This is a genomic window from Rheinheimera sp. B2H12 (assembly GCF_059620065.1).
The window spans coordinates 1,843,841-1,959,183 of record NZ_CM184363.1; the positions used below are offsets into that span (position 1 = coordinate 1,843,841).

At 44.8% G+C, this 115,343-nt stretch carries 104 protein-coding genes (2 of these 104 running past the window's edge); 82 read left to right on the forward strand and 22 right to left on the reverse strand.

Features of this window, described 5'->3' with window-relative positions; genetic code table 11:
- The 4 genes in view from fliD to AC53GJ_RS08005 are tightly spaced (at most 18 nt apart) and all read left to right on the forward strand, a layout consistent with a single transcriptional unit that may run on beyond the window.
- Positions 1–1,165: the 3' portion of a flagellar filament capping protein FliD gene (fliD, locus tag AC53GJ_RS07990; RefSeq protein ID WP_496732110.1), read on the forward strand. Its footprint begins 227 nt before the window's first position; 1,165 of the gene's 1,392 nt are visible here — the last part of the coding sequence; its start codon lies beyond the left edge, outside the window; its stop codon occupies positions 1,163–1,165.
- Positions 1,166–1,183: 18 nt separating this feature from the next.
- Complete coding sequence (gene fliS / locus AC53GJ_RS07995) at positions 1,184–1,615, forward strand: flagellar export chaperone FliS (protein WP_496732112.1); 432 nt, start codon at positions 1,184–1,186, stop codon at positions 1,613–1,615.
- The gene (locus AC53GJ_RS08000; protein WP_496732114.1) at positions 1,605–1,901 is read left to right on the forward strand and encodes a hypothetical protein; all 297 of its coding nucleotides are present in this window, start codon (positions 1,605–1,607) and stop codon (positions 1,899–1,901) included. The genes fliS and AC53GJ_RS08000 overlap by 11 nt, the downstream gene beginning before the upstream one ends.
- An 8-nt stretch (positions 1,902–1,909) precedes the next feature.
- Positions 1,910–4,009, forward strand: a complete 2,100-nt coding sequence (locus tag AC53GJ_RS08005; RefSeq protein WP_496732116.1) for a motility associated factor glycosyltransferase family protein — start codon at positions 1,910–1,912, stop codon at positions 4,007–4,009.
- 59 nt (positions 4,010–4,068) lie between these two features.
- Here the strand turns inward: AC53GJ_RS08005 and AC53GJ_RS08010 are convergent, their stop codons facing one another.
- The 20 genes from AC53GJ_RS08010 to AC53GJ_RS08105 form a co-directional block, all read right to left on the reverse strand.
- A complete protein-coding gene (locus AC53GJ_RS08010) occupies positions 4,069–4,797 on the reverse strand; it encodes a phosphocholine cytidylyltransferase family protein (RefSeq protein ID WP_496732118.1) in 729 nt (242 codons plus the stop codon).
- Positions 4,785–5,423: a gamma-glutamyl-gamma-aminobutyrate hydrolase family protein gene (locus AC53GJ_RS08015; protein WP_496732120.1), complete on the reverse strand. Its 639-nt coding sequence runs from the start codon at positions 5,421–5,423 to the stop codon at positions 4,785–4,787. The genes AC53GJ_RS08010 and AC53GJ_RS08015 overlap by 13 nt, the downstream gene beginning before the upstream one ends.
- Positions 5,390–7,735 (reverse strand): PEP/pyruvate-binding domain-containing protein, encoded by a 2,346-nt coding sequence (locus tag AC53GJ_RS08020; RefSeq protein WP_496732122.1) that lies wholly within the window; start codon positions 7,733–7,735, stop codon positions 5,390–5,392. Before AC53GJ_RS08020 ends, AC53GJ_RS08015 begins: the two co-directional genes overlap by 34 nt.
- Positions 7,735–8,256, reverse strand: coding sequence for an adenylyl-sulfate kinase (locus tag AC53GJ_RS08025; RefSeq protein WP_496732124.1), 522 nt, complete (start codon positions 8,254–8,256; stop codon positions 7,735–7,737). The genes AC53GJ_RS08020 and AC53GJ_RS08025 overlap by 1 nt, the downstream gene beginning before the upstream one ends.
- Positions 8,253–9,830: a hypothetical protein gene (locus AC53GJ_RS08030; protein WP_496732126.1), complete on the reverse strand. Its 1,578-nt coding sequence runs from the start codon at positions 9,828–9,830 to the stop codon at positions 8,253–8,255. Before AC53GJ_RS08030 ends, AC53GJ_RS08025 begins: the two co-directional genes overlap by 4 nt.
- 11 nt (positions 9,831–9,841) lie before the next feature.
- On the reverse strand, positions 9,842–10,591 hold the full coding sequence (locus tag AC53GJ_RS08035) for a class I SAM-dependent methyltransferase (RefSeq protein ID WP_496732127.1): 750 nt from the start codon (positions 10,589–10,591) through the stop codon (positions 9,842–9,844).
- A gap of 247 nt (positions 10,592–10,838) precedes the next feature.
- Entirely contained in the window at positions 10,839–12,020 is a 1,182-nt protein-coding gene (locus tag AC53GJ_RS08040) for a class I SAM-dependent methyltransferase (protein WP_496732129.1), read from the reverse strand.
- A gap of 1 nt (position 12,021) precedes the next feature.
- A complete protein-coding gene (locus tag AC53GJ_RS08045; protein ID WP_496732130.1) occupies positions 12,022–13,227 on the reverse strand; it encodes a class I SAM-dependent methyltransferase in 1,206 nt (401 codons plus the stop codon).
- Between the two features lie 16 nt (positions 13,228–13,243).
- The gene (locus tag AC53GJ_RS08050; protein WP_496732132.1) at positions 13,244–13,972 is read right to left on the reverse strand and encodes an SDR family NAD(P)-dependent oxidoreductase; all 729 of its coding nucleotides are present in this window, start codon (positions 13,970–13,972) and stop codon (positions 13,244–13,246) included.
- Positions 13,969–15,126 carry an AMP-binding protein gene (locus AC53GJ_RS08055; RefSeq protein ID WP_496732134.1) on the reverse strand — a complete coding sequence of 386 codons (1,158 nt, stop codon included), beginning with the start codon at positions 15,124–15,126 and terminating at the stop codon, positions 13,969–13,971. The genes AC53GJ_RS08050 and AC53GJ_RS08055 overlap by 4 nt, the downstream gene beginning before the upstream one ends.
- A complete protein-coding gene (locus AC53GJ_RS08060) occupies positions 15,126–15,368 on the reverse strand; it encodes a hypothetical protein (protein WP_496732135.1) in 243 nt (80 codons plus the stop codon). The genes AC53GJ_RS08055 and AC53GJ_RS08060 overlap by 1 nt, the downstream gene beginning before the upstream one ends.
- Positions 15,365–15,931 (reverse strand): UDP-4-amino-4,6-dideoxy-N-acetyl-beta-L-altrosamine N-acetyltransferase, encoded by a 567-nt coding sequence (gene pseH, locus AC53GJ_RS08065; protein WP_496732136.1) that lies wholly within the window; start codon positions 15,929–15,931, stop codon positions 15,365–15,367. Before pseH ends, AC53GJ_RS08060 begins: the two co-directional genes overlap by 4 nt.
- A gap of 12 nt (positions 15,932–15,943) precedes the next feature.
- Positions 15,944–16,708: an SDR family NAD(P)-dependent oxidoreductase gene (locus tag AC53GJ_RS08070; protein ID WP_496732137.1), complete on the reverse strand. Its 765-nt coding sequence runs from the start codon at positions 16,706–16,708 to the stop codon at positions 15,944–15,946.
- 10 nt (positions 16,709–16,718) lie between these two features.
- Positions 16,719–16,955, reverse strand: a complete 237-nt coding sequence (locus AC53GJ_RS08075; protein ID WP_496732139.1) for an acyl carrier protein — start codon at positions 16,953–16,955, stop codon at positions 16,719–16,721.
- 86 nt (positions 16,956–17,041) lie between these two features.
- Entirely contained in the window at positions 17,042–17,779 is a 738-nt protein-coding gene (locus tag AC53GJ_RS08080; protein ID WP_496732141.1) for a cytidylyltransferase domain-containing protein, read from the reverse strand.
- A complete protein-coding gene (gene pseI, locus AC53GJ_RS08085; RefSeq protein ID WP_496732142.1) occupies positions 17,780–18,871 on the reverse strand; it encodes a pseudaminic acid synthase in 1,092 nt (363 codons plus the stop codon). It lies immediately after the preceding gene.
- Positions 18,864–19,964 (reverse strand): aromatic ring-hydroxylating oxygenase subunit alpha, encoded by a 1,101-nt coding sequence (locus tag AC53GJ_RS08090; protein WP_496732144.1) that lies wholly within the window; start codon positions 19,962–19,964, stop codon positions 18,864–18,866. Before AC53GJ_RS08090 ends, pseI begins: the two co-directional genes overlap by 8 nt.
- Positions 19,965–19,987: 23 nt before the next feature.
- On the reverse strand, positions 19,988–21,046 hold the full coding sequence (gene pseG, locus AC53GJ_RS08095; protein WP_496732146.1) for a UDP-2,4-diacetamido-2,4,6-trideoxy-beta-L-altropyranose hydrolase: 1,059 nt from the start codon (positions 21,044–21,046) through the stop codon (positions 19,988–19,990).
- On the reverse strand, positions 21,036–21,806 hold the full coding sequence (locus tag AC53GJ_RS08100) for an SDR family NAD(P)-dependent oxidoreductase (RefSeq protein WP_496732147.1): 771 nt from the start codon (positions 21,804–21,806) through the stop codon (positions 21,036–21,038). The genes pseG and AC53GJ_RS08100 overlap by 11 nt, the downstream gene beginning before the upstream one ends.
- Positions 21,803–22,891 (reverse strand): 3-oxoacyl-ACP synthase III family protein, encoded by a 1,089-nt coding sequence (locus AC53GJ_RS08105; protein ID WP_496732149.1) that lies wholly within the window; start codon positions 22,889–22,891, stop codon positions 21,803–21,805. The genes AC53GJ_RS08100 and AC53GJ_RS08105 overlap by 4 nt, the downstream gene beginning before the upstream one ends.
- A 126-nt stretch (positions 22,892–23,017) precedes the next feature.
- Here AC53GJ_RS08105 and AC53GJ_RS08110 point away from each other — a divergent pair, with 126 nt between their 5' ends.
- The gene (locus tag AC53GJ_RS08110; protein ID WP_496732150.1) at positions 23,018–24,034 is read left to right on the forward strand and encodes a ketoacyl-ACP synthase III; all 1,017 of its coding nucleotides are present in this window, start codon (positions 23,018–23,020) and stop codon (positions 24,032–24,034) included.
- Between the two features lie 9 nt (positions 24,035–24,043).
- Here AC53GJ_RS08110 and pseC read toward each other — a convergent pair whose 3' ends face one another.
- Together pseC and pseB are read right to left on the reverse strand one after the other, a co-directional pair.
- Positions 24,044–25,195, reverse strand: coding sequence for a UDP-4-amino-4,6-dideoxy-N-acetyl-beta-L-altrosamine transaminase (gene pseC, locus AC53GJ_RS08115; RefSeq protein ID WP_496732151.1), 1,152 nt, complete (start codon positions 25,193–25,195; stop codon positions 24,044–24,046).
- Positions 25,192–26,193, reverse strand: a complete 1,002-nt coding sequence (pseB, locus tag AC53GJ_RS08120) for a UDP-N-acetylglucosamine 4,6-dehydratase (inverting) (protein WP_496732152.1) — start codon at positions 26,191–26,193, stop codon at positions 25,192–25,194. Before pseB ends, pseC begins: the two co-directional genes overlap by 4 nt.
- Before the next feature lie 204 nt (positions 26,194–26,397).
- Between pseB and AC53GJ_RS08125 the strand changes: the two genes are divergently transcribed.
- The 77 genes from AC53GJ_RS08125 to AC53GJ_RS08505 all read left to right on the forward strand — a co-directional run.
- A complete protein-coding gene (locus AC53GJ_RS08125) occupies positions 26,398–27,195 on the forward strand; it encodes a flagellin (protein WP_496732153.1) in 798 nt (265 codons plus the stop codon).
- A 135-nt stretch (positions 27,196–27,330) separates the two neighbouring features.
- The gene (locus AC53GJ_RS08130) at positions 27,331–28,785 is read left to right on the forward strand and encodes a sigma-54 dependent transcriptional regulator (RefSeq protein WP_496732155.1); all 1,455 of its coding nucleotides are present in this window, start codon (positions 27,331–27,333) and stop codon (positions 28,783–28,785) included.
- 167 nt (positions 28,786–28,952) lie between these two features.
- The gene (locus AC53GJ_RS08135) at positions 28,953–30,293 is read left to right on the forward strand and encodes a sensor histidine kinase (protein WP_496732156.1); all 1,341 of its coding nucleotides are present in this window, start codon (positions 28,953–28,955) and stop codon (positions 30,291–30,293) included.
- On the forward strand, positions 30,280–31,632 hold the full coding sequence (locus tag AC53GJ_RS08140) for a sigma-54-dependent transcriptional regulator (RefSeq protein ID WP_496732158.1): 1,353 nt from the start codon (positions 30,280–30,282) through the stop codon (positions 31,630–31,632). Before AC53GJ_RS08135 ends, AC53GJ_RS08140 begins: the two co-directional genes overlap by 14 nt.
- Positions 31,633–32,043: 411 nt before the next feature.
- Positions 32,044–32,379, forward strand: a complete 336-nt coding sequence (gene fliE, locus AC53GJ_RS08145; protein WP_496732159.1) for a flagellar hook-basal body complex protein FliE — start codon at positions 32,044–32,046, stop codon at positions 32,377–32,379.
- A gap of 14 nt (positions 32,380–32,393) precedes the next feature.
- Positions 32,394–34,109: a flagellar basal-body MS-ring/collar protein FliF gene (fliF, locus tag AC53GJ_RS08150; protein WP_496732161.1), complete on the forward strand. Its 1,716-nt coding sequence runs from the start codon at positions 32,394–32,396 to the stop codon at positions 34,107–34,109.
- Complete coding sequence (gene fliG / locus AC53GJ_RS08155) at positions 34,102–35,133, forward strand: flagellar motor switch protein FliG (RefSeq protein ID WP_496732162.1); 1,032 nt, start codon at positions 34,102–34,104, stop codon at positions 35,131–35,133. The genes fliF and fliG overlap by 8 nt, the downstream gene beginning before the upstream one ends.
- A gap of 66 nt (positions 35,134–35,199) precedes the next feature.
- Entirely contained in the window at positions 35,200–36,093 is an 894-nt protein-coding gene (fliH, locus tag AC53GJ_RS08160) for a flagellar assembly protein FliH (RefSeq protein ID WP_496732164.1), read from the forward strand.
- 42 nt (positions 36,094–36,135) lie between these two features.
- Positions 36,136–37,473, forward strand: coding sequence for a flagellar protein export ATPase FliI (fliI, locus tag AC53GJ_RS08165; RefSeq protein ID WP_496732166.1), 1,338 nt, complete (start codon positions 36,136–36,138; stop codon positions 37,471–37,473).
- 2 nt (positions 37,474–37,475) lie between these two features.
- Positions 37,476–37,928 (forward strand): flagellar export protein FliJ, encoded by a 453-nt coding sequence (fliJ, locus tag AC53GJ_RS08170; RefSeq protein ID WP_496732167.1) that lies wholly within the window; start codon positions 37,476–37,478, stop codon positions 37,926–37,928.
- A 90-nt stretch (positions 37,929–38,018) separates the two neighbouring features.
- Positions 38,019–39,977: a flagellar hook-length control protein FliK gene (locus AC53GJ_RS08175; protein WP_496732168.1), complete on the forward strand. Its 1,959-nt coding sequence runs from the start codon at positions 38,019–38,021 to the stop codon at positions 39,975–39,977.
- A 104-nt stretch (positions 39,978–40,081) separates the two neighbouring features.
- Positions 40,082–40,636: a flagellar basal body-associated protein FliL gene (gene fliL, locus AC53GJ_RS08180; protein WP_496732169.1), complete on the forward strand. Its 555-nt coding sequence runs from the start codon at positions 40,082–40,084 to the stop codon at positions 40,634–40,636.
- A 30-nt stretch (positions 40,637–40,666) separates the two neighbouring features.
- Entirely contained in the window at positions 40,667–41,761 is a 1,095-nt protein-coding gene (gene fliM / locus AC53GJ_RS08185) for a flagellar motor switch protein FliM (RefSeq protein WP_496732170.1), read from the forward strand.
- Positions 41,761–42,150, forward strand: a complete 390-nt coding sequence (gene fliN / locus AC53GJ_RS08190; protein WP_496732171.1) for a flagellar motor switch protein FliN — start codon at positions 41,761–41,763, stop codon at positions 42,148–42,150. Before fliM ends, fliN begins: the two co-directional genes overlap by 1 nt.
- Positions 42,150–42,692 (forward strand): flagellar biosynthetic protein FliO, encoded by a 543-nt coding sequence (fliO, locus tag AC53GJ_RS08195; protein ID WP_496732173.1) that lies wholly within the window; start codon positions 42,150–42,152, stop codon positions 42,690–42,692. Before fliN ends, fliO begins: the two co-directional genes overlap by 1 nt.
- A 9-nt stretch (positions 42,693–42,701) precedes the next feature.
- Entirely contained in the window at positions 42,702–43,445 is a 744-nt protein-coding gene (fliP, locus tag AC53GJ_RS08200; RefSeq protein ID WP_496732175.1) for a flagellar type III secretion system pore protein FliP, read from the forward strand.
- A gap of 1 nt (position 43,446) precedes the next feature.
- The gene (gene fliQ / locus AC53GJ_RS08205; RefSeq protein ID WP_496732176.1) at positions 43,447–43,716 is read left to right on the forward strand and encodes a flagellar biosynthesis protein FliQ; all 270 of its coding nucleotides are present in this window, start codon (positions 43,447–43,449) and stop codon (positions 43,714–43,716) included.
- A 1-nt stretch (position 43,717) separates the two neighbouring features.
- A complete protein-coding gene (gene fliR, locus AC53GJ_RS08210; protein WP_496732177.1) occupies positions 43,718–44,491 on the forward strand; it encodes a flagellar biosynthetic protein FliR in 774 nt (257 codons plus the stop codon).
- A gap of 12 nt (positions 44,492–44,503) precedes the next feature.
- The gene (gene flhB / locus AC53GJ_RS08215; RefSeq protein ID WP_496732179.1) at positions 44,504–45,634 is read left to right on the forward strand and encodes a flagellar biosynthesis protein FlhB; all 1,131 of its coding nucleotides are present in this window, start codon (positions 44,504–44,506) and stop codon (positions 45,632–45,634) included.
- Positions 45,635–45,758: 124 nt separating this feature from the next.
- A complete protein-coding gene (gene flhA, locus AC53GJ_RS08220; protein ID WP_496732180.1) occupies positions 45,759–47,867 on the forward strand; it encodes a flagellar biosynthesis protein FlhA in 2,109 nt (702 codons plus the stop codon).
- A 10-nt stretch (positions 47,868–47,877) separates the two neighbouring features.
- Entirely contained in the window at positions 47,878–49,293 is a 1,416-nt protein-coding gene (gene flhF, locus AC53GJ_RS08225) for a flagellar biosynthesis GTPase FlhF (protein WP_496732181.1), read from the forward strand.
- Positions 49,286–50,167, forward strand: a complete 882-nt coding sequence (locus AC53GJ_RS08230; RefSeq protein ID WP_496732183.1) for a MinD/ParA family protein — start codon at positions 49,286–49,288, stop codon at positions 50,165–50,167. The genes flhF and AC53GJ_RS08230 overlap by 8 nt, the downstream gene beginning before the upstream one ends.
- A complete protein-coding gene (locus tag AC53GJ_RS08235; RefSeq protein WP_496732184.1) occupies positions 50,164–50,883 on the forward strand; it encodes an RNA polymerase sigma factor FliA in 720 nt (239 codons plus the stop codon). Before AC53GJ_RS08230 ends, AC53GJ_RS08235 begins: the two co-directional genes overlap by 4 nt.
- 53 nt (positions 50,884–50,936) lie before the next feature.
- On the forward strand, positions 50,937–51,308 hold the full coding sequence (gene cheY / locus AC53GJ_RS08240; protein ID WP_442967929.1) for a chemotaxis response regulator CheY: 372 nt from the start codon (positions 50,937–50,939) through the stop codon (positions 51,306–51,308).
- 25 nt (positions 51,309–51,333) lie between these two features.
- Positions 51,334–52,086, forward strand: coding sequence for a protein phosphatase CheZ (locus AC53GJ_RS08245; protein WP_496732185.1), 753 nt, complete (start codon positions 51,334–51,336; stop codon positions 52,084–52,086).
- A gap of 15 nt (positions 52,087–52,101) precedes the next feature.
- The gene (locus tag AC53GJ_RS08250; RefSeq protein WP_496732186.1) at positions 52,102–54,375 is read left to right on the forward strand and encodes a chemotaxis protein CheA; all 2,274 of its coding nucleotides are present in this window, start codon (positions 52,102–52,104) and stop codon (positions 54,373–54,375) included.
- Positions 54,376–54,386: 11 nt separating this feature from the next.
- Positions 54,387–55,550, forward strand: coding sequence for a protein-glutamate methylesterase/protein-glutamine glutaminase (locus AC53GJ_RS08255; protein WP_496732187.1), 1,164 nt, complete (start codon positions 54,387–54,389; stop codon positions 55,548–55,550).
- Positions 55,543–56,286: a flagellar motor protein gene (locus tag AC53GJ_RS08260; RefSeq protein ID WP_496732188.1), complete on the forward strand. Its 744-nt coding sequence runs from the start codon at positions 55,543–55,545 to the stop codon at positions 56,284–56,286. Before AC53GJ_RS08255 ends, AC53GJ_RS08260 begins: the two co-directional genes overlap by 8 nt.
- A gap of 4 nt (positions 56,287–56,290) precedes the next feature.
- On the forward strand, positions 56,291–57,277 hold the full coding sequence (locus AC53GJ_RS08265) for an OmpA family protein (RefSeq protein WP_496732189.1): 987 nt from the start codon (positions 56,291–56,293) through the stop codon (positions 57,275–57,277).
- Between the two features lie 3 nt (positions 57,278–57,280).
- Positions 57,281–58,069 carry a ParA family protein gene (locus AC53GJ_RS08270; protein WP_496732190.1) on the forward strand — a complete coding sequence of 263 codons (789 nt, stop codon included), beginning with the start codon at positions 57,281–57,283 and terminating at the stop codon, positions 58,067–58,069.
- Positions 58,062–58,859 (forward strand): chemotaxis protein CheW, encoded by a 798-nt coding sequence (locus AC53GJ_RS08275; RefSeq protein WP_496732192.1) that lies wholly within the window; start codon positions 58,062–58,064, stop codon positions 58,857–58,859. Before AC53GJ_RS08270 ends, AC53GJ_RS08275 begins: the two co-directional genes overlap by 8 nt.
- Positions 58,860–58,892: 33 nt before the next feature.
- Positions 58,893–59,387 carry a chemotaxis protein CheW gene (locus AC53GJ_RS08280; protein ID WP_496732193.1) on the forward strand — a complete coding sequence of 165 codons (495 nt, stop codon included), beginning with the start codon at positions 58,893–58,895 and terminating at the stop codon, positions 59,385–59,387.
- A gap of 12 nt (positions 59,388–59,399) precedes the next feature.
- Positions 59,400–59,852 carry a DUF2802 domain-containing protein gene (locus tag AC53GJ_RS08285; protein ID WP_496732194.1) on the forward strand — a complete coding sequence of 151 codons (453 nt, stop codon included), beginning with the start codon at positions 59,400–59,402 and terminating at the stop codon, positions 59,850–59,852.
- 175 nt (positions 59,853–60,027) lie between these two features.
- Entirely contained in the window at positions 60,028–61,455 is a 1,428-nt protein-coding gene (locus AC53GJ_RS08290) for an MBL fold metallo-hydrolase RNA specificity domain-containing protein (RefSeq protein ID WP_496732195.1), read from the forward strand.
- Positions 61,456–61,567: 112 nt separating this feature from the next.
- Positions 61,568–62,698 carry a non-hydrolyzing UDP-N-acetylglucosamine 2-epimerase gene (gene wecB / locus AC53GJ_RS08295; protein WP_496732196.1) on the forward strand — a complete coding sequence of 377 codons (1,131 nt, stop codon included), beginning with the start codon at positions 61,568–61,570 and terminating at the stop codon, positions 62,696–62,698.
- Between the two features lie 113 nt (positions 62,699–62,811).
- Complete coding sequence (gene tviB / locus AC53GJ_RS08300) at positions 62,812–64,089, forward strand: Vi polysaccharide biosynthesis UDP-N-acetylglucosamine C-6 dehydrogenase TviB (protein ID WP_496732197.1); 1,278 nt, start codon at positions 62,812–62,814, stop codon at positions 64,087–64,089.
- Between the two features lie 12 nt (positions 64,090–64,101).
- Positions 64,102–65,124 carry an NAD-dependent epimerase/dehydratase family protein gene (locus AC53GJ_RS08305; RefSeq protein WP_496732198.1) on the forward strand — a complete coding sequence of 341 codons (1,023 nt, stop codon included), beginning with the start codon at positions 64,102–64,104 and terminating at the stop codon, positions 65,122–65,124.
- A 254-nt stretch (positions 65,125–65,378) separates the two neighbouring features.
- Positions 65,379–65,915: a transcription/translation regulatory transformer protein RfaH gene (gene rfaH / locus AC53GJ_RS08310; RefSeq protein WP_496732199.1), complete on the forward strand. Its 537-nt coding sequence runs from the start codon at positions 65,379–65,381 to the stop codon at positions 65,913–65,915.
- Between the two features lie 200 nt (positions 65,916–66,115).
- Positions 66,116–68,902, forward strand: a complete 2,787-nt coding sequence (locus AC53GJ_RS08315) for an SLBB domain-containing protein (protein WP_496732200.1) — start codon at positions 66,116–66,118, stop codon at positions 68,900–68,902.
- Between the two features lie 22 nt (positions 68,903–68,924).
- On the forward strand, positions 68,925–69,851 hold the full coding sequence (locus AC53GJ_RS08320; protein ID WP_496732201.1) for a Wzz/FepE/Etk N-terminal domain-containing protein: 927 nt from the start codon (positions 68,925–68,927) through the stop codon (positions 69,849–69,851).
- Complete coding sequence (rfbB, locus tag AC53GJ_RS08325) at positions 69,852–70,916, forward strand: dTDP-glucose 4,6-dehydratase (RefSeq protein ID WP_496732203.1); 1,065 nt, start codon at positions 69,852–69,854, stop codon at positions 70,914–70,916. It abuts the gene before it with no gap.
- Position 70,917: 1 nt separating this feature from the next.
- A complete protein-coding gene (gene rfbA, locus AC53GJ_RS08330; RefSeq protein ID WP_496732204.1) occupies positions 70,918–71,796 on the forward strand; it encodes a glucose-1-phosphate thymidylyltransferase RfbA in 879 nt (292 codons plus the stop codon).
- On the forward strand, positions 71,796–72,677 hold the full coding sequence (rfbD, locus tag AC53GJ_RS08335) for a dTDP-4-dehydrorhamnose reductase (RefSeq protein WP_496732205.1): 882 nt from the start codon (positions 71,796–71,798) through the stop codon (positions 72,675–72,677). The genes rfbA and rfbD overlap by 1 nt, the downstream gene beginning before the upstream one ends.
- 6 nt (positions 72,678–72,683) lie before the next feature.
- On the forward strand, positions 72,684–73,640 hold the full coding sequence (gene rfbC, locus AC53GJ_RS08340; protein WP_496732206.1) for a dTDP-4-dehydrorhamnose 3,5-epimerase: 957 nt from the start codon (positions 72,684–72,686) through the stop codon (positions 73,638–73,640).
- Complete coding sequence (locus AC53GJ_RS08345) at positions 73,637–74,095, forward strand: acyltransferase (protein WP_496732208.1); 459 nt, start codon at positions 73,637–73,639, stop codon at positions 74,093–74,095. The genes rfbC and AC53GJ_RS08345 overlap by 4 nt, the downstream gene beginning before the upstream one ends.
- On the forward strand, positions 74,095–75,198 hold the full coding sequence (locus tag AC53GJ_RS08350; RefSeq protein WP_496732209.1) for a DegT/DnrJ/EryC1/StrS family aminotransferase: 1,104 nt from the start codon (positions 74,095–74,097) through the stop codon (positions 75,196–75,198). The genes AC53GJ_RS08345 and AC53GJ_RS08350 overlap by 1 nt, the downstream gene beginning before the upstream one ends.
- Positions 75,195–76,448: an O-antigen translocase gene (locus tag AC53GJ_RS08355; RefSeq protein ID WP_496732210.1), complete on the forward strand. Its 1,254-nt coding sequence runs from the start codon at positions 75,195–75,197 to the stop codon at positions 76,446–76,448. Before AC53GJ_RS08350 ends, AC53GJ_RS08355 begins: the two co-directional genes overlap by 4 nt.
- Before the next feature lie 4 nt (positions 76,449–76,452).
- The gene (locus AC53GJ_RS08360) at positions 76,453–77,397 is read left to right on the forward strand and encodes a glycosyltransferase (protein ID WP_496732212.1); all 945 of its coding nucleotides are present in this window, start codon (positions 76,453–76,455) and stop codon (positions 77,395–77,397) included.
- On the forward strand, positions 77,394–78,560 hold the full coding sequence (locus AC53GJ_RS08365) for a glycosyltransferase (RefSeq protein WP_496732213.1): 1,167 nt from the start codon (positions 77,394–77,396) through the stop codon (positions 78,558–78,560). Before AC53GJ_RS08360 ends, AC53GJ_RS08365 begins: the two co-directional genes overlap by 4 nt.
- A 1-nt stretch (position 78,561) precedes the next feature.
- On the forward strand, positions 78,562–79,455 hold the full coding sequence (locus AC53GJ_RS08370) for a glycosyltransferase family 2 protein (protein ID WP_496732214.1): 894 nt from the start codon (positions 78,562–78,564) through the stop codon (positions 79,453–79,455).
- A complete protein-coding gene (locus AC53GJ_RS08375; protein ID WP_496732215.1) occupies positions 79,455–80,666 on the forward strand; it encodes a hypothetical protein in 1,212 nt (403 codons plus the stop codon). Before AC53GJ_RS08370 ends, AC53GJ_RS08375 begins: the two co-directional genes overlap by 1 nt.
- A complete protein-coding gene (locus AC53GJ_RS08380; protein ID WP_496732216.1) occupies positions 80,656–82,557 on the forward strand; it encodes an acyltransferase family protein in 1,902 nt (633 codons plus the stop codon). Before AC53GJ_RS08375 ends, AC53GJ_RS08380 begins: the two co-directional genes overlap by 11 nt.
- Before the next feature lie 111 nt (positions 82,558–82,668).
- Complete coding sequence (locus AC53GJ_RS08385; protein WP_496732217.1) at positions 82,669–83,595, forward strand: glycosyltransferase; 927 nt, start codon at positions 82,669–82,671, stop codon at positions 83,593–83,595.
- The gene (locus tag AC53GJ_RS08390) at positions 83,595–84,524 is read left to right on the forward strand and encodes an NAD-dependent epimerase/dehydratase family protein (protein WP_496732218.1); all 930 of its coding nucleotides are present in this window, start codon (positions 83,595–83,597) and stop codon (positions 84,522–84,524) included. Before AC53GJ_RS08385 ends, AC53GJ_RS08390 begins: the two co-directional genes overlap by 1 nt.
- Positions 84,525–85,313: 789 nt before the next feature.
- Positions 85,314–86,189 (forward strand): NAD-dependent epimerase/dehydratase family protein, encoded by an 876-nt coding sequence (locus AC53GJ_RS08395; RefSeq protein WP_496732776.1) that lies wholly within the window; start codon positions 85,314–85,316, stop codon positions 86,187–86,189.
- 220 nt (positions 86,190–86,409) lie between these two features.
- The gene (locus AC53GJ_RS08400; protein WP_496732219.1) at positions 86,410–89,346 is read left to right on the forward strand and encodes a polysaccharide biosynthesis/export family protein; all 2,937 of its coding nucleotides are present in this window, start codon (positions 86,410–86,412) and stop codon (positions 89,344–89,346) included.
- A gap of 108 nt (positions 89,347–89,454) precedes the next feature.
- Positions 89,455–90,645, forward strand: a complete 1,191-nt coding sequence (locus AC53GJ_RS08405) for a UDP-N-acetylglucosamine 4,6-dehydratase (protein ID WP_496732220.1) — start codon at positions 89,455–89,457, stop codon at positions 90,643–90,645.
- 8 nt (positions 90,646–90,653) lie between these two features.
- Positions 90,654–91,790 (forward strand): LegC family aminotransferase, encoded by a 1,137-nt coding sequence (locus AC53GJ_RS08410; protein ID WP_496732222.1) that lies wholly within the window; start codon positions 90,654–90,656, stop codon positions 91,788–91,790.
- On the forward strand, positions 91,787–92,425 hold the full coding sequence (locus tag AC53GJ_RS08415) for an acetyltransferase (RefSeq protein ID WP_496732223.1): 639 nt from the start codon (positions 91,787–91,789) through the stop codon (positions 92,423–92,425). Before AC53GJ_RS08410 ends, AC53GJ_RS08415 begins: the two co-directional genes overlap by 4 nt.
- 47 nt (positions 92,426–92,472) lie before the next feature.
- Positions 92,473–93,570: a nucleotidyltransferase family protein gene (locus AC53GJ_RS08420; RefSeq protein WP_496732224.1), complete on the forward strand. Its 1,098-nt coding sequence runs from the start codon at positions 92,473–92,475 to the stop codon at positions 93,568–93,570.
- A 43-nt stretch (positions 93,571–93,613) separates the two neighbouring features.
- Entirely contained in the window at positions 93,614–94,543 is a 930-nt protein-coding gene (locus tag AC53GJ_RS08425) for a Wzz/FepE/Etk N-terminal domain-containing protein (RefSeq protein ID WP_496732225.1), read from the forward strand.
- A 2-nt stretch (positions 94,544–94,545) separates the two neighbouring features.
- Complete coding sequence (locus AC53GJ_RS08430; protein ID WP_496732226.1) at positions 94,546–95,673, forward strand: hypothetical protein; 1,128 nt, start codon at positions 94,546–94,548, stop codon at positions 95,671–95,673.
- A 22-nt stretch (positions 95,674–95,695) separates the two neighbouring features.
- Positions 95,696–96,940 (forward strand): oligosaccharide flippase family protein, encoded by a 1,245-nt coding sequence (locus AC53GJ_RS08435; protein ID WP_496732227.1) that lies wholly within the window; start codon positions 95,696–95,698, stop codon positions 96,938–96,940.
- Between the two features lie 10 nt (positions 96,941–96,950).
- Complete coding sequence (locus AC53GJ_RS08440) at positions 96,951–98,663, forward strand: asparagine synthase-related protein (RefSeq protein ID WP_496732228.1); 1,713 nt, start codon at positions 96,951–96,953, stop codon at positions 98,661–98,663.
- 13 nt (positions 98,664–98,676) lie between these two features.
- Positions 98,677–100,050 (forward strand): hypothetical protein, encoded by a 1,374-nt coding sequence (locus AC53GJ_RS08445; protein WP_496732229.1) that lies wholly within the window; start codon positions 98,677–98,679, stop codon positions 100,048–100,050.
- On the forward strand, positions 100,047–101,087 hold the full coding sequence (locus AC53GJ_RS08450) for a glycosyltransferase (RefSeq protein WP_496732231.1): 1,041 nt from the start codon (positions 100,047–100,049) through the stop codon (positions 101,085–101,087). The genes AC53GJ_RS08445 and AC53GJ_RS08450 overlap by 4 nt, the downstream gene beginning before the upstream one ends.
- A gap of 14 nt (positions 101,088–101,101) precedes the next feature.
- On the forward strand, positions 101,102–102,202 hold the full coding sequence (locus tag AC53GJ_RS08455; RefSeq protein WP_496732232.1) for a glycosyltransferase family protein: 1,101 nt from the start codon (positions 101,102–101,104) through the stop codon (positions 102,200–102,202).
- Between the two features lie 36 nt (positions 102,203–102,238).
- Positions 102,239–103,339, forward strand: a complete 1,101-nt coding sequence (locus tag AC53GJ_RS08460) for an N-acetyl sugar amidotransferase (protein WP_496732233.1) — start codon at positions 102,239–102,241, stop codon at positions 103,337–103,339.
- The gene (hisH, locus tag AC53GJ_RS08465) at positions 103,336–103,950 is read left to right on the forward strand and encodes an imidazole glycerol phosphate synthase subunit HisH (RefSeq protein ID WP_496732234.1); all 615 of its coding nucleotides are present in this window, start codon (positions 103,336–103,338) and stop codon (positions 103,948–103,950) included. The genes AC53GJ_RS08460 and hisH overlap by 4 nt, the downstream gene beginning before the upstream one ends.
- A gap of 62 nt (positions 103,951–104,012) precedes the next feature.
- Complete coding sequence (locus AC53GJ_RS08470) at positions 104,013–104,720, forward strand: AglZ/HisF2 family acetamidino modification protein (protein ID WP_496732235.1); 708 nt, start codon at positions 104,013–104,015, stop codon at positions 104,718–104,720.
- 29 nt (positions 104,721–104,749) lie between these two features.
- Entirely contained in the window at positions 104,750–106,882 is a 2,133-nt protein-coding gene (locus AC53GJ_RS08475; protein WP_496732236.1) for a bi-domain-containing oxidoreductase, read from the forward strand.
- A gap of 3 nt (positions 106,883–106,885) precedes the next feature.
- Entirely contained in the window at positions 106,886–108,538 is a 1,653-nt protein-coding gene (locus AC53GJ_RS08480; protein WP_496732237.1) for a heparinase II/III family protein, read from the forward strand.
- Positions 108,539–108,545: 7 nt separating this feature from the next.
- Entirely contained in the window at positions 108,546–109,730 is a 1,185-nt protein-coding gene (locus AC53GJ_RS08485) for a glycosyltransferase family 4 protein (protein WP_496732238.1), read from the forward strand.
- A 125-nt stretch (positions 109,731–109,855) separates the two neighbouring features.
- Positions 109,856–110,407, forward strand: coding sequence for a sugar transferase (locus tag AC53GJ_RS08490; protein WP_496732239.1), 552 nt, complete (start codon positions 109,856–109,858; stop codon positions 110,405–110,407).
- Positions 110,408–110,454: 47 nt separating this feature from the next.
- Complete coding sequence (locus tag AC53GJ_RS08495; RefSeq protein WP_496732240.1) at positions 110,455–112,401, forward strand: polysaccharide biosynthesis protein; 1,947 nt, start codon at positions 110,455–110,457, stop codon at positions 112,399–112,401.
- Positions 112,402–112,528: 127 nt separating this feature from the next.
- Complete coding sequence (locus AC53GJ_RS08500; RefSeq protein WP_496732241.1) at positions 112,529–112,897, forward strand: hypothetical protein; 369 nt, start codon at positions 112,529–112,531, stop codon at positions 112,895–112,897.
- A gap of 1,880 nt (positions 112,898–114,777) precedes the next feature.
- Positions 114,778–115,343, forward strand: partial view of a YjbF family lipoprotein gene (locus AC53GJ_RS08505; protein WP_496732242.1) — the 5' portion only. 157 nt of this gene lie beyond the right edge of the window; 566 of the gene's 723 nt are visible here — the first part of the coding sequence; it begins with the start codon at positions 114,778–114,780; the stop codon falls past the right edge of the window.

A 115,343-nucleotide genomic window follows, 5' to 3' on the forward strand; every position in this document is an offset into this window, starting at 1 on the left:
TACGGTGAAGCAGCCAACGACCGGTGATCTGATTTCGGTGACCTCCAGTGCTAAATCAACGCCAGGTAGTTTTAATATCGAAGTGACTCAGCTTGCCAAAGGCAGCCGGGCTATGTCCAGCGGCATTTTTACCGCACCAACAGATGTGGTGAATGCGAATGCCGGTAAACTGACCATTAAGGCAGGCGCAGATAAATCTTTTAACATTGATATTGCTGCAGGCTCCACTCTGGAAGATATCCGGCAGGCCATTAATAACTCGCAAAGCAATTTTGGCATCTCAGTCAACATTATCAATACCGGCTCAGAGGCTAAATTGGTGGTGACATCAGGCATTACTGGTGAATCCAATGATATCAGTATCACCAATGATAATGCCGAGCTGGATAAAGTCTCCACCGTTGCTTCTGGTGGTGGTTCAGCTGGATTGACTATCGCAGTCGATGATATGGCAAAAGATGCGATGATTAAAGTTGATGGGGTCGAAATTAAGAGTAAATCAAATCAATTTACCAATGCAATTCAGGATATTACGATTAATGCTGTAAAAGTTGGTGCTGCAGGTGAAAAGGCCAAACTAGATATAGCTTTTGACACTGGCGGCGTCGAAAAATTGCTGGATGAATTTATCAAGGCATACAACAACGTGAATGCTGTGATTAAAGATACCACCAAAGTTGGCGCTGGTTTGTATGGTGATTCGACCATGCGTAATGTAAAAGATCAATTAACCAACAGTCTGGGTCGGGAAATCAGCGGCACTGACAAATTTAAGACCATTTTTGATTTGGGTTTAAGTCTGAAAAAAGATGGCACACTAGAAAAATCGACTTTAGTCAGGAGTGTCGGCCAGGCTTTAACAGATTCATTCGCGGATTTTGGCAAAATTTTTGCTTCAGAAGATGGTTTTGCCAAGGGCATGCAAAAAGTACTGGATAATAATCTTGAAGCAAATGGCGCGATCAAATTCCGTCAGGATAAAATTAATAGTTCTTTAAAAGATTTGACGGAAGAACGGGAAAAACATGATTACCGGATGAAGCAGCTAGAAACAAGATTACGTGCCCAATATGCCGGACTTGATTCTTTAATTGCCAAAATGCAGAGTTCTGGTTCTTCACTGCAATCGCAATTAAGTAACTTACCAGGTTTTAAAAGATCTTAATATCAGCAGGAGTTGGGTATGAGTAGTGCAAAATTAAAGTTTTATCAAAAAGAAGCTACCAAAACGCAATTAGCTGATGCTTCACCATATCAAGTTGTTCAGATGCTGATGGGCGGTGTGCTGGATAACCTGGCCTTAGCCAAAGGTGCTTTGCAGCGGCAGGATTATGAAGTGAAAAGCCGTGCTTTATCCAAAGCTTCGGCCATTCTGAATGCCTTGCGTTCGACACTGGATGACAGTTTAGCGCCAGAATTGACCCAGAACCTGTATGCACTTTATACCTATATGCTGGAACGTCTGATTGATGCGGCAGTGGAAAAACACAATACTGACGCCATGGATGAAGTGGTGAGACTGTTTCGGGAAATTAAGTCAGCCTGGGATGAAATTCCGTTGCAAGCCCAGTTAGAAGCCGAAGCCAGCCGTACATTAACCGCCAATGCCGGATAAATTAGATAAATTGTTTATTTCCCTCGCCGAGGTCGCCAAGCTGGCGGCCGCCGGTGATATTGAGCAAGCTGAAGTTATATTTTCGCAGTTGGATAATGAATTAAAATTGCTGTTTTCCAGTGGCAACTATCAGCATTATACCAAAACCGAAATTGAATATTTTGCTTCTGCTATGCAACAAGTTCTGTCTGGACTAATTCAAAAACAAAAAGAAATCAAAAATGAAGTTGCCGCTTTCAGTCAGCTCGGGTCTAATAAAGTTAGTCGGCGTTATTTAGCTAAGTAGCATAACTTATGAATGAATTAGAACAGCTGTTACTGGATGCTGAACAGGCAATATCCAAGCTAGCGGCACAAAAACAGCGTGAAATTGAGTTTGCGGAAAAATCGAAATTAACTTTTGAATCTAATCTGCTCGCCTTTGACAAATTTTACCCAGAGATAGCTGCTGCAATTCGCGCCCACAAACCTGCCGAAAATTTCAAGATTTTGGTTTCGGAATCTGGCTATGGTAATTACATTCCCAAAGATGCCGCTATTCCATTATATGGCGATGATCCCATTGAAACCGTCAAAGCACAAGTTGAAAAGAATGTAAAACACGGTTATTACAGTCTAACCAATTATGGCTTCGGTCAGCATAGTTCAGATCCAAGGATCCATGTCCAGTTTATGAATAAATTGGATGCAGTAATTAAACAATGTAATGATGAGTCCGCTGAACTGTTGAAGGAGTTACCTGCACATTTTCCGAGTGCGATGATATTTGGTATTGGCCTGGGTTATCCAATCACTATGCTGTTGGAAAAGCATAGTTTCGATTATATGTTTATCTGCGAGCCAGATTTTGAATTATTTTATGCCAGTTTATTTTGTACGGACTGGTCGGCTATTTTTTCAAAAATTGATAACGTCGGGCATTCATTATTTATCCAGGTTGGTGTGAGTTACCATGAATTCTTTAAATTTTTAACGACCATTGCTAACACTGTTGGTGTGTTTTCATTTGTTCGCTCATTCTGTTATCAGCATTATCCTTCTGTTGAAGTGAATATTTTAATTAAAGCTTTTTTTGACCGTTATTTTGAATTCCAGCTAGGGTTTGGTTTTTATAATGATGCAATTACTGGTTTGGCGCATGCGATCACCCATATCAAAAACAACAGACCGCTTTATGTTAAAAATCCGGCTTTACAAAAAAAATACCGTAATATTCCAGTGTATGTGGTCGGGAATGGACCTTCACTGGATGCCGCAGAAGAGTTATTGAAAAAAAATCGCGATTCCGTCATTATTATTGCCGCCGGTACCGCGCTGGGGTCCTTACTTAAAATGGGCATTACGCCAGATTTTCATGCTGTGGTGGAAAGGGTTAAATCGACTTATGATGTGATGGTCGATATGTTGCCGTTGGCAGAATATAAGAAGCTAAACTTGTTGTCGGTTGATGTGATGTATCCCGACGTGATGGACCTTTATAACTGGTGTGGCATTGGTTTAAAAGGCCCGGAGGCAGCTTCAACTTTTGTACAGCTTTATTGTTATATCCAGCATAAATTTATGATGGCCTCTTTGCCTTATTCCGGACCTATGGTATCGAACTTGGCTCTCGCTTATGCAGTTGAGTTTGGTTTTTCGGAGATATACTTAATAGGTATTAATAATGGTTCTGTGGAAAATGTTACGCATTCTAAGCACAGTATTTATAATGATAGTAAAAACAAGTATAAAACTGTTTTAACAACGACGGCAAAAATAAAAATCAAAGGTAACCTTGGCGTTGATGTCATGACATCTGAGCTTCTATTGATTTCAAAGAATCAGATTGAAAACTTAGTTATGGCTTATAAAGACCGATATTTTTATAATGTTGGTCATGGTGCGAAAATAGAAGGCGCATATCCCTTAGCTGAAGATATGTTGCTGGATCCTAAGCCATTACCGAATAAGGTCGAAATTGTAGAAAGTTTAAAAAATGATTTTTTCAAAAAAGATTTATTAGCTTTTAACGAATCTATGCTGCAGATTAAAGCTTATGAAGATATGTGTCAGCATATGATTGATATTTCGTCAGAGCCATTTGAAAGCCGGGAACAGGCATCTGCTTTATTAAAACGACAGGCATCTTACTTATATTCCCATCTAAATACGATGCATGTGCATCTATTTAATGTGCTTAAGGGGAGTTTATTATATTATCACTGTCCGATGCTAACTTTACTGTACCGATTCGTTGATGATGAATTTACTCTGAATTACTTTAGACAATGTATGCAGCTTTGGATTGAGTACTTGCAGGCTATGAAAGAAGACTATAGTCAAAGTTGGCATAAAAAGTGTGAGTCAGGTATCCCGGAAGGTTCGAAGATAGAAAGTAACACAAACACAATATAGACTGTAAGCTAGAGAGAAATAAAGCAATAATAGATTAATTATTGCTTTATTTAGTACGGTTATTTTTGGGTGGTTAAGTTTTGCTCACACAATGCCAAATCTTTCTGATTGTCGATTTCAAACCAGAAACCTTGCACCGGACAGAGCTGGATCTTTACGCCTTGTGCTAACAATCGACTGAATAAAGATGTCATATCTAGTTTATTTAATACAGTCTGATCAAGACTACACAGATAATCCCTAAGCCATGACCAGCCAGTCCTGGTCAGTTTGAACAGCCCCATATACTGCCCTTTTATTTCAGCCAACTGCTGAGTTTTTTGCCCTATTTGCAGGAGTTGATTATCGGTAAAATCGAACGTTTCTGCATCTTCCAGCGGGTTGTCGAATCTTTGCTGCCATTGATTTAACCAATTGGGGTCGTAACACAATACGATATCACCGTGCGACTGCTGGAGTGCCGACACTGTCGCAGATGAATAAACGATATCTGAGTAGCTAACAAGGGTTGTTTGTTGCTGCAGATAGTGGTCGCAACAAAATAATGTCCTGACCATATTGGAATCTTGCCAAGCAGGATTATGGATTTTATGAACTGGAAAAGGTGCAAATTGTTCGGCGAGATAACCGGTTGCGACAGAAGTTTCATTGATTCCTGCGGCTGTAATGGCATCCAGTTGCCATTGCAATAATGGTTTATGCAGTAAAGGGGTTAGTCCTTTGGGTCGTTGTGCTGTAACATCACCCAGTCTTGAACCACGACCAGCGGCTAAAATTAAGGCTTGCATCTGTTTTTCCCAGTAATAAATTGATAAAACATTGTCTGATCTTCGGTTTGAAAAGGCTGCAGCCGTTCAGGATGCCACATGATGCCAAGCCAGCGCCGGTCGGTAGCCTGAACAGCTTTGATCACCTTATCTGCAGCCATCGCGGTGATCTGAAAGTTTGCCGGTGCCTGATAACAGCCAAAGTTGTGATAACTGTTCACTTGACGTTGTTGTTGCCCAACATCAATGAGCTGGCTTGGCATGACATGCCCAGACACGGCTTGCAGTGAACCGCCACACAACTGCAGCATGGCCTGCATACCTCGGCATACGCCTATCACTGGCGTATTGGTCTTTAGTGACCATTGCAGTAACACAATCTCCGTTGCACTTCGGGCGTCAGTCCCTTGCTGGCAGAATTCACCGCCGCCTGTCAGCAGTGCCGCCTGCGCCAGTTGTTGTTGTAACACTTGTGTGGCAAGTGCCGGATCGTTGGGGATTAAAATTGGCATCAAACCGCAGCTGAGCAAAAACTGCCACCAAGCTCTGTCCAGACAGTCCTGTGCTTGCTGATAAGGCCCGGTGTGTTGTTGCTGCACCACATAAAGCGGGATCACTGCAACATCCTGACAGTTTTGGTTTGGCAATCAATTTCCAGTAAATTGGCCTGTTTCCATTGATTAAATTTCTGCTCACCAGCCCCTATGACCGCCGGAATACCCAGTTCGGCAGCCCGAATCGCCATGTGCGAATTACATCCGCCAAATGCGGTGACAAAACCTGCAATCTGGTGCGAGAAAATCCAGTCAAAGCCGGGGTCAGCACTGGCGATAAAAACAATTTTATGCTGCAGAGGTTGATTCCCATCTGGCATGGCTAAGGCTGCGATGACTTGTTTGCAGGTGACAAAATTGGGTTCGGTATCATCCAGGGTAAATGCGAATACCTGCTCCGGTTCGGAAATTAACGGTGGCAGTTTAATGGAACTACTTAACTGGAAATGTTGTTTACCCAGTTTAATACTCTCAGCCAGTTTTTCAGCCGGGTCGTCGGCACTGCTGATCAACTGATAAATAATACTGATATCGGCAAAAGCAGCATCTTCACGGCTAAAACCATAATCCTGAGCCATCCGGGCAAATACTTCCATCGCATCGCTGAGGCTGCGGGTGAAAATATATTTGGCATATTCGCGGCCTTCGATAGCCGATTTAATAAAGTGCAACAAAGAGGCCGGACTATGGTTAAGGCCATGTTGTTTTAGCATCAGGTTCAGACATTGATACTGTTCCGCGCTGAGTTCAAAATGTTGTGGCGTTTGATAAGGCAATTCCTGTTGCCTGGCAAAATTAAAGTAGCGTTCTGGTGTCATATCATAGCGTGGCGAGCACAGATCATAAGTACCTGGACGCAGATGACCGTATTCGCGCAAAAATACTTCTTTGGAATAAAGCGCCAGGTCTGCTGTCATTTGGCCACTAACTGTGGTTAGTGAAGCCAGAAATTGATGGTACTCCGGTTCGGTGAGAATATTCATTCTGACCAGCGACTGCAACAACTGGATCGCAATAAAAGCCGCTCTGGCCAGGCCGGCAAAGGGTAAGGTACCGTATCTTTTACAGTCTTCGAGCAACCAGTAAATCCGTTGTACCGGATCGCTTATCTGGGCAAGGCCCTGCTGATGTCTGGTTTTAAGTTGCTCAATACGGTGGAGATCCTGGATCCATAAGCCTGAACGCGCATCAATAATTTTGTTGGTCAGCGTCAGAAGTTGTGCTGACAGTTCAGCACATTCGTCGGCACTGAATCCGGCAGCCAGCAGTCTTTGTAACCGATATTCGATATCCGGTGTATAACAGGATAAAACAATATCAAATTCGACACTGTCATGTTGATTTGGATTATCCGTCAGCGTTTTTAAATAATAATTGACGAGTTTATGGCCAAGCGCTGGCCGGACATCTTTCGGTAAAAAAGAATTAAAGCTGACTCTGACATCGATATAAGGTAAACCCAGGAAATCTGTCATTAGCGGAAAACTACGTAAATTACGATAGCCGTAGTTGTGCCGTTGATATGCCCAGGTACTGTTGGTAATTAATTCTTTGTATAAACTCAAAGCCAGTGGTTTTGGATACAAACCAATAATTTCAGCTGGGTTCCAGTCAGGCATTACGCCAAAAACTGTCGTATCACCGAACAAAAATGGCTGGGGTTGTAATAGGCGCTGTAATTTTTGGGCGATCAGTGTTAAGTGGTGCTGAGTTGCGCCAGCCTGAGAAGCAGTTTGGGATATGGTTAGAGACGAAAAAATGGTCAATGGTCTGACCTGAAAGAGCCAGAGCTGTCCATGCTCGTCGATAGCATACTCAATATCTAAAGCATCTTGATGAAGTTTTTGCTGTAACTCTTTGATTAATGGCACTAGTTTTCGAACCAGTGCCACCGGGCTGGTGCTTTGATGCCAACAATAATAAGTTTGTATCTGTGAAGATTGGCCGGCGGTGACTTTATCTGTGAAGCCGCTGCAATCATCAGCGATGACATAATAAGGAGAACCTGTAGTTGGATCCCGGCTGAAAATCACACCGCAATGGCTTACCCTGTGCAGTTGCGGCTGAATAAGCACCTCTTCATCATCCGTCAGTTCTGGGTAACTTTGAAATACGCTATTGATGGCCTGCTGTAACTGATTGGCATCCGTCACGTTGGGGACTGTACAAAATTGACCAGCCATTGAACCTTGCGGACTATCTTCCTGACTGTAACTGCTGCGAACAATCAGAGTTTGAGCCCTGAACTGCTGCCAAAAAAGGGCAAAAGCGGCGGCATCTAACTGACAAAATTCGCCATAGCGCAGTATTTTCAGTGGCAATATGGCAGCTGTTGTCAGTTGATCTTGTAACAAGCTTAGTGTTTGGCCTTTGGTCGGTACAAAACCTGCATTGAATCTGCTCATCAGCTGTCCTTTTGGCTCAAATAATATTGCCACAGCAGTTCGGCGCTGGGTTCTAACTCGTTGTATTGGCTAAGCTCGAAGATAAAATCAGGCTGTTGGGGAAATTCAGCGGCAATACCGCGACTTACGGTGTGGGCAATGGTGGTTTCATCCTGCATACTGTAAAGATTCTTTTGATCTCTTTGTTGTAACACTACAAGCGATGTTGCTAAAAAAACCTCAGTATAGCCAATGATATTTGCTCTGTTCCATTGCTGCACCTGGTGAAATAACGACACGGTTGACACAATAACCGGCAATTGTTGCTGCTGAAGTAGCAAACTTAGTCTGGCATATTGCATTGCCAAAGCCAGCCTGCCATCCCTGCTATAATCCTGGCTTTGAAACACTTGTCTGAGCTGGTCACCATCCAGATGCACTACAGGTATATTTGCTTGTTGAAATTTCTGTACTAAGGCTGTTGCCAGGGTGGTTTTCCCTGCACCAGGCAGCCCCGTCAGCCAAAATACTGGTTGGGTCATGACGTCACCTTCAGCTTGTCCTGTAGATATATCCAATCCGGATGGCGGATGTCATGCAAAATAAATGGCAGGTTTTCCATTAAATAGTCTTCGCTATGGCCCAGGTTAAAAATGATTTGACTACAAAACGCACTGTTATGCTGACCTTGGCAAGCGGGTTGTAGCGCCAATGCCACTTGCCAGCATAATTCCTCAGTCGTGGTCACGCACACGCCAAACTGGTGCCGGTCTTTAATAAATTGGCAATCGTCAAAAGCTGTTTCCAGCGATTGATGATTTTCAGCGTAAAAAATTGCGGTTCTATTGGTCAGCAGCACAAAAGAAAAAGCCACTGATGAAGTATCGGAAATCACCACTTTAGACTTTGCAAAGGAGGTTAAATAGCAGCTTCGGTTGTCATCCACGGTGCAGCGCGGGTGCGATTGACAAAATGCCAGTACTTTCCTGAAAGCTACGGCTCTTGGATAAGGTAAATCCAGATGGGCTAAGGCTAAATCTTCCGGATGTGGTCTGAAAATAATGTGTGCTGTTGCAAAGGTCTCAAGCAATTGTGGAAGAAAATGCTCTGCCTGCAGAATCGAATAACAATCACTGGTTTCGCTGGCTGCTGGGAGTGAACAAAGGGTTGGGGCGTATAAAATGCAATCTGACAATGCCACAGTACTGGCAACCTGTTGGTATTTTTGCAGATTTGCGTCATGTTTAGGGTAGCCACCGGGGATCAGCACCAGATTGTTGCTCAAGCCTTGCTGCTGGTAGATTTTTTCATGTAATGCCAAACTAGGTGCCGATGGTACAAAGACATAATGGGTGTCAGCTTGGGCCAAATGTTCATAAGTCTGTGCCGAAAACAATAAAAAGTCATACACCATATGGACCAGGCTGAGTTTTTTAACTGCAGGCGGGCTACAGGGAAACACATGAGCAGTGATCAGTAAATCAAGCTGGTCAAACTCTAACATGGCGGATTGACTTAAAAATAATTTCGGCATCTGTGCAATAGACTGCTGTTGAATATCTGTCAGATGTAAACAGTCAAATTGCTGGTTTAATTGCAATGGCAGACCGGCTAAATGCTCCAGATAACCGCCGCCGCGACCGAGAGTTGAAATGCCTAATCTGACAGTATTGTCACAACGTTGTTGTCGTTGTTGCCATTGGCTGGCAAAAAAACGCTGTTCAAAATCAACAAAGTTGGTCATCGGTTGTTGTAGCATGGTCAGGGTGGCGCTGACCGATCGCCGTAACATTTCAGCTAACACTATGGCGGTAGAATCATTGGGTAAATGTAAGCATTGCTCACGCCTTATCCGTTGTTTCTCTAAGCGACAAATAGCATTTTCAGCGTAGGTTACAAAGGATATCGCAATTAAAAATATTCCGTCTGCAGTGGTTAACTGACCCGCTTTTATGACAGCTTTGCCAAGCAGCGGGCTGGCAGCTGTTTCATCAATAAAACAATACGACAGCTCAGCGCTGTTCAAAATATTCGCCAGTTTTTGTGCCAGTGAACCGGCACCGACAATAAATATCGGCGCATAGTCCAAACGCTGAGCCTCTTGCTGCGTAAGCATCTTTGTCGTCATTATTTCAGTTGTGCCATCCAGATATGTGTGGTGTAGGGGATCTGAATCTTTGTTACATCCAGCGATGCAAGATAAGTTTCAATAGCGGCAATAATAGCTGCAAACTGGCCGGCGGCTTGACGCTCAAGCGTCGCATGTGAGCGCCAGGCTTCCACACAAGCTTCGATACTCTGTTCATGCAACACCTTGGCATCCAGGTGAACCACAGGGTGAAACAACTGGCTCTGGGTGATGATGTCAGATTGATCTTCACGACGCGAACCATAACCATAATCCGGGATAAATGTTTTGATAATAGCTTCAATACGTGCCTGGATCGGATCTGTTAAATCGCGGTGATTCCACATACAGGCAAACCAGCCGCCAGGCTTGAGAATACGCTTGGTCTCAGTCAGGGCTTTTAAGCGGTCACAAACATTAAATGAGCTGCCAAAAGTCACGATATCAAAACTTTCATTGCTCTGGCCTGTCTCTTCACCTGTACCTTCATGCCACTGCACCTGAGTAAAAGCGGCAGTTCTTTTGATACCGTTCGCCCGCATGGCATCATTGGGTTCTACCGCGGTTACCTTTAATCCCGCCTGCGCTAACATTAAAGTTAAGTGAGCAACGCCGGCACCAACATCGCAGGCGTTATTACCTCGGGTAATACCCGCAATATTTAACATGGCAGTAATTGCAGTTGGTGCATAATCTGGTCTTTTTAAATAAGCGTCTGCCAGAGCAGTGTAGTCCCATTCGGTTTTCATATTTTTTCCTCGTCTTAAATGCCTTGATCAATCGAAGAACACCTTTTTGTGTCAGCGGCTGATCTGAAATTAATAGTGAAGATTTGCGCTAAGGCAACTTTTTGTTATGTCGAGCTATATTTTATTGGCTCACCTACCCTGGGCATTAATGGTGGCTCTAGCATGCTGGTACCAACAACGGTTTTCGATGTGTTCTGAAAAGCAATTAACGCACCAACTTTAACATGCAATTCTGGCATGAGCCTGATTAGCCTGTCGTTTGTAGGACACAAGGATAATTTTTTGCCAGTTGCAGCATTTTTTGTCTGGTTGGTGCATAAAATGGCACTATCAGGACTGGTGAGCTGTAACCAGCTAATTCGCTGCTGCAACTAATAGGTTGCTGCTGATAAGTGTGGCCAGCCAGTTCATAATCGAACAATCGCAGTTGTTGGTCAGCAAGAGCTTGTCGCAGCTGTGGGTAAGTACGGAGCAAAATATAAAAATCGCCACCGATGCCCCACAGACCGATAGAGGGATGCACCGCTAACAGCTGTTCAATTTGGCAATAAGTTGCTTGCAGGTCGTTGTGGTAACGGTCGAATCTGTGTTGTATCGCTGCCGCTGCAGTGCGATGTATTTGCACTGTACTTGCTGCGCGATGTGCCTTTTTTAGCAGCATCTGTAATCTTGGAATTTCACCTGTTCTGATCTGTGCTTGCTTGAGCAGCGAAAAACCAGCCAAAGCTGCAATTTGTTGCAGTGAATCATCGGTAAAATAGTGGATATGTTGGCCATGCACCAGATTTGTGGTTTCAAGCGCACAGGTAAGTGCCTGTTCACCGCAATCAGGCACTTCAATAAATAGTAAACCTTCGCTCGTGAGAAAACGGCCCAGTTGCTGCAAATATTGCACGGGTTGCAATACATGTTCCAGCACATGACTTGAGAGTACCAGACTGAAACCCAGACCGAAAGCTGCAGAATCAACCTTGTCTAACTCATTGATGTCACATTGAATGCCTGTGATGTTGTCGCCACATGCGGACACATTAAAATCAAAGCCATAATAGTGCAGGTTCGGATATTGCTGTTGCATCAACTTGAGGGTCAGTGCGGCACCACAGCCAAAATCGGCCACTGCAGTTTGAGATTGCAGCAATGTATCACCAATAAAATCCAGCATATCATGATAAGGGGTCTGCTGATTATCCGAGCTACACCACATGTCAGGTTCACGGCTATTGGAAAAATAGAGACTGGCAAAAATGTCGGCGGTGTAAGGCACTGTGACCTGGACATGGCCACAGCCGGAACATAGTCCAAGCGGAAATAACAGCTCTTCTCTTGCTAATTCCTGTTGGCTTTTATGCCACACACCTGAGCATAATTCGCCCAGTGGTTGCCAGTGTAATTGCTGACAAATCTGACATTGTTGTTGTGCAATCATGTTATACCGCCTCGACATTCCTAAGCATGAACGGATCCCGGATAGTCGCGTGCCAACTGGCGGCAGCCTGGTGCATTTTGACTCTGGTTTCAGCCAGCAAGGGGGTCAGATAGATCGGATACTCCAGCTGCGGAATTTCTGTACTGCTGTGGATCTGCTGACCAAAACAGCTTTTTGTCGCCAACTGATAGTCAAATAATTGACATTTGCCTTGCTGGCAAAGTTGCAAAAGCGCCGGGTTATCCCGCATTAATAGATAAAAATCGGCCCCGATGCCCCATAAGCCAACCTTATGGCCACTGTCAGATTGCTGCTGCAGTTCTTTGGCGAACTGCTGGCGTTTTAACGCACCGCTTTGAACATTTTGTCGGACGGCTTCGGCTGCATTGTTGATGATTGGGCGGGGCTCAAGATCAGAGGTGGACTTCTGCAACACTACTTGCAGCCGTGGGATGTAGCCGGTTAATAACTGTTGTATTGCCAGTAACTGATAACCGCAGGCTGTCGCCAGCGCTGTTAAACTGTCTGCAGTAAAATAATGAATATGTTGCAGATTGACTAAGTTGCTCAAGCCGCTAATGTCGTAGGCCAAGGGCTGAGAAAAATCAGGAACTTCAAGGAATAGCAAACCATTTTCAGCAAGATGTTTGCCGACTTCGTGTAAAAAAAATACCGGGTCAATCAAATGTTCCAATACATGGGATGCAGTCGCTAAATGTATGCCTTGCGGCCACAAATCCGTCGGTAGCTTAGTTAAATCATTCAGATCTGCGCTTAGGTAGGTCATCTGCTGCATGTTGCATCTGTTGTTAAAATCAATGCCGATTAATGCGCTGGTGCTGACCGCCGATTGTTGAATGGCATTCAATAATGCGCCTGTACCACAGCCAAAATCGGCAATAACGGCTTGCTCAGGAAGATAAGGCTGAAAAAAACCAATCATTTGCTGGTAGGGTAGCAGACTGTCGAGTAAATCCTCATGCCACATCACAGCTTCTTGCTGAGCATGAAAATACAGTTTACTAAACAAGGACTGATCATATTGGTGCATCATTTGGACATGGTGACAATGCAAACACTCGCCGATGGCATAACTTTGGCTATCACGCTCCAATCCGCCAGCGTGCTCAGCCCAAAGTCCAAACTCGACCTGAGTTACGACTGACCATTGGTGCTGTCGGCATAATTGGCAATGAATGGTCTGCATGCATCTGCTCCTTGCTTTAGTTGGTGATGCCACCGTCGATGGTCAGGGTTTGACCCGTGATAAAGGCTGCACCATCAGATAATAAAAATAAGACGGCCGGCGCAATGTCATCGATGCGTCCCAGACGTCCCAGTGGTGTTCGCCTGATGATCTGCTCCCGTTTTTTCGTTTCCAGGCCAGCAGACATCTCGGTATCCATATATCCCGGCGCTATTGAATTCACGGTAATGCCACGCCGGCCATTTTCCCGCGCCAACGCTCGGGTCAGGCCGTCTAGTCCGGCTTTAGACGCCGAATAAGCCGCCAAGCCGGTATAGCCGCGTTGACCGATAATAGAACTTATATTAATGATCCGGCCTGGACTGCGTTGTAACAGCATCACCCGTAACACTTCCCGTGCCAGATAAATGGCACCATGCAGGTTGACCTGCAAAATCTGATCCGTTGTAATATTTGGAAAAGAAGCGAGAATGCCGTCCTGGGCGATGGCTGCGTTGTTAATTAACCCCCAGAGTGGCGTTTCGCCAGCCCAAGCACAGGCGGCAGTGACAAATTGCTGACATTGCGTGGCGTCGTTTACTTCAGCCTGAAACCATTTGAAGTTGGACTCTTGTTGTTCCAACTGCTGTACTTGCTCAGTGTGATGACGGCTACAGACCGATACTTTATAGCCTTCTGCCAGTAAGGCTATCGCCAGACCTAAACCAAGGCCTTTACTTGCACCGCTGATAATCACATGCTTCATGGCATGACCCTTTGTTTTTTGCCGGTTGGCGATAAAGTGATGACGTCGACAAATTGGACCAAACGCGGACGCTCAGCAGGAGATAAGTGGTGGTTAAACGCTTGCAGCGCCTCGCGGCTGCAATCCTGATCCTGACTGAGGATTTCGGCCGCAATGATATAACCAGTGATAGGGCTTTTTTTGGCATAGACCCGGACATCCAGCACCGCAGGCAGTTGTAACAACTGTCGTTCCAATTGCTCCATATCGACTTTGTGGCCACCCACATTGACAATGTTGTCCAGCCGGCCGCTAAAAAAGCAACGGTCTTGTTCCTGACAGATATTGTCACCGGTGAAAATGAATTGTGTGTTGCGTGACAGGCATAATTGTTGATCCTGCAATTGCAGTGTCCAGCCATTCCAGCTTTGCTCCAGCCAACTGGCAGGAAAACCCGCTTTGCCATCTTTGACACTAAATACGACACCTGCTTCCGTCAGTGCATAAATATGACGAATTTCAGCAGCAGGAAATAACTGGTGGCATAAATCCAGCGTCGATTGTTCGCAGATTTCGCCGCCGAAAGTAATACGTTTTAATTCAGGTATTTGCTGTTGCCAGCACATCGCCATCGCACGGAACAAGGAGGGGGTTAAACTTAAACAAGTGACTCGTTGCTCCGTGGCAAGCCGAGCTTTTGCTTTGATGTCTTGGGTTGTGGCGGCGATCAGCGTATCGCCGGACAACAAGGCTTGCAGGATCACCTGTACACCAGCAAAGCTCATCGGGTGATAGCATAATAACCAGCGGCTGCGTTTGCCGCTTTGCACTTGTGTCGGTTTGAGTGACGCCCAGCAATGAAAAATTAGTTTAGCGGCACCTGTGGTGCCTGAGGTCTGCAGACCAACAGCAAAACCTGCGGGCAGGTCTGCCGGCAGGATTTTAGCCGCACTACGATTAAAGATAACCGGGATTTGTTGTTGATAAGCAGCGCAAAGTGCGATTAGCATTTGAGTCACAATGCCAGATCCAGCCGTATTTTCCGCCATCAACACTTCAATATAAGACTGTTCAGTCAACATTTGTTGGCTGGCCGCTGCTGTAGCAATATCTTGAAGAAACCATTGTTGGTCAGCTTCAATTAAGCAAAAGTTATCAGAAGCCAGCCCGAACATTATGCCAGTTCCTGATAGAGTTCTGCCAGTTCACCAACGCGGTGAAAAGTTTTAAAACCTAAGCGAAATGGATCAAGCCCGGTTTGCAGCTCCAGATTGACAATCAATGTGGCTAAATCCAGTGAGTCCAGCGGTAAATCCCGGAAGAATTCAGATTCGGCGCTAATTGCAGGACAAATCAGTCCTTTTGCTGCAATTAATGCTTGAGTTTCACTGATGATGAGTTGAGTAAATTTATTCATGATTCATTCCAGCCTTCAAATGCGGCTTTAATTTGGGCAAGAGGGTAGTGTTGTTTCTGTTGTGCCCAGTCTTGTTTTAGCTGTTCAAAGATATGGACATCATGCCAGGTGCCATTTTTTAAAATGTGCTGCTTCAAACAACCGACCAGTCTGGTTTTATGCAATAGCTGAATTTTTAATACCTTGTCATTGGCATTCATTACATAGTTAACTATTTTATTGAGCCCCAGACAGTGAAAAACATAGTTACAGATGTAAGTATGCAGGGTGGCACCATATTTCAGTCGGGCATCACGCGGATAAATATATGAACCCGTACTACAACGACGATGAACAAAATCAATATCATTGAAACACAAGAAACCAACAGGATTTGTCTCATCGCAAATCATAAATGCCTGATAATCCTGACGAGTACTCAAACTTTCAATCCAGGCCTGTTGTTTGGCGATAGTTGGCTCATGCACGTCAGTGAACATGTTTTTACTGATGTCAGCATCGGTGCGCCACTGTAGCAACAGTTCAGCATCGGCAGTGGTAATTTTCCTGAATGTTAAAGCCATAGCTGGTAATTCTCAATTTGCTAAATAACCGCCTTCAACCGGCAGGGTAACGGCATTGATCCATTGCGCTGCATCGCTTAATAAAAAAGCAATCGCATTTGCTACATCAGTTGGTTGACCAATCCCCATTGGATGCTGGTCTAAAATATGTTGGAATTGCGCTTCAGTCATGCTTGCCTTGGTTTTTTCCGCCATGTCCGTGGCTATTAAGGCTGGCGCCACACAATTGACCCTGATGTTATCCCGCAGTAACTCCATCGCCAGACCTCGGGTGGCCGACATCAGACCAGCTTTACTGGCACCATAAACAATATTGCCAGCCTGACCAATTAACCCGGCAATGGATGCGACCAGTACGATCGAACCTTGTTTAGTTCTATCTCTTTTTTGCCTGAATCCTTTGACGATCGCCAGTGCACTGGCCAGATTTACATGCATAGTTTCATCAAAAAAACTTTGTTCGAAAGTCCGGACTGAGCGTGTGATCTGGACGCCTGCACAATGAACAAACCCATCCAGATAACCGTATTGCTTACTCAGGCTTGTCACCCAAGCAGATAATTCGTCAGTCTGCGCCATATCAAAAGGCGCCAACTGATGACCATCGCCTGCCAGCAGCAGGCGGGTTTCTTCCAGCGCAGTCTCGTTACGACCGTTGAGGATGATTCGGGCGCCAAGACCAGCCAACAACTGTGCTGTGGCACGGCCAATCCCGGTGGATGCTCCGGTCAGCAGCACAGTTTTATCTGCCATACTCAGTGGATTCAGCAATTGCATTGTTGCTTGCTCAGGCACTAAAGTGTTCTTCAACTAAAGAGACTAAATCATTCACGGTATTGATTTTCTCTAACTTATCACCTTGGATGACAATATCAAAATGTTCATCCGCCATTGCAATGACACTTAAAAATGCCAGTGAATCCCACTGCTCAATATCCAGCAGCACTTCCTGACCCGATAAGGTGTTTTGTTCTAATTCCAGAATATCTTCCAGGGCATTTAAAAATTGTTGTTTGTTCATCATTTTTTCCTTCATTTGACATGAACGGGTTTCAAACCGGTTCACAGGGGTATCTTTTTTATCGGCCGGCTGACAGCAACATTTAGCTGTTAATGGCTGGTTTTTTGTTGCACGAGTTGGTTGATTGCTGCGATTTCTGGCCGCTCGAGCAGCCATTGGCAAATAGTCGGGCCATCGGCTGTGATAATTTGAGAACCAAAAGCTGTTACTATCTGTTGAATCAAGTGGAAATCTTCAGTTTGATCGACGCAAAGCCGGAGTAGATTCCATGCAGGAATGCCGCCACCTACAGGATAAAGTTTAAATAAATTATGTTTGTATAGATACATAGTGACATGTTCACGCTCTGCTGCAGTATTAGCCAGCATCCTGGCCTGCGTCAGCAGGCGCATACTGAAGACTTCAGTGTCAAAACCACGTGGAAACTCCGCCAGATCCAGATGACTATATCCTTTGTTGTTACAACGTAAGTGGGTATCAATGACTTTATCCAACAGCTTTGGGCAAATGAGCGGACAATCACCGGTCAGTCTGATGATCAGATCATCAGGCTCTGCTTCTGCTTTGACAGCCGCCTGATAAAATCTTTCCAGTACGTCCTGTTCACTGCCTCGAAAAAATATTTGATGTTGCTGGGTTAAATAATCAGCCAATGCATCATCGGCACTTTCCTGACTGATGGCTATCAGGTGCTTGTCAATCCGCTGACTTTGTGCAACCCGCGCCATGTGGTAACCCAGTAAAGGTACACCGGCAATTTCTTTTAGCACTTTACCAGGCAATCTGGTTGAACTCATCCTGGCTTGTGTGATGCATAGAACTTTCATTTAGGCTTCCGGTTGTGGTAAGGCAAAAACCAAGTGACGTTCGGCCAGCGCTGTGCCTTTGGCAATATCAACTTTTGCCGTGCTGCCCAGGATCTGTGGCAGATAGCGGGTGTGTAAGCCAAGCCCGGGACGAATGGAACGGACATTGGCGGTCGTGAAAGTCTGCCCGGCAGCAATATCAGCAGTGACATACAAAGAACGTCGGAAAGCTCGGCCACCGGATTCGCTTGGTTTAAGGTCATAATTGACTTTGCCGACAGCCTCGTGAGCGCGTCTGATTTGTTGCACCATCGCGGCAAATTCCGCCGGTTCCAGCGAAAACGCTGCATCGACCGAACCATCTTGCCGATCGAGGGTAAAGTGTTTCTCGATAATAGTGGCGCCCAGAGCGACTGCAGTGACGCTGGCGGTATGATCAATAGTGTGATCGCTTAAACCTATCGGTATTTGGAAGCGATGCGCCAAATCTGTCAGTGTCGCTAAATTGCAGTCTTCAATCGGCGTCGGGTAACCGCTGATGCAGTGCAATAACGCCAGTTGACGGCCTCCTGCTTGCCGGACTGCGATGACCGCTTCCTCTATTTCCGCCAGCGTTGCCAGACCCGTCGAAATGATCAAGGGCTTGCCGGTGCGGGCTGCTTGCTGAATAAGGCCAATGTCATTAATTTCGAAAGAGGCTATCTTATATGCCGGACTGTTCAGGCTTTGCAGTAACTCTATCGCGGTGCTATCAAATGGCGATGAAAATAACAAAATGCCGCGGCTTTGGGCTTTGGCAAACAACGCTGGATGCCAGTCCCAGGGAGTATGAGCTTCCTGATACAGATCATACAAGGTCCGGCCCGCCCAAAGGCCCCCTTCAATTCTGAATTCGGGCCCATCATGTTGTATCGTGATGGTATCGGCGGTATAGGTTTGAATTTTGATAGCATCAGCACCTGCATCAGCCGCAGCATCAATTAAGGCAAGGGCCTGCTCTAATGAGCCTTGATGATTACCTGATAGCTCTGCAATAATAAACGGGCTATGGCCCGGACCAATTTGCCGATCGCCAATTTGGATACTTGGCTGCAGGAAAGCGTGTTCAGACATTCGTTTGCTCCATATCTTGTTGCCAGGCCTGGTGAAATAAGCGAATACGGTCCTCGCAACGCCCAAGAATGCCAGCTTGTTCAGTGTAAGGCATATTCTGCTGACAACTTTCTGCCACAATCCGGTCCTCTTCCAGCGTCTGGTGATTAAAATCAATAAAATTCTGCAGTACGGCCCGTTTAAAACTGCCATCGGCAGCGGGCCCGTCGGCAGTGCTGATCATCCGTAACCGAAAATTCAGCACGGTTTTTGTTGACGAAACAGGTTCATAGGTTTGCACAGACATCAGGGAACCATTGGTCAGGCCTATGGCGAGGTTCGGATAAATGAAAAAGTGATTATATTCTGTTAAATTAGGATGTTGAATTAGTCTTAGTTGTTTTCTGACCCGCTGCCACCATTTTTTCGGCGTTTCCTGCAGTGGGGTGTTGCCGATGTTGTGCGGTGGATTTGATAACACTTCACATTCCGCTCTGGCCAGTTTCGAAAAGCTTTCCGGATGAACGCCTGCCACATGATAAACTTCCAACACAGTTTCCACCGCCAACTTCCAGTTGGTCTGCCAATCGTAGCGGCCTTGGTGTACCGGATCGGAAAAATAACTCGATAATTGCTGCAAAATCGCGGCATAGGGGCCAAGAAATTCAGTCAGGGTCGGGCCTTCTGCAGCAATACGAACAAACAAAAAACTGCCACAGCTTGCCAGTTGGAATTTTTTAAGTGCCAGTTTAGTTTTGTCTGCTTCGGAAAAATCAAATTCAGTGCGTTGTTGTGGTACGCCAGCCAACTGACCATCTTTTCTGAATGACCAGCAGTGATAAGGGCAACGCAGTGGTCTGTTGCCGCTGGTTGCCGTTTGTAATCTTGCTTTGCGATGACTGCAAATATTTAACAAGGCAGATAACTCGCCATCAAAATTTTGTACCACGACAGGTAAACCACAGATTTCAGTGGTAATAAAATCATGTGGTTGACTAAGTTGGTCGGTAAAACCAACAAAAAACCAGTGGCGCTTAAAGATGTTTATCTGCTCTTGCAGATATGTTTGCTCAGAAAAATAATGCTGTGGCGACAATGAGTCTGTTGCGATCATAAATACTCCGTGTTCATCTCACTTTAGTCTCTGCGTACCAACAGTTGTTGGGCCTGTTGCACAATTCTTTCACAACCTTTGGTATCCACAATCTGACTTGCAAGTTGGCTCATGAATGTCCGTTGCGTCAGATCTTGCCACAGAGTAAAAGCTTTATCGGCTAAAGTGTTGATTTCTGGAGGTACTGTCGACTTCTTTTGCGGTGTTAGTTGACGCAGATCAATCGCCTGATACCAACCGCCAGCCAAAGGCGAGGTGAGTGCAGGTAATTGGTTATCTACACAAATAAGTGCCAGGGTGGGCACAGTCATGGCCGCCAACTCGCCCAAAGTGCCACCCGCTGCGGCGATGGCAAGGCCTGAATTGGCCATCAACGTTGCCATTTGATTACTGTTGATTTCCACTCTGAACTGCGGATAGGTTGCCGCAAGTTGCTGTAACTCTGGTAAAGCACTGAGGTTCATACTACCGAGTACCAGACAAATTTCAGGGCAGGGCGTGATAAATCGTTGTAGCAGCGCTTGTGACAATGGCAGTGCCAGTTGTTTCACATCGGCACCGCCCAGAGTTACCAGCAAACGTTGGCGCAGTTCCAGACTTACCGGTATGGTTTGGCTGAATTCAGGCCTGAGAATGGTAAAGGCGGGGCCAAGACAAAACAACTGCGCCTGAGTTCGCAACTGATAGTCAGTCATAGTGGCTTGAGGGGCCGGATTAATCACCAAATCGGCATAAAATGGGTTAGCGCTGACTTGATCGTCTATAACCATAACAGGCACTTTAGCTGCGGCAATCTGCTGCCATTCCTCAGCTGTCAGATGATAGTCATCGATGAGCAGCAGTTGGGGGTTGAGTGATTGCAGTGCGGCTGTTGTCAGTACCGCCGAGGCTTGCTTCAGGCTAAAACCAGCGGCATGAATTCGTTCAGCCAACGACTGTGGACATTCTTTGCAATAAAAGCAAATACGTTGCAAGCCGGTACTACTAAAACTCGCCGCCAGTGCCAGTAACCTGCTGAGATGGCCCGCGCCTAACGTTGTTGAAGCGTTGCCATAAAACACGATGCAACCATCAACCGGCAAGAAAACCTCCATCGACGGCTAGGGTTGTGCCGGTGATACTCCGGCTGGCAGGACTGAGTAAAAATAATGTCGCCTGCGCTACATCTTGCGGGCTGCTGAGCCCCAGCGGGTGCGCTGCTACCAATGCTGCACTTTGTTGTTCACCCAGCATACTAAACTGCTTCTGCGCTTTTTGCCCACTGACCAACGCTGGCGCGACACAATTGATCCGGATCTGTTTGTCAGCCAGTTCCAAAGCACAACTTTTAGTCATAGAGCTCAGCGCTGCTTTAGAGGCGGCATACAACACACGGCCTTTGAGGCCACGCTGACCTGCTGCGGAGCCAATCAGCACAATGGCGGCGCCGGATTTGGTGAAATACTTTTTCGATAATGTTGCGATTAATAACAAGGCCGCAGAGAAGTTAATATCAAAATAGCGATTGATCTGAGCTGCTTTTAAGGTACGCAGCGGGGTATATCCCTGAAAACTGGCTGAATGAATCAGCCCATCAACCCGTTGTTCCGCAGGCAGTAACTGGGTCAGCCATTCGTCAATTTCATCAAGCCGGGTTAAGTCAAAAGCCGCAATCCGGTGGCCACTCCCTGTGAGTTGCTGCCGCGTTTGCTCTAATTGTTCAGCCCGCCTGCCGACCAGAATCAGTTCTGCTCCGGCACTAGCTAATTCGGTACAAATAGCCAGACCAATGTCAGAATCAGCAGAAGCACCGGTGACAATAAACCGCTTTCCCGTCAATAACGCCTGCATAGACTGAGTCATTGTGCCAACGCCAGAGGTGGGAAATCATCAGGTATTTCGATCACTGCTGGTGCAACGATAGGGCCAATATCTGTAATGATGGCGCCCCATGACCAGCCAACGCCAAAGCCGCCAAGTAACATTTTACGTTGTCCTGTACTGACAAACTCAGCCAATTGGTGACAAATCGCCAGCGGCACAGAAGCACTTGAAGTGTTACCAAATTCCTCTAAATCAATGATGTATTTGGATTCAGCAATTTTAGCTTTCTTACGAAGGTGTTCCAAAATAAATTTATTTGCCTGATGCATCACCACCATATCAAGTTGCGAGACGTCAAGATTTGCCACCCGCAGCACATCAGCCACCAGTTTTGGCACTACTTTTAAGGTAAATGAAAAAACAGCAGCACCATTGAGATAAAGTCTGGAATCGGTATACAGCTGCTGTAAAGTTTCGGCATCCGGCGGCGTCAATTCCGGCATGGTCGGATGACGTCTGCCGCCGGCTTTGACGGCAATATGCTGGCCACCCGTGCCATCGGTACCAAACACAGCATAAGAATCCGGCCAGTCAGGATCATATTCGAATGCAGTGGCGACCCCGGCATCGCCAAACAATGGCAAAGTACCTCTGTCGTCAGGGAGCAGATGCCTGCTGGACGTATCGCCACATAATACTAAGGCTCTGCGACCATTCGAACTATTCAGCAGTTGACTGGCAATCCAGCTTGCATAGACAAAACCAGAACAGCCAAGGCTGATATCAAGGCATGCTGCGGTCTGCGGTAAACCCAATCTGGTTTGCATCAGGCAGGCAGAGGCCGGTAATGCATAATCTGAATCCTGGGAAACATAAATAAGTACGTCAACAGATGCAGGATCCCATTGCAGGTTTTTTAATAAAGCTTCAGCAGCTGCAATACACATATCCGAAGCGCATAAGTGCTTCGGCAGGATACGTCTGCTATGAATTCCGGTACTGGCATAAACCTTGTCAGCTTCTTCCTGAGTAAAAATCCCAGGTGTCTCGACATAAGAATGACGATGGGGTGGTACGGCTGCTTGCATACCGACGATTTTTACCGCTCTGATGGTTGCTTCCATGACGTACCTCTTTGGAATTCAACAATTTATTTGGTTTTAAATATAACATACCTATAATATATCGGATAAGTTTAATAAAGATAAAGCCCAATGTTGCGCCTTACCGTCTTTATTAAGGGGAGCTAGATGGCAATCACCGATATTACAGGTGTGGCGATCCGTGGCATTTGCTCGGTATTGCCTGCCGTACAATTGGATAACCACCAATTGGATTTTGGCTGTGCAGTGGAAGAACAGGAAAAAATCATTGCTTCGACCGGTATTCATCGCCGTAGAGTGGTTGTAGGTACACAAACCGCGCTTGATCTTGCGAAGATCGCAGCGTCAGAGTTGTTGACTGATTTAGAGTGGCAGCAAGAATTACCGGAGCTGTTAATTTTTGTCACTCAGACCCCTGATTATATGCTGCCGGGCAATGCTGTCCAGTTACAGCATCATTTAGGTATGGCTAAAACCACCATTGCATTTGATGTGAACCTTGGCTGTTCTGGCTTTATTTATGGTTTATGGCAGATTTCTCAATTACTGAACGGTCTTGCTTGCCGACGGGCTTTGTTAGTGGTCGGGGACACGACATCAACCTTGTGCGCAGAGCAACATCGTGCAGTTGCGTTGTTGTTTGGTGATGCGGTTTCAGTAGTGGCGCTTGAAAAAACCGATAATACCAACCGGATGTGTTTTGCTTTGGGCAGTGATGGTGCCGGCGCGCCTTATCTGATCCAACCTTATGCAGCTGCCAGAACCCCAGCCCAGCCAGCAGCGCTCAGTATGGATGGCACTCAGGTATTTGTCTTCACTTTACGTGAGGTGCCAAAGTCAATTCAGCAAGCGTTACAAGCCCAAGGCTGGACAGTGACAGATCTGGATTATGCCGTGCTGCATCAAGCCAATGCCATGATGCTTAAACATCTGGGAGATAAGCTTGGTCTGAATTCAACACAATTGGTCATGGCGATGGGGGAAACCGGTAACACCAGCTCGGCATCCATTCCACTGGCGATGACAATTGCCTTGCAACAACAGCTCACTCAGTCTGAACTGAAATTATTGTTATCAGGCTTTGGCGTCGGTTGGTCATGGGGCAGTGTTACGCTGACACAAGCACCTTTACAAATTTGCCGTTTGATCACTATGCAAGTATGAAGGTGTCGCTTATGTAGTGAGAATGGTACGCAAGGTGTCAGCCACATACTGTTGCTCTGTAGTGGTTAAATCTGCATACATAGGCAAGCTGATAATTCTGCTGTAAAAAAGTTCGGCGTTCGGGAAATCTCCCCAGGCAAATCCCAGCGCCTGATAATAAGGCTGGGTATGGATCGGGATATAATGCACATTCACGCCAATGCCAGCGGCTCTTAATGCCTCGAATATCGCCAGTCGTTGCCCGGCATCATCCAATCTGATCATAAACAGATGCCAGGACGAACGACCAGTCGCGCTTTCTGCCGGTAATTGCAGGGGTAACCCAGCTAATAGTGACCGGTATAACTCAACCCGTTGTTGTCGCGCGCTGATAAATTCATCCAAACGTTGTAACTGGCTGAGACCTAATGCCGCTTGCAAATCCGTCATCCGGTAATTAAAACCTAATTCGATTTGCTGGTAATACCATGGGCCATGGCTAGCTTCGGTCATTTGTTGCATCTGACGGGTAATACCGTGGCTGCGTAACAATTGTAATCGCGAGGCCAGCGTCAGATCGCGGGTGGTCGCGAGTCCCCCTTCGGCAGTGGTGATAATCTTCACCGGGTGAAAACTGAATACTGTGATATCGCTGTACTGACAACTGCCAACTTTTTGTTGCTGATAACTGGCGCCAATCGCATGAGAGGCATCTTCAATCAGCCCGACGCCATAACGCTGGCATAACACAGCAATCTGTTGCATGTCACAGCTGTGACCAGCCAGATGCACCACTATCAATACCTTGGGTAACCTTTGTTGCTGGTTTGCTGTAACCAGTTTGTTCGCGAGTGCCTGCGGACACAACAAGCCGTTGTTGACATCGATATCGACAAAATCAATGTCGGCATTACAATACAAAGCGCAATTGGCTGAGGCAACAAAACTGATAGGACTGGTCCAGACTAAATCGCCGGCGCCAACCCCAAGTGCCAGACAAGCCAGATGTAAGGCAGAAGTTGCGCTGTTCATCGCGACGGCATAAGGTGCCCCACAGTAGGCAGCAACAGCTTGTTCAAAAGCAGGTACCGCAGGCCCCTGCGTCAGGAAATCTGATGTCAGCACTTGCGTCACGGCTTCTATATCAGCCTGATTAATCGACTGGCGGCCATACGGGATCATGAATGGCTTTCCTCGTTAAAACGGACCAATTCTTCAATCGTGAGAAAATGCGGGTTTTTATCCGAAACATACTCAAATCCTGGCGCCACCAGACAACCCTTTTCTTGCAAGGCATTCAGGGTAAAATCATTACTGCGGTTAGAAAACTGAATGGATGGAGCAATGACGTAGTGATCGTCATATTCGTATGTGTTGTAAGACATATCGCCCGGACACATCATTTCATGCAGTTTCTCGCCCGGCCGGATCCCAATGTATTTTAACGGCAGTTCAGGTGCTATCGCCTTGGCCAAATCAAGCACGCGCATGGATGGAATTTTCGGCACGAAAATTTCGCCACCCAGCATACGCTCGAAGTTTTTCAAAACGAAATCAACGCCTTGTTGTAAGCTAATCCAAAATCTGGTCATTTCCGGGTGGGTAATGGGAATATGATCCGCGCCGTCACGTTTGAGCTTTTCAAAAAAAGGTACTACCGAGCCACGTGAACCGACCACATTACCGTAACGTACCACGGAAAAACGAGGTTTGCTGCCGCCAGAAATATTATTGGCCGCGACAAAAAGCTTGTCTGATGCCAATTTAGTAGCGCCATATAAGTTCACCGGATTGGCCGCTTTGTCGGTCGACAGCGCGATCACTTTTTCCACATTATTTTCGATGGCGGCATTAATGACATGCTCAGCACCATTGATATTGGTTTTGATGCATTCCATCGGGTTGTATTCAGCGGCGGGGACCTGCTTCAGGGCGGCGGCATGAATGACATAATCGACCCCTCGCATAGCACGGATCAATCGCTCCTGATCCCGTACATCGCCAATCATATAACGCATACAGGACTGATTAAACTGCTGTTGCATTTCATATTGCTTCAGCTCATCACGGGAGTAAATAATGATTTTATTCGGTTTATATCGTTGCAGCAGGGTCAGGGTATACTTGTGGCCAAAGGAGCCGGTGCCCCCGGTGATAAAGATATTTTTGCCATCAAACATAGCAGGCTCCGTACTGTCAATTTATCGACATTTTTGAATCATGGTTAAAACATAGCATATTTCGTTCCAGTATTAAAAATTTCCTTGCGATATAAAGGCTTGTAGTTTTGAATAGTAAACACTGTGTTTAAAGCCGCAAACGGATTTGTTTTTAGCGCTACGCCAGCATAAACTGTATGTTATTTGTGCAAAGGAAGTTCCGTGATGAAAATTAGCAATACGTTAGCCACTGAAAATCAGTTAAGGGTCAACAGCAATCAAACGGATTCCATGCTGAAAAAACTGGCCACTGCCAAGCGGATTAATTCGGCAGCTGATGATGCTGCCGGTTTGCAAATTGCCAATCGACTGACGCAACAGGCCAATGGTGCGACACAGGGTATCCGCAATGTGTATGACGGCATTTCGTTGGCCAATGTGGCAGATCAGGCGTTGGCCGGTGTGACAGATAATCTCAATGAGTTGAACCGGTTGACGGTACAGGCTGGCAACGGCATGCTGACGGCTGACGATCGTAAAGCATTACAGGATCAGGTTTCCCAACTGACGACGGGTATTCAACAGCAACTCAGTGATAGCAATTTTGCCGGCATCAAATTATTTGACCAGTCAAAGAGCCTGGCTTTTGACACAGGTAATGGGTTGGTGTCGGTGCAAAGTGGTGATTTGAGTACAGAGCTGACCAATTCAGGTGTGCTGGACATTGATGTCACGGATCCGACTTCATTGCAAACGGCGCAAGACAGCCTGAAATCTTTTACTGAACAAATTAATGCCGGCCGTGCCGAATTTGGTGCCAGCATTAATCGTTTTGATGCTGCCGCCCGCGGTCTGATGAATATGAATGAAAATACCCAGGCGGCCCGCAGCCGGATTGAAGATTTAGATTACGCCCAAGCAGTCTCTGAGCAGGTTGCCAGCCAAATCCGCGAAAAATCTTCGATTGCCGTGTTAAGCCAGGGGCGGGTGTCCGCCGAGCAGGCGGCCAATTTACTGAACTAACGGCTGTCCTTCGTTACCTCGAAAACGTTGGTTTTTTGACAGTAGCGTCAAAAAATCAACGTTTAAACTTGCAAGCTGGCGCTGGCTTTGTAAAAATAACTTTTATCCGGGGCTGACCAAAGCGCTTTTCATCTGATGTTATATATCCTTGATCAACAAGACCAACGCGCGCAGCGACTGAGCATAGTTCTGGGCTTTGTCAGTGAGTCACACCAGGTGGTCAGCCAAACCGAATTAATGCAAATTCTGGCGCTGGATGCAAAAACTGTGGTGCTGCTCGGTGCTTTGGTTGATCAACAACACGAAGCCATCATCAGCCAACATCCGGCGACTGCTTTTTTATTGCTTGGCGAAACCCTGAAACCACTGTTACATCACGCCAACGTGGTGGGTCTGCTGACCGAGCCTTTTGCTTATACCTCGTTAACCCAACATTTGCGTGATTGTCAGGAGTATCAACGCTTATTACCAGGCCAGCGGCTGCATGAACTGCAACATCGTTTTGTCGGTATGGTGGGTGCTTCGGCGCAGATGCAGCAAGTCAGATTCTTAATTCAACAGGTGGCCAGGACAGATGCGAACGTGCTGGTGCTGGGGGAATCCGGCACCGGCAAAGAAGTAGTGGCGCGCAATATCCATGTGTTATCCCATCGCTCTGAAGGGCCTTTTGTACCGATTAACTGTGGAGCTATTCCGGCGGAATTGTTGGAAAGTGAACTGTTTGGTCATGAAAAAGGCGCTTTTACCGGTGCTATTTCTACCCGCAAAGGTCGGTTTGAATTAGCACAAGGTGGCACCATTTTCCTCGATGAAATAGGCGACATGCCACTGCCAATGCAGGTGAAATTACTGCGGGTGTTGCAGGAGCGCACTTATGAACGGGTCGGCGGCAGTCAGCCGATCAAAGCCGATGTGCGTATTATCGCAGCGACCCACCGCCAATTAGAGCAAATGATTGCTGAAGGCCGTTTTCGGGAAGATTTATTTTACCGGTTAAATGTGTTTCCAATCGATACACCGGCGCTAAAAGAACGGGCAGAGGATTTACCGCTGTTGTTACAGGAACTCCAGCATAGGCTGGAGTTACAGGGACAAAACAGTATTAAGTTTACCGAACGGGCGGTCGAGAGTTTAAAACTGCATGCCTGGCCTGGTAACGTGCGGGAACTGGCCAATCTGGTGGAACGCCTGACTATTATGTATCCGCAGCAAGTGATTGATGTGGCTGAATTACCGCACAAATATCGGCACCTTGATGTCGACAGTTATGTGCCACACTATCCGGAATCCTTATTGGAGCGTGATGCGATCAATGAAATGTTCCAGAGCATGGCGGATGAGGATGACTCAAGCGATGAGCTGTTCAGTGCGCAAACAGGCACCGATTTACAGTTATTGCCTGATGATGGATTGGATCTGAAACAGTTTTTAGCAGAGCTGGAAATCTCCTTAATCAGCCAGGCGCTGGAGCGGCATGATTTTGTGGTGGCCAGAGCCGCCGATATTTTATGTCTGCGCCGTACCACCCTGGTGGAGAAAATGCGCAAATATAATCTGGCGCGCGATGAGTTCGATACCACAGACGAATAACTGCGACGGGAGCGGCTGATGAGCCGCACGCTTTATCTGACCCCCTTAACCGCTGAGTCAAAAAAATGGCAGTAAGAATGCTGCCTAACCATCAGATATTTAAGTATTTATTACTTGGCATAAATCCTGCTTTAACCCGTCAATCTGTTTGATTGACGGTGAACCTTATGTCCAGAGTTGCAACAATTTTTACCAGTGCAGTTGACGCTGTGCCAGCCAAGCCATTGTTTGAACTGGTTGCGGAGCCTGGCGCAGATTGGCGCTGCGCCGCAGAAATGCTGCCGCCCAAAGTTGCGACTGTGCTGAGTTGGCCTGGTCAACCGCAACCCGGACTGACTAAGGCTATCGCCGATATCAGTTTATCTGCTCCCTCAATCTTGTCAGTTCAGAAACAATCACCACAACTGCCTGATGCCACGGCTGAGCCGGTACAACATCAGCTGTTATGGTTGCAGCATTTATTGCAGGTGCTGCCAACAGGTGTGGTGGTGCTGGATTCACGCGGGCTGGTGCAACAAGCAAATCCGGTGGCGGTGGCGATGCTAGGTGAACCATTGACCGGGCAGCGCTGGCTGGACGTCATTACCCGCAGTTTTCGGCCGCGCAGCGATGATGGGATGGAAGTATCGTTACATGATGGTCGCCGGGTACAACTGGCGATTACGTCCTTGCACCCCCAGCCAGGTCAATTGATTGTACTGACAGATTTGACCGAGACCCGGCAGCTACAAAGCCGGCTGGCGCATCTGCAACGTTTATCAGCCCTTGGTAAAATGATGGCCTCACTGGCACATCAAATCCGCACGCCGTTATCCAGTGCCATGTTGTACGCGCAAAATCTGAAAAACCAGAAACTAGCACCAACTGCCCGGCTGCAGTTTCAGGATAAATTGTTGCACCGATTATTGGATCTGGAGCAGCAAGTGAATGATTTGCTGCTGTTTGCCCGCTCCGGACGGGAGCAGCAGGTGGCGGTGTTGTCGATGCAACAGTTGCTGACTGATGTCTACTGCGGGGTTGAACCGCTGGTGCAACAACAGGCCGGTGTGTTGCAACTGCAATTACCACAACCTGATCTGACGGTATTGGCCAATCACAGTGCTTTAACCGGAGCGCTGGGGAATTTAATCCAGAACGCTTTGCAACATGCCGGTCCAGGCGCGCAGATTTTACTGGCGGCCTTGCCCGATCCAGATGGCCAGCATATTCGACTGGTGGTGGAAGATCATGGTCCGGGTGTACCCGTACACTTGCAACAACAAATCTTCGAACCCTTTTTTACCACCCGCGCCAGTGGCACAGGCCTTGGCCTGGCTGTGGTACAGGCGGTTGCAAATTCACATCATGGCATTGCCCGTTGCATCAGCGCAGCAGGCGGCGGTGCCCGTTTTGAAATACTGCTGCCCGTTTGCCTTGTCGCAAGCGACAGCACCATGACGCAGGCACAGCATCATCCGGACCTGCATCACACTGACACTACAGAAGGAGCCCCACATGCAGCACACTAACATTATGGTGGTCGAAGATGACGCTGGCCTCCGTGAAGCACTGGTGGATACGCTGGAATTGGCACAGTATCAGGTCATTGCGGCAGAAAGCGCTGAGCAGGCATTGCAATTGCTCAAACAACACAAAATCCGCCTGGTGATCAGTGATGTCCAGATGGGTGGGGTATCCGGTATTGAATTGCTCAAGTCGATCAAACTGAATTATCCGCAGTTACCTGTGCTGATGATGACGGCTTATGCCACGGTGAACGATGCGGTGCAAGCGATCCGGCTTGGTGCCGTCGATTATCTGGCAAAACCCTTCGCGCCGGAAGTACTGGTGAATATGGTCAGTCGTTATGTGCCGGTGGAAACTGTCACGGCATTTGAGCCGATCGTGGCGGCACCTGTCAGTCAGCAGTTGGTGAAACTGGCGGCTAAAGTGGCGCGCTCTGACGCCAGCGTGATGGTACTTGGTCCCAGTGGTTCCGGCAAAGAAGTGCTGGCCCGTTATATTCATCAACAATCGCCTCGCCATGCCGGACCTTTTATTGCCATTAACTGCGCAGCAATTCCGGAGAATATGCTGGAGTCGACGTTGTTTGGTTATGAAAAAGGTGCGTTTACCGGCGCTATCGCCGCCTGTCCGGGTAAATTTGAACAAGCGCAACAAGGCACCATTTTGTTAGATGAAATCAGCGAAATGGACTTAAACCTGCAGGCTAAATTATTGCGGGTGTTGCAGGAGCGCGAAGTTGAACGGCTGGGTAGCCGTAAAACCATCAAACTGGATGTGCGGGTCATTGCAACCAGCAACCGCGATTTACGTCAAACGGTGCAACAAGGTTTGTTCCGGGAAGACTTATTTTACCGGCTGAATGTATTTCCACTGACCTGGCCAGCGCTGGCGCAGCGAAGTGCCGATATTCTGCCGCTGTGTCAGCATTTGCTGGAGCGGCATTGTCAGCAGCAGGGGGAAGCACTGCCGCTGCTGACCAGCGCTGCTGAGCGTAAACTGCTGGCGCATAACTGGCCCGGTAATGTGCGGGAGCTGGATAATGTGATGCAACGGGCGCTGATTGTGCACAGTGAGGGTGAAATCACTGCTGACGACATCTTGCTGGAAACCGGTCCAACGGACCAGGACTGGACGACACCGATAGCGGATGTAAATCTGGATCCGGACTTGAGCCTGTTTAAGTCCGAAGTGTACGAGCAGGAACACCGGATCATCCTGGAAACCATGAAAGCCTGCGCTTACAAACGCAAAGAAGTGGCGGAAAAGCTGGGCATCAGTGCCCGCACTTTGCGTTATAAACTCGCCAGGATGCGCGAGTCTGGTATTCAGTTACCGGCCTGACGCCAAGATAAGGCTTTTTTATTTAATTGATTTGTAAGCTTTATATTGTAGGTCGGGCTTGCCAAGAAATGCGACCGGCATAACCGGGGCAGTCCGACAATCATGATGGATAATTTTTCCACAAGCCATGTTGGACTGTCGCTGCGCGCCGAGTCCAACCTACGAAGGTTCAAACCCATCCATGTTGAGTATCTGGCAGTATTTCCTGGCAACGCACGTCGCACTTCGTGGTAACCCCGTCTTGTATTGCGTTAATCCTGTACTGCCACTCCGATAGGCGTCAGCTTTTTGACTCTGCTGCCAGATTAAAATTCATATATAACTAATTGAAAAATAACAAGTAAATCATGGCATGATTTGTGCTTTATTTTGTTATTCCGGCTTTCTAGCTGTTGTGACAGGTAAATACTCATGGATATCAAAGGCGCCGCGTTATTTCAGGAAATGCAGACTTTTGCCAAACAGGCCCGTAGCCTGAGCAATGACATGCCATCGCCCTCATCCCAGGTTGGCAATAGCAGCCAACAGGATTTTTCTGCCTTATTTAAGATGGCACTGGATAACGTCAATGGCCTGCAGCAAGACTCCAGCAAACTGGCAACTGCTGTTGAAATGGGCGATCCAAAAGTATCACTGGCACAAGCCATGATTGCCGGTCAAAAATCATCGATTGCCTTCGAAGCCACAGTCCAGGTGCGTAATAAACTGGTTGAAGCTTACAAAGAAGTCATGTCGATGCCGGTTTGAGGGAGGATTAATCTGTGGCTGAATCTACATCAACTGAACTGACCTTAAGTGGCAACGATTTTAACAATGCCACTGAAGATCAGACCCAACAAGAGCAGAAATCCGGTTTTCTCGGCGCTATGGGTGGCATGGACATTGTCCGCCAGCTCACGCTGATTGTCGCGCTGACGATTTGTATTGCTATCGCCATCCTGATCATCCTGTGGGCCCGCGAACCTGAATTGCGGCCACTGGGTACTTTTGAAACGGCGGAACTGATTCAGCATCTGGATTATCTGGATGGACAAAAAGTTGAGTATAAACTCGAAGGCAATGTCATTCTGGTGCCCGGAGATCAGTATCAGCAGATCAAATTGGGGTTAAGCCGGGCCGGATTACAAAAGTCGTCCAACAGCGGCGAAGATATACTGATGCAGGACAGTGGCTTTGGCGTGAGTCAGCGGCTGGAGATGGAAAGATTAAAACACAGCCGCGAGCAACAACTGGCCAGAACCATTGAAGAATTTCAAAGTGTGGCCAGAGCCAGAGTGTTGTTGGCTATTCCAAAAGAAAATATTTTTGCCCGTACCGAGAAATCGCCGTCGGCGACTGTGATGATCAGTGCTAAAGGCGGCAAATCTATTAAAGACAGTGAAGTGGATGCCATTGTCGATTTAGTTGCTTCCGCGGTGCAAGGGCTGGAACCGTCCAAAGTGACTGTGACTGACCAGAATGGCCGCTTGTTAAACAGCGGCTCACAAGATGCCAGTTCTGCCCGTTCAAAACGCGAGTATGAAATTGAGCAAAAACGGGAAGAAGAATACCGGCAGAAAATTGACTCTATTCTGATCCCGGTGCTTGGGATCGACAATTACACGGCTCAGGTCGACCTGCAAATGGATTTCACCACCCTGGAGCAGACGCAAAAACGTTTTAACCCGGACCTGCCGGCAGTGCGCAGTGAAATGACGCTGGAAGAAAATAGTGTCGGTGGCGGCTCGATGGGGATCCCTGGCGCGCTGTCAAATCAGCCACCGGTCGATTCAACTATCCCGGAAGTTGCCACTGGCGGCAATAGTAGTCCTATCGTGCCCGGTCGTAATAGCAAAGAGCAGACCCGCAATTACGAGCTGGATACCACCATCAGTCATTCGATGCAGCAATCTGGCGTGATCCGTCGTATCAGCGTGTCAGTGGCAGTCGACTATAAAGCTGGCGTGGCCGAAGGTGAACAGCCAGCAGTACCGGTGGCGCGCACCCAGGCCGAACTGCAGAACATCCGGCGGTTATTACAAGGGGGGATCGGTTTTGATGTGCAGCGTGGTGATACTATTGAAGTGGTGTCCGTACCTTTCACCCGCGAAGTACTGACAGAAGCCCGGGAAATTCCATTTTTCGAGCAACCCTGGTTCCTGGAAGTGGTCAGGTTAGCGGCCGCAGCGCTGGTGATTATCACCCTGATCCTGGCCGTGGTGAAACCAATGCTGAAGAAACTGATCTATCCTGAAGATACCAGTGACGCTTATGATGAAAATTCATTATCCCGTGGTCTGGACTTAGGTGATGATACCATTGATATGCTGTCAAAAGAGTTTGATGCGAAGTCGGTTGGCTTTGCGGCGGATGGCACCCTGATGTTGCCGGATCTGCATGGTGACGAAGATTTATTAAAAGCGGTACGCGCTTTAGTGGCGAACGAACCTGAATTATCCTCTCTGGTCGTGAAAAATTGGTTGGCTGAAGATGAGTAATGTTGATAACAAACCGGCCTTTGATGTCGGCAAATTAGATGGCGTCGAAAAAGCCGCCATTCTGCTGCTCAGTCTGTCAGAAGAGGATGCAGCCCAGATCTTAAAACATCTGGAACCAAAGCAGGTGCAGAAAGTGGGCATGGCGATGGCCTCGATTGAGGACCTGAACCAGGCGAAAATTTCCGCCGTGCACCGGCTGTTCATTGAGCAGATCCAGAATTTCAGTACCATCGGCTTCCAGAGCGAAGAATTTATCCGTCGTGCCTTAACTGCGGCTTTGGGTGAAGAAAAAGCCTCGAATCTGATTGACCAGATTATTCTGGGCGGCGGTGCCAAAGGTTTGGATTCGCTGAAGTGGATGGATTCGAAACAGGTGGCCAATATCATCCGTAACGAACACCCGCAGATCCAGACCATTGTATTGTCTTATCTGGAACCGGAGCAGTCGGCGGAGATTTTGTCACAATTCCCGGAAAAAGTTCGGTTGGATTTAACCATGCGCATCGCCAACCTGGAAGAAGTGCAACCGGCAGCCTTGCAAGAGCTGAACGAAATTATGGAGAAACAGTTTGCCGGTCAGGCTGGCGCGCAAGCTGCTAAAATGGGCGGCTTAAAAGCTGCTGCCGACATCATGAACTACCTCGATACCAATGTCGAAGGTCAGCTGATGGATTCGATCCGTGAGCATGATGAAGAAATGGCGCAACAAATCCAGGATCTGATGTTCGTGTTTGAAAACTTACTGGAAGTCGACGACCGCGCTATTCAGTCGATTTTGCGCGAAGTGCAGCAGGATGTGCTGATGAAAGCGCTCAAAGGTGCCGACGAAAACTTAAAAGAGAAGATCCTGAAAAATATGTCGAAACGGGCGGCCGAAATGCTGGCCGACGACCTCGAAGCGATGGGGCCGGTGCGCGTCAGCGAAGTGGAAACGGCGCAAAAAGAAATTCTGTCGACGGCACGACGGCTGGCCGATGCCGGCGAAATCATGCTGGGCGGCGGCGGCGGCGAAGATTTCCTCTAACATCGCTGAAAAAGGGCTGACGCAGTTGTTGTTGCCGTCAGCCGGTTAATTTCTGGAGTACGCAAGATGTCCGGCAATGCCTTTATGCCAAAACGCACCTTTCAACCGGAACCGGGAGTGATGGACTTGTTAAAAGACTGGCCAACCCCGGCGGGGCAAAATGAAGACAGCAACCAAATCACGGCGGGTGCGGCCCAACCTAGTGTGGTCCAACCTGGCGTTGAGGTACAGCATGAAACAGTGCGCACCAACGCTTTTTTTAAACCAAAATCAATGCCGGGCCAACGTCCGGCGAGTAAGCCGGATACACCAGAGTTAAAACCGCTGACAGCCGAAGATCTGGAAGAAATTCGCCAGGCAGGCTATGACGAGGGTTTTGCCGAAGGGAAAGAAGAAGGTTTTAGTCAGGGTTATCAGGAAGGTCGGGAACAAGGTTTACAAGATGGTACAGCCCAGGGCCAGGCCGAGGGTAAAAAACAGGGGCTGGCCGAAGGGGAAGGTTTGATCCGGGATCAACTGAGCCAACTACAGGCTCTGCTGGCGCAATTACAACAGCCACTGGCAAAAGTGGATCAGCAGGTGGAGCAGGCGTTACTGGAGCTGGCGCTCGCCATGGCGCAGGCGGTGATTGGTGTTGAGGTCACCACCAATCCGCAACTGATTTTGCAAAGCTTGCGTGAAGCTGTGGATGCCTTACCTTATCAGGCCGAAAATTTAATCATTAAATTACATCCGGCCGATTTAGCGGTGATAACCCAACACTACAGCAGCGATGAGCTGGCGCAGCGGCAGTGGCAACTGAGGGCTGAACCGGCCATGTCGCGCGGTGACTGCCGGGTTGAAACCAAAGAATCCAGTGTCGATCGCAGTTTAAAAACCAGATTACAGGCTTCGCTGGAGCACTTTTTGCAAGAGCCGGTGATATCGCCCGTGGCCGGTTTGCCAGCGTCAGAAAACTGACGCGCCTGCCAGCGAAGTCCGGGCCAACCTGATGGATGCAGTATGCAGAATCTGACACTGGCCGAACGGCTAAAATCACAGCAACAATTTATCAAGCTCAACCGCCCTGTGGTCGCCGGCCGCTTAGTCAGAGTAGTCGGCCTGACGCTGGAAGCCACCGGCTGCAGCGCAGCAATAGGCCAGACCTGTGAGGTAGAAACTGCTGGCGGCCTGTTACAGGCGGAAGTGGTTGGTTTTGCCCAGGACCGGATTTTTCTGATGCCCAAAGATGATGTCACAGGTGTCGTACCCGGTGCCAGGGTCACACCACTGGTGGACTACAAAGGCGTACCACTGAGTATGGCGTTGCTGGGCCGGGTCATTGACGGTGCCGGTAAACCGCTGGATGGTGGTGGTCCGGTGCTGGCGATGGAATACAGCCAGGGAAAAAAAACGCCCATCAATCCATTACAACGTAAACCTATCCGACAGCCGCTGGATGTCGGGGTGCGTGCCATCAACAGTATTATTACTGTCGGTAAGGGCCAGCGGATGGGGTTATTTGCCGGTTCCGGCGTTGGTAAATCAGTCTTGCTTGGTATGATGACCAGAGGCACTGCCGCTGATGTGATAGTCGTCGGGCTGGTGGGTGAGCGCGGCCGCGAGGTGAAAGAATTTATTGATGAAATTCTGGGCGAAGAAGGCCGCAAACGTTCGGTGGTGGTCGCAGCACCAGCTGATGTGTCACCGCTGATGCGATTAAAAGGTTGCGAAACCGCGGTACAAATTGCCGAATATTTTCGGGATCAGGGCCTGGATGTGTTGTTACTGCTTGATTCTATTACCCGTTATGCCCAGGCGCAGCGCGAAATTGCTTTGGCAGTGGGAGAGCCTCCTGCCACTAAAGGCTATCCACCCTCAGTGTTTGCCAAACTTCCGGCACTGGTAGAGCGGGCTGGTAACGGTGCTGAAGGCCAGGGCTCTATTACGGCGTTTTATACGGTGTTGTCCGAAGGCGACGATTTGCAGGATCCGATTGCTGACGCCTCGCGGGCAATTTTGGATGGTCATATCGTGTTATCCCGCCATTTAGCCGACAGTGGTCATTTTCCGGCCATTGATATCGAAAAATCCATCAGTCGGGTGATGCCGGCTGTGACCAGCCCGGAACATCAGGCCTTAGCAAGGGTGATTAAGCAGATGTATGCCAGTTATAGCCAGAGTAAAGATTTGATCGCCATCGGCGCTTATGTCCGCGGCTCTGATCCGATGCTTGATAGCGCAATGCAACTGATGCCAAAAATTAATAAATTCCTGCAACAGGGGATGACGGAAGTGATCCCTTACGATGACAGTCTGACCGCACTGGCGCAGCTGATCCCAGCTGGCCGAGGATTCTGAAGATGGCACTGGCACAATTACAGTTACTGGCCAAAGTACAGCTGGAAAAAGAAGAAAAACTACAGGCGCAATATCTGCAGGCCTTACAGTTTGCCAATAACGCGCAGCAAAAATATCAGGGGCTGGCCAACTACCGCACCGATTATATCCGCCAATGTCAGGAACGGGGCGCGCAGGGGGTACAAAGCCGGCAATTTAACCAGTACCTGAATTTTATTACCAAGCTCGACCAAGCGTTGACACAGCAGAATATGCAGGTACAGCAGGCACGGGAAGTGACGGAAAAACGTCGGGTGGCCTGGGTACTGATGCAACGCAAACGTAAAGCGATGGAACTGTTGATTGAGAAAGAATTGCTGGCGATCCGGCTGCGGGCAGATAAAGTTGAGCAAAAAATGCTGGACGAAATTGCCACCCAACAGTATTTCCGCCGTCTGCAGGCAGGATCATACTAATGGCACAGCTTTTGCTGTTTATTCACGATTCAACAAAAGACCACCAGGCGTGGCCGTGAGTGCAGGACCGAGGGCGAGATGAGTGTAGATATGCAGTTTTTTATGTTAAATGCTGAAACATCTGTTGCGACAGGCAAAAAATCTGATGCTGCGTCCTTGTCTATGCAGGAAGAGAGCGGATTTGCCAGTGTATTTGCCGACGAAATGGCAGAGCAGTTGGCGGGCCCATCGGCAGGACCATCGGTGGAAGCTTCGGTGAAACCCTCTGCCACTCCACAGGCGGGGCAGGAAATTGCCGCTACAGTGGATGTTGCTGCATTAGTGCGGCAAAAGGTCAATGTCGCAGATGCAGGAAAAACCCCGGAACTCTTGCCAGTGGCACCTGCAAAACCGGCAACGGCGTCGGCGACTGAAGCCGTGCCATCTGATGCACAGCTCCTTCAGTTAGCCTTGATTCAGTCCCAGTCAGATGGCCAAAGCAGCACAGTGACAGCACCGCTATTGCCTGAAGCCGGTCAGGTCGCCAACAGCACTGATCCGGCATTGGCTGCTGTGGACTCCCCCTGGTTAGCATTAATTTCAGCGGCGGAACAATATTCGGCAACCTTGACGCAGGCGGAGGGTAAAACCGCTGCCAACCCTCAGAGTGCAGCAGAGCAGCTATCCGCCGAAAAGTCCGATAGCAGTCTGCAAACTGGCATTGCCTTCAATGCTGAGGCCAAAACGCAGGCGGAGCAAAACAGTCCAGTGCTGGCCGGGTTAGTACCGGCAGCCGCGGAGTCAACGCCAGCCGAAGCTCTGGCCGCGACGGCAGATCTGAAGTTAGCGCTGGCAGCAAAAGGTACTGACAGCAGCGCTGCCGTCGCCGCACCTCAATCAGAGCGAGCTGCAGCGTCACCAACTGCGACCACGCCGGATGCGAAGTCACCACCTGAGCTGATAGTGTCAAACGGCGCTGCGCCAGTCGAGAAAGTTCAGAATGCAGTGCCAAATGCTACAGCCCAGCAGATGCCGGCATCACAACCTGAGACAACGCTGGCAGCACAAAGCGCCGAAACAGAGCTGTCGACGGTAACAACTCAAGCCGACAACACAGTAACTGAGCCGCAGGCAGTTGTTCAGTTGGCAGAAAAAACGCTATTGAACGATAAAGCTGTGCCGAGCCGGATTGAGGCTGCAGTGACTACACCACAGCAATTCGTCCAGCAAAACAGTCAGACAGTGGCAGAAAGCGCGCTGCAAACTGAAGTGGTGCTCAACGCAGAGCGGCAACCCACGGCTGCGCCGGTACAACAGGCCATGACCAGTGCCGCTCAGTTAAGCTTTGCTGATCACCAAAAAGCGGCGAATGCTGCTGATGCGCTGAGCAAACAACAACAATTTAAAGCAGAACAAGCCACTGGCGCTGAAGCTGTATCAGCACAAAGCGGCCAGCAGTCAGTGCGTAGTGATGCCTTCAGTGCAGCTTCGACCAACGTATTACCAGAGCAGCAGTTCCAGAGTCTGGCGGCGAGCGCTGGTGATAAATCCCAGCTATTAACGCCGGCACAACAAACGCAAAGTCCGGCGCTGGCAACCCAACAGAGCAGTGCCGCCAGTCAAACCGCAGCGTTAAAAACGGCGGAAGCGCAGTTGCCAACGCTGTATTTACAAGAACCGCAAGCCGCCGCGCAACTGAAAGATCGGGTGATGTATCAGGTGCAACAAAAAATCCAGAGCGCAGAAATCCGTTTAGCGCCGGAAGAACTTGGCTCAGTGCAAATCAAAGTGAATTTGCAGCAGGATCAATTGTCGGTGCAATTTGTGGTGCAGCAGGCGCAGGCAAAAGAAGCATTAGAACAACAAATGCCAAGGTTAAGAGAATTGTTGCAGCAACAAGGCGTTGAGTTGACGGACAGTCAGGTCTCACAACAGCAGCAACAACAGCAAGGCGAAAAACAAGCCAAAGCAGGCTCCCGGCAATTGACCAATACCGAGCTGGTTGATGAAGCTTTACCGCAGCAGGTGACCATCCGCAGTTCAGATCGGATGGTGGATTATTACGCCTGAGACTGATGTTACGCTGGTAAATCCAGCAGTTGATGTCATGATGATTGCGTTTGCCGGGATATGCGGTAAATAATAGAAAAATTGCCGTCTTAACCGGAGTGGATATGGCTGGGGAAAAAGAACTCGAAATCGCCGATGGCGGTGGGAAAAAGAAAAAAATCATCATCATTGCAGCAGCAGCTGTGTTGTTGCTGGGGGGCGGTGCAGGTTACTTTTTATTAAGTGGCGGTGAAGAACCGCCACCGGCAGCAGATGCAGCCGTTACACCGGCGGATGGTGCCGCGGCGGCTGCACCCGCAGCCACTGAAGCACCAGCCGATGCTGCTGCGGCTCAGGTTGGTACTGCGCTTTATGTGTCGATGCCAAGACCTTTTGTGTTTAATGTGCCAGGCGCTGCTCGTGACCGCTTAGTTCAGATCAAGGTGCAATTGCTGGTACGCGGTCAGAATAATGAAGAAACCGCCAAACAGCATATTCCGCTGATCGAAAGCACCATGTTGCGGACTTTCAGTAAAGGCAACGCCGATGATCTGGTGACTGCAGCCGGCAAAGACAGTTTAAAAGCGGCCGCACTGAAAGACGTGCAGGATGCCCTGATTGGGGTCGCCGGTTCGATGGTGGTAGAAGAAGTGTTATTTACCGGATTTGTGATGCAATAAGTCTGTGCAGACAAGCAGAGGGTTAACCAGTTGACTGATTTACTGTCACAAGACGAAATTGATGCGCTATTACATGGTGTTGATGACGTCGAAGAAGAAGAGATAGAAGACAGTTCCGGTGCCGGCGGACGTTCGGCATTTGAATATGACTTTTCTTCGCAGGACCGTATTGTCCGGGGTCGGATGCCGACGCTGGAGATGGTCAACGAACGTTTTGCCCGCCATATGCGCATCAGCTTGTTTAATATGATGCGCCGCACCGCTGAAGTCTCGATCAACGGTGTACAGATGATTAAGTTTGGTGAATATGTTCATACCTTGTTTGTCCCCACCAGTTTGAACATGGTCAGGTTCAGACCACTGAAGGGCACCGGCCTCATCACCATGGAAGCGCGACTGGTGTTTATCCTGGTGGATAACTTTTTTGGCGGCGATGGGCGTTATCACGCCAAAATTGAAGGCCGGGAATTTACTCCGACTGAACGTCGGATTATTCAAATGCTGCTCAAGCTTATCTTTGAAGATTACAAAGAAGCCTGGGCACCGGTGATGGACGTTTCCTTCGAATATCTCGACAGCGAAGTCAACCCGGCGATGGCCAACATCGTCAGCCCGACTGAAGTGGTGGTCATCAGCTCATTCCATATTGAACTGGATGGTGGTGGTGGCGATTTCCACGTCGCTTTGCCTTATTCAATGCTGGAGCCGATCCGTGAATTGCTTGATGCCGGTGTGCAAAGTGATAAAGAAGATACCGATCTGCGTTGGAGTAAGGCGCTCAGAGATGAAATCATGGATGTCAAAGTCAATTTGACCACCAAAATGATGGATGTGGATTTGACGCTGGAACAAGTAATGAATTTACAGGCGGGCGATATTATTCCGATTGAAGTGCCTGAGCATATCACGGTGCTGATTGAAGATTTGCCCACTTACCGCGCCAAAATGGGCCGTTCGCGTGACAATGTGGCACTGAAAATTATCGAAAAAATTAAAAGGCCGGAATCGGTTAAATCAGAGATGCATGTATTTACCAAAGGGGGGCGTCGGCTGGACAGTGACGCCGACATCAGTGAATTAGAAGCAGATTTGATTTTATCTGAACGTTTAGAGGAAAAATGGTAATGGCTGATGATAAAGATACGATGGACGAGTGGGCAGCCGCTTTAGCAGAGGCTGAAGGTGGTGATGGCGCTCAAGCTGTTGAATTAGAAGAGTTACAGGAAGACCGATCGACCATTAGCGCCGATGAAAAACGCAAACTGGAAACTATTCTGGATATTCCGGTGACCATTTCAATGGAAGTGGGCCGGGCCAAAATCAGTATCCGTAATCTGCTGCAGTTGAATCAGGGTTCAGTGGTGGAATTAGAGCGGGTGGCTGGTGAACCACTGGATGTGCTGGTGAACGGTACTTTAATTGCCCATGGTGAAGTGGTGGTGGTGAACGATAAATTTGGTATTCGTCTGACCGACGTCATCAGCCAGATTGAACGGATTAAGAAGTTACGCTAATGGGGTTATTTGGTTTGGTGAAGCAGTGTTCCGCTCTGGTCTTGTTCAGTATGCTGTTGCTCAGTATGCCGGTTGCCTCTGGTGAGGCTGCGGCAACTGAGCAAGCAACCGCAGCACCTGTCACAACAACACCAGCAGCGGCGTCAACGACAACAGAACAGGCCAACGCGGCCAAAGAACCGGTTGCCACAGTGCCAGTCACAGCGGCCAAAGGCGTTGAACAACCCAGAGCCAATGCCTTACCAGGTGCCGGTCAGATTGTCATTTCTTTGGCGCTGGTGGTGGCGTTAGTGTTGTTACTGGCCTTTTTCTATAAAAAAATGCAGCTGAAGTTACCTGGCAATAAACATTTTCGCATTATTGCGACGCTAAATATTGGTCAGCGTGAACGACTGTTAGTTATTGAAATGCAAGGAAAACAGAGGGTTTTAGGTGTCACGGCTCAACAAATAAATTTCCTGTTTGATCTCGAAACTCCCCTCCCTGAAGAAAAGTTGGCATCAGATTTTCATACGCAGTTACAATCGTTCCTGAAAAAATAGAAAAATGCCATGCTCCGATTGTTGTTTGTACTGCTGGTGCTGCTAAGCCCGGCAGTGTTGGCTGATAACTCCGGCCTGTCTGCGTTACAAGTCACCACCAACCCTGACGGTACCCAGGAATACAGTGTGACCCTGCAAGTGCTGGCGATGATGACAGCACTGAGCTTTTTGCCTGCCATGCTGATCATGATGACCTGTTTTACCCGCATTATTATCGTACTGGCTATTTTGCGTCAGGCGATAGGTTTAATGCAAAGTCCGTCTAACCAGGTACTGATTGGCATCACCTTGTTTATGACGTTTTTTATCATGGCGCCGGTGTTTAAACAGGTCAATGACACTGCGATTCAACCTTATTTAAAAGAAGATATCACCTCGTTACAGGCTTTTGATACGGCGATAGTGCCAATGAAAGCTTTTATGCTGCAACAAACCCGGGTGAAGGATTTGGAAACCTTTGCTGATATTGCCGGCCACCCGCAAGTGGCGCAACACAGCGATTATCCAATCACCATTGTGATCCCGGCTTTTGTCACCAGTGAGCTCAAAACCGCTTTTCAGATTGGTTTTATGATTTTTATTCCGTTTTTAATCATCGATTTGGTCGTGGCCAGTGTGCTGATGGCCATGGGGATGATGATGTTATCCCCGATGATAGTGTCGCTGCCGTTTAAACTGATGATGTTTGTGTTGGTGGACGGTTGGTTGTTAGTGATGGGCAGTCTGGCCACCAGTTATGGGGTAGGGACTTAACATGACACCTGAAGTTTATGTTGATGTGCTCAATAATGCGCTTTACCTGGTGATCCTGATGGTTGGGGTCATTATTGTGCCGTCATTGGTCGTGGGGTTACTGGTGGCGATATTTCAGGCCGCAACCTCCATTAACGAACAAACTTTGAGTTTTTTACCGCGTTTGATTGTGACCTTGCTGGCGCTGATTTATGGTGGCCACTGGATGACGCAAACCCTGATGGATTACACCATTGGGCTCTACCTCAGTATTCCGACTGTGGTGAGTTAAGATGGAATTCCCGCTATCCATTCTGCTACAGGGTATTGCCGACTTTCTGCTGCCGCTGACCCGCATTGCTGCCATGTTTGCGCTGATGGCCGGTGTTGGCGCAAAAACAGTGCCGGTGCGGATCAAAATGGGGTTGGCGGTGATATTTACCTTGCTGATTATGCCGGTGATCCCACCGGTGAAAGATGTCAATTTAATGTCTTTTAATACCGTGATCCAGGTCCTGCAGCAGATGATTATCGGCCTGGCTATTGGTTTTATTTCGATGATGTTTATCAATACCTTTATTCAGGCCGGACAAATTCTGGCAACTCAGACTGGTTTGGCCTTTGCTTCGATGATTGACCCATCCAGTGGCGTCAGCGTGCCAGCGATTGGTCAGTTTTATCTGATCCTGGCTACTTTGCTGTTTTGGGTCATGGATGGTCATCTGGTGATGTTTCAGATGGTGGTCTTTAGTTTTACTTCCTTACCAATTGATGGTGGCTGGTGGGATGTCTCCCATTACTGGACTATTGCTGAATTTGGTTTGTGGATTTTTTCGGCGTCGCTGGCGATTGTGCTGGCACCGGTCACGGCCATGCTGGTGGTGAATCTGGCTTTGGGTGTGATGACGAAAGCTGCGCCGCAGTTAAATATTTTCTCGATAGGTTTTCCAATTACCATGTTGTCAGGCCTGATCATTATGTGGCTGACGATGGATACCTTCGCTTATCACTTTAACCTGCAATGGCAGCACGGTATTGAATATACCTGCAAGCTGATTGGTTGCTAGAAGGAGACGCTGATGGCTGCCGACAGCGATATGGAAAAGACCGAAGACCCCACGAGTAAAAAACTCAGTGAGGCGGCGGAAAAAGGCAATATAGCCCGCTCCAAAGAGTTGGCAACAGCACTGGTGCTGCTCGGCAGCAGTATTGGTATCCTGGTGTTTGGTCAGGAGCTGGCGCGAACCGTACTGCTGGTTTGTAAAAGATTGTTGTCGATGAACGGCAAAGATATTTTTGACCCTAATTCGATGTTTACCGCCATGAGCGCCTCCCTGAGTGCACTGACCCCGCCGATGCTGAAATTATTTGCGCTGATCCTGATCGCCGGTGTCATTGGCAATACCTTACTCGGTGGTTTTAACTTCACCTGGTATGGCGCCAGTTTTCGCGCCTCCAAGCTAAATCCGATGTCAGGATTAAAACGGATGTTTGGTACTCAGGCGCTGATGGAACTGTTGAAAAGTGTGCTCAAAGTGGTGGTCATCGGTGGATTGGCTTATGTGCTGCTACAGATGTTTTTTCAGGACATTATGGCGTTGTCGATGATGAGCACACCGGATGATATCGCGGCAGCGATGTACTTGCTGTGCTGGTTGTTTTTTGGGCTCTGTGCCAGCATGCTGGTGATTGCGGCCGTCGATGCCCCTTTTCAGAGCTGGAATCATCACAAACAGCTGAAAATGACCAAGCAGGAAGTGAAAGACGAATACAAAAACTCGGAAGGTAACCCAGAAATTAAAGGCCGGATCCGCAGTTTGCAAATTCAGATGTCCAGACGACGGATGATGGAGGCGGTGCCAAAAGCGGATGTAGTCGTCACTAACCCTACGCACTATTCGGTGGCGCTGAAATATGAACATGGTAAATTCCGCGCCCCTGTAGTGGTGGCTAAAGGCGTTGATGATGTAGCGATGTACATCCGGCAAATCGCCGAGGCCAACAAAGTGCCTATTGTGCAGTCACCGGCACTGGCGAGATCGATTTATTTTACGACTGAGCTTGATCATCCTATTCCAGAGCAATTGTTTGCTGCTGTGGCCCAGGTGCTGGCCTATGTCTATCAACTGAAAGTCTATCAGCGTGGTAAAGGTCAGCGGCCAAAAGCGCTCGCCAAAGAGTTGCCTATTCCGGAAGGTTTCCGTCACTAACAGTGAAGCGCGCAATGCCTGTGCGCTTCAATGTTATTCCCACCCTTTATTGTCTGCTAAATTGCCATTGTGGAACGTTTTTTGCCTTAGAGGCGTAGAGCGTCAATTTTTTAACGGGTAATTTATGCAGCTTCCCAAGGCAATCCAAGGCTTTGACCGCAGCCATCTGGTTCATTTAAAAGGCTTTGCCACACCGTTGGTGATTATGGCTGCGCTGGCAATGGTGGTGTTGCCAATGCCGCCTTTGCTGCTGGACATGCTGTTTTCTTTTAATATTGCACTGGCACTGGTGGTACTGCTGGTGACGATTTATGTAAAAAAACCGCTGGAATTTGCCATTTTTCCCTCAGTGTTACTGGTCGCGACAATTTTACGGTTAGCCCTGAACGTCGCCAGTACCAGGGTGGTGCTACTGGAAGGACATAACGGGCCAGGCGCAGCTGGTGCTGTGATTGAATCTTTTGGCCACGTGGTGATCGGCGGTAATTTTGCCGTTGGTATCGTGGTGTTCCTGATCCTGATTATTATCAACTTTGTGGTGATTACCAAAGGTGCCGGCCGGATTGCAGAAGTGACCGCACGTTTTACCCTGGATGCGATGCCGGGTAAACAAATGGCGATTGATGCCGACTTAAACTCCGGTTTTATTGACCAGGATCAGGCGCGAAAAAGACGGGAAGAAGTAACGTCGGAAGCGGATTTTTACGGTTCGATGGATGGTGCTACCAAGTTTGTCAAAGGGGATGCCATTGCCGGTTTAGTGATTGTGGCGATTAACCTGATCGGAGGTTTGTTTATCGGCATGATCCAACACGATTTACCTTTTAGTCAGTCGCTGGAAATTTACACTATTCTGACCATCGGTGATGGTCTGGTTGCACAAATCCCTGGTCTGTTGTTGTCCATCGGTACCGCCATCATTGTGACCCGGCAAAATAAAGATGCCGATATGGGTAAACAAATGTCTGGCCAATTGGGCAATGTCAAAGTGCTGGTGGTGGCAGCGACGCTGTTATTTATTATGGGCATAGTGCCCGGCATGCCGCATGTCGCATTTCTGACGCTGGCCGCCGTGGTCGGTGGTGCCGCTTATTACATTCACTATCAGCAACAAAATCCATCTAAGGCACAGCAAGATGGCAAATCAGAATTGTTGCCAACCGCCGGGGCTGAAACCTCAGTGCAAAAAGAAATCAGCTGGGACGATGTGCAGGGTGTCGACACTATTGGTCTGGAAGTTGGCTACCGCTTAATACCGCTGGTGGATAAATCGCAAGGTGGTGAATTATTAGCCCGGATCAAAGGGGTACGGAAAAAATTATCGCAGGAGCTCGGTTTTTTAATTCCGGCAGTGCATATTCGCGACAACCTTGACTTGGAACCAAACACCTATCGGGTGACGTTGATGGGGGTGACCAGTGGCAATGCCGAGTTACGGCATGACAATGAGCTGGCGATTAACCCGGGTCAGGTGTTTGGTACCTTAAAAGGCATTGCCACTAAAGATCCGGCTTTTGGTCTGGACGCCGTCTGGATCCCGAAAAATCAGCGTGAACATGCGCAAACGCTTGGTTATACCGTGGTTGATGCTGCGACAGTGGTGGCCACACATCTGAGTCAGATCCTCAGTAATCATGCCGCCAGTCTGCTCGGCCATGAAGAAGTGCAAAATTTATTGGATATGCTGGCGAAGACTTCGCCCAAACTGGTAGAAGCGTTAGTGCCTGATACGCTGCCGCTGACGGCTGTGGTGAAAGTACTGCAAAACCTGTTACATGAAGGGGTGCCAATCCGCGATATGCGCACAGTGGTGCAAACGCTGGTGGACTATGGCGCCCGCAGTCAGGACATTGATGTGTTAACTGCGGCTTGCCGGATTGCCCTGCGTCGCCTGATCGTGCAGGAAGTGGCGGGTTCAGCGGACGAAATCGCGGTGATGACTTTTGCGCCTGAGCTGGAACAAATGCTCCATCAATCGATGCAAGCCGCTGGTAACGATGGTTCTGGCATTGAACCAGGCCTGGCAGAACGGATCCAGCAATCGCTACGGGATGCCAGTCAGCAGCAGGAACTAAGCGGCGAACCTGCGGTATTACTGACTTCCGGCATTTTACGCGCAGTGATGGCACGATTCGTGAAATACACTATTCCAGGACTGCGGGTATTGTCCTATCAGGAAATCCCGGATGACAAACAAGTACGGATTGTCAGTGTGGTAGGGCAGGCAAGTTAGGAGTTAAATCATGAAAATCAAACGCTTTGTAGCCAAAGATATGCGCACTGCTTTAACGGAAGTTAAAGAATTCTTAGGACCGGATGCGATTATTTTGTCGAATAAAAAAGTAGCCGGCGGTGTCGAAATTGTGGCTGCAGTTGACCCGGAAGCCGCGCCAATCAAGGCGAAGGAGGCTGCTGCTGTGGCAGCTGCGCCGACGCAAAGCCGGTTTGATATTCGGATTGATGACGAAGATGAACCAAGCGACGCACCACCGGCAGATTCGCTCAGAGCTTTGCTGGCGCGGCAAATGATTAAACAACAGCAAGCGGCTACACCAGCAGCGCCAACTGCCACAGCGTCAAAAAACCAGCCCTCCGCCGGTCAGGATAAGCTACGCGCTTTTGCTGCCAGACCTGGCGCGGCACCAGAGCGTCAGAATTCTGTCGCGCAAGGGCCGAATTTACAGGAAGTGACGGCACTGCAAAAACAACAGGCCAGTCAGATGCAACAACAGTTTGACGCCATGCGCCAGGAAATGCAGTCGATGAAACAACTGCTGCAACATCAGGTGTCAGGTTTGATGTGGCAGGACTTAGCAAGGCGCGAACCAGTGCGCGCGCTGGTGATTGAACAATTAACCCAGTTGGGCTTGTCAGAGGCGATGGCGGATCAGCTTGCCTGTTTTATGCCAGAAGATTTGAATGATGCCGATGCCTGGCGCTGTGCCCTGGATTTACTGGCTGGCCAACTGACCACCACCAATGATGATATTATGCGCCGTGGCGGTGTGATTGCTCTGGTTGGACCCACGGGGGTCGGCAAAACCACCACAGTGGCAAAACTGGCGGCACAATTTGCCAAACGCCATGGCGCCGACCAGGTCGCACTGATCACCACTGACACATTTCGCATCGGTGCTTTTGAACAATTAGCGACTTTTGGCCGAATTATTGGCTGTCCGGTGAAACAAGCTCGTGATCATGAAGAACTCGGTCTATTGTTATCTTCGTTAGGTCAACGCAAATTAATTTTGATTGATACCGCCGGAATGAGTCAAAGAGATGTCAGACTTGCTGAAAATCTCTCAGCTTTAGTGCATAATTCGCGTGTCAAAATAAAAAGTTATCTGGTATTGTCTGCGACATCGCAAGCGCGTGTCATGCAAGAGGCAGTGGAGCATTTTAAACGAATTACCCTGGCGGGTTGTATTTTCACCAAACTTGATGAATGCTTAAGTCTCGGTGAGATTATTAACGTCGCAATTCAAAATGCTTTACCCGTCAGTTATTTGACCAATGGTCAGCGGGTACCTGAGGATATCGATATTGCCGAAGCAGCTGTGATGGTGGCTCAGGCAGAACAACTACGCATGGCACACAATAGTTCGGGTCATCAGTGGTATCAGGATGGGATGATGCGAGCGGAAGAGACCTATGCATAATCATGAATTAACTTACGATCAAGCCAGTGGCCTGAGAAGAATGAAGCAGCAGATGGTAAAAGTTATTGCAGTGACAGGGGGTAAAGGCGGTGTTGGTAAAACCAACGTCACGCTGAATCTCGCCATGGCAATGGCGCAAATGGGTAAACGTGTGCTGGTGTTAGATGCCGACTTAGGCCTCGCCAACTGCGATGTAATGCTTGGCTTAAGAGTCGAGCGTAACTTATCCCATGTGTTATCCGGTGAAGCTGAGCTTGACGATATTCTGGTGACAGGTCCATTTGGTATTAAAATTGTCCCTGCCACGTCCGGAACTCAGTCGATGACTGAATTAAGCCCGGCCGAACATGCCGGTCTGATCCGGGCATTTTCCGAATTAAGAACCCAATTTGATATCTTGCTAGTGGATACTGCCGCTGGCATTTCTGATATGGTTTTAAGTTTCTCCCGTGCCTCACAAGATGTCTTAGTGGTGGTGTGTGACGAACCATCCTCCATTACCGATGCTTATGCCCTGATGAAGATCCTTAGCCGGGAACATTCAGTGCAAAAGTTTAAAATCGTGGCTAATATGGTACGGAGCTTAAGAGAAGGTCAGGAATTATTTGCCAAGCTGAGTCGGGTGACTGACCGTTTTCTGGATGTGACGCTGGAATTAGTTGCCACTATCCCATTTGATGAAAATGTTCGTAAAGCAGCCAGAAAGCAAAAAGCCTTTGTCGACGCCTTCCCGAAAACACCGGCGTCTTTGGCCATTAAAACGCTGGCGACCCGTGCGGTTCAATGGCCTGTGCCGCCGAGCGCGTCGGGTCATCTGGAATTCTTTCTTGAACAGTTGGTGCAAGGCCAATCAGCAAACCGGGGCCTGGCGTGAATAGTCGCCTGGCAGCCTACGGTGCTGCAGATCGAATGCAACAATTGGTCGAAAAACATGCGCCACTGGTGAAAAGGATTGCCTATCATCTGCTAGCCAGATTACCAGCCAGTGTGCAGGTGGATGATTTAATTCAGTCCGGTATGATTGGCTTGATTGAAGCCGCCAAGAATTTTGACGGCAGCAAAGGGGCAAGTTTTGAAACTTTTGCTGGCATTCGGATTCGGGGTGCTATGCTGGATGAAATGCGTCGCGGCGACTGGACACCACGTTCAGTGCATCGTAATGCCCGTTTAATTGCTGAAACAATCGCCGAATTAGAGGCAGAATTGGGTCGGGACGTAAAAGATGTTGAAGTTGCTGAAAAACTTGATATAACTTTAGATGAATATCACCATATGCTGAGTGATGTCAGCAGTGGCAGAATTATTGGCATCGAAGATTTAGGTATTTCTGAGGATGTTTTGGTCACTGCGGATGACAGGCAAGATGATCATTTATATGAAGAACAGGCTAATGATTCGTTTCAACAGGCTTTAATAAAAAATATCAGTAGCTTACCTGAACGGGAAGCAATAGTATTGTCGCTATATTATAATGACGAACTAAATTTGAAAGAGATTGGCGAAGTGTTAAGCGTCAGCGAATCTCGGGTCAGTCAAATCCATAGTCAGGCATTAGTCAGGTTAAGAGCCCGCATGCAGGACTGGTTGTAATACTTGAGAATAACCATTGAGGTATCTCGTCGGAGGGGATTTTGGATAAGAACATGAAAATTCTTGTGGTAGATGATTTTTCTACTATGAGACGCATCATCAAAAACCTGTTACGTGATCTGGGATTTACAAATGTCTCAGAAGCGGATGATGGCAGCACAGCGTTACCGATGTTACAGAATGGTGATTTCGACTTCGTCGTCACCGACTGGAACATGCCTGGCATGCAGGGGATTGATTTATTGCGTGCCATCCGTGCAGACGCGAGACTAAAACACATCCCGGTGTTGATGGTTACCGCTGAAGCGAAAAAAGAGCAAATCATCGCCGCTGCGCAGGCAGGGGTGAACGGTTATATCGTTAAACCTTTTACAGCCGCCACCTTACAAGAGAAGTTGTCAAAAGTATTTGAACGCTTAGGTTAACCGTATCTGACACAGGAGTGGCGCCATGTCTGCACTTACGGCACCTATTATTACCTTAGAACAGGCTCGTGAGCTTGTGCAGTTGTTAGAGATGGAGCAGCAGGACGCTGCAAACGAACTTGTGCAGGGGCTAGCGGTGCCGGGCTCCTCCGAATTGTTTGCTGAAGTTGGTAAGTTAACCCGTCAGCTTCACGACTCTTTAAAAAGTTTTCAGGTCGATCCTTCCATCAGTAATTTACTGTCTGAAGACATTCCGGATGCCAAACGCCGCTTGACTCATGTCATTGATATGACTGAGCAAGCCGCCAACAAGACCATGGATGCCGTCGAATCATGCCTGCCAATTGCGGATAAACTTAATTCAGGCCTTGGTCTGATCCTTCCCGACTGGCAACGTTTGATGAAGCGCGACCTGAAACTTGGTGAATTCAAAGAGTTATGCCATAGTCTTAATGGTTTTTTGCAACAGGCATCCAATGATGCCAAAAGTCTGCAAAGTTCTTTAACTGAAGTGCTGATGGCACAAGATTATCAGGATCTGACCGGGCAGATTTTACGCCGCGTCATTGAATTGGTGCGTGAAGTTGAAGACAGCCTGATTGGTTTGTTGACGGCTTTTGGTCAGACCAATGTCGCGCCGGCAGACAGACCTGCTGTGGTGAAAAAACCAAAAGCAGGTCATGAAGCTGAAGGTCCGATTATCGATGCAGCGTCGCGTGATGATGTCGTCACAGGTCAGGACGATGTTGATGATTTATTATCAAGTTTAGGTTTTTAAGAGAGGTAGGCTAGCATGGGCTTTGATTTAGATGAGGACATTTTACAGGATTTCCTAGTCGAAGCCGGTGAGATCCTTGAGCTGTTGCAGGAGCAGTTGGTCGAACTAGAAAATAATCCAGACGACTCCAATTTATTAAATGCAATATTTCGCGGTTTTCATACGGTCAAAGGTGGTGCTGGCTTTTTGTCACTGACAGAATTAGTCGATGCCTGTCATGGTGCTGAAAACGTTTTCGATATTTTACGTACTGGTAAACGCCGGGTCACTTCTGAACTGATGGATGTGATATTGCAGGCACTTGATGCCATCAATCAGATGTTCAGTAATGTGCAAAACCGTCAGCCACTTGAGCCAGCTAGCCCAGAGTTATTACATGCTTTACATCGTCTGAGTGAGCCTGCATCTGCCGATGAGTCTCATGCGCCACAGGCAGTTGCTGCAGTTGCAGCACCGGAAATGAGTTTAGATACTTTTGATGCCGCAGTGTCGCTGGAAATAGAAGGCGGCAGTGAAAGTCAGCTATCTGATTCTATTGATGATATTACTGAAGATGAATTTGAGCGTTTGCTTGATGAATTACATGGCACTGCAGCTCCTGCTGCTAAAGCCGCTGCGGTCGCCCCGACTGTGATCCCAGCTGGTCCTGTTGCGTCTGCAACCGATGATATTACCGATGATGAATTTGAAGCCATCCTGGATCAGTTACATGGTAAAGGCTCTTTTGTTCCTGCCAGTCACGAGCCTGTAGTCGCTACCCCGGCCGCTGTCGCTCAGACACCGCCACCTGTGGTTGCGGCCAAATCATCATCAAGCGCTGATGAAATCAGTGAAGATGATTTCGAATCATTATTAGATGAACTGCATGGTAAAGGCAAAGCGCCGGCGGGCCCGGTCGCGGTAGCAAAAACCGCGGAGCCGGTGAAAGCTGCGGTCGCAAAAACTGAACCTGCAGTTGCTAAACCAGCACCGAAAGCTGAACCACCTAAAGCAGCAGAACCAGCTAAACCAGCTCCAGTTGCGGCCCCAGTTGCCCGCGATAAAGATGCGGATGATGGCAAAGGCACGGCTAATGCGGCCCAGGCGGATACCACGGTTCGGGTTGATACCAAACGCCTTGATCAGATCATGAATATGGTCGGTGAACTGGTGCTGGTGAGAAACCGGCTGGTCAGTTTATCCAGCGTGGCGCAAAACGAAGAAATGAGCAAAGCCATTTCAAATCTGGATGTGGTGACTGCTGATCTGCAAGGTGCAGTGATGAAGACACGGATGCAGCCAATCAAAAAAGTGTTTGGCCGTTTCCCCCGGGTTGTTCGTGACTTAGCACGGTCGTTGCAAAAAGAAATTAACTTAGAGCTGGAAGGCGAAGAAACCGATCTGGATAAAAACCTGGTCGAAGCGCTGGCTGATCCGCTAGTGCACTTAGTGCGCAACTCGGTTGACCACGGCATTGAAATGCCGGACGTGCGGGCAAAAAATGGTAAGCCGCGCACTGGTTTGGTTAAATTAGCAGCACAACAAGCTGGTGACCATATTTTGCTAACCATCCAGGACGATGGTGCTGGGATGGATCCGGAAAAACTGAAGGCCATTGCCATTAAACGTGGAGTGTTGGATCCGGACGCCGCAGCGCGGATGTCGGACACAGAAGCCTTTAATCTGATTTTTGCACCAGGTTTTTCCACCAAAGAACAGATTTCTGATATTTCCGGTCGCGGCGTCGGCATGGATGTGGTGAAAACCAAAATCAACCAACTTAATGGTACTGTGCATATCCACTCCAAGTTAGGTCAAGGCACTTTACTGGAAATTAAAGTTCCGTTGACGCTGGCGATTCTACCTACCTTGATGGTGGTCGTTGGTAAGCAGCCATTTGCATTGCCACTGGCGACAGTGAACGAAATTTTCCACCTGGATTTAGCCAAAACCAACATTGTTGATGGTCAGCTGACGATTGTGGTGAGAAATAAAGCAATTCCATTGTTCTATCTTGAGCACTGGCTGGTCCGTGGTTCAGATCGCAAACTGCGGCGTGAACAAGGTCACGTCGTGATAGTGCAGATTGGGACGCAACAGGTTGGTTTTGTGGTGGATTCACTGGTGGGCCAGGAAGAGGTGGTGATTAAACCGCTGGATGCCTTGTTACAGGGGACGCCTGGTATGGCTGGTGCAACTATCACTTCCGATGGTGGTATTGCCTTGATCCTGGATGTACCTAACCTGTTGAAACATTATGCGAAAAAATCGAAGATTAAATTTGATCGTTTTAACAATTTAACTTCATAAGCAGGTCTTCTATGTCGATCAGAGTGTTAATTGTTGACGATTCAAGTTTTTTTCGCCGTCGCCTGACGGAAATCATTGAATCAGATGTTGAGCTGACAGTTGCAGGTACCGCCAATAATGGTCGTGAAGCTGTGGAAAAGGCGCTGGAATTAAAACCAGATGTGATCACCATGGATGTCGAAATGCCGTTGATGGACGGCATTCAGGCAGTGCGTGAAATCCTGAAGCAACAACGGGTGCCAATCCTGATGTTTTCTTCGTTAACACATTCAGGTGCCAAAGCAACCTTAGATGCGTTGGATGCCGGTGCCGTCGACTTTTTGCCGAAAAAATTTGAAGATATCGCCCGTGATAAAGGTGAAGCCATTGAATTGCTCCGTCAGCGGATCAAAGCTGTGGCCAGACGCCGGCTCTTTGTGCGGCCTGGACCTGCGACTGCCACCACGCCAACAAGCACTGGTGCGCCAACTTCGGCTAAGCCTGCCACTATTGCCAGAACGCCGTTAGCCAGGGCTGAATTGCTCAAAGCGCCGGAACGGGATACGTCAGATTTTGCGCCGTCGCCCGCTGAACGGCCGTTTAAAGCCTCTGGCAAACATTACAAATTGGTCGCCATTGGTACTTCTACCGGTGGTCCGGTGGCCTTACAAACCATTATTACTGCTTTACCGGCTAATTTTCCGTTGCCTATTTTGCTGGTGCAGCATATGCCTGCCGCCTTTACCGGTGCTTTTGCCAGCCGGCTCAACAGTCTGGCTAAAATTGAAGTGCGGGAAGCAGTTGATGGTGATCTGCTCAAACCTGGTGTGGCCTATCTGGCTCCGGGCGGTAAACAGATGCTGGTTGAAGGTTCCGAGCAACAAGCCAAACTGCGGATTAAAGAAGATGATTCTCCACGAATCACCTTTAAACCCAGTGTGGATGTCACCTTTGGCACTGCAGCTAAAGTCTATAGCGATAAAGTGCTGGCGATTGTGTTGACAGGTATGGGCTCAGATGGCCGTGATGGTTGTCGTTTACTCAAACAATTTGGCTCAAAAATCTGGGCGCAAGATGAAGCCAGCTGTGTGGTGTATGGCATGCCACAAGCCGTTACCGCTGCTGGTCTGACAGATGTTGAAGTAGGTCTGGCCGATGTGGCGAGCCGGCTGATCGCGGAAATCGGGAATGGATAAACTGTCGTTTGCAGGGTTGATCCTGGGGATCACTGCCATTATTGCCGGTTACACCTTGCATGGCGGTTCTGTAGCGACCTTGTTCGATTTGCCTGCACTGGTGATTGTGCTTGGCGGCACTTTAGGTGCCGTTATTTTTCAGACGCCATTGCCGCAGTTTACTGTGGGCCTGAAAATGCTGCCTTGGGTGTTCACCTCCCAGTATGTGCCGCTCAATGCCACAGTTGAACGGCTGATTAATTGGGGCACAGCAGCACGCAGCAACGGCTTTTTGTCGCTGGAAGCCGAAGCTTTACATGAGTCGGATCCATTTTTACATAATGCGCTGAATTTGCTGGTTGATGGTGTTGAGCCAGCAGTTCTGCAGGATGCACTGGATGCAGAATTAACGCTGGAGCGAGAGCGTTTGCTGCGCTCTGCCAGGATTTATGAAGCAATGGGTGGCTATAGTCCGACTATTGGCATTATTGGTGCCGTGCTCGGCCTGATCCAAGCGATGCAGCATCTGGATAAACCAGAGTTACTTGGCAGTGGTATTGCAACTGCTTTTGTCGCCACAGTCTATGGGGTCGGTTTCGCCAATCTGGTATTTATTCCTATCGCCAATAAACTAAAAAGCGTGGTATTGCAAAGAACCTTGTACCAGGAACTGATCGTCGAAGGGGTTGTTTCGATTGCCAATGGTGAAAATCCAAGGGTTATTGAGCGCAAGCTGGCCGCTTACCGGATAGGGTAAAGTTATGTATCGCAGCCGTCGTCGTTATGAAGAACCTGAGACCGCCTCGCTTGACCGCTGGCTAGTGTCTTATGCTGATTACGTTACGTTGATGTTTGCCTTATTCGTGGTGTTGTATTCGCTTGCCATCGCCAAAGAAGAAAAATTTAAGACGATTTCCAGTTCCTTAGCGCAGGTCTTTGAAAAACCTGTGGCAGCTGAAACAGGGGTCAAAGGGCCGGATTTGCTGACCGACAATCAGCCGAAAAGTGATTATCAGCAATTTGGCACTTCACTGGAAACTGCCACTGGTCCTGAACTGGTGGCTGATGCTAAAGAGCAACCCACCTTACAAAAACCACAATTTGGTAATCCGCTGGTTTCATTACAAAATCAACTGACACAGTCGCTTGCTAACCTGATCGAAAAAGGGGTAGCAAAAGTCGAAAATGATGAAGACTGGCTGACCATTCAACTGAACAGCGGTTTATTATTCCCAAGCGGCAGCGGTGTGCAAACAGCAAGCGCCTCAGTGTTATTAACCGAAATTGTGGCTATCCTTAATCAAAGCAGTAACATTATCCGCGTGCGTGGTTACACCGATAATCAGCCCATGAGTAACGAAATTTACGCCTCAAATTGGGAATTATCTATGGCAAGGGCCACGGCAATTTTGCGGGAATTACAACGGCTTGGCGTGCAACCTGAGCGCATGGCCGCTGAAGGTTATGGTGAATTTGCGCCTTTTGCCGATAATGCCACTGCTGAGGGCAGAGCAGAAAATCGCAAAGTGGTGATCGCTATTTCAAAACTTGCCGCCAGACCCGTCAGCAGCGCGAATTCAGCGTCTGAAGCGACCAGTCTGGAACAGGCCGGTCAAATGTTGCAACAGCAGCAAACAACGGTGGCAGACGATGGCACTATCAAAGTGATCAGACTGCCGCACGGTGGTATTAAAATTACCTCGGATGCAACAGTGCAATCTGAGCAGAAAAAAAATAACGGGAATTAATAATTGGTCGTTTGGACTATTGCGAATCAAAAAGGTGGCGTTGGTAAAACTACGTCTACAGTTACACTCGGTGCTTTATTGGCAGGCCGTGGTATGCGGGTATTGTTGATCGATACCGATCCGCATGCATCTTTGACCTATTATTTTGGTATCGACGCTGAAGAGTTAGAAAACAGTGTTTATGATATTTTCATCCGCGGTAAAAATATAACCAAAGAAGAAATTTTGCAGTCGTTATGTCCAAGCGGGATGGAAAATCTGGATATTTTGCCATCGTCCATGGCGCTGGCAACGCTAGACCGTTCGCTGGGCGATAAAGGTGGCATGGGGCTGATCCTGAAGAAGGCACTGGCTAAAGTCAGTGATGAATATGATTATGTGCTGATTGACTGTCCGCCGGTGATTGGGGTGTTGATGGTCAATGCGATGGCCGCTTGTGACCGGATCCTGATCCCGGTACAAACTGAGTTTTTGGCATTAAAAGGCCTGGACCGGATGTTAGCGACGATGCAACTGATGCATAGTCAGTCGCAGCCTGGTTATCAGTTCACGATAGTCCCAACGATGTACGATAAAAGAACCAAAGCGTCGCTGGAAGCTTATAAAGAACTGAAAAACAAATATGGTGATTTAGTCTGGTCGGCCGTGATCCCAATTGATACCAAGATGCGGGACGCCAGTCTGGCGCAAACGCCGCCACCGGTGTACGCGCCTAAATCGCGTGGTGTGTTTGCTTATAATACGTTACTGACTTATCTGCTACAGCTGACGCCGGAGTCATCGCATGAGTGATCTGCTTGCCAGCCACAAGGTGATGCGTCATTACCTGAATGCATTACTGACCGAGGAACAGGAACCTGAGGTTGCTGTCACTGCAGTTAAAAAACAGCAACTGAACCAGTTGTTGTCGACTGTCAGTGCTGAACCGGTCAAAGTTGCCGCCAAAACTGTGACGCAGGTGGTGAATAAAGTGGCGGCAGCGGCACAACCGATAGTTGCGCCTGCCAAACCTGTGGTGCCGCCTGTGGCGAAGCCTTCGGTAATAACCACAGCAGTGGTTAAAGCGCCTGTTGTTGCTGAAGTTGCGAAAACACCGCAGCCACCGTCTCCTGCCGTGGTGATAGAAAAAGCCTATCGGCAAGGTAAGTTTCAGGCATTATTTTTTGAAGTGGCCGGGTTAAAAGTGGCATTGCCGCTGAAAGAATTAGGCGGTATTCATAAAGTCGTCAACATTAATACCTTGCCTGGTAAACCTGACTGGTATAAAGGTGTGATGTTATACCGCGAGCAAAAAATTAATGTGGTAGACACTGCAAAATGGGTGATGCCAGAAAAATATGATCAACAACTGGCAGAAAAGCTAGACTATCAATATGTTATCATGTTGGGCAAAAGTTCATGGGGCCTGGCCTGCGAAGCATTAATCAACACAGTCACCTTAGAGCAGGATGATGTGAAGTGGCGTGCCGCTGAAGGGAAAAGACCCTGGCTGGCAGGTTTGATAAAACAGCATATGTGTGCTTTGTTAGATGTAGATGCCATGATTGCTTTATTAGCACAGGGTGCAGGCAGTTCTGATTAAGTACGGACCAAGATTGAGGTAGAGGAGCGATACATGAGCAATTTATTGGCGCAGGCAGTGAAAACTAAAGAACAAAATGATGTTGTGTTGCAATGGGTTACTTTTAAATTACAAGAAGAAACCTATGGCATCAACGTGATGCAGGTACAGGAAGTTTTACGTTATACCGATATTGCGCCGGTGCCTGGTGCGCCTATGTATGTGCTGGGGATCATCAACCTGCGCGGTAATGTGGTGACAGTCATTGATACCAGGTCTCGTTTTGGTTTACCGCCGGCCGAAGTGACTGAAAACAGTCGTATTGTCATTATCGAAGCTGATAAGCAAGTCATTGGTATTTTAGTCGACAGTGTGGCTGAAGTGGTCTATCTGCGTGGCTCAGAAATTGACACGGCACCAAATGTAGGTACTGATGAAAGCGCTAAATTTATCCAGGGTGTATCCAACCGTGATGGCGAGCTGTTAATCCTGGTTGATTTAAATAAACTGCTCTCGGATGAAGAGTGGGATGATATCGGTAACATTTAACAGGTAGTCTGAGTGCCCCTCTCTTTGCAATGGCTTATTCTTGGCATAATACCAGCAGTTTCAATACTGCTGGTATTATTTGTTTGGTGGCAACACAGGATACAGTTACAACAGCAGCAGGGCCTGGCAGCGCAAATTGAACAATTGCAGCAGCAAGTGCAGAGCGGCTTGACTGAAATTGCCGAATTAAGATCTGGCGTGATGGGGGTAGGTCGTCGTACCGTGAAACTGGAGCAATTCCAGCAAACCCTACAACAGCAGCAACAGGCTATTGCTGCGGAAATTGAGCAGCTTTCTGAACATCAACAGCAGATCCAACTGTTCGATCCTGAATCTAAACTCTACAGCAGAGCAATGAAAATGGTCCAGCTCGGTGCCGGAATGGACGAAATCATCCGTGAGTGTGAATTGCCACGCGCTGAAGCTGAACTATTGATTAGTTTGCACCGGCAACAACAAGGTTAATTGGCAGTTATCCGTAGGTTGGACCCGACCCAGTGCAACTGGGGCAGTCCAACACTTGACGTCCAGCGCCCGGACGAATACCGGATAAAATTTGCTAACACTTTGCCTGCTGTCGGAAGGTTGCTTTTTTCTCCCCGCCAACTATAACCATGGTTTTACTCGCCGGAGGCCAATAATGGCCGACACGCACTGTTTTCATCCACCTCGTTTTATCCATCATGGTGCTGTGCATACAGTGACTGGTTCTTGCCATCAGTATCTGTTGGCTGATGATTATACCCTGTTGATTGATTGCGGCTTGTTTCAGGGCAACGAGCAAGGCGTCGGTAGTGACCAGCAACTCAATGGCCGGTTACCGTTTCAGTTGGCCACAGTCAAAGCGCTGATCCTGACTCATGTTCATCTGGACCACTGCGGGCGCTTGCCACAGTTATATGCTGCTGGCTATCGGGGGCCGATTTTTTTAACTCAGGCATCGGCGTTATTGCTGCCACTGGCATTGCGTGATGCGCTGAAGAGTAACAGCGCATTGCAGCCGCAGCAGATCAATCTACTGATTGATGGCCTGCTGCGTCTGTTAGAGCCTTGTGACTATGGCAGATGGCAACAGTTACCTGCACTTGCCGCAACTGGTGGTCATGTTGAATGCAAATTGCAGCCAGCTGGTCATATTTTGGGTTCAGCTTATGTTGAAATCAGGCACAAAATTGCAACGAGGCGTTTTAAAACGGTATTTTCCGGTGATTTAGGCCCACCTCATACGCCGTTATTGCCAACCCCAAAGGCGCCCAGTTCGGCTGATATCCTGGTGCTGGAAAGTACTTACGGTGATCGCTGTCATCAGGGCCGGCGGCAGCGCCAGCAACAACTGCAACAGGTTATTGCCAGAGCACTGCAGGATAATGGCACTATTCTGATCCCGGCTTTTAGTTTGGGCCGGACGCAGGAATTGTTATATGAGCTGGAAGATATCCTGCATCGGTTACGGGCAGCCAAGATCCATCCGGAACTGAGCTGGTCAGAATTGGCGGTCATTGTCGATTCACCGCTGGGCATCGAATTTACCAGTGCTTATATACAATTACAGCAATATTGGGATAAAGCAGCCAAAGCGAAGTTAAAACGAGGCCGGCAGCCACTGGCATTTTTGCAGTTAACCTGCATTACGGATCATCAACAACATCTGGCACTGGTCAATTTGCTGGCATCAACCGCCAGTCCGGCTATTGTGATTGCAGGCGGCGGCATGTGCAGTGGCGGCAGGATTGTCGATTATGTACAGGCCATGCTGGCAGACTCACGCCATCAAATTTTGTTTGTCGGCTATCAGGCCAAAGGCACCACGGGCGCAGCTATTATTCAGGCGGCTGCGACAGGGGCTGGCAGCGTCAGCATCAAAGGGCAGCTTTATCCGCTCGCTGCTGAAGTGGTGGTGTTATCCGGTTATTCGGCGCATGCCGATCAGCAGGATTTGATTCACTTTGTCCGGCGGATGAAATCCCCGCCACAGCAAATCCGTTTGGTCCATGGCGACCGACTAGCAAAACAAGCACTGCAACTGCAGTTACAGACGCTGGGTTATCAGGTGATGATCGCAGACTAAGCAGGCAGATGAATAAGCTGTGACAGCACAAAATGGCGGGTTTTTTCCTTCGCTATAGTCGGAAGATTTGATAAGCTTGCGGTTAGTTATGTTCATGCGATGGGATTTGCTGATGTTAAAAGTGTTGAGTGTATTCGGAACCCGGCCAGAAGCGATTAAAATGGCGCCATTGGTTAATTTATTAAAACAGGACAGTAGCATTGATAGCCGTGTTTGCGTCACAGGTCAACACCGTGAAATGCTGGATCAGGTATTAAAGTTATTCCACATTGTTCCCGAATACGATCTGGCGATTATGAAAGCAGGTCAGGATCTGTATGATGTTTCTACTAGTATTTTATTAAATATCAAACCGGTATTACGTGATTTTCAGCCAGACATCGTGCTGGTGCACGGCGATACCAGCACCACATTTGCCGCGGCGCTGGCTTGTTATTATGAAAAAACCGCAGTGGGCCATGTCGAAGCTGGTTTACGGACCGGTAATATTTATAGTCCGTGGCCAGAAGAAGCCAATCGCCGGCTGACAGGTGCCATTACTACGTTGCATTTTGCGCCAACCAGTACTTCAGAGCAGAACCTGTTGGCGGAGAATGTCAACCCAGCCAACGTGTTTGTTACTGGTAATACCGTGATTGATGCGCTGCATCAAGTGGTCGCCAAAATTAATGCGGATCAGCAACTGTCCGCTCAGTTTGCCGAGAAATTCCCTTGGGGCGAAGATGGCCGTCGTTTAATCCTGGTGACAGGGCACAGACGGGAGAGTTTTGGTTCAGGTTTTGAAAATATCTGTGCGGCACTGAAAACCATCGCTGAACGTTTCCCTGATGCCGATGTGGTGTACCCGGTGCATTTGAACCCGAATGTACGGGAACCTGTTTTCCGTTTACTGAGTAATTCGCCGAATGTACATCTGATTGAACCGCAGGATTATCTGCCGTTTGTGTATTTGATGAGCCGCAGCTATCTGGTGCTGACCGATTCCGGTGGTATTCAGGAAGAAGCGCCGTCACTGGGCAAACCTGTATTGGTGATGCGCGATACCACAGAGCGGCCGGAAGCTGTGGCTGCTGGTACAGTCAAACTGGTTGGTACCGATGAAGCGGTGATAGTGGCAGAAGTGTCTAAACTGATGACCGATCAGCAGTACTACCAGAGCATGAGCTTTGCCCATAATCCTTATGGCGATGGTCAGGGTTGTTTGCGGATCGTTGCGGCAATTAAGCAGCATTTTAATAAATAATATCGGGTCCAGCTCGTTTCAGGCAGATAACACAACCACAATCAACGTCATCTGTGGTTGTGTTATCAGAAGTTGGCGGCTTTTCATTCATCTAGTGGCAATAAAGGGAATATATGCTCGATCTGCACTCCACAAAAATTGGCATCATTGGTTTAGGATATGTCGGTTTACCTTTAGCGGTTGAATTCGGAAAAAAATACCCTACGCTGGGTTTTGATATCAATCCTGGCCGCATTGCCGATTTGAAGCAGCATATTGACCATACCCTGGAAGTGGAAACTGACGAATTAAAATCGGCACAGCTTTTGTCGTTTAGTGCTGATAAAAACGCCCTCAGCCAATGTAATGTTTATATTGTGACTGTGCCTACCCCAATTGATCAGCATCGCCAGCCAGATTTAACGCCACTGATTAAAGCCTCCCAAACTTTAGGGGCAGTGATTAAAAAAGGCGATGTGGTGATTTATGAATCGACCGTCTATCCAGGCGCTACCGAAGAAGACTGTATTCCGGTGATTGAACAGGTCTCAGGCCTGAAATTTAACCAGGACTTTTTTGCCGGTTATAGCCCGGAACGGATTAACCCAGGTGATAAATTACACCGGGTCACCACTATTAAAAAGGTCACTTCTGGTTCAACACCAGCCGTAGCTGAATTTGTCAATGATCTATACGGCAGCATTATTACTGCCGGCACCTACAAAGCCAGCAGTATTAAAGTGGCTGAAGCTGCCAAGGTAATTGAAAACACTCAGCGCGATTTAAATATTGCCCTGATTAACGAGCTGGCAGTGATTTTTAATAAATTAGGCATTGATACCGAAGAAGTATTGTTGGCTGCAGGTACCAAATGGAACTTCTTGCCATTCAGACCTGGTCTGGTCGGTGGTCACTGTATCGGTGTTGATCCCTATTATCTAACCCATAAAGCACAGGCGGTTGGTTATCATCCCGAAGTCATTCTGGCTGGCCGTCGGATTAATGACAGTATGGGCCGTTATGTGGTGAGTCAGTTGGTTAAAACCATGATTAAACGCCAGATTGGGGTGGCTGGTGCCAGAGTATTGGTACTAGGACTGACCTTTAAAGAAAATTGCCCTGATGTGCGTAACACCAAAGTAGTGGACATCATCAAAGAATTAACAGAATACGATATCGCTGCTGATGTGTATGACCCATGGATTAACGCCGCTGAAGCTGAACATGAATATGGTATTACCCCGGTAACAGCACCAGCAACTGCCAGTTATGATGCTGTGATCCTGGCCGTGGCCCATCAGCAGTTTAAAGAACTGGGTGCAGAGGGCATTCGTGCCTTTGGTAAAGCTAATCATGTGCTGTATGACCTGAAATATGTGCTGAGTGCCACTGACTCTGATGTCAGGTTATAAGGAAAGATTTTTATGCGATATCTTGAAATATGCCAGCAAATACAGCAACAACCCAAAGTTTGGTTAGTAACGGGGGTCGCTGGCTTTATCGGCTCTAACTTACTAGAAACATTACTGAAACTGGATCAACAGGTTGTTGGCCTGGATAATTTTGCTACCGGCCATCAGCGTAATCTCGATGAAGTGCAACAATTAGTCAGCCCGGCGCAGTGGCAAAACTTTCGTTTTATCAACGGCGATATTCGCAACTTAGCTGATTGCCAGCTAGCTGTGGTGGGGGTGGATTATGTGCTGCATCAGGCAGCATTAGGCTCAGTGCCAAGATCACTGAATGACCCTATTACCAGCAATGACACCAATGTCGGTGGTTTTTTAAATATGCTGGTGGCCGCGCGTGATGCTGGTGTAAAAAGCTTTACCTATGCTGCTAGCAGCTCGACTTATGGCGATCATCCTGCCTTACCCAAGGTGGAAGAAAACATTGGCCGGCCTCTATCACCTTATGCTGTGACTAAATATGTCAATGAACTCTATGCTGATGTGTTCGCCCGTAGCTATGGTTTTTATTGTATCGGTCTGCGCTATTTTAATGTGTTTGGTAAACGGCAGGACCCGGATGGTGCTTATGCTGCAGTGATCCCAAAATGGACTGCTTCATTACTCAAAAATGATCCTGTGTTTATCAATGGTGATGGGGAAACCAGCCGCGATTTTTGTTATATCGCTAATACAGTGCAAATGAATATCCTGGCTGCCACAGCGCCAGCTGAGGCAAAAAACCAGGTTTATAATGTTGCCGTTGGTGATAGGACTACGCTAAATCAATTATTTAGTGCTATTACCACAGCATTGAGTACTTGTGGTCAAGTGGTGGCAACAGAGCCGGAGTACCGAGATTTCCGTAGTGGCGATGTCCGCCATTCACAAGCGGATATCAGTAAAGCTGAACGGTTATTGGGCTATCAGCCACAATACCGCATTGGGCAGGGCATTAACGAAGCAATGCAATGGTATATCGCTTTTCTGCAGCGCTAAGTCAGGATGGCAAACCCCAAACCAGGATGTTGTTTGGGGTTAGTTCACCAGCAGTTCAGCTTTAGCTGTTATTTTGTTAACTTCATGTATGTAATCTGAAGTCTTATTTTAGACTTTAATTGATTTATAAATCAGCAATTTTGTTAACGAAGCCTTATTCGGCGTGGCTTGGCGCGAAGTTTGATTGACTCTGACCCACAAGGCAATTATGCTTACGCCCCTTTCAGGCTTTAGAAAAGTTGTAAAAGCAGGTTATGGATAACTGGTATTTGGTGTATTGCAAGCCCAGAGAAGAATTCCGGGCACAACAACATCTGGCAAATCTTGGCTTTGTCAGCTATTTACCTTTATTGTCTAAAAGTAAGCTAAAAGCCGGCAAGGCCGTTATTGTGAAAGAGCCGCTGTTTCCGCGTTACCTGTTTTTACAAGCAACTCCTGAAATGAACTTGGCCGTGGTGAAAAATACCCGCGGGGTGACTGATTTTGTCCGTTTTGGCGGCAAAATTGCCACTATACCAGCCGGGTTGATTGCGCAGCTGACCGAGCAGCAAATTATGTTGCAGCAGTTGGAGAGCAACAAACAGGCTTATCAGCCTGGTGAAGCCTTACAAATTCTGCAAGGTCCTTATCAAGGCCTGGCGGCCGTTTATCAGATGGCAGATGGGGCAGGGCGGAGTCTGGTATTAATACAACTGTTGAATAATACTGTGCCTCTATCATTACAAAATGATGAATTGGAAAAGTTAACTGCCAAAGACGGCATGACCATTCAAAGACGGTATGACAATTAATAACAATTAACGACGGATTAGTTACCAGCCGAAGGCTTGGGATACCAGCATGGCTGGGGTATGATCCGACGCTGTTGTGAAGAACAAATAGAATTTCAGTTCTGGGACGCTTAACCCATGGGCGGTAGCGTGCCTGAAGAACTCAAGCTGCAAGCTAAATTTAAATAATATCAAGATCAAACAACGACTGGAGTGTCAGAGTGATTAAACGAATAAAACAATGCGCTTATCTGGCAATACTTTCCTTTTGTAGTGCGCAAGCACTGGCCGTGACGCCGACCCCTGCCATGATGGCGCAATTTAAACAATTGCCACGGGCTGAACAGGAAAAATTAGCCAAGCAATATGGTATTGATTTAAATCAGCTTAACTCCGCCTCCAGTCAGCAACCAAGCAGAACTCAGGTCAGCCCATTAACGCCAGAACCACAGTTTGATGCCCGCCAGACAGAACCAATGCTTGCGGCTGAACCAGAGCAAGACGGTCAACCAAAACGTTTTGGCTTAAATCTGTTTAATGCCCAAATCAGCACCTTTGCCCCAGTGGATAATGCGCCGGTGCCGGATAATTATTTGTTAGGTCCGGATGATACGGTGCTGGTGCAACTGTACGGCAAACAAAGCTCATCTGAACAACTGACCATCGGTCGTGATGGCCAGGTGCAACTGGACAATGTCGGTCCAGTCACTATTGCCGGTTTAACGTTCACTGAGGCGGCAGCGTTAATTAAAGCCAGGGTGGAAGAGGCCAATATTGGCGTGCAAGCTTCAGTTAGCATGGGGCAACTGCGTAGTATCAATGTATTTATTGCTGGTGAAGCCAAATACCCAGGCATGTATGCAGTCTCTGCCATGACCACAGTCACGCAAGCCTTGTTTGTGGCTGGTGGTATTTCTGATATCGGTAGTCTGCGCGACATCCGCATTCAACGCAGTGGCAATCAGATTGGCCACTTTGACTTATATGACTTGCTGTTAAAAGGCGACAATAGCGGCGATACACAACTGCGCCATGGCGATGTGGTGTTTGTGGCACCCTTACAAGCCGTGGTCGAAATTGGCGGTGAAGTGAATCGGCCGGCAATTTATGAAGTAAAAGCCGGTGAAACTGTACAGGATTTGCTGCGGATGGCGGGCGGTGCTAAACCGAACGCTCATATCAAAGATGTGGTGATGGAGCGGGTGAACCGCCAAGGCGTTAAGCAACTGAACAATCTGGATTTAACATCAGGTAGCAGTCTGACGAGTCCATTGCAAAATGGCGATATGCTGCAATTGGCAGCTATTTCCAATCGGGTAGAAAACGAAGTGGTATTGGCTGGCGCCGTGGTCAGACCAGGGCGTTATGCCTATAAAACCGGGATGCAATTAAAAGATTTAATTCGAGGTGTCTGGACTGATTTGCTGCCAACCGTCGATTTAGACTACGCCTTAATCCTGCGCGAGAAAAACAGCCGCGGTGATATCGAAGTGATTCAGGTCAACCTGGTAGACGCTTTGGCGCTGGATGGCGGTTTTTCCACCCAACGTAGTATCCAATTACAACCACGAGATGTCGTGATTGCATTTCATGCTGCTATTGAAAAAGACGATGTGAAGGATTTACTGGAGCAACAAGCCAAAGAAAAACGGCAAAAGCAGTTAGATAACCTGCGCATGTCGGCCTTATATCAAACGAATCAACAGCAAGCAGGCCAGCAAAATCTGACGATGAGTCCAAATGAACCCGCTTCAGAAAATGAACTGCAGGGTACAGGACAACAGCAAAAGTCTAAATACAGTATCAGTAGCCCTTTTGAATTTGATGCAAAGCAACAGAATGACGCGCAGCAAAAGGCGTTAAAAGATTATCTGGCGAAAAACTATAAAGCAATCTTTACCGAAAAAGTGCTATTAGAGCAAACGCCGAAACTAAACCGCGAGCAGATGCTGATCCCTGTGCTGGAGAAACTAAAACAGCAAGCTACTAATAACACGCCATTAGCCATCGCTTCAGCCTACGGTGATGTGAAAGTACCTGGTGATTACCCAATTGCGAAAAATGCGGGTGTACTAGAGCTGATTGCAGCAGCCGGTGGTTTAAAAGATTCTGCTTATTTACAAAGAGCTGAGTTGAGTCGACTGATTGGTCAGTCCAGCACCGATAACCAGATTTTGGTAAAAAACTTCAATCTAAATCTAACTGAACCTGCCAGTATTGATTCTGATGTTAGTCAGTTGCAAAGCCGCGACCGACTCAATGTATTTTCTATGCCGGACTGGTCAGTAGACAAAACTGTTGAGCTGACAGGTGAAGTACGCTTCCCTGGCACCTATCAGGTGACGAAAGGTGAAACCTTATCGCAATTGATAGAAAGAGCAGGTGGTTTTACTGATGCCGCTTTCCCATTTGGGGCTATTTTCACCCGCGAAAAAATTCAAAAACGGGAGCAGGAGCAATTTGAGCGCTTGTTGATGCAACTAAAATCAGATGTGGCTTCAAAATCTCTGACATCTCAAGGGCCAATGAGCAGTTCGCCAGAGCAATCAGTGATGTTAATTAACCAATTGTCCGAGCAAAAGATGCTGGGCCGGCTGGTGCTGAATATGACGCAAATTCAGGCCGGTAATCCAGAATACGATTTGGAAGTAGACGCTGGCGATAAGTTGTTTATCCCAAGACGTAATTCTGCGATTTCAGTGGTCGGTGAAGTGCAAAACCCGGGTAGTCACTCATATAACCCGAACTTAACAGTAAAAGAATATCTGGCTTTATCGGGCAACAGCCGTAAGCGTGCTGATAATGAGCGGGTTTATGTGTTACGCGCCGATGGCTCTGTGGTTGTGCCATCGAATAGCTGGTTTGCTGGTGATCAGACCCTGATGCCTGGAGACACTATCGTTGTGCCACTGGATGTTGAATATAAAGATGGTCTGACACTGTGGTCGCAAATCACGCAAATTTTCTATCAGTCTGCTGTAGCAATAGCGGCATTAAATTCCTTCTGACGTTTATTAAGTTGAGTACACTATGCATGAGCGACTGAGAAAGGCGAATTCGAATTACGAGATTGATCTCGGTGAAATATTCAAAGCAATTTGGGCCGGTAAATGGATAATTATCGCATTTACATTTTTAACCAGTGTTGGTTCAGTTCTATATTCTTTAAGTCTGCCTGATATTTACAAGAGTGAAATTACCCTTGCTCCGGTGCAAGAAGAAGGGTTGAAGATGCCTGGACAGTTGAGTGGACTTGCCGCTCTTGCAGGGGTAAATATTGGTAGTACTAGTGGTGATAAGGCAGCTCTAGCATTTGAGCTGTTAAAGTCTCGCGATTTTATCAGCCGCTTTATTGAAAATAATAACTTGTACGTACCAATTATGGCGGCCAAGGGCTGGCAGAGGTCTGATGATACATTAGTTCTTGATGCCGAAATCTATGATGGCAACTCTCAGAAATGGGTTAGACAAGTTAAGCCACCGTTTGTGAGTAAGCCGAGTAATCAGGAAACTTACGAAATTTTTAAAAAATTCTATTCTGTGAGTCAAAATAAATCTTCAGGTATGTATAGCATTTCTATCGAATATTACTCGCCTTATTTAGCAAAAGAATGGGCTGATAAATTAGTAAATACAATAAATGAAGAAATGAGATCACTAGATCTAAATGAAGCGCAAAAAAGTATTGATTATTTAAATACTCAAGTCAATCAAACGAATATTTCGGATGTTCGCGGTATGCTGTATTCACTTATTGAAGAGCAAATGAAAACACAGATGCTAGCGAATGTTAGAAGCGAATATGTGTTTAAAACGATTGATCCTGCTGTTGTCGCCGAGCTTAAATCAAAACCAGCAAGGGCTCTTATTTGCCTACTCGGTTTTATGTTTGGATTTATATTCTCTGTGATTGTCGTTTTGGTTAAACGTTTTATTATAAATAATGAGCATGAATAAATGAAAATTTTAATTACAGGCGGTGCAGGCTTTATTGGTTCGGCTGTTGTACGAAATATCATTCGGCACACAATTCATAGTGTTGTAAACGTTGATAAATTAACTTATGCGGGAAATTTGAATTCTTTAGCTGAATGCTCTGATGATGACCGTTATGAATTTGCCAAAGTCGACATTTGTGATAGAGAAGCGTTAGATCAGCTTTTCGTAAAACATCAACCGGATGCTGTGATGCATCTTGCAGCGGAAAGCCATGTTGACCGTTCTATTGATGGACCTGCAGCATTTATAGAAACAAATATTGTCGGCACATATACATTATTGGAAGCTGCGCGTTTCTATTGGAAAGATTTATCAGAAGAACGAAAAGCTGCCTTCAGATTTCACCATATTTCAACAGATGAAGTGTATGGTGATCTTGAAGGCACTGATGATCTATTCACTGAAAATACCTCTTATGCTCCAAGTAGCCCATATTCAGCCAGCAAAGCCAGTTCAGATCATTTAGTCAGGGCATGGCACCGGACTTATGGATTACCTGTTATAGTTACAAACTGTTCTAACAACTATGGTCCGTATCACTTTCCGGAAAAACTTATCCCACTTATCATCCTGAATGCATTATCCGGCAAGTCTTTACCTGTTTATGGTAAAGGCAACCAGATTCGAGACTGGCTCTATGTTGAAGATCATGCCAGAGCTCTGTGTAAAGTGGTGACAGAAGGCGTTGTTGGAGAAACGTACAACATTGGCGGACATAACGAAAAACAGAATATCGAGGTTGTTCAGGCATTATGTGCTTTACTGGAAGAACTTGCGCCGAACAAACCTGCAGGTGTTCTGCATTATTCCGATTTGATTACATATGTCACTGACCGCCCTGGGCATGATGTTCGTTATGCCATCGATGCAACAAAAATTCAGCGTGAACTTGGTTGGAAACCAGATGAAACATTTGAAACTGGTTTACGCAAAACAGTGCAATGGTATCTGGAAAATCAGTCATGGTGTAGATCTGTGCTTGATGGTAGTTATAAATTAGAACGTTTGGGAAAAGGATCTTAACATGGCAAAGTATAAAGGAATAATTCTCGCAGGTGGTTCAGGAACTAGGCTGTATCCAATCACACGTGGCGTTTCAAAACAATTATTGCCCGTATATGATAAGCCGATGATCTATTATCCGATTTCCACCCTGATGCTTGCAGGGATCCAGGATATTCTGATTATTACTACCCCTGAGGATCAAGTATCATTTCAGCGTCTGCTGGGAGATGGAAGTGATTTCGGCGTACGTTTAAGCTACGCAGTGCAACCGAAACCTGAAGGCCTAGCACAAGCTTTTATCATAGGTGAAGAATTTATCGGCAACGACAGCGTATGTTTGGTTTTGGGCGATAATATTTTTTACGGGACTTCATTTTCAAAAACATTGAAAAATGCAGCTTCAAAAGATACAGGAGCGACTGTATTTGGTTACATGGTGAAAGATCCAGAACGTTTCGGTGTTGTTGAATTTAATGCCGAAATGAAAGCTATTTCTATTGAAGAAAAGCCTCATGTGCCAAAATCTAATTATGCAGTCACAGGTTTGTATTTTTATGACAACAAGGTCATTGAGATGGCGAAGCGTGTTAAACCTTCGCATCGCGGTGAACTCGAAATTACAACGCTCAACCAGATGTATCTTGAAGCTGGAGAGTTAAGCGTCGAAATTTTAGGACGTGGCTTTGCATGGTTAGATACCGGTACGCATGAAAGTCTGCATGAAGCATCTTCTTTTGTCCAAACAATTGAGAATGTACAGGGACTTAAAATTGCCTGTCTGGAAGAAGTCGCATGGCGTAATGGTTGGCTAACTGACGCAGAATTACTGGAGCTGGCGAAACCAATGCTGAAAAATGAATATGGTCAGTACCTGAGCCGTCTGGTGGCATGCAAATAATGTCGCAACCTAAAATAGCTGTTACTGGAGCTAATGGCCAGTTAGGTCGAAAAATTGTTGAGTTATTCAGCGACTACAGTCATTTGCGCTCTTTTGACAAAGTGGCGCTTGATATCACAGACCAACAGCAGGTAAATGATGTGTTGGGCGAATTTAAGCCTGATTTCATCATCAATGCAGCAGCTTATACCGCAGTTGATAAAGCTGAACTTGAGATCGACCAAGCAGATAAATTAAATCATTTGGGTCCGCTTTATCTTGGCAAGGTTGCCGAACAATTAGGTGCTGTGCTGATTCACATATCAACAGATTATGTGTTTAATGGACTTAAAGAAGAGCCTTATTGTGAAAATGATCCAACGGAACCACAGAATCAATACGGTCTTTCCAAATTGCTGGGTGAAAAAGCAATCGCTGAAGTTTGCAAAAAACACATTATCATCCGTACAGCTTGGGTATTTTCAGAGCATGGACACAACTTTGTAAAAACAATGCTTCGACTTGGACAAAGTCGGCGTGAGTTGTCCATTGTTTCAGACCAGTATGGTGGACCGACTTATGCTGGTGACATTGCACTTGCGATCAGAAAGGTGATTGACGTCATAGTGAATACTGGGGAAGCGCGTTGGGGAATTTACCATTTTTGTGGAATGCCCTATATCAGTTGGTACGATTTTTCCAAAGAGATATTCTCGTGTGCTGTTAATTCCAAGCAGATACCGGAAGCTCCAAAATTAAATGCAATTAATTCTGCATCTTACCCAACACCAGCAAAACGGCCAGCATTTTCAAAGCTTGATTGCCGAAAAATTGAGTCTGAGTTCGGAGTTAATTGTTCTAATTGGCAGGGTGCATTGCACCACGTAATCGCGCACAAGTGATCATTTATGAAAGTTATAGACACTGAAATTCCCGAAGTAAAAATAATTGAAACCAGTATATTTACTGATGCACGTGGCTGGTTTACTGAATCATGGCAGCAGCAAAAATTTTCTGAATTGGTTGCCAATGTTAATTTTGTGCAAGATAATCATTCAGTTTCGGCCAAAGGTGTGTTGAGAGGCTTACATTTTCAAATACCGCCTTACGAACAAGGGAAACTTGTGCGAGTCGTCAAAGGCAAAGCTTTTGATGTGGCTGTTGATATAAGACCTGAATCGCCTACTTATGGTAAACATGTCGCAGTAGAGCTATCAGAGCATAATAAAAAGATGCTATGGATACCTCCAGGTTTTGCGCATGGTTTTTTAGCGCTGGAAGACGACACACATTTCTTATATAAGACAACAAATTTATATAATAAGAACTGCGAGCGATCGTTCAAATGGTCTTCTCCTTTATTGAATATTCCATGGCCTTCGAATTCATCATTACAGATCAGTGAAAAAGATGAGCTAGCGCCAGATTTTGAATTTGAGCCATATGTTGATGCAGTTGAATCACAGTCCCTGATTAAACGGCTAACTTTTGATTGTCTTGGAGATAGCCGGGGCAGCTTAGTATCACTAGAATGCTTAAAAAACATTCCTTTTGAAGTGAAGAGAATTTATTATATTTTTAACACAAAAGATGGTGTCGCCAGAGGCTTCCATGCTCATCGTGCTTTAAAACAAGTCGCAATAGCATTAAAGGGAAGTTGCCGTTTTATTATTGATAACGGTTTAGTTCGTGAGTCAACAGTTCTGAATACACCAACAGAAGGGCTGCTGATCGATTCTTGCGTTTGGCGTGAGATGCATGATTTCTCACATGATTGTGTGCTGATTGTACTTGCGAGTGAGCATTACGATGAGTCAGATTACATTAGAGATTACAGTACTTTTATTAGGTCGGTAAATCAATGAGTTACATACACCCACTTGCAGACGTTGCGCCTTCAATGATTGGCGAAGGTACTAAAGTATGGCAATTCGTTGTCATTTTGAAAGGTGCAACTATCGGTAGCAACTGTAATATTTGTGCGCAAACGTTAATTGAAGGTGATGTTATCCTTGGTGATAATGTTACAGTCAAGTCAGGCGTCCAACTTTGGGACGGGACCAGGATTGGTAATAATGTTTTTATAGGCCCAAATGTAACATTTACCAATGATCTATTTCCACGTTCTAAAGAATACCCGGCGAAATTTGATGGCATTACGATTAAAGATTTCGCAAGTATCGGTGCAAATGCGACCATACTTCCGGGTATCACAATCGGTGAGTCAGCAATGATTGGAGCCGGTAGTGTCGTGACCAAAGATGTACCACCAAAAGCTGTTGTAGTCGGGAATCCAGCCAAAATTATTAGGTTTTTATAATGATCTCATTCTTAGATTTAAAATTAATTAATGCTCAGTATCGCGCCGAACTTGTCGAAGCTACAACACGGGTCATTGACTCAGGTTGGTATATTATGGGAGCGGAGCTAAAAGCATTTGAACAAGAATTCGCGACTTATTGTGGTACTAAACATGCTATAGGAGTAGCAAACGGCTTAGATGCGCTGATTTTGGTTCTTCGCGCCTGGAAAGAACTTGGCAAACTGAAAGATGGCGATGAAGTGTTAGTCCCTGCGAATACATACATAGCGTCTGTGTTGGCAATTAGCGAAAACAAACTGACACCAGTTTTTGTGGAGCCAGATGAAAAGACCTATAACTTTTGTCCATTAAAAGTTGAGGCAGCAATTACCGAGAAAACTAAAGCCATGTTGCCTGTGCATCTTTATGGCTTAATTTCTCCGATGCCTGAGTTAATGGAGATTGCTGCTAAGCATAACCTGTTAGTACTGGAAGATTGTGCTCAGGCACATGGGGCGAGCATTGATGGCAAAAAAGCAGGTAACTGGGGACATGCAGCAGGTTTCAGCTTTTATCCAGGAAAAAATCTTGGTGCTTTAGGCGATGCCGGTGCTATTACCACCAACGATGATGAACTGGCATCGGTGCTTTCTGCGCTTCGCAACTACGGGAGCCATAAAAAATATGAAAATTTATATCTGGGCGTGAATAGCCGTTTAGATGAAATTCAGGCCGCTATGTTAAGAGTAAAACTGAAGTATCTTGACAACGAAATTGAAATTAGACGTTCTATTGCGGAAAAATATTTGGCCAGCATTAATTTGGCAGGTTTAGTTCTCCCTTACGTCAAAAATAGGGAAAATCATGTGTGGCATCTTTTTGTTGCACAACACAATGCAAGAGAAAGTGTGACAGATCACTTGGCGGCTAAAGGTGTGCAAACCCTGATTCATTATCCGATACCACCTCACAAGCAGCAGGCTTATAGCAAATATAATAATCTGTCACTTCCGCTTGCAGAGTCAATACATAACCAGGTGTTCTCGATTCCAATTGGGCCAACGATGAATAACTCAAATGTTGAAGAAGTTATAGAAGTAATTAATAGCTATCAGCAATGAAATCACTTCTGAAAGTATCATTCTTAACAGCGCTTTTGACGCTGTTAAGAATGGGGTTTGGCATTGTTATAGCAAAAGTAGTTGCTATCTATAGTGGTCCTAGTGGTTTGGCCCTCATGGGCCAGGTTCAAAGTTTTATTACCGGGTTAAATGGCATTGTTAATGCAGCTGCAGGTAATGCAGTAGTCCGCTATACCGCAGAAAATTCAAAAGAGGATGATTTTTCTGAATGCAGGCCATGGTGGCTGGCCTCAGTTCAGTGGGTATCTTTTTCAATTACTTTAGCAGTCATCATTTCTATATTATTTGTGGAAAAAATATCCCTCTGGCTTTTCCATTCAAATAGTTATTCGTGGCTAATCTATTTAGTCATATTTTCATTGCCATTTACAGCAGCTGGAGTATTTTTTACCTCCATCTTGAATGGTTTGAAGCAGTTTAAGAAATTTATTGGTATTAGCATGTTAGGTGTGTTGATATCAAATAGCTTTATGATTTGGCTAATATATACTTATAAATTAAATGGCGCACTTATTGCGGCAAGCATACAGGCTATGCTTATTGGTTTCATCATCAGTTTAAGTTGCATCTCTCAACCATGGTTTAAAGCCAAAAATTTCTTTGGTTCCATTGATAAATTTTATCTGAAAAAAATATCCGGCTATGTATTAATGGCAGTAACTAGTGCTATTACTGTGCCATTGTCAGTCATTGTTATTCGTAATTTACTTGTGTCGCACACAGGCTGGGAATCAGCTGGTTACTGGCAGGCTGTATACAAAATTTCTGAAGTCTATTTAAGTGTAATTACAATAGCACTGTCAACATATTATTTACCACTGCTCGCCGGGCTGACAACTGTTGAATCAATTAAGAAGCAAATTGCCAGTGTCAGTAAAGTTGTAATGCCACTGGTTGTAGTGATGGCTGCAGGTATATATATTACCAGGGACTACTCAATTTCAATTTTGTTTTCATCCGAGTTTTCAAAGGCACGAGATTTATTCTACATCCAGTTAACGGGAGATGTGATTAAAATTCTCAGCTGGTTGTATGCATACCCGATGATTTCGCGGGGTGCTACAAAATGGTATGTCGGTACTGAAATTGGTTTCAGTGTTTTATATATTACTTTGGCAGCTATATTAATACCCATATATGGCGTGCAAGGCGCGGTTTTGGCATATTTAATTAATTATCTTATATATTTGCCATTTATTTATTTTAATTTCAATCGTTATGCGGCTTAGTTCGATGCAAAACAACACCTTGAAAGTATCTGTCGTGGTAATAAGCTACAATTCAGCAGAAACTATAGTCGACACACTAGACAGTATTTTGAATCAGTCTTACGGCTCACGAAACATTGAACTACTGATTTGTGATGATTGTTCACCTGATAATACTGTTCAAGTTGCAGAGCAGTGGATTGCCAAAAATATTAGTAATTTCTTTAAAATTGAAATTATTAAATCAACTAAGAATAAAGGCGTTGCAATAAATATAGACCGTGGCTGGCGTATGGCATCAACACCATGGGTTAAATCTATTGCTGCCGATGATATTTTAATGAAAGACTGTTTAGCCGATAACATAGCGTTTATTAGGGATAACCCGTCTGCCGAAATCGTTTTTTCTGATGTTTGTGTGTTTGCAGATGCTTCAAAAATCGATTCTAGCCAGCTGAAAAAGCATGATGCTAATTTTTTTAAATTGACTGCGCAGCAGCAGCTGGATTATTTGTATTTTGATAATGCCTTGATAGCGCCTACTTCTTTTATAAGCAAAAATCTACTTGAAAAAGTAGGGTACGCGGATGAACGATATCCAATGCTTGATGACTACCCGTTATGGTTAAAGATATCAAAAGCTGGGGTTTTATTGAATTACTTGCCAAAGGTGACTGTCGCTTATCGTTTTGCTGAATCTGTCAGTAATAATCAATCAAAAATTGCGAATTTAGCTTATATAAAATCGCTTTATTATTTTAGAAAAAACAACGCATGGTCGGAATGGTCATTTTTAGATATTTTAAGAAAATACGATGAATTTTTTTACTTTCATGAAAGTGTAATATTAATTAGTCTGTTAAATAATAAACGTACAACGGGATATCGGTTCATTCACTATGCATTCTTCCTACTTAGACCCTATGCCGTATATAAGTTTATTCAACGTTTAGTTCGAGATTTTAAATGATAAAAAGCTTAAAAAACTTTGTTAAAAACAATGTTTTTCTCATAAATGTATACGAATACCTCTTTGCAAGAGGCATTAACAATGTCAATGGCGCACAACACTCCAAACGGGTTTTATTGTCATATAGCACTTATCATTTTAAGAATAAAAACTATGTTTCCCATTCTAACTATCAGGAATCTTGGATCATTGCAAAAATTTTCAATGAACTAGGCTATCAGGTCGATGTTGTTAATAACAATCGATTATCTTCATTTCCCTTAAACAATTATGACGTAATTTTTGGTGAAGGGCTGCCAATGTATCAAGCGCTCTCTGCGGCGCCAAATGCGTTGAAAATTTATTACGGCACAGGCTCACACCCGGACCATTGCACAGCGCAATCTTTCAAAAGAATGGTTGGTTATTACAACAAAACTAAGTTCCTTGCTTTGGGATCGGTCAGAACGGCAGATTATCGCTGGGGCCTGGCAGCATCGATGGCAGATGCGGTGATTTGCATTGGCAATAACCATACCATAGGCACTTTCACTGAACGTGGTTGCAAGAATGTGTTGGCAGTTGATCCGACTTTTCATTTGCGGACAGATACCGAGCAGATAGCTCTGGTTAAAGATTATGCCAAGTGTCGGAAATCTATGTTGTGGTTTGGTAGCTATGGTTTATTGCACAAAGGTTTAGATATAGCTGTAGAGGCGTTCAGGGATAAGCCGGACTGGACTTTGCATGTGTGCGGTTACACTCCCGCTGAGGCTGATTTTTTGCGTTCGGTGAATTTGCCAGACAATGTCATTGTCCATGGTTTTGTGAATGTTTATTCTGAACAATTCAAACAAATTGCTTTAGATTGTGGTTATGTTGTGTTGCCATCCTGTTCAGAGGGGACAGCGACAGCTGTGATCACTGCTGTCGCTAATGGAATGATGATTCCGGTAGTTACAAAAGAATGTGGCTTTGATATCGATGATTTTGGTTATTTAATTGATTTGAGTAGTACCAGTTTGCTGACAAGACTTACAGCATTTGACACCGAATCAGACAGTGACTTGTTATCAAAAGCTAAATCTGCACAACTTGCAGTCTCAAAACGCTATCAACTAGTACAATATGAATCCAGTTTAAGACGCTGTATTGTTGATAGTTTGAATGACAGGATATGTTGATATGTACCCTAGAGTAAGTGTCCTTGTCCCAGTATACAACCACGCCAGCTATCTGAACGAATGCCTGAATTCCTTAAAGGCGTTAGATTATCCAGATGTCGAAATTCTTTTATGTGATGATGGTTCTGTTGATGCATCCTATGCAATTGCAGAACAATGGCTTCAGTCACATCCGCAAGTCAATGCAAAACTGTGGAAGCAACAAAATAAAGGCGTTTGTAAAACTTTAAATTTCTTGGTGCAGCAATCAACAGGTGCATATATCGTTCTTTGCGCTAGTGACGATTTACTGTTACCGCAATCATTAACCGAGAGGGTTAATTTTCTGGAACAACAATCAGATATGCTCGCGTGTATAGGTGATGCGATACTGATAGACCAGGAATCTAACATTGTCGATAACCAAGCAATGCATAAATTGTATAAAAGTGACTATACACTTTTAAAAAATGATATATGCAATGAGTTAATTTTTAGATGGGCTGTCGTTGGTCCGACATTGTTGATCAGACGTGCTGCATATGAACAAATTGGTTATTACGACGAAAAACTTGCTGTTGAGGATAGAGATTTCTACTTGCGGTTATTGAATAAAAATAAATTAGCTTTTTCTGCTTCAGCAGTTGCTAAATATCGTATTCATACCAGTAATGCAAGCCGACGCAGTATCGCTTCACGTATGCGGGTTCTGAAAGATGTGGCAATTTCTAATCTAAATTATGCAAATAGTTTTACTGGTGCTAAATCATTGTTCTTAAAAAGCCATAAATTTGATTTGCTTTTTATGAAAGTTCTTCCCTCTGTACCGGCATATTATGCATTACTGCCATGGCGCTTTGTCCGAAAATCTGCTGGACACTTGTATCTTTCATATGTGAAATGGGCAAAAAATTAATGATGCTCCCTGCATTGTCATTCTTAATTATTAGCTTCGTAATACTAAGAGATCTATTTAAGTATAAGTATAAATCAATTCTTAATCCTTTTTTTTGGCTGAGCCTATATTCAATATTCTATTTTATTTTGCCATCTTTTTTTGTAGAAGAAATATCTTACTATTATGGCTGGGGAATAGATGATGACTCTATACTGTTCTCGCATTTGATTATTTTAGCGTTTATCTCTACAGTGTCCGTTGTGTATTTTTTTTGCGCTTCAGAGTTTGATTTTACTGATGACATTGGATTTCATGAAAAATGTGGAACTATTACAAGGTTGCTCTGGTGGGTGGTTTTTTCTTACCTTTTATTTGTTTTATTTAAAACATTTCAAACATTTGAATTATTAGATGCTTTTAAATATGACGGGACACAAGAAGATCCATTTAAAATAAAAAATGTTGCATATCTATCTATTGCGCTGACAGTTATATATTTCTTTGACACAAGAAAATACTGGGTTTTTCTGCCTAATATAATTATTATTGTTATTGATTTGCTTAATGGCAGTCGTACCACGGCTTTTATTGCTTTAGCCCCTGTGTTTATTTGTATATGCTGCCATCGTAAAGCTCTACTACTAGTCCCTGGTATAATATTAGTCGCATGTATGCTGCTTTTAGGCATCATCAGATCAGAGAATGTAGTGCGGCAAATACCATGGTATTTAGAAGCCTTAGGTGAATTCCGTGAAACATATATCACCTTGCCATTGCTTATTCTGGACACAAATTATTTAGGAAAAGGAAACTTTTTCGACTTTATGTCGGCAATTGGAATTGTATTACTGCATCCAGCTAGAGAAGCTTTATCAGAAAGTTTTACAATGGCTGGCATAGAAATTTATCATCAAGTTAGCCGTGGTTATGGATTAGCATCAAATATCATTACGGAATCGTTGTTTTATGGCTATTTCTCATTTTTCGTTATTTCACTAAGTTGCGTTATATTCTGTGCTTTATTCTATTGGATATCTTCAAACGCCAAAAATATACTGATCGTGGTAGTGGTTTCAACATTGAATTTTATTTTCTTAAGAATATTTGTCAGGGAAGGTTTTGCTGTTGGTTTTGGTCTTTTTTTATTTATATCCTTATGTTATGTGTTACCAGTACTAATCCTTAATCGTTATGCTATAAAAAATAGGTGTAACTTCAATGAAGTTTAGAAGTGATATAAATGCAATCCGTGCGTTTGCTGTGCTCTCGGTGGTTTTTTTCCATTTTTTTCCAGCCTTACTTCCAGGAGGTTTCGCCGGAGTTGATATTTTTTTTGTTGTTTCCGGCTATTTAATGACATCTATTATTGTGTCTAAGGTTACAGCAGGTAGCTTTAGTCTGCTAAGCTTTTATCATGCGCGCGTAATAAGAATAGTACCTGCTTTATCAGTTTTATGTATAGTACTTTTAGTCTATGGCTGGTTTTTCTTGTTGCCATCCGATTATCAGACATTAGCAAAGCACACTGCATCATCTCAATTTTTCTTATCTAATTTTATCTATCTTCGTGAAGCAGGATATTTTACTGCCGGTTCGCATGAAAAATGGTTATTGCATACTTGGTCGCTGTCAGTAGAGTGGCAATTTTATATGCTTTATCCGGTGATGCTCTTGCTAACAGCTAAATATTTCGGTCAGAGATATTTAGCTGTTTTTATATCAGTATTGCTTGTTGTGTCATTTTGTTTTTCTGCAATTTGGAGTTTTAAATTTCCAGAATCGTCGTATTTTTTGATTTACACACGCGCATGGGAAATGTTAGCTGGTGGTTTGATATTCTTTTTAAATCCCATTGGTAAAGAGCACTTGAAAAAATATGTTAGCTATACTGGCTTTGCATTAGTTTTTCTGGGGTTATTGATCACTAAAGAGACCATGAGTTGGCCTGGATATATGGCTTTACTGCCAGTCGTCGGTACCTGTCTAATTTTATATGCGAATGTTGAAACTCTACTTGTAAGGGGCAAACAACTTCATTTTACTGGCTTGGCATCCTATTCCATATATTTATGGCATTGGCCTATTGTTGTATTTATCAGTTATATGGGCCTTATTGGTAATAACATAGCTTTGATTTTTGGTGTTTTTATTTCATTTATTTTCGGTGCATTGTCTTATTATTTGGTAGAGAAAAAACTTACTTTAAAACTTATAAATCTATCAAACAAAACCATTTATCTAGTTGCTTCTATCGTCGTATTAATCAGCGTTGTGGTTTATGCAACACAAGGTGCTGTTACAAAATATCGTGAAATTAGTGTTGGTGATAAATCAACATTCATACAAGAGTATAAAAGTATACATGATGATTTATATGACACTTATTGGCATAAATGTAATTCTTACAATTCTATGCAAGATAAAGGAAACACTGATATTCATCCGTCATGTGTTGAAAATAAACCAGGTTTAGATGGCGTATTCCTTTGGGGTGACTCACACGCTGAAGCATTCTCTTACGGTATAAGAAAATATATTGGCGATAAGTATGCTTTTTACCAAGTCACTTCTGCTGGATGTGCGCCAAGTTTTGAGCCACCAAAATCCCTTGCAGGAGATTTTTACGTTGCATGTACAAATTCAAATAAATATGCATTACAAAAAATTACTGATTTAAAACCAAAAGTTGTTATTGTAACCCAAGCGAATAACCATGAAAAAACTGATTGGAATGCCATGTATGAAAAGCTATCAGCAGTTGGGGTTCGTACTTTGATTGTTATTGGCCCATTAGCACAATGGCAGCCTTCTCTGCCTTCTGTTATCGCAAAACGGCATTGGGATTCCGACAGTGAATCGATTATAGATTCTAGTTTGAGTAAAACAGTGATAAATACCAATAAAAAAATGCTGCAAATGAAATTAGATTCTGGAATAAAGTACGCAAATGTTTTTGACCAGGTCTGTATGCCTAAAGCTGAAAATTACCAATGTTTAGTTCGTATAGGAGAGCAGCGTCGTTTAATTGCATTAGATTATGGTCATTTAAGCATTGAGGGCTCGACACATTTGACTGAAAAGGTTATTTACCCGCTATTGTTTAAAGCTATGACGGAGTAATGATTAGATTTTCAAATTTACTAGTAGCTATTACTTTTTATATCTAATTCTTACCGTATCGTATTATTTTACTGCAAATTAAAGCAGTAGCGTTATTTTAAGGTGTTTTCAATGTCTAGCGTAACATGCCAACCTAAAGTTTGTGTCTTATTAGCCGCCTATAATGGCGAGTTCTATATATCGGAGCAAATCGAATCCATACTCCATCAAACGGATATATCCGTTTCATTATTCATAAGTGTTGATAAATGTACTGATCGGACCCTAGAAATTTGCCAGGCATATGCTGAAAAGTACAAAAATATTTATGTACTCGATTACGGGGTTAGGTATGGTAGTGCTGGCAATAATTTCTTTAGATTATTGACTGAGGTCGATTTTAATAATTACGATTATATATCGCTGGCAGATCAAGACGACATATGGCTTGAAAATAAGCTTGAGCATTCTATTTCATTTATTAACAGCAATAACGCACAAGCTGTATCGACTAATGTGACAGCATTTTGGCCAAACGGAAAAAATGTTGTTATCAATAAAGCACAGCCGCAAACAGAATATGACTTCTTGTTTGAATCCCCAGGTCCAGGCTGTACCTTTGTATTAACTAAATATGCTGCTGAGCAACTGCAGAATTTTTTAATTTCGGTAAAGCCAAGCCTCAGCAAGGTTCACTGGCATGATTGGTTGATTTATGCTTTTTGCCGGTCGCGTAATATCCCTTGGATGATTAGTCCGACACCGACTATGCTTTATCGTCAGCACGGTCTTAATGATACAGGTGCAAATTCCGGTTTCAAACCTTTTTTGCTAAGAGCCAAGAATGTATTGTTTGGAAATGCAATTGACAGAGCTATTTTGCAAGCAGCAATACTTGAAATCAGTGATATGGAACCAATACAACGGTTAGTTAGAGCGAATCGCGCTGATTATGTTTGGATGGCTTTTCACGCGACCAAGCTACGACGTCGTAACCGTGAGAAGTTCTTCACATTTTTAGCATTTATATTTATCACATTGAAGGGACGTACAGTTTAATGGACTCAAATTCAGTTCTACTAACTGGGTCAACAGGTTTTGTCGGTAGTTCATTACTAAAACAACTTCAATCTGCTGGTGTACCTATCAGATTACTAAGCAGGCATCCATCTGCAGTGGATAACTGTTTTGTTTTTAACGATGATTATTCGGCAGAAATTTTTTCTGCAGCCTGCTCTGGTGTTGATACTGTTATTCATTTAGCGGCAAAAGCGCATCAGGCGAATGTATCTGCTGAAACTTTTCATCAAGTTAATACTGAGCTTACGATTGCTTTAGCAACAGCAGCTGCAAAGCAAAAAGTACGTCGTTTTATTTTCTTAAGTTCGATTGGTGTTAATGGAGTTAGAAATAATGCACCATTCACTGCCCAAAGCCCAGCTTTGCCAACGGAAGAATATGCGATCTCCAAATTTAGGGCAGAGCAAGCTTTGCAAAAAATTGCAGCTGAATCTGGCATGGAAGTGGTTATTATTCGTTCGCCTCTGGTCTATGGTCCAAAAGCTCCGGGTAATTTTGGCAAGCTAATGACATTGTCACGATTAAAGATCCCATTGCCATTAGGAGCGATACATAATAAGCGCAGCTTTGTTTTTTTGGATAATCTTATAGATTTAATGATTCATTGTATTTCACACCCACAAGCTGCCAGTAAAACATTTTTGGTCAGTGATGATGATGATGTGTCAACAACCGGTCTTTTCTGCGCCATGATTCGAGCCCAAGGTCGTCAGCCGATGTTAATACCTATGCCTGTTTCATTACTAAAATTTTTGGCTCAGCTGGCTGGTAAAAAGTTTTTAATTGAAAGATTATGTGATGATTTGACTGTTGATATGTCCTATACGAAGCAAGTATTGGGTTGGACGCCTCCATTCTCATTTAAAGATGCAATACATAGATGCTTTGAAAATGGGCAGTATGAGTAGCTTATTTATTTTATATAAAGATAGAATTTATAATATGTTGAATTTTAGAAGCCTTGAAAATTCAACACGAAATATAAATGTTTGAGGTTGCCCTACATAATAACCGCTTTTACTATGATAGATATTAAAATTTTCAATTTTCGGATCTAAAATTGCACTCTTTGACCAGCCTATTACTTTCCTCAGTAGCAATTACAGCTTTGTTTTCTTTGTGTTTTAGATTTGTTATTTTTGCCTTCGGCACAAAGGTTTGACAGCTAATTTTCTTCTAAAATTAAATAATGCGAGTTTAATTATTTAACATTCCTATCTTTGTTCTTTAGCTGGCAGAAATTTACATATAATATTTACGTGCTATACAGCTTTAGAACTCATTGTAAATATGGGTTAATTTACTTATTTGTAACTATAAGCTACTTGGCTGTTACGTAATTTTTGCTTGCTTTGATGGCAAAAAACATCTAGGTTGTGCTGAATAAAAGCAGTGGTGGTTCATGGCTTAGTGCCAGTTAAATACATAAATTGATTTTCAAGTTAGTACTCTTCTTATACAAGCCTAGTTCAGCTGACTTAAATCCAAAAAATAGGTTCTTAGATATTGTAGATCATGAATTAAGCTAACTTAATATGCACTTTTTTATAGAAATTAGTGGAGTTTAATTTTCAGACATGTAGGTCAGATGACGTAGATATAAAAATTAATTAATTCAATTGTGAAAGGTTTAATGGATGACATGTTCTGTTTTATTGACTGGTGGCAGTGGTTTTATCGGCCAGCATTTGCTTGATGTGCTGTCTAACCAGCAGATTACTGTGCTGGGTAGAACCGCTATTGCCGGAAATGCTCATGCTTTTATCAAGGCAGATATTCATCCGGCCACTGATTTTGCTCCGGCGTTAGAAAATATTGATGTGGTGATTCATTGTGCCGCCCGGGTGCATGTGATGCATGAGCATAGCGATGACCCGCTGGCTTTATATCGTCAAACCAACACCGCCGGCACCTTAAAGCTTGCTGAGCAAGCGGCAACTGCTGGCGTCAAAAGATTTATTTTTTTAAGTTCGATCAAAGTAAATGGCGAACAATCTAATCTAGATCAACCTTTTAGGTATGATGACAAACCAAAACCATCAGATCCTTACAGTATCTCTAAAGCAGAGGCTGAACTTGGCTTACAGCAGTTAGCTGAGCGGACCCAGATGGAAATTGTCATTATCAGACCGCCGTTAGTTTATGGCAGAGGGGTTAAAGCCAATTTTTCTGCCATGATGCGGCTGGCACAAAAAAATTTACCATTACCCATTGGCGCGATTAGAAACAAACGTAGTCTGGTGGCCGCAGACAATTTGGTTGATTTAATTGTGACTTGTATTAGCCACCCGGCTGCTGCTAATCAGATCTTCTTAGTGAGTGATGATGAGGATGTGTCAACATTGCAGCTCATGCGCCTAATGAAAAATGTATATGGCAAAACCTTATATGCACTACCTCTGCCTGTCAGTTGGTTACGTTTAGCAGCTCAACTTGTTGGCAAAAAATCGGTGGCCGATCGTTTGTGTAATAGCCTGCATGTGGATATTACCCATACTAAACAAGTTCTTGGCTGGCACCCACCTGTTTCCATGTCTACTGCATTGCAGCAGATAGCAGAAGAGAACAATTAACCAGGACTAAAGTTCAAAATCATAATTATTAACTAATTGAAATTTATTAAGTTATTTTTGATTCTGAATTTTAAACTAGATTAGACCAGCCAATCTGTTTATGATACCAAAGTTTTTTTATCGCAATTTTATCCGCCAACTGCAGTGAACTGTATTTTTTTTGCACCAGTTTAATTTGTAATTTTCAGTAATCGGCACTCAATTGAAGCAGGGAAAAAGATTGAACCAGTTTTCATTATTCCAAAAAAATATTGTCAAAAACCTGGGGTGGTTAGCTGCCTGGTCTTTAAGTGTTGGCATGGCTGTGGCCGCGACACCCACTGCGCAACAACTGGAAATGTTTAAGAATTTGACGCCGTCGCAACAAGAGGCGTTAGCGCGGCAATATGGTGTTGATTTAGCTCAGTTAAAGGCACAGGCTGGCCAGAGCGACAGCACACAGCAGGCTTCACCCAGTTTAAATGAACTGGTACCGGCCAGAAATAACACTGATCCAGCTGCTGTGCAGGCTTTGCCTTATGGCCAGCAGCCGATAGGGCAGGGCCAGTCTGGCCCAGAGCAATCAGATCTTGCCACGCAGCAGCAACCAGGTTATCAGCCGCAACAGCAACAAACATTCGATGCGCAAGCCGAGCCGCTGGGCGTCAATGCCGGGCAACAGCCGCAGCCGACGCAAGGCAGAGCCAGCTTAAAACCTTTTGGCTATGACCTTTTTGCCGGTAGCCCTTCTACTTTTGCGCCTGTGACAGATGTACCGGTACCGGCTAACTATATTATGGGGCCAGGCGATCAAATCCGGGTGCAGCTGTATGGCAAAGAAGCCAATCAGTTTGAATTGACAGTAGATCGCAAAGGTGAAGTAGCATTCCCAGGCATTGGCCCATTGGTGCTGGCCGGCATGAACTATCAGGAAATGACTGATTATTTAACTACTGTGGTCAGCGAGCGGATGATTGGCAACAGAGCCAGCATCAGTATGGGGGCTTTACGTTCAGTGCGGGTTTTTGTGCTGGGTGAAGCCTACCGGCCAGGTTCTTATACGGTTAGTTCATTATCGACGGTCACTCATGCCATTTTCGCCGCCGGCGGTATTAAAGATATCGGCTCATTACGTAACATCCAGCTAAAACGGCAAGGACAGGTGGTTGCGACGCTGGATTTATACGATTTATTACTGCGCGGGGACACCAGTGCTGATCTCAGCTTGTTACCAGGTGACGTGGTGTTTATCCCAACCCTTGGCAAAACCGCTGGTATTGCCGGTGAAGTGTTAAGACCAGCCATGTACGAACTTAAAGGTGAACAAACCAGCGCTGAGTTATTAAAACTGGCCGGTGGTTTGTTACCAACCGCTTATCCGGCGGCGAGCAGGCTGGAACGGATTGAAAGTAGTGGCGCGAAAACGCTGCTGGATTTGGATTTAGCCAAACCGGCGGGTCTGAACGTGGCGCTGCGTAAAGGCGATGTGATCCAGGTGTATTCGGTACTGGACCAGATAGACAACATTGTGCAACTACATGGTCATGTGCAACGGCCTGGTGGTTTTGGCTGGCGTGCTGGCATGCGGATCAGCGATATGTTGCCAGATTTGCGTGAGTTATTACCAAACCCGGATTTAAACTACGGCGTGATCCGGCGTGAAACCATGCCAACCCGCGAAATTGAAGTCATTGCTTTTAACCCAGGCAAGGCTATTACGCAGCGCCAGTCGGCTTATGATTTACAGCTACAACCGCGCGACAAAGTCTTTGTGTTTAGCAGCCAGTTGCAACGCGAAACTGTGATGCAGGAATTGCTGACGCAGTTACGTAGCCAGGCCAGATTTATGGCACCGCCGCAAATCGTCTCTATTAAAGGCTCGGTACGTTTCCCCGGCGTCTATCCACTGACCAGACAGATGACCTTACAGCAACTGCTGGAAGCCGCCTTTGACTTAGACCAGTTTGCTGAGCGCAATTATGTGCTGCTGGCTAATTTTGATAGTGTGCAGGTAAAAACCACAGTAAGGGTAGTTTCACTAGACAACCCGCAAGATTTACAAACCCGTTTAACCGCGCTGGATGAAGTTTATGTATTGTCGCGCAATGAATCACGGGCTGAAGTACTGGCCGAGTTAAACCAGCGTTTAATGCAACAGGCTGATAAGAATGTGGCCCAGCAGGTGGTAACAGTGTCGGGTGATGTGCGATTCCCTGGCATTTATCCGTTAACCAGTGGGATGAATGCGGCTGATTTAGTTAAAGTAGCCGGCGGTTATAACGAGTCCAGTTATGTGGTATCGGCAGAAATCACCCGCCGTAGTACCGACGGCAGCGCAACTGCAGAACTGGAGCATTTCTCGTTGGAACTAGCCAAAGCGCAGGAAATGGCGCTGATGCCACAAGACACCTTGCTGATTAAGCGGATCCCGGAGTGGCGTGAGTCTAATAGTATTGAACTGTTGGGCGAAGTGAAGTTTCCTGGTACTTACCAGCTTAAACGCGGTGAGAAACTAGCCGATGTGATTGCGCGGGCAGGTGGTTTCACTGAGTATGCCGATGTAAATGCGGCAGTGTTTAGCCGGCAAAGCATTAAAGACAATGAAAAACGCCAGATCCAGCAAGCACAAAACAGCTTAAAGCAGGAAATAGCCGCCAAACAACTGTCTGGTAATGCCAGCGATAATAAAGCACCTAAAACTGCTGATGAAGCTGAGCAACTGATTGCCCAGCTAAATGCTGTAGATCCTATTGGCCGGATGGTGATTGATTTACCGGCTGCGCTGGAAGGTAGTGATTTGGATAACCTCGAGCTGGAAAACGGCGACCGGCTGGCTATTCCATCCCTGCGCCGCTCTATTACCGTAATTGGTGAAGTGCAACAACCGACCTCGCATACTTATAACCGTAAACTCGATCTCAACAGTTATCTTGAACGCTCCGGTGGCTTAAAGGCCAGGGCAGATAAAAAGCGTATTTATATTGTAAAAGCCAATGGCTCGGTATTAATGCCAAAAAACAACTGGTTTGATAACGGCCGGGCAGGTTTGGAAGCGGGTGACACTATTGTGGTACCACTGGATAGCGAATATATGAATGGCCTGCAAACCTGGAGCAGCGCAACGCAGATTTTATATAACACTGCGGTGGCTATTGCGGCGCTTGGGACGTTTATATAAAAATAAAACCTTATGTGAATATACAATATTTACACTAAAACCTATTGTATAAATATTGTTTTTTTTTGCTTAAAAATAAGCATTTTTGAATTAAATTTTGGATAAGGCATGAATAATTTACTTTCGCTAATTGGGCGTGATTCTTATTTGTTTGCCCAAGATATGATTTTTTATAATAAAAAGTTATTAGATGAGGTTTCTACTTCAACATTTTTAGTGTTGGGTGGCGCGGGATCAATTGGTCAAGCTGTAGTTAAAGAAATTTTTAAAAGAAACCCTAAAAAGCTTTATGTGGTTGATGTTAGTGAAAATAACCTTGTTGAACTAGTACGTGATATACGTAGTTCTTTTGGTTATATAAATGGAGATTTTCAAACTTTTGCACTAGATATCGGTTCTATTGAATATGATGCATTTATCAAAGCAGACGGCAAGTTTGACTACGTATTAAATTTATCAGCGTTGAAACACGTTAGAAGTGAAAAAGATCCATTTACACTAATGCGAATGATCGAGGTAAATATATTTAACACGGATAAAACGATTCAGCAGGCAATTGATAACGGCAGCAAAAAATATTTCTGTGTCTCAACTGACAAAGCTGCAAACCCTGTCAATATGATGGGGGCTTCTAAACGTATTATGGAAATGTTTTTGATGCGGCGCAGTGAACAGATTAGCATTTCGACAGCGCGTTTTGCTAATGTCGCATTTTCAGATGGTTCGTTATTACATGGCTTTAATCAACGAATACAAAAACGTCAGCCAATTGTTGCACCAAATGACATCAAACGTTACTTTGTGACACCGCAAGAATCTGGCGAACTTTGCCTGATGTCTTGTATCTTTGGTGAAAGCCGCGATATTTTTTTTCCAAAGTTAAGTGAAGCTCTGCACTTAATTACGTTTGCTGATATTGCAGTCAAGTACTTACAGCAATTGGGTTTCGAACCTTTCTTATGCGAAAATGAAGATCAAGCTCGTGATTTAGTAAAAACACTTCCTGATGAAGGTAAATGGCCATGCCTGTTTACTTCAAGTGATACAACAGGTGAAAAAGATTTTGAAGAGTTTTTTACTGAGAACGAAATTCTTGATATGGATAGATTTGTAAGTTTAGGTGTAATAAAAAACCAACCACTTTACAACCAGACACTGCTTTCTCTATTTGAAAATGAAATTGCTTGTTTTAAAAAAGAAAAACAATGGTCTAAAGAACAGCTTGTCGCTTTATTTCAGCAGATGTTACCTGATTTTGGCCACAAAGAAACTGGCAAATATTTAGATGGAAAAATGTAAGGTTGTCCATGAGCATTGCAATAGTAAATTTTATCCGCGAACTCTACCAAAGTAATGATTTTATTCCATTGCATGCACCTACTTTTGCTGGGAATGAGCTTAAATACGTTACAGAGACCATTGAAAGTACATTTGTTTCCAGTGTTGGTAAGTTTGTAGATACTTTTGAAACTCAGGTTGAAGCCTTTACAGGGACTGTACGAGCTATAGCCACAGTCAATGGAACAGCTGCTTTGCATACTGCGCTTTACATGGCAGGTGTCAAATCTGGTGATTATGTAATAACTCAAGCTTTAACTTTTGTCGCAACTTGTAATGCATTGCACCATATGGGGGCTGAACCAATATTTGTCGATGTCGAAAAAGTAAGTCTGTCTTTATGTCCAAAAGCGTTAGAGAATTATCTGTCTGAGTATGCTTATGTCAATGAAAAAGGGTGTTTCCATAAAGGGAATAGCCGAAAAATAACTGCAGTTGTACCAATGCATACTTTCGGACATCCAGCAGATTTAGATGAATTAGTCCGCATATGTAAAAGTTGGCAACTTACCTTGGTGGAAGATGCTGCGGAAAGTCTCGGTTCATTTTATAAAGGGCGTCATACTGGAACCATCGGAGAATTTGGCGCATTAAGTTTTAACGGCAATAAAATAATTACCACTGGTGGTGGCGGTATGGTGTTGTGCAGTAATACTGAGAGTGGAGTGCGCACCAAACATATTACAACCACTGCAAAACAGCCACATGCTTTTGAGTTCTATCATGATGAACCAGGATTTAATTATCGGCTACCAAATATTAATGCTGCGTTAGGTTGCGCACAATTGGAAGTTTTACCAAAATTTCTACATCAAAAGCGAAAAATTGCTGAAAGATATCAAGAGTTCTTTGCCGGCTCATCATTTTATTTTGTGAAAGAACCCACTTACGCTCGATCTAATTATTGGCTAAATGCAATTATTTGTCCTGATCAACAATCAAGGGATGAAGTTTTGCAAATTACAAATAATTCAGGAGTTATGACCAGGCCTGTTTGGAAGCTGATGCATCATTTACCGATGTATAAAGATTCGCTAAGAGATTCTTTGCAAATCTCAGAGCAACTTGAATCTTGTCTTATCAATTTACCTAGTTCTGCGATATGAAAAAAATAGCAATCTTTGGTTCGTCGGGCCATGCTAGTGAGATTGCGGATATTTGTGATGCTATAGGCTATACAGATATTTGTTACATTCTTCAACCTTCCCAAGCTATTGCTTGTCATGAAAAGAATTTCGTTCTTGAGACTGAGGTTGAACAGCTACATCAAAATGGTTATTCATTTGCTATAGGTATTTCAGATGGCAAGATTAGAGAGAAAATCTTTCAAAGATATCCGCATTTTTCTTACCCAAATTTAATTCATCCGGATTCGAGTTTTGGCAGAAACCAGTTGCAGAAGTTAGATGCTTGTAAGGGGGTTATAGTTGCCGCTGGGGCACGCTTTATGTCATCAATTGAGATTGGAAACTTTTCAATATTTGGTTTGAATAGCACCATCGGCCATGACTGTATAATTTCGAGTTATGTCAGTGTAATGCCTGGGGTAAATGTCTCTGGAAATGTCAAAATTGATGAATTTGTTTTTATCGGTTCTGGGGCCGTGATATTACCTGGCAACTCAGAGAAAAAATTACTTTTATCTTCTGGCATCCAAGTTGGAGCAGGAGCTGTCGTAACTAAGAGCTTCTATGAAGCATCTGTAATTAAAGGTATTCCCGCAAAGTCTGTGAATAGTTAATTTCGACGGAATATGATTTTACTGAATTATAAATTGAGGTTATTGTTTTGGATATTAAAAACCCGGTTGATAAGGTTTTAGTTCATTCTAAAGTTTCATTACTACAAGCAATGAAACAAATGGATGAAAATAAAATCAAGTTGCTAGTGATAGTTGATGATTCCCAAAAATATATTAACCTGCTCAGTATCGGTGATATTCAACGATCAATTCTTAAGAATGTCAGTCTTGATACATGCGTAACTGAAATAAATATTGAGAAAAAAATAGTTGCTAATGAGTCATGGCCAGAATGCAAAATAAAATCTAGCATGCTTGAAATGCGAACAGACTTTATGCCAGTCTTAAATTGTGAGCAAGAGATCATTAATATATATTTCTGGTCAGATTTCTTTAAATCTACGATAGCTATAGATGAAAAGAAAAGGATTAATGCCCCAGTTGTGATTATGGCAGGTGGCCGCGGTACAAGGCTAAAACCAATTTCTAATATAATACCAAAACCACTTGTTCCAATTGGTGACAAAACAATTATTGAGGAAATTATTAATCGATTCAACTATGCTGGTTGCACTGATTTCTTCATATCTGTTAATTATAAAGAAAAAATGATTAAAAATTACCTAAGTGATGCAAATATTGAAAATGTATCGCTGAATTTCTTCAAAGAAGATAAACCATTAGGAACAGCAGGTTCTTTAAGTCTGTTAAAAGGAAAGATAAATAGTACTTTTTTTGTAAGCAACTGCGATATATTAATTGATCAAGATTTAGCGGAAATATATGAATACCATAAAAATAACAAGAATGAAGTAACCATGGTTTCAGCGCTCAAAAATTTGACTATCGCTTATGGAACAATTGAAAGTGGTGAAGATGGCTTACTTCAAGCTATGGTAGAGAAGCCAGAATTAACATTTAAAATCAACACTGGCGTTTATATTCTTGAACCAAATGTAATAAATGAGGTTCCGAATGATACTTTTTTACATATCACAGATTTGATTGCAAATATAAAAAATCGTGGTGGGAGAGTCGGTGTTTTTCCAATTAGTGAAAAGTCTTGGTTAGATATTGGAGAATGGCCTGAATACATTAAAACTGTAAGGAATTTATCTGATTCTGAAAACTTTAAAGGCATCTAGTAGGATTAACATCAGAATAAATTATTATTTAGGAGTATGACAGATGTCATCGCCACAGGTTTCAAATGATTCCTCACAAAAAGACAACAAGCATGATTTCCTTCACATATTTAATATCTTGTGGATTGAAAAATTAAAAATTTTTACGATATCCTTATTGTTAACATTATTAGGTTTAGCGTACTCATTAACACTACCGAATATTTATAAAGCCCAGGCAACTTTAGCTCCTGCTGAAGAGCAAACTGGTAGTAATGTATCATCGATGGCAAATCAATTTGGAGGGTTAGCCTCTCTTGCCGGTGTCAATCTATCAAAAAACTCCCTAGATCGAACAACATTTGCGTTAGAGATTTTGCAGTCAAGAAGTTTTATTAATAATTTTATAAAAAATAGAAAGTTAGAACCGTTTCTTATTGCTGCTGAAAGTTGGAACGATGGTAAAGTTCAATTTAATGATAATATATATAACGTTAATACTAATGAGTGGAATAAAAATATTCTGGAGAATGGTAATAATGTTCCATCGGATTGGAAACTATTTAAAGTATTTAAAGTAATTCTCAAAGTTGCGAGAGATAAAAATACTGGTTTAATCTATTTGTCTGTAGAGCATATTTCGCCTTTAGTAGCAAAGAACATCGTAGATTGGCTAATTTTGGACTTGAATGAGCATGTAAGAAATATAGAAATTAATGAGGCAAAAAACAGTGTCGCCTTCTTAAACAAAGAGTTAAGCAACACACCTGTAGCTGATATGCAGAGTATGTTTTATAAACTTATAGAAAAACAGTACCAAGTCATAATGCTTGCTAATGTACGGGAGCAATATATTCTTAAGGTTATTGATCCAGCAGTGATACCTGAAGAAAAATCAAGACCGCAGAGATTTCTAATTGTTATATTTTTCGCTATAACAGGGTTTTTATTGGTGGTTTCTTGGGTATTAATTTTTAAGTTAAATAGAAAATAAATATGAATTTTTTTAGACAGAAAAAGGAACAAAAAAATAAAGCCATAATTATTGGTGACGCTAAAAACCAGTTTATTAAGTATTTATATCGCTACATAAAAGATGAAGATGTAAACTTAGAAGTTGGTTCAGTAACTTCAGCTGATAAAATTTTTTATGATGGCTTTTTAATTGATTTTAGCTCGAAATTTGAAAATAGATTTGATTTTATAAGCACAATTGTTAGTCTTGTTAAAATGTATTTTTTCTTTCTTTTGTTTGGGCATAGATATAAATCAATAAACATACATTACATTAGTGGCTTCTATTACTATTTAATTAAATCTGGCGTGATAAATAAAGAGCAGCTTATAGTATCATTTTGGGGAAGTGATATTAATAATCTTAGAAGTAATAATTTTGAGAAAATAAAATACATAATCAACAGCTCAAGATTAATAACATGTGCGACTGAAGAACTTAAATCAAAGTTGATTGAAAAATTTTCTCTTAACCATGAGTCAGTTCTTGTTATTAAGTATGGACTAGAGCCATTAGAATACATAAAAAATAACCGATTTAGCCGATTAGAATGCAAGAATTTTTTTGGTATAGAAAGTGAAAAAATCGCCGTTGTTGTAGGATATAACGCTTCAAAAAACCAGCAGCACGTCAAAGTTGTTCAGGCATTAAAAGAAAAAATACCAGCATCGCTTTTAAATAAAATAAAATTTATACTGCCTTTGACTTATGGAAGAGATGATTTATATATAAGTACTTTGAAAAAAGAATTTATTGGGTTAGATGTACTTTATTTAGAAAAATATCTGACAGATCAAGATGTTTCTTCATTAAGAATATTAGCGGACATTTTTATAAACGTTCAAGCTCACGATGTTTTCTCCGGTTCTATGCAAGAGCATTTATATGCTCAGAGTTACGTTATTACTGGCAAGTGGTTAAATTATGTTGAGTTGAGGGGTTATAATAATTTTATTGAGATCAGCGATATTAATTCCATAGGTGAAAAATTGTGTGAGATTTTACAATCTAATCTTCTCTCTACGAGATCAGAAACATATATTGATGATATATACAATTTGAGCAGCTGGCATGTTCTGAAAAAAAAATGGGCTGCTATTATAAGCTAATGTATTTTAGTCTTGGTAATGTATGAAAATAAAAGAGTTTTTTAATGGTTTGGCCAAGCGGAAAGTTGGATGGGTTTTTTCATCGTCTTTAATTACAAAATTATCTGCAGCTGCACTAAGCGTTATTGTTCTTAGATTTCTAACGGTAGAAGAATTTGGAGTTTTAACGCTCTATAAAAATGTTTTTATTTTCTTTGCACCAATGATCGGTGTTGGTTTGAGTATTTCCTTTTTAAGAATGGCACCAAAAGTTGAAAGTAATCAGCAGAAACAATTGCTTCTTTTATCTTCCATGATTGTCGGAACCACTTTTTCTGTACTTACCTATTTTTTATTTTACCTTGTAACTCGAAATATATTAGATGATAACTTTGACCAAACAATTTTTTTCACTGCATTTGTTTTGGCTGTTTTATTTTTTAATTATGACTTATTAATTAATTATTTTAGGGTTAACCATAGGAATGATACATTCTCTAAGTTAAATATAGCACTTACCGTTATTGTATTTCTAATAGTAATCCCAACAGTATACTTTGAAAGAACTGCACATTCTTTTTTTAGGGGGCAAATATTGGCTCTCATTATAGTTTTTTTATTTTTCTTGTTTGTATATTGGAGAACATTAATAAGAGTCCTTAAAGTTTTCAAAGTGCGAAATTTTTTTATTAATATTCGATATGGTATTTATGTATCAATTGGAGCATGTATATCTCAATTAATGCTTTCTGCTGATAATTTAATGTTAGCGCATCTGGGCTCGTCCATGGCTTCGTTAGGGGTTTATGGTGCATGTAGCTTGATATTTACGAGCTTACTTTTTTTGCCTGCTGTCTTAATGGTTACTGATTTTGTTCATATTTCCGGTTTGCAGAGAAACTCATTAATTTCTTATCTAATAGGCTACTGGAAAATGTGTTCAATAATCATAATCTGCTTGCTTGTACCCCTATGTATTTTTTCTAGTTTTTTTCTAGAGATTTTTTTTGGCAAAGAGTATACCAGTGGTTCACTTTCTTTGAGCATTCTTATGATAGGAGCAATGTTTTCATTCTTATTCAGGATACCTGCAGGAAATATTTTGAATGCCCTTGGATATGCTAAATTTAATTTATTAATTTCAATACCTGCGCTTGTCCTGTTCATTCTTATATCATTATATGCCATTCCAAAATATGGCATAGCTGGAGCTGCGTTTTCAACAACATTTACAATATCACTGACTTCATTGATATCGTTCTACTTCATGTTCAAAATTGTTAAATAGAGTATTTATTATGAATGGTTTCTTTGTTGAATACTTTTTTGAGAGTAGCTTGAAAGATAACAACATCTCTTGCAGTGAAACAGTTGTTTCTTCTGATAGTGTTAAGTTTGACGTGAAATTCAACTCGAAATTTCCAAATGACAAATTTGCTCATGAGGATAGTGATTGTATTTGTGTCCTTGATGGCGTTATTTTTAATAAAAAATCCTTGCTAGAAAATGCTCACGTTGATAACTGGCCAGAGTTTTATTCTGATCAACTTCGTAACTTAGGCTCTTCTTTTTTGTGTAGTTTGCGAGGTTCTTTTGTCGGTTTTTTTTACTGTAAAAAGACTAAAACTTTTCAAGTATATAATGATCAACTTGGAAGTAAATTTTTATACTACAGATTATTTGACGATAAATTTATTGCATCAACTGATATTAATTATTTTAATCAGCATTTGAAAAACCGCAGTATTGACAATGAATTAAATATTACATCTGCCTATATGCTATTATCTTTTGGTTTTATGCTCGAAGAATACACTTTAGCTAAAAACACCTTAAGATTAATGCCTGCAACATTACTTAAAGTAGACTCTTACGGTCGCATCCAAAAAAATCGATATCATATATTTAATAATGATATCGTTGAAATCAGCGAGAACGAATGTATTGAACGCATGGATTTTCTATTCAGACAAGCAATTCGTCGTCAGTTCGATAAAGACCTTGAATATGGGTATTCGCATTTGGTTGGATTAAGTGGTGGTTTAGATTCAAGGATGACTACTGTAGTTGCAAATGCTCTTGGGTATGCTAATCAGACTAATTTTACTTTTGCTCAGTCAAAATCTTATGATGCAGAAATTGCATGTGATATTGCTTCAAAGCTAGGTCATGAGTGGATATTCAAATCTCTTGATGGTGGCTCTTTTTTAAAAGATTATGAGTCTATAACACAAATAACTGGTGGGCATGTTCTATTTTATGGTTTAGCTCATGCAAATAGTTTTTATAAAAAGTTTAATTTTTGTGATTATGGTTTAGTTCACACAGGACAACTAGGTGATGTTGTTTTCGGTACATTCTCAACTTCGCATCTTGAACATAAGCCCTGGAATCTTACTGATGGTGCTTATTCAGCTAAACTATTGGCTAACTGCAAAGATATCCAGTTAGCATATGAATACGCCAATGAGGAAATATTTAAGTTGTATAACAGAGGTTTTTTAGGCGCTAATAACGGCTTAGCATCAATATATAAATATTCAGAGACATTCTCTCCTTTTTATGATTTCGATCTTATCAATTTTGCACTCTCAATATCCCCAAAATTGCGTTACAACCATTACATTTACAAAAAATGGATAGAAAAAAAATATCCATTCGCTACTGATTTTATATGGGAAAGTACCAAATCTAAAATTAATTCGCCCATGTTTGGATTTGGCCATAAAAAATATTACTTACCACAGTTGACTGATTATTTTATTAGAAAATTTACATTTGGAAATTTCTCTGGTTTTAATGACAAAAAAAATATGAATCCAATAGGTTACTGGCTTACAACAAACAAAAATTTGGAAAGTAATTTCAATGAATTCTATAACGCTAAAGTTCAAAAAATAAAAGATCCTTCTCTCAAAATTGACATAGATAGTATTTTTAATTTTGGTACATCAATAGAAAAGGTACAAGTTATTTCTTTGTTGTCAGCAATAGACATGTATTACAGCTAATGGAGAATGAATCTTGGCATATTTAGCGTTTTTTGTTTTTATTTTTTTAAACTCGATCGCTTTTTATGCTTTAATGAGTAATTATAAAAAAATTATATATATTGTCGGTGTGAAGGTACTGGCAGTAAGTATTTTTTCACATCTTATTTTTGCCTTCTACTATTATTACAACTCTTCTAGTTTCAACGATTTTTTAATTTTTTCTTATGGTTCAGATTCAGCAGCTTTCCAATTAGTATTAAGTGATTTTTTGAGCAATGGTGCCGATGGTCAGTTATTCAGCACATATTTTGATGAGGGAAAGATTGTACATATACTGTTGTATTATCCTTATTCTTATTTTTTTGGAATAAATTTGTATAGCTCATTTTTTATTGTATTGCAAAATTTAGTTCTATACTTTGCTTCTGCATTCCTAATTATTGGGAATTTTAGAATTTCAAATAAGCATGAATTTTTTCCTTTGACGGATGTAAGCTATTTTCTTGCAGTTGTGGCTCTTTTTTTTCCTATTTCTTATTTTGTTCCAGTTTCTTTTTTAAGGGATACCTTAGTACTTTTTGTTCTGGTGTATGTTGTTTTCTTTACTAATTCTTTTTTAAATAAGCCCAGTATTATTAATGCATCTTTCTTGCTATTCCTTGCGGTTATATTGTTTAACTTAAGGTCTTTTTACGTTTACATATATTTATTTTCAGTGTTTCTATTTTGTTTGGTAGAATTATGGTCAAGAAAAAAAATATTTTACCTGTTATTCTTGTTATTTGTATTCTCTGTTCTTTCGCTATTTTTCTTTGAAGATGTGGTGATGGGTTCCTTCAGGCGTTTATTAATGCTAAGTGAGGACGATCTGGCAGCATTGGACGGAGCTGATTCACTCATAGTGTCCGAGAGTGAGCTCTATTCTGGTGAAATCGACATATTGAATCTTGCGGCAATTTTCTTTGAACGCTTGGTTTTGGGTAGCGCTAAATTTTTGATAACTCCGATTTTTACTTCATATATCACAGTTTTTTTTGACTCAAAACAATATAATTTTTACAAAGGGTTTGAAATTGATCTTCTTGAAGTGACAGCTGCATTTTTGTATAATTTTTTTATCTTGCCATTGTTTGTCGGTGCGCTCTGGGAGTTTTTAATAAAATTACGCAGAAACCTCTACATTACTGATGTTGTAACACTTTCAATTTGTTTTTCAACAGTTCTTGTCTATGGAGTTAAGTTTCTTGGAGGTAGAAACTCTAAAGTGGATCTCATCTATCAATTGTTTGCCTTGATTTTTATACAGGCAAAAGGTTTCAATTACAGAGTTTCACTATTTGTGATAATATTCATGGTATTCATTAATGTTGCATATGCATTATCGTTTGTAAGGGGCTTGGTTTGAATATTTTTATAGCATCGAAAACAGATAAAAAGCAAATCATCGAGTCACAAGTCTTCCCGATCGTAATGAATCTGGAAGGAAATAATTATGTTTTAATTCTTAATGAATTTGATTACGATAAATCATGTGATCGTTATTCAATAAAAGACAATTCACTTTACTCATTTTTCATTAAGAATAGAGCTCGTGTTGATAATATATATGTTCGCTGTGTTTTTGATTTTATTAAAATTTACGTGCTCAAAAAATTATTTTTTTCTAAGTGGAAAATAACATTCGATTTTCGGGGTATACTTCCCTTCGAGCTTAAAACCAAAGGTCGTTCAAGTTTTAAACAGTATGTTTGTTACGCCTTAGAATTTTTTGTCTTTAACGCTGCAGATAGAGTTCATTGTGTTTCAAATAAAATGAAACAGTACCTAACTGAACATTATGGGTCTCGATTCGTAAAGGTAATTCGTTGTGGAGTTGCGCCATTCCAAAACTCCATTGAAAAGATGCAGCGTAAAAGCGATTTAATTAAATTTGTATACTCTGGAGGTTTAAGTGAATGGCAATGCTTTGATTCTGTTTGTAACATTATGCGGACTTACCAGGATTTGGGTCATGCATTCAGCTTTACAGTTTTTACGTTAGATGTTGATAAAGCTCGTGAAATTACTTCAGCAGCTGGATTGAGAAGTGATTTAGTTGAATTTAAAAAATTGGCGCAAGCAGATGTTGTGTCTGAGCTTTCAGCCTATGATTTTGGTTTTTTACTTAGAAAAAACGAGCCTACAAATAATGTTGCTTCTCCCATTAAGTTTTCCGAATATGTCGTTGCTGGAGTAATACCAATAATTAGTTCAGGAGTTGGGGATTACAGTGAACTTGTTCAGGATGAAAGCATTGGAATTTTGATTAATTCATTTGATAGTGTACCTGAGTATAGTGTTTTTTCTGAATTACTAGAGTCATATGATTATAAAAATCTTTCAAGAATTTCTTATTCTTTAATGTGGCCGAATTTAATAGATGAAAATTTTTTCTTGGAATAGCTTAGGATTTTAATATGACCGTTTTTTTAATTAATGGGAGATGTTACCACAGCATCGATTGGGTTAGAACTTACCAAAGAAACTTTAAATCTGAAGAGTTTTGTATTGTAACTGACATGATTGAAAGTGAAGGTTACAAAAAGCTTATACAGCCAAATGATAAAGTGCTTGAACTTTATAATGTTGATGCATTGATGTTTCCGTCCGTCTCTAAGATTGCAAATTTGTGGAGGAATGCGTTCAGGTTTATAATTTTACCCGTTCAAGCTATTAAGTTTAGAGCATTGCTTAAAAATTCAAATATGCTTCATGCTACGATTCATGCGCATACAATGTATTATATTCTGCTTGCATGGTTAGCTAGAGTAAAGGTCATAGGTACGCCTCAAGGTAGTGAAATTTTAGTTAGGCCAAAAAAATCTGCTATTTATAAATTTTTCGCTGTTAAATCTTTGGTATATGCAAAAACCATTACTGTTGACTCTCACCTAATGAAAAGTGAAATAGAAAAAATGTCGGGGGTTAAAGCTGTTGTAATACAGAATGGTATTGATGTGCATAAAATACTCAGCACTAGAAGCAATCCATCTGAAAAGACTGGCATTGTATCTTTTCGTGGTATAACTGATTTATATCAAACGAATTCAATTTTTTCTGCATACAATCTGATTGAACCAAATATTCCTTTGAGTGTTATTTATCCGTTTTTTGATTTGGATTACAAAAAAAATGCTATTTTATCGCTGGAGAAGGGCAGGGGCATAAACGATTTTGGACGAGTTACTCTAGATAGAATGATTTCTATTTTTTCTGAATGCGTTTTAGCTGTATCTATTCCTTCAAGTGACTCTTCTCCTCGTAGTGTATACGAAGCAATTTTTTCTAATGCAGTCGTAGCAGTAACAGAACTAAATTGGATAAAGTCTCTACCTTATTGCATGCTGAATAGAATTATTGTTGTTGACCTTTCAGAACGTGATTGGCTTAAGCTAGCGTATGAAAAGGCTTTGAAAATATCAAAAGATGCATATATTCCTTCGCCAGAGGCACTACAGATGTTTGATGAAAATGTCTCTGTGTCTAATTTCTGCGCTCAGTATTATTTTAATAGGTGAGTTATGTTTGATAATTTAGTTTGCAATAACTGCGTAATGGACACTACGGATAGCAAAATAACTTTTGATAGCCATGGTGTTTGTGATCACTGTAATACATTTTTCACCGATATTAAGCCTAAGTGGCATCCGGATGAAAAAGGTTGGGCGGAAATCCAGCAGGTTGCTGAAAAAATTAAAGCGGCCGGTAAAGGCAAAGACTTTGACTGTATTATCGGCATGAGTGGTGGTATTGACAGTTCTTATCTGACCTATTTGGCGAAAGAAAAGCTTGGTTTACGGCCTTTGGTATTCCATGTCGATGCGGGTTGGAATTCGCAAACGGCAGTTCATAACATCGAAAAAATTGTTGATAAACTTGGACTAGATCTCTACACCGAAGTGATTGACTGGGAAGAGATGAAAGACCTGCAACTGGCATTTTTTAAGTCTGGTGTTTCGCACATTGACAGTCCACAGGATCATGCTTTTTTTGCCACTATGTATAAGTTTGCGGCGAAATATAAGGTGAATTACATTCTGACTGGTGGCAACTACTCAACAGAGTGTGTTCGTAACCCACTGGAATGGATGTATTATCAGTCTGACGCCCGCCAATTGACCGACATTCACCAGCAATTTGGTCAACGTCCGCTGAAAAATTATCCGGTGACCAATATTCTCTGGCATAAAGTTTATTTGCCTTATATCCGTGGCATTAAGTTAATCCGGCCATTGGATTTTATGCCTTATCATAAAGAAGAGGCAACCCAGTTCCTGGTTGATAACTATGGTTATCAGCGTTATGCGCAAAAACATTTTGAGTCACGCTTCACTAAGTTTTATGAAGGTTACTGGCTGCCGAAGAAGTTTGGTTATGACACCCGTAAGGTACAGTATTCCAGCCTGATCCTGACAGGCCAGATGACGCGTGAAGAAGCTTTGGAAAAGCTGAAATCGCCAGCTTATGACGAAGAACAAATCGCACATGAATTCGAATATATTGCCACTAAGCTTGGTATCAGTGTACCAGAGCTGCAAAGTTACATGGACGCGCCGAATAAAACGTACAAGGATTACAAAAATCAGCAAGGTATCTATGAGTTAGGGGCCAAGGTTATGCGGATGTTCGGATTAGAAAAAGGCGGAAAACGTTGATTGCAATTGTGGATTATGGTCTTGGCAATATTAGTGCTTTTGCCAATATTTATAAAAAGCTGAATATACCTTTTATCGCAGCTAAAACTGCAGCTGAATTGAACCAGGCGTCAAAAATAATTTTGCCAGGCGTTGGTGCTTTTGACTTTGCGATGGCGCAATTAGCGCGCTCTGGTATGAGACCTGCGCTTGATGAGTTGGTGTTAGCTAAAAAGGTGCCGGTACTAGGCGTTTGTGTCGGCATGCAAATGATGGCCAGTTCCAGTGAAGAAGGAACTCAACCAGGGCTTAACTGGATTGCCGGCCAGGTAAAGAAATTTGATGTGACCAAACTGCAGCATAAACCCACTATTCCGCATATGGGCTGGAACGAGGTCAGTGTGAAGAAAGAGTTGGATGTTTTTGCCGACATCGACTGTGAACATGGCTTCTATTTTCTGCATTCTTATTATTTCAGCTGTCAGCACGCTGAAGATGTGTTAGCCGTGGCCGACTATGCGGGTGAATTTGCTTGTGCTGTCCATCGTGAAAACATCTATGGTTTTCAGTTCCACCCCGAAAAGAGTTTGCTTAACGGCGTTACTCTGCTCAAAAATTTTGCGAATTTATAATTATGCTTCGTTCCCGAATTATTCCTTGTTTGCTGGTCCGCGATAAAGGACTGGTCAAAACAGTGAACTTTAAAAATGCCAAATATGTCGGCGATCCGATTAATGCGGTGAAAATCTTCAACGAAAAATTAGTTGATGAACTTATTGTGCTCGACATTGATGCATCCAGCCAGCGACGCGAGCCCGATTACAAAATGATTGAAAATCTGGCCAGTGAATGCCGGATGCCATTTTGCTATGGCGGCGGTATTAAAACAGTTGAGCAGGCTGTACGCATCAGCAACCTGGGTGTGGAAAAAGTAGCGTTAAGTTCGGCTGCTATTGAAAGTCCGCAACTGATTACCGATATTGCCCAGGCTATTGGACGCCAAAGTGTTGTGGTGGTGTTTGATGTGCGGAAAACTTTATTTGGTAATTACGAAGTCTATTTGTACAACGGCGGAAAAAAAATTAAAGGCGATTTAGTTGCTTTGGCGAAAGAAGTGGAACTGTTAGGTGCTGGTGAAATCGTGATTAACTCGATTGATAACGATGGCAAGATGGCCGGCTTTGACCAGAAACTTATCCGCTTGGTGCGTGACGCTATTAGTATTCCCCTGACGGTTCTCGGTGGCGCTGGCTCCCTGGAACATATTAGACAAGTAATTGATGAACATAAAATAATTGGTGTTGCAGCTGGTAGCCTCTTTGTATTTAAAGGCGTCTACAAAGCGGTGTTAATCAATTACCCTTCGGTTGACGAAAAAAAAGCACTGACCCGCAGGGGCTAAGTGCAGCTTTATTTTTTGCAGGATAATCAATGAAACAAATTCTTCAGGACCTCGCCAAAGGCGGTACTTCAGTGGTACAGGCGCCGGTGCCGGCGGTTTCTTCTGGCCAGTTATTAATCGATACCCGCATCAGCCTGATTTCAGCGGGTACTGAGCGGATGCTGGTAGATTTTGGCAAGGCTTCACTGCTGGACAAGGCGCGGCAACAGCCGGAAAAGGTCAAGATGGTGCTGGAGAAGGTGCAAACGGATGGTTTATTAACGACGCTGGATGCAGTGCGTTCTAAATTAGGCCAGCCATTACCGCTTGGCTATTGCAATGTGGGGGTGGTCGCCGCCGTTGGTCATGGTGTGCCGCAGTTCAAAGTAGGCGATCGGGTGTTATCCAACGGCCCGCATGCCGATGTGGTGCGGGTGCCAAAAAATCTTTGCGCTAAAATTCCTGCCAATGTTTCTGATGAAGCGGCAGCTTTTACTGTGGTTGCCAGCATAGGTTTGCAGGGCATTCGTTTAGCTGCGCCTACTTTGGGTGAGGCGGTCGTCGTCACAGGTGTTGGTTTAATCGGGCTTTTGACAGTTCAGCTGTTAAAAGCGCAGGGTTGCCGGGTACTGGCGATTGATTTTGATCAGCGCAAATTAGCGCTGGCGCAAAGTTTTGGTGCTGAAATTTGTAATCCTGGCCTCGGCGAAGATCCGGTTGCTGCCGGTATGGCGTTTAGTCGTGGTCATGGCGTCGATGCTGTGATTATTACCGCCTCCACTAAATCGAATGATCCGGTGACACAAGCGGCGCGAATGAGCCGTAAACGTGGCCGTATTATTCTGGTTGGCGTGACCGGGCTTGAATTAAACCGGGCGGATTTTTATGAAAAAGAACTGAGCTTTCAGGTGTCCTGCTCTTATGGGCCTGGTCGTTACGAACCTGAATATGAGCAGCAAGGTGTTGATTATCCTCTGCCTTTTGTCCGTTGGACCGAACAGCGTAACTTCGAAGCTGTGCTGGATATGCTCGCCGCCGGCGCACTGAATGTGGAAGCCTTAATTACGCATAAATTCTTGTTTGAGGATGCAGCTGCGGCTTATCAGGTACTGACTGAAGATAAAACCGCCTTGGGTATTTTATTGCAGTATCCGGGAGACACTGCGCCGCGCCATGTGCGGACTGTCATGCTACAGCAAGTGAGTTTTGACCCGCAACAGCCGGTGTTAGGCTTTGTCGGCGCTGGTAATTATGCCGCACGGGTGTTAATTCCGGCGTTTAAAGCCGCTGGAGCTCAGCTGCACAGTATCAGTACCTCCGGTGGTATTAATAGCGTGATCCATGGCAGTAAAGGTGGTTTTGCCCAGGCAACCACTGATACCGATGCTTTGATTAACAACCCGGCCTTAAATACCGTGGTGGTGGTGACCCAGCACAATAGCCATGCCCGTTTTGTGGCAAAGGCGTTGGCTGCCGGTAAACATGTGTTTGTGGAAAAACCACTGGCGATTACGTTGCCAGAGTTGGCTGAAGTTGAGCAGGCTTATCAGCAAAGTGCTGGCCAAAGTGTATTGATGGTTGGTTTTAACCGTAGGTTTTCGCCGCAAGTGCAAAAAATGAAAGCGTTGCTGGCACCAGTGCAGGAACCTAAGTCATTTATTATGACGATGAATGCCGGTGCTATTCCAGCTGATCACTGGACGCAGGATCCGCAAGTTGGTGGCGGTCGCATTATCGGTGAGGCTTGTCACTTTATTGACTTAATGCGTTATCTGGCGGGTAGTGAAATTATTTCGGTGCAGGCACGCCGGATGGGGGATAACCCGCATCAGGCTATTACCGAAGATAAAGCGGCTATTATGCTTGGTTTTGCCGATGGGTCATTTGGCACCATCCATTATTATGCCAATGGGGCTGCCAGTTTGCCCAAAGAGCGGATTGAAGTTTTTGCCGCTGGCCGGGTATTACAACTGGATAACTTCCGTAAGTTAACAGGTTATGGCTGGCCGGGCTTTCGCAAAATGAACTTATGGCGTCAAGATAAAGGGCAGGCGGCATGTTGTGCTGCCTTCTTGTCGGCGATCCAGCAAGGTAAGGCAGCCCCTATTCCAGTGGCAGAAGTTTTTGAAGTAGCACGGGTTTCCATAGAAATTGCTCAGTTGCTGCGCACTCAGCAGGGCTGATCCATGCCTTTAATGTTTGCACAACGAAAAAAACTCAGCCGGTTGTACCATACCATCCGGCCTTTGCGGTTTGAACAAATCTGGTACCGGCTGCGCTATAAGCTGGTGCCGCTGCGTGGTTTGTCGGCTGAGCGGTATTCTCTTGCAGCAGAGGCCTGGTGCTGGCAGGGGCCAGAAGTGCTGACGCCCAGCCTGACCGCTGAGGGCGAGGTTTGTTATTTAAATCTGCCGGCGACTATCCGGCAGCCGTCGGATTGGAATGATCCGGCATTTGCCAAGTTATGGTTGTATAACCTGCATTATTTTGATGACTTAAATGCCATTGATAGCTTAGCAAGACGCAGCTGGCAGTTAGCGCTGGTGAAGCGCTGGATCCTGGACAATCCGCCAGTGGCTGGCAATGGCTGGGAGCCTTATCCGCTGTCGTTGCGATTGGTGAACTGGATAAAGTGGTATCGCCGTGCTGGTATTGACGATGCAGCCATAGTGCAAAGTATTGCCTGCCAGGCTGAAGCGCTCAGTAAACAGCTGGAATTTCATATTCTGGGTAATCATTTATTTGCCAATGCCAAAGCACTGGTGTTTGTCGGCTGTTTTTTACAAGGGCCGGCGGCAGAACGTTATTTACAACTGGGTTTACAGTTGCTGGCGCGGGAAATTCCTGAGCAGTTTTTGCCGGATGGCGGTCATTTTGAATTGTCGCCTATGTATCACTGTATTCTGCTGTGGGATCTGCTGGACTTAATTCAGTTAGCCCAGATCACCGCCAGCCCGCGATTGGCACAGCAACTGCCAGCTTGGTCTGAGGTGGCCAGCCGCGCGCTGCATTGGCTTGGTTGTATGATCCATCCTGATCAGCAAGTCAGCTTTTTTAATGACAGTACCTTTGGTATTGCCGCTACACCTACGCAGTTAAGTCAGTATGCGCAACAACTGGGGTTGCCAGCTGTTACCGAACCCACAGCACTGTTAACTACGCTAGCGCACAGCGGTTATAGCAAGCTTCGTTTTCCACGCCATATGCTGATCCTGGACCATGCGGCGGTAGGGCCGGATTATTTGCCCGGTCATGCCCATGCCGATACCTTAAGTCTGGAGTGGTCTGTTGGCTTGCAACGGGTGCTGGTAAATTCTGGCACTTCTTTATATGGCGTTAGTGCCGAGCGGCTTTATCAGCGGCAGACTTGCGCCCATAACACTGTGTTGGTCAATGGTCAGGACTCTTCCGAGGTCTGGAGTGGTTTTCGCGTTGCCCGGCGTGCTTATGCTAAGTTGTTGAATGCCAATCAGAATGAGCAAGGGGTCATTATTGGTGCTTGCCATGATGGTTATCACAGGTTAAAACAACCGGTGAGTCATTTGCGGACAGTCAAAGCAACGGCGACCAGTTTGCAGATTATTGACCAGCTGACCGGGGCTTTTAACAGTGCCCGGGCGCACTGGTTTTTACACCCAGCGGTACAGGTTCAGCAACGAACTGCCACTGAGTTGTTACTTATATTGCCAACGGCAGAGCAGATCCTGCTGACAAGTTCAGCTGCTGTGGTAGTGAAAGACAGTCAGTGGTTTCCCGGCTTTGGTGTCAGTGTACCGAATAAAGTGTTGTCAGTTGATTTTATCGCTGCAGAGCAACAGCTGTTGTTCTGCCTACAGTAGAGATAGTGTGTTGAAGAAAATTTTAGTGTTGTCGTTTTATTATCAGCCAGATTTATGTGCCGGCTCTTTCCGTTGCACTGCACTGGTGAATGAGCTAATAAAACAACCAGACCTGGCTGTGACTGTAATGACCACGGCGCCAAATCGTTATGCTTCCTTTAACGAGGATGCACCCGCTTTTGAGCAACAGGGCAATTTGCAAATTCACCGTTTTGCTTTACCACGGCATAAAAGTGGTATTTTGGATCAAATTAAGTCTTTTATCAGTTTTTATGCGCAAGCACGGCGACTGAGCAAAACTCAGCACTATGATGTAGTGGTTGCAACTTCATCTCGGTTGTTTACCGCTTTTCTTGGTGCCCGTATTGCCAAAAAACAAGCTGCACCTTTGTATCTGGATATCCGCGATATTTTCCTTGATACCATCACTGACGTGTTCTCCGGCAAAAAATTACTGCTGACAAGACCCATAGTGGCGGCAGTGGAAAAGTATACTTTTGGTGCGGCCCAGCGCATAAATCTGGTTTCCGAAGGTTTTAGCCACTACTTTGCCAGCCGTTATCCGCTGGCAGACTACCGGTTTTATACCAATGGTATTGATGATGCTTTTGCCACACCGCTCAGCGAAACAGCACAAAAAAAACCAGCGTCACCTTTACGCGTGCTTTATGCCGGCAATATTGGTGAAGGTCAGGGCATGCATCATATCCTGCCGGAATTGGCCAAACTGTTACCAAATGTGAATTTTTGTGTGATTGGAGATGGCGGCCGGCGTTTGTTGTTAAAACAACAACTACAACAACTGCCGAATGTCGAAATGCTGCCACCTGTGAACCGGCAGCAATTGTTGGCTGAGTACCATAAAGCGGATGTATTGTTTTTGCATCTGAATGATTTACCAGCTTTTGAAAAAGTGCTGCCGTCGAAAATTTTTGAATATGCCGCCACGGGTAAACCAGTATTGGCAGGGGTGGCCGGATATGCGGCCGAGTTTATCCGGCGCGAAGTGCCAAACGCGGCGGTGTTTGCACCTGGTAACCATCAGCATGCGAAGCAGGCTTTTGAATCCTTAAGCCTGACGCAGGTGGACCGGTCGGAGTTTGTAACGAAATTCCTGCGCCGCAGCATTATGCAACGGATGGCGCAGGATATCCGTCAGTTCAGCCAGGCTTCAGCGCTACAAGGTGAATAATAGCGACTATTGCATCAGTGGACTACTTTTTCTAACAGTGCCAGCTTTCCTGTTTGCACTTGTGCGGCGGCTCTGGCAAACTCGCCGCCATTGCAGCTTGCTGCCATTGCTTTAGGAGTGCAATTTTGATTCGATTGTTAGATATAGTGCTGGCTTTTATCGGTTTAGTGCTGGGATTTCCACTGTTAGTGCTGCTGACTTTGATTGGTCTGTTTGATACCGGTTCGCCGATTTTCCGCCAGGTACGGGTTGGCCGCCAGCAAAAGCCATTTACCTTAGTGAAGTTTCGCACTATGAAACCTGAGACAGCTTCAGTGGCCACCCATTTGGCTAGTGCTGATGCCATTACCCCTTTTGGTGGTTTTTTACGGCGCAGCAAACTGGACGAATTGCCGCAGTTATGGAATGTGCTCAAAGGCGAAATGAGTTTTGTCGGGCCGCGGCCATGTTTATTTAATCAGCAGGAATTGATTTTGCAGCGGCAACAGCGTGGCGTATTTAACCACAGGCCTGGTATTACCGGGTTAGCACAAGTTAATCAAATAGATATGTCGACTCCTGTGTTACTGGCTGAAACGGATGCTCGGATGCTGGCGCAACTGACATTAAAGGAGTATTTTCAGTATATTTTGCAGACCGTGGCAGGCAAGGGCGCCGGTGATCGCATCCAGCGCTGAGTTGGAGCTTTGTTTAAAACCGGGTTTGTTGTGGCAAGGAGTATTGTTTGAATTTAATCAGTTTGTCTTTTAGTAAATATTTCAGCCATTTTTTAACTATGTCTCGATTTAAGAAACGTTTTGTTTCTGTCACTATCGATGTGGTGTTGTTATTTCTGGCTGTTTCTGTTGCCATTTCAATTAGTAGTGCCAGAGATCTGATCTTAAGTACTGACGCTTTATATCTGTATTTTGTCCCTGTGTTTGCCGGTACTATTCTGGCATTTATCAAGTTGGGTCTGTATCGGGCTGTGGTGAGATTTATCGGCTCACATGCCTTGCTGGCCGTGGTATCGGGCGTGATGTTTTCTGGCATGTTCTTATTTATTGCCAATCAATTATTCCGGTTACATTTAACTGTCTCCAGTATGCTGAACTATATGTTTATTGCGCTGATGCTGATTGGCGGTTCCCGCCTGGCGTTGCGGGCTTTAGTGCATGCCAGGGAACGTAAATTTAATCACCAGGTATTGATTTATGGCGCTGGCGCCAGTGGCCGGCAGTTGTTATTGGCGCTGGAGAATAGCGTTGAGTTTCGTGCTGTCGCCTTTTTGGATGATGATCCTTCTTTACATGGTGTGATGATTAAAGATGTGCGGGTCTATTCGCCGGCGCAAATTAATCTGGTGATGGAACAATACGCCATTAGCCGGGTGTTATTGGCACTGCCTTCGGCTTCGCGCTCGGTACGGGCAGAAATTTTAACCCGGTTAGAGCCATTAGGCGTGCCGGTGCTGACGATCCCGGGGATGGCCGATATCGTCGAAGGCAAGATGAAAATTGACGAATTGCAGGATGTCAAAATTGAAGATTTGCTTGGGCGGGATCCGGTACGACCCATTCAAAGTCTGTTAACGGCCAATATCAGTAATAAAGTGGTGATGGTGACAGGCGCGGGTGGTTCTATCGGCTCTGAACTATGCCGGCAAATTTTGCAACAAGGGCCGAAGGCACTGCTGATGTATGAAATGTCAGAGTTTTCTTTGTATGAGATTGACAAAGAGCTGACGCAAAAAATTAAAAACCAGGATCTGGATGTACTGCTGTTGCCGGTGATTGGTTCAGTGCAGGATAGTGAACGATTAAGTCAGGTGATGCAAAGTTATCAGGTTGAAACTGTGTATCACGCTGCCGCTTATAAACATGTGCCACTGGTCGAATTTAATGTGGTCGAAGCGGTCCGGAACAATGTGTTTGGTACCTGGCGGACGGCTGAGGCAGCCATCAGCTGCGGCGTGAAAAACTTTGTGCTGATTTCCACCGATAAAGCAGTGCGGCCAACCAACGTGATGGGCACCACCAAACGGCTGGCAGAACTGGTGTTGCAAGCCTTAGCACGCCGTCAGCAGCAAACCCGTTTTTGTATGGTCAGGTTTGGTAATGTTTTGGGTTCCTCTGGTTCAGTGGTGCCGCTATTTCGCAAGCAAATTAAAGCCGGTGGCCCTATTACCCTGACGCATGAAGATATTACCCGCTATTTTATGACTATCCCTGAAGCGTCGCAGTTGGTGATCCAGGCCGGTGCTATGGGCAAGGGCGGGGATGTATTTGTGCTGGATATGGGCGAGCCGGTCAGAATTTATGATCTGGCGATGAAGATGATCAACCTGATGGGCTTAGTGCCAAAAACCAAGGCCAATCCGGACGGTGATATTGAGATTAAAGTGACCGGCTTAAGGCCAGGTGAAAAACTGTATGAAGAATTGCTGATTGGCGGTTCTGAGCAAGAGACTAAACATCCGCGGATTAAAACTGCTTCCGAGGTGTTTTTAAGCTGGCCGGAAATGTCGATGTTATTAAGTCAGTTGGAAATTGCTTGTGCCAGTTATCAAATTGACACTATCCGCCAGTTGATGCTGGATGCACCTACCGGTTTTAATCCAACTGATGATAACTGTGATTTAGTCTGGCGCCGGCAGCAACAATCGATGCTGGAGCAGGTGAAGGTAGGCTGACAATTTTGGGCACTGTTGCTGATTTATCGCAGTTACAATAGTGACTATCTGTAATTTATTTTTTTAGGTTGTAATTTCAGCAAATGCTGGCGATAATCAGCCTTATTTTTTTCAAAAGGAGAACGGAATGAAAAAAGTCGCTGTTTTTGGTCTGGCGTTAGCCATGGCTTTTTCGGTAAATGCACAGCAGGAAGATTCAGGTGCTGCTGGTTCAGCTGCTAGTGCTGGTACTATCGGTGGTATCGCTACTGGTACTATCGTGGCTGGTGCTATTGCTGCCGGTGTATTAGCTGCTGTTGTTTCTAACAACCGTAGTGATACTGCGCCTGTTGTTGTGGTACCACCAACGCCAACACCAACTTGTAATGGTACAGATCCACTGGTAAACAACGTTTGTACTGGTACAAATAACGTGGTAACAGTGACTGGTACTGGCACTAATACACGTACTATTTCTGTACCTGTAACCTTTACTTACGCACCAACCGTAAAATAACGGTTGTGTTGTGACAAAAAGCCGCCATTTGGCGGTTTTTTTTTGCCTTAAACAATAGGACCTTGGATGGCGCTGCTGGACGCCAAGCGTTGGACTGCCGCAGCGCTTCGCGCCGGTCGAGTCCGAGTTACGACTTATTCAATCAACCTAATGATTAATAAAAAATTTAAAGTAGGTCGGACTCGACCCGGCATCGTCGGGGTAGTCCGACAATCATAGTGGGTAATTTTTTCCACAAGCCATGTCGGACTGCCGCAGCGCGTTGGGCGTCACACGTCGAGTCCGAGCTACGACTTATTCAATCAACCTACTGATTAATAAAAAATTTAAAGTAGGTCGGACTCGACCCGGCATCGTCGGGGTAGTCCGACAATCATAGTGGGTAATTTTTTCCACAAGCCATGTCGGACTGCCGCAGCGCTTCGCGCTACGTCGAGTCCGAGCTACGACTTATTCAATCAACCTACTGATTAATAAAAATTTAAAGTAGGTCGGACTCGACCCGGCATCGTCGGGGTAGTCCGACAATTATGGTGGGTAATTTTTTCCACAAGCCAAGTCGGACTGCCGCAGCGCTTCGCGCCGGTCGAGTCCGAGTTACGACTTATTCAATCAACCTAATGATTAATAAAAAATTTAAAGTAGGTCGGACTCGACCCGGCATCGCCGGGGTAGTCCGACAATCATGGTGGGTAATTTTTTCCACAAGCCATGTCGGACTGCCGCAGCGCTTCGCGCTACGTCGAGTCCGAGCTACGACTTATTCAATCAACCTAATGATTAATAAAAAATTTAAAGTAGGTCGGACTCGACCCGGCATCGTCGGGGTAGTCCGACAATTATGGTGGGTAATTTTTTCCACAAACCAAGTCGGACTGCCGCAGCGCCTTGGGCGTCACACGTCGAGTCCGAGCTACGACTTATTCAATCAACCTAATGATTAATAAAAATTTAAAGTAGGTCGGACTCGACCCGGCATCGCCGGGGTAGTCCGACAATTATGGTGGGTAATTTTTTCCACAAGCCATGTCGGACTGCCGCAGCGCTTCGCGCTACGCCGAGTCCGACCTACGACTTATTCAATCAACCTACTGATTAATAAAAATTTAAAGTAGGTCGGACTCGACCCGGCATCGTCGGGGTAGTCCGACAATCATGGTGGGTAATTTTTTCCACAAGCCATGTCGGACTGCCGCAGCGCTTCGCGCTACGTCGAGTCCGACCTACGACTTATTCAATCAACCTACTGATTAATAAAAATTTAAAGTAGGTCGGACTCGACCCGGCATCGTCGGGGTAGTCCGACAATTATGGTGGGTAATTTTTTCCACAAGCCATGTCGGACTGCCGCAGCGCTTCGCGCTACGTCGAGTCCGAGCTACGACTTATTCAATCAACCTAATGATTAATAAAAAATTTAAAGTAGGTCGGACTCGACCCGGCATCGTCGGGGGTAGTCCGACAATTATGGTGGGTAATTTTTTCCACAAGCCAAGTCGGACTGCCGCAGCGCTTCGCGCTACGTCGAGTCCGACCTACGACTTATTCAATCAACCTACTGATTAATAAAATTTAAAGTAGGTCGGACTCGACCCGGCATCGCCGGGGTAGTCCGACAATTATGGTGGGTAATTTTTTCCACAAGCCATGTCGGACTGCCGCAGCGCTTCGCGCTACGCCGAGTCCGACAATCATGGTGGGTAATTTTTTCCACAAACCATGTCGGACTGCCGCAGCGCTTCGCGCTACGTCGAGTCCGACCTACTGATCATAGTTTCACGCCGTGGATTTTCTGCCTTGCTGTTGTTGTACCTTGGCAAACCTGAGGGAAAACAACACTCAACAATTTGCCGGAAATAGGGTATTCTTCAGCTGTTTAGGTGCAAAGTAAGGAAAAAGATTTGCGCAGCTGCTGTTCCACTCTCACTTCTGCCCGCTGGCTGTTATTGGCATGCCTGCCACTGTTAACTCAGTGTTCCGGCACCACTAAAGGTTATCAGGACACCCTCAGTTATGTACTGTTTCCGGCACCGGATCATCAACTAAGCCGCGCCGAGCTGGCCAAAAGACCTTATGACACTTTGTACGCCAAAGTTGGGGATTTACCGCAGGCAGTGTTAGTGCTGGCTTATGACGAACAGGGCCAGCAAAAATGGTTATCTGCGGATCGGGCTTTGTTAATTTTACAACAAGGTCGCTTGGTGAAAACCACAGGTTTTCCGTTAGATTTAGTGTTCAGTGCCAGGCAGGGCATCGATCCATTGACTAAACCATTGGCACAAATTCAGGTCGGTGATCAGTTTGAGCGGGTTTTAGACTGGTCATTGGCAGAACATACCAGCCAGCTGCAAAAGCTGACCATTATCAGTATTGAAACTGTATCACTGGAATTACTGCAGCAGCAGTTTGATGCTGTATTGGTGCAGGAACAAGTGACTTTTGCCGA

Excerpts from the sequence above, each read along its gene's own strand:
- fliS (WP_496732112.1), top strand. The coding sequence starts at position 1,184 with ATGAGTAGTGCAAAATTAAAGTTTTATCAAAAAGAAGCTACCAAAACG.
- AC53GJ_RS08000 (WP_496732114.1), top strand. The coding sequence starts at position 1,605 with ATGCCGGATAAATTAGATAAATTGTTTATTTCCCTCGCCGAGGTCGCC.
- AC53GJ_RS08005 (WP_496732116.1), top strand. The coding sequence starts at position 1,910 with ATGAATGAATTAGAACAGCTGTTACTGGATGCTGAACAGGCAATATCC.
- AC53GJ_RS08010 (WP_496732118.1), bottom strand. The coding sequence starts at position 4,797 with ATGCAAGCCTTAATTTTAGCCGCTGGTCGTGGTTCAAGACTGGGTGAT.
- AC53GJ_RS08020 (WP_496732122.1), bottom strand. The coding sequence starts at position 7,735 with ATGAGCAGATTCAATGCAGGTTTTGTACCGACCAAAGGCCAAACACTA.
- AC53GJ_RS08025 (WP_496732124.1), bottom strand. The coding sequence starts at position 8,256 with ATGACCCAACCAGTATTTTGGCTGACGGGGCTGCCTGGTGCAGGGAAA.
- AC53GJ_RS08030 (WP_496732126.1), bottom strand. The coding sequence starts at position 9,830 with ATGCTTACGCAGCAAGAGGCTCAGCGTTTGGACTATGCGCCGATATTT.
- AC53GJ_RS08035 (WP_496732127.1), bottom strand. The coding sequence starts at position 10,591 with ATGAAAACCGAATGGGACTACACTGCTCTGGCAGACGCTTATTTAAAA.
- AC53GJ_RS08040 (WP_496732129.1), bottom strand. The coding sequence starts at position 12,020 with ATGATTGCACAACAACAATGTCAGATTTGTCAGCAATTACACTGGCAA.
- AC53GJ_RS08045 (WP_496732130.1), bottom strand. The coding sequence starts at position 13,227 with ATGCAGACCATTCATTGCCAATTATGCCGACAGCACCAATGGTCAGTC.
- AC53GJ_RS08050 (WP_496732132.1), bottom strand. The coding sequence starts at position 13,972 with ATGAAGCATGTGATTATCAGCGGTGCAAGTAAAGGCCTTGGTTTAGGT.
- AC53GJ_RS08055 (WP_496732134.1), bottom strand. The coding sequence starts at position 15,126 with ATGTTCGGGCTGGCTTCTGATAACTTTTGCTTAATTGAAGCTGACCAA.
- AC53GJ_RS08060 (WP_496732135.1), bottom strand. The coding sequence starts at position 15,368 with ATGAATAAATTTACTCAACTCATCATCAGTGAAACTCAAGCATTAATT.
- pseH (WP_496732136.1), bottom strand. The coding sequence starts at position 15,931 with ATGGCTTTAACATTCAGGAAAATTACCACTGCCGATGCTGAACTGTTG.
- AC53GJ_RS08070 (WP_496732137.1), bottom strand. The coding sequence starts at position 16,708 with ATGCAATTGCTGAATCCACTGAGTATGGCAGATAAAACTGTGCTGCTG.
- AC53GJ_RS08075 (WP_496732139.1), bottom strand. The coding sequence starts at position 16,955 with ATGATGAACAAACAACAATTTTTAAATGCCCTGGAAGATATTCTGGAA.
- AC53GJ_RS08080 (WP_496732141.1), bottom strand. The coding sequence starts at position 17,779 with ATGAAAGTTCTATGCATCACACAAGCCAGGATGAGTTCAACCAGATTG.
- pseI (WP_496732142.1), bottom strand. The coding sequence starts at position 18,871 with ATGTCTGAACACGCTTTCCTGCAGCCAAGTATCCAAATTGGCGATCGG.
- AC53GJ_RS08090 (WP_496732144.1), bottom strand. The coding sequence starts at position 19,964 with ATGATCGCAACAGACTCATTGTCGCCACAGCATTATTTTTCTGAGCAA.
- AC53GJ_RS08100 (WP_496732147.1), bottom strand. The coding sequence starts at position 21,806 with ATGACTCAGTCTATGCAGGCGTTATTGACGGGAAAGCGGTTTATTGTC.
- AC53GJ_RS08105 (WP_496732149.1), bottom strand. The coding sequence starts at position 22,891 with ATGGAAGCAACCATCAGAGCGGTAAAAATCGTCGGTATGCAAGCAGCC.
- AC53GJ_RS08110 (WP_496732150.1), top strand. The coding sequence starts at position 23,018 with ATGGCAATCACCGATATTACAGGTGTGGCGATCCGTGGCATTTGCTCG.
- pseC (WP_496732151.1), bottom strand. The coding sequence starts at position 25,195 with ATGATCCCGTATGGCCGCCAGTCGATTAATCAGGCTGATATAGAAGCC.
- pseB (WP_496732152.1), bottom strand. The coding sequence starts at position 26,193 with ATGTTTGATGGCAAAAATATCTTTATCACCGGGGGCACCGGCTCCTTT.
- AC53GJ_RS08125 (WP_496732153.1), top strand. The coding sequence starts at position 26,398 with ATGAAAATTAGCAATACGTTAGCCACTGAAAATCAGTTAAGGGTCAAC.
- AC53GJ_RS08130 (WP_496732155.1), top strand. The coding sequence starts at position 27,331 with ATGTTATATATCCTTGATCAACAAGACCAACGCGCGCAGCGACTGAGC.
- AC53GJ_RS08135 (WP_496732156.1), top strand. The coding sequence starts at position 28,953 with ATGTCCAGAGTTGCAACAATTTTTACCAGTGCAGTTGACGCTGTGCCA.
- AC53GJ_RS08140 (WP_496732158.1), top strand. The coding sequence starts at position 30,280 with ATGCAGCACACTAACATTATGGTGGTCGAAGATGACGCTGGCCTCCGT.
- fliE (WP_496732159.1), top strand. The coding sequence starts at position 32,044 with ATGGATATCAAAGGCGCCGCGTTATTTCAGGAAATGCAGACTTTTGCC.
- fliG (WP_496732162.1), top strand. The coding sequence starts at position 34,102 with ATGAGTAATGTTGATAACAAACCGGCCTTTGATGTCGGCAAATTAGAT.
- fliH (WP_496732164.1), top strand. The coding sequence starts at position 35,200 with ATGTCCGGCAATGCCTTTATGCCAAAACGCACCTTTCAACCGGAACCG.
- fliI (WP_496732166.1), top strand. The coding sequence starts at position 36,136 with ATGCAGAATCTGACACTGGCCGAACGGCTAAAATCACAGCAACAATTT.
- fliJ (WP_496732167.1), top strand. The coding sequence starts at position 37,476 with ATGGCACTGGCACAATTACAGTTACTGGCCAAAGTACAGCTGGAAAAA.
- AC53GJ_RS08175 (WP_496732168.1), top strand. The coding sequence starts at position 38,019 with ATGCAGTTTTTTATGTTAAATGCTGAAACATCTGTTGCGACAGGCAAA.
- fliL (WP_496732169.1), top strand. The coding sequence starts at position 40,082 with ATGGCTGGGGAAAAAGAACTCGAAATCGCCGATGGCGGTGGGAAAAAG.
- fliN (WP_496732171.1), top strand. The coding sequence starts at position 41,761 with ATGGCTGATGATAAAGATACGATGGACGAGTGGGCAGCCGCTTTAGCA.
- fliO (WP_496732173.1), top strand. The coding sequence starts at position 42,150 with ATGGGGTTATTTGGTTTGGTGAAGCAGTGTTCCGCTCTGGTCTTGTTC.
- fliP (WP_496732175.1), top strand. The coding sequence starts at position 42,702 with ATGCTCCGATTGTTGTTTGTACTGCTGGTGCTGCTAAGCCCGGCAGTG.
- fliQ (WP_496732176.1), top strand. The coding sequence starts at position 43,447 with ATGACACCTGAAGTTTATGTTGATGTGCTCAATAATGCGCTTTACCTG.
- fliR (WP_496732177.1), top strand. The coding sequence starts at position 43,718 with ATGGAATTCCCGCTATCCATTCTGCTACAGGGTATTGCCGACTTTCTG.
- flhB (WP_496732179.1), top strand. The coding sequence starts at position 44,504 with ATGGCTGCCGACAGCGATATGGAAAAGACCGAAGACCCCACGAGTAAA.
- flhA (WP_496732180.1), top strand. The coding sequence starts at position 45,759 with ATGCAGCTTCCCAAGGCAATCCAAGGCTTTGACCGCAGCCATCTGGTT.
- flhF (WP_496732181.1), top strand. The coding sequence starts at position 47,878 with ATGAAAATCAAACGCTTTGTAGCCAAAGATATGCGCACTGCTTTAACG.
- AC53GJ_RS08230 (WP_496732183.1), top strand. The coding sequence starts at position 49,286 with ATGCATAATCATGAATTAACTTACGATCAAGCCAGTGGCCTGAGAAGA.
- cheY (WP_442967929.1), top strand. The coding sequence starts at position 50,937 with ATGAAAATTCTTGTGGTAGATGATTTTTCTACTATGAGACGCATCATC.
- AC53GJ_RS08245 (WP_496732185.1), top strand. The coding sequence starts at position 51,334 with ATGTCTGCACTTACGGCACCTATTATTACCTTAGAACAGGCTCGTGAG.
- AC53GJ_RS08250 (WP_496732186.1), top strand. The coding sequence starts at position 52,102 with ATGGGCTTTGATTTAGATGAGGACATTTTACAGGATTTCCTAGTCGAA.
- AC53GJ_RS08255 (WP_496732187.1), top strand. The coding sequence starts at position 54,387 with ATGTCGATCAGAGTGTTAATTGTTGACGATTCAAGTTTTTTTCGCCGT.
- AC53GJ_RS08260 (WP_496732188.1), top strand. The coding sequence starts at position 55,543 with ATGGATAAACTGTCGTTTGCAGGGTTGATCCTGGGGATCACTGCCATT.
- AC53GJ_RS08265 (WP_496732189.1), top strand. The coding sequence starts at position 56,291 with ATGTATCGCAGCCGTCGTCGTTATGAAGAACCTGAGACCGCCTCGCTT.
- AC53GJ_RS08275 (WP_496732192.1), top strand. The coding sequence starts at position 58,062 with ATGAGTGATCTGCTTGCCAGCCACAAGGTGATGCGTCATTACCTGAAT.
- AC53GJ_RS08280 (WP_496732193.1), top strand. The coding sequence starts at position 58,893 with ATGAGCAATTTATTGGCGCAGGCAGTGAAAACTAAAGAACAAAATGAT.
- AC53GJ_RS08290 (WP_496732195.1), top strand. The coding sequence starts at position 60,028 with ATGGCCGACACGCACTGTTTTCATCCACCTCGTTTTATCCATCATGGT.
- wecB (WP_496732196.1), top strand. The coding sequence starts at position 61,568 with ATGTTAAAAGTGTTGAGTGTATTCGGAACCCGGCCAGAAGCGATTAAA.
- tviB (WP_496732197.1), top strand. The coding sequence starts at position 62,812 with ATGCTCGATCTGCACTCCACAAAAATTGGCATCATTGGTTTAGGATAT.
- AC53GJ_RS08305 (WP_496732198.1), top strand. The coding sequence starts at position 64,102 with ATGCGATATCTTGAAATATGCCAGCAAATACAGCAACAACCCAAAGTT.
- rfaH (WP_496732199.1), top strand. The coding sequence starts at position 65,379 with ATGGATAACTGGTATTTGGTGTATTGCAAGCCCAGAGAAGAATTCCGG.
- AC53GJ_RS08320 (WP_496732201.1), top strand. The coding sequence starts at position 68,925 with ATGCATGAGCGACTGAGAAAGGCGAATTCGAATTACGAGATTGATCTC.
- rfbB (WP_496732203.1), top strand. The coding sequence starts at position 69,852 with ATGAAAATTTTAATTACAGGCGGTGCAGGCTTTATTGGTTCGGCTGTT.
- rfbA (WP_496732204.1), top strand. The coding sequence starts at position 70,918 with ATGGCAAAGTATAAAGGAATAATTCTCGCAGGTGGTTCAGGAACTAGG.
- rfbD (WP_496732205.1), top strand. The coding sequence starts at position 71,796 with ATGTCGCAACCTAAAATAGCTGTTACTGGAGCTAATGGCCAGTTAGGT.
- rfbC (WP_496732206.1), top strand. The coding sequence starts at position 72,684 with ATGAAAGTTATAGACACTGAAATTCCCGAAGTAAAAATAATTGAAACC.
- AC53GJ_RS08345 (WP_496732208.1), top strand. The coding sequence starts at position 73,637 with ATGAGTTACATACACCCACTTGCAGACGTTGCGCCTTCAATGATTGGC.
- AC53GJ_RS08350 (WP_496732209.1), top strand. The coding sequence starts at position 74,095 with ATGATCTCATTCTTAGATTTAAAATTAATTAATGCTCAGTATCGCGCC.
- AC53GJ_RS08355 (WP_496732210.1), top strand. The coding sequence starts at position 75,195 with ATGAAATCACTTCTGAAAGTATCATTCTTAACAGCGCTTTTGACGCTG.
- AC53GJ_RS08360 (WP_496732212.1), top strand. The coding sequence starts at position 76,453 with ATGCAAAACAACACCTTGAAAGTATCTGTCGTGGTAATAAGCTACAAT.
- AC53GJ_RS08365 (WP_496732213.1), top strand. The coding sequence starts at position 77,394 with ATGATAAAAAGCTTAAAAAACTTTGTTAAAAACAATGTTTTTCTCATA.
- AC53GJ_RS08370 (WP_496732214.1), top strand. The coding sequence starts at position 78,562 with ATGTACCCTAGAGTAAGTGTCCTTGTCCCAGTATACAACCACGCCAGC.
- AC53GJ_RS08375 (WP_496732215.1), top strand. The coding sequence starts at position 79,455 with ATGATGCTCCCTGCATTGTCATTCTTAATTATTAGCTTCGTAATACTA.
- AC53GJ_RS08380 (WP_496732216.1), top strand. The coding sequence starts at position 80,656 with ATGAAGTTTAGAAGTGATATAAATGCAATCCGTGCGTTTGCTGTGCTC.
- AC53GJ_RS08385 (WP_496732217.1), top strand. The coding sequence starts at position 82,669 with ATGTCTAGCGTAACATGCCAACCTAAAGTTTGTGTCTTATTAGCCGCC.
- AC53GJ_RS08390 (WP_496732218.1), top strand. The coding sequence starts at position 83,595 with ATGGACTCAAATTCAGTTCTACTAACTGGGTCAACAGGTTTTGTCGGT.
- AC53GJ_RS08405 (WP_496732220.1), top strand. The coding sequence starts at position 89,455 with ATGAATAATTTACTTTCGCTAATTGGGCGTGATTCTTATTTGTTTGCC.
- AC53GJ_RS08410 (WP_496732222.1), top strand. The coding sequence starts at position 90,654 with ATGAGCATTGCAATAGTAAATTTTATCCGCGAACTCTACCAAAGTAAT.
- AC53GJ_RS08415 (WP_496732223.1), top strand. The coding sequence starts at position 91,787 with ATGAAAAAAATAGCAATCTTTGGTTCGTCGGGCCATGCTAGTGAGATT.
- AC53GJ_RS08425 (WP_496732225.1), top strand. The coding sequence starts at position 93,614 with ATGTCATCGCCACAGGTTTCAAATGATTCCTCACAAAAAGACAACAAG.
- AC53GJ_RS08430 (WP_496732226.1), top strand. The coding sequence starts at position 94,546 with ATGAATTTTTTTAGACAGAAAAAGGAACAAAAAAATAAAGCCATAATT.
- AC53GJ_RS08435 (WP_496732227.1), top strand. The coding sequence starts at position 95,696 with ATGAAAATAAAAGAGTTTTTTAATGGTTTGGCCAAGCGGAAAGTTGGA.
- AC53GJ_RS08440 (WP_496732228.1), top strand. The coding sequence starts at position 96,951 with ATGAATGGTTTCTTTGTTGAATACTTTTTTGAGAGTAGCTTGAAAGAT.
- AC53GJ_RS08455 (WP_496732232.1), top strand. The coding sequence starts at position 101,102 with ATGACCGTTTTTTTAATTAATGGGAGATGTTACCACAGCATCGATTGG.
- AC53GJ_RS08460 (WP_496732233.1), top strand. The coding sequence starts at position 102,239 with ATGGACACTACGGATAGCAAAATAACTTTTGATAGCCATGGTGTTTGT.
- AC53GJ_RS08475 (WP_496732236.1), top strand. The coding sequence starts at position 104,750 with ATGAAACAAATTCTTCAGGACCTCGCCAAAGGCGGTACTTCAGTGGTA.
- AC53GJ_RS08480 (WP_496732237.1), top strand. The coding sequence starts at position 106,886 with ATGCCTTTAATGTTTGCACAACGAAAAAAACTCAGCCGGTTGTACCAT.
- AC53GJ_RS08500 (WP_496732241.1), top strand. The coding sequence starts at position 112,529 with ATGAAAAAAGTCGCTGTTTTTGGTCTGGCGTTAGCCATGGCTTTTTCG.